57 protein-coding genes, 1 tRNA gene and 1 pseudogene are annotated in these 87,514 nt (G+C 40.6%); 20 read left to right on the forward strand and 39 right to left on the reverse strand.

Features of this window, described 5'->3' with window-relative positions; all coding sequences use genetic code 11:
* Positions 1-300: 300 nt before the first annotated feature.
* Both MUN53_RS07830 and MUN53_RS07835 read right to left on the reverse strand, forming a co-directional pair.
* Complete coding sequence (locus MUN53_RS07830; protein ID WP_243324540.1) at positions 301-1,005, reverse strand: response regulator transcription factor; 705 nt, start codon at positions 1,003-1,005, stop codon at positions 301-303.
* Between the two features lie 3 nt (positions 1,006-1,008).
* A complete protein-coding gene (locus MUN53_RS07835) occupies positions 1,009-2,331 on the reverse strand; it encodes a sensor histidine kinase (protein WP_243324545.1) in 1,323 nt (440 codons plus the stop codon).
* Between the two features lie 153 nt (positions 2,332-2,484).
* Here MUN53_RS07835 and MUN53_RS07840 point away from each other — a divergent pair, with 153 nt between their 5' ends.
* A complete protein-coding gene (locus MUN53_RS07840; RefSeq protein ID WP_243324548.1) occupies positions 2,485-4,782 on the forward strand; it encodes an outer membrane beta-barrel family protein in 2,298 nt (765 codons plus the stop codon).
* A gap of 54 nt (positions 4,783-4,836) precedes the next feature.
* Here MUN53_RS07840 and MUN53_RS07845 read toward each other — a convergent pair.
* A tRNA-Pro gene (locus tag MUN53_RS07845) sits at positions 4,837-4,911 on the reverse strand.
* A 383-nt stretch (positions 4,912-5,294) separates the two neighbouring features.
* On the opposite strand from MUN53_RS07845, the gene MUN53_RS07850 reads away from it, so the two are divergent.
* The 7 genes from MUN53_RS07850 to MUN53_RS07880 all read left to right on the forward strand — a co-directional run bounded on the left by MUN53_RS07850 (position 5,295) and on the right by MUN53_RS07880 (position 10,896).
* On the forward strand, positions 5,295-6,563 hold the full coding sequence (locus MUN53_RS07850) for a site-specific integrase (RefSeq protein WP_243324549.1): 1,269 nt from the start codon (positions 5,295-5,297) through the stop codon (positions 6,561-6,563).
* A complete protein-coding gene (locus MUN53_RS07855) occupies positions 6,560-7,276 on the forward strand; it encodes a helix-turn-helix transcriptional regulator (protein WP_243324550.1) in 717 nt (238 codons plus the stop codon). Before MUN53_RS07850 ends, MUN53_RS07855 begins: the two co-directional genes overlap by 4 nt.
* A gap of 44 nt (positions 7,277-7,320) precedes the next feature.
* The gene (locus tag MUN53_RS07860; RefSeq protein WP_243324551.1) at positions 7,321-8,307 is read left to right on the forward strand and encodes a phage/plasmid replication domain-containing protein; all 987 of its coding nucleotides are present in this window, start codon (positions 7,321-7,323) and stop codon (positions 8,305-8,307) included.
* Positions 8,308-8,729: 422 nt separating this feature from the next.
* Complete coding sequence (locus MUN53_RS07865; RefSeq protein WP_243324552.1) at positions 8,730-9,362, forward strand: GIY-YIG nuclease family protein; 633 nt, start codon at positions 8,730-8,732, stop codon at positions 9,360-9,362.
* A 79-nt stretch (positions 9,363-9,441) separates the two neighbouring features.
* Positions 9,442-9,705, forward strand: coding sequence for a hypothetical protein (locus tag MUN53_RS07870; RefSeq protein ID WP_243324553.1), 264 nt, complete (start codon positions 9,442-9,444; stop codon positions 9,703-9,705).
* A gap of 53 nt (positions 9,706-9,758) precedes the next feature.
* A complete protein-coding gene (locus tag MUN53_RS07875; protein ID WP_243324555.1) occupies positions 9,759-10,118 on the forward strand; it encodes a hypothetical protein in 360 nt (119 codons plus the stop codon).
* Positions 10,087-10,896 carry an ADP-ribosylglycohydrolase family protein gene (locus MUN53_RS07880; protein ID WP_243324557.1) on the forward strand — a complete coding sequence of 270 codons (810 nt, stop codon included), beginning with the start codon at positions 10,087-10,089 and terminating at the stop codon, positions 10,894-10,896. Before MUN53_RS07875 ends, MUN53_RS07880 begins: the two co-directional genes overlap by 32 nt.
* Positions 10,897-11,357: 461 nt before the next feature.
* Here MUN53_RS07880 and aroB read toward each other — a convergent pair whose 3' ends face one another.
* The 5 genes and pseudogenes from aroB to alaS form a co-directional block, all read right to left on the reverse strand.
* A complete protein-coding gene (gene aroB, locus MUN53_RS07885) occupies positions 11,358-12,419 on the reverse strand; it encodes a 3-dehydroquinate synthase (protein WP_243324559.1) in 1,062 nt (353 codons plus the stop codon).
* A 281-nt stretch (positions 12,420-12,700) separates the two neighbouring features.
* Positions 12,701-17,011, reverse strand: a complete 4,311-nt coding sequence (locus tag MUN53_RS07890; RefSeq protein ID WP_243324563.1) for a DUF6383 domain-containing protein — start codon at positions 17,009-17,011, stop codon at positions 12,701-12,703.
* 993 nt (positions 17,012-18,004) lie between these two features.
* Positions 18,005-19,144, reverse strand: a pseudogene (locus MUN53_RS07895) (IS4 family transposase); the annotation flags it as partial.
* A 678-nt stretch (positions 19,145-19,822) separates the two neighbouring features.
* Positions 19,823-23,023 (reverse strand): TonB-dependent receptor, encoded by a 3,201-nt coding sequence (locus MUN53_RS07900; protein WP_243324652.1) that lies wholly within the window; start codon positions 23,021-23,023, stop codon positions 19,823-19,825.
* Positions 23,024-23,393: 370 nt separating this feature from the next.
* Positions 23,394-26,021: an alanine--tRNA ligase gene (alaS, locus tag MUN53_RS07905; protein WP_243324567.1), complete on the reverse strand. Its 2,628-nt coding sequence runs from the start codon at positions 26,019-26,021 to the stop codon at positions 23,394-23,396.
* Between the two features lie 97 nt (positions 26,022-26,118).
* Here alaS and MUN53_RS07910 point away from each other — a divergent pair, with 97 nt between their 5' ends.
* The 3 genes from MUN53_RS07910 (at position 26,119) to MUN53_RS07920 (ending at position 27,946) form a co-directional block, all read left to right on the forward strand.
* Positions 26,119-27,102 (forward strand): M23 family metallopeptidase, encoded by a 984-nt coding sequence (locus tag MUN53_RS07910; protein WP_243324568.1) that lies wholly within the window; start codon positions 26,119-26,121, stop codon positions 27,100-27,102.
* A 16-nt stretch (positions 27,103-27,118) separates the two neighbouring features.
* Positions 27,119-27,475 (forward strand): MerR family transcriptional regulator, encoded by a 357-nt coding sequence (locus MUN53_RS07915; RefSeq protein ID WP_243324570.1) that lies wholly within the window; start codon positions 27,119-27,121, stop codon positions 27,473-27,475.
* A gap of 81 nt (positions 27,476-27,556) precedes the next feature.
* Positions 27,557-27,946: a DUF3127 domain-containing protein gene (locus tag MUN53_RS07920; protein ID WP_243324571.1), complete on the forward strand. Its 390-nt coding sequence runs from the start codon at positions 27,557-27,559 to the stop codon at positions 27,944-27,946.
* 74 nt (positions 27,947-28,020) lie between these two features.
* Here MUN53_RS07920 and MUN53_RS07925 read toward each other — a convergent pair whose 3' ends face one another.
* The 10 genes from MUN53_RS07925 to MUN53_RS07970 all read right to left on the reverse strand — a co-directional run bounded on the left by MUN53_RS07925 (position 28,021) and on the right by MUN53_RS07970 (position 38,315).
* Positions 28,021-30,318 carry a RelA/SpoT family protein gene (locus MUN53_RS07925; protein ID WP_243324653.1) on the reverse strand — a complete coding sequence of 766 codons (2,298 nt, stop codon included), beginning with the start codon at positions 30,316-30,318 and terminating at the stop codon, positions 28,021-28,023.
* A 102-nt stretch (positions 30,319-30,420) separates the two neighbouring features.
* Positions 30,421-31,938, reverse strand: a complete 1,518-nt coding sequence (locus MUN53_RS07930) for a lytic transglycosylase domain-containing protein (RefSeq protein WP_243324573.1) — start codon at positions 31,936-31,938, stop codon at positions 30,421-30,423.
* 4 nt (positions 31,939-31,942) lie between these two features.
* Entirely contained in the window at positions 31,943-32,647 is a 705-nt protein-coding gene (locus MUN53_RS07935) for a DUF5683 domain-containing protein (protein ID WP_022454723.1), read from the reverse strand.
* Positions 32,644-33,528, reverse strand: coding sequence for a ParB/RepB/Spo0J family partition protein (locus MUN53_RS07940; RefSeq protein ID WP_243324575.1), 885 nt, complete (start codon positions 33,526-33,528; stop codon positions 32,644-32,646). Before MUN53_RS07940 ends, MUN53_RS07935 begins: the two co-directional genes overlap by 4 nt.
* A gap of 32 nt (positions 33,529-33,560) precedes the next feature.
* On the reverse strand, positions 33,561-34,325 hold the full coding sequence (locus tag MUN53_RS07945; RefSeq protein ID WP_243324578.1) for a ParA family protein: 765 nt from the start codon (positions 34,323-34,325) through the stop codon (positions 33,561-33,563).
* Between the two features lie 125 nt (positions 34,326-34,450).
* On the reverse strand, positions 34,451-34,825 hold the full coding sequence (locus MUN53_RS07950) for a hypothetical protein (protein ID WP_243324579.1): 375 nt from the start codon (positions 34,823-34,825) through the stop codon (positions 34,451-34,453).
* A 2-nt stretch (positions 34,826-34,827) separates the two neighbouring features.
* On the reverse strand, positions 34,828-35,391 hold the full coding sequence (locus tag MUN53_RS07955; RefSeq protein ID WP_243324581.1) for an RNA polymerase sigma factor: 564 nt from the start codon (positions 35,389-35,391) through the stop codon (positions 34,828-34,830).
* A 3-nt stretch (positions 35,392-35,394) separates the two neighbouring features.
* Entirely contained in the window at positions 35,395-35,805 is a 411-nt protein-coding gene (locus MUN53_RS07960; RefSeq protein WP_022454718.1) for a DUF6249 domain-containing protein, read from the reverse strand.
* A 135-nt stretch (positions 35,806-35,940) separates the two neighbouring features.
* A complete protein-coding gene (locus MUN53_RS07965; RefSeq protein ID WP_243324583.1) occupies positions 35,941-36,798 on the reverse strand; it encodes a 3-keto-disaccharide hydrolase in 858 nt (285 codons plus the stop codon).
* Between the two features lie 29 nt (positions 36,799-36,827).
* Positions 36,828-38,315: a Gfo/Idh/MocA family protein gene (locus MUN53_RS07970; RefSeq protein ID WP_243324655.1), complete on the reverse strand. Its 1,488-nt coding sequence runs from the start codon at positions 38,313-38,315 to the stop codon at positions 36,828-36,830.
* 586 nt (positions 38,316-38,901) lie between these two features.
* On the opposite strand from MUN53_RS07970, the gene MUN53_RS07975 reads away from it, so the two are divergent.
* The 4 genes from MUN53_RS07975 (at position 38,902) to MUN53_RS07990 (ending at position 43,050) form a co-directional block, all read left to right on the forward strand.
* Positions 38,902-39,129 (forward strand): DUF4492 domain-containing protein, encoded by a 228-nt coding sequence (locus MUN53_RS07975; protein WP_243324585.1) that lies wholly within the window; start codon positions 38,902-38,904, stop codon positions 39,127-39,129.
* Positions 39,130-39,140: 11 nt separating this feature from the next.
* Positions 39,141-40,721, forward strand: coding sequence for a cytochrome ubiquinol oxidase subunit I (locus tag MUN53_RS07980; RefSeq protein ID WP_243324586.1), 1,581 nt, complete (start codon positions 39,141-39,143; stop codon positions 40,719-40,721).
* Between the two features lie 21 nt (positions 40,722-40,742).
* Positions 40,743-41,867: a cytochrome d ubiquinol oxidase subunit II gene (locus tag MUN53_RS07985; RefSeq protein WP_243324588.1), complete on the forward strand. Its 1,125-nt coding sequence runs from the start codon at positions 40,743-40,745 to the stop codon at positions 41,865-41,867.
* A 268-nt stretch (positions 41,868-42,135) separates the two neighbouring features.
* Entirely contained in the window at positions 42,136-43,050 is a 915-nt protein-coding gene (locus MUN53_RS07990) for a ribonuclease Z (protein ID WP_243324590.1), read from the forward strand.
* 118 nt (positions 43,051-43,168) lie between these two features.
* Here MUN53_RS07990 and MUN53_RS07995 read toward each other — a convergent pair whose 3' ends face one another.
* From MUN53_RS07995 to MUN53_RS08015, 5 genes are all read right to left on the reverse strand, one after another.
* Entirely contained in the window at positions 43,169-44,221 is a 1,053-nt protein-coding gene (locus MUN53_RS07995; protein ID WP_243324592.1) for a hypothetical protein, read from the reverse strand.
* A gap of 66 nt (positions 44,222-44,287) precedes the next feature.
* On the reverse strand, positions 44,288-44,806 hold the full coding sequence (locus MUN53_RS08000) for a hypothetical protein (protein ID WP_243324594.1): 519 nt from the start codon (positions 44,804-44,806) through the stop codon (positions 44,288-44,290).
* Between the two features lie 22 nt (positions 44,807-44,828).
* On the reverse strand, positions 44,829-45,371 hold the full coding sequence (locus MUN53_RS08005) for an RNA polymerase sigma factor (protein WP_243324597.1): 543 nt from the start codon (positions 45,369-45,371) through the stop codon (positions 44,829-44,831).
* Positions 45,372-45,528: 157 nt separating this feature from the next.
* The gene (locus tag MUN53_RS08010) at positions 45,529-49,962 is read right to left on the reverse strand and encodes an InlB B-repeat-containing protein (protein ID WP_243324598.1); all 4,434 of its coding nucleotides are present in this window, start codon (positions 49,960-49,962) and stop codon (positions 45,529-45,531) included.
* Between the two features lie 528 nt (positions 49,963-50,490).
* Positions 50,491-53,733 (reverse strand): DUF6383 domain-containing protein, encoded by a 3,243-nt coding sequence (locus tag MUN53_RS08015; RefSeq protein ID WP_243324599.1) that lies wholly within the window; start codon positions 53,731-53,733, stop codon positions 50,491-50,493.
* A gap of 1,546 nt (positions 53,734-55,279) precedes the next feature.
* Between MUN53_RS08015 and pckA the strand changes: the two genes are divergently transcribed.
* The 3 genes from pckA to MUN53_RS08030 all read left to right on the forward strand — a co-directional run bounded on the left by pckA (position 55,280) and on the right by MUN53_RS08030 (position 59,748).
* Entirely contained in the window at positions 55,280-56,887 is a 1,608-nt protein-coding gene (gene pckA, locus MUN53_RS08020; RefSeq protein WP_243324601.1) for a phosphoenolpyruvate carboxykinase (ATP), read from the forward strand.
* Between the two features lie 166 nt (positions 56,888-57,053).
* Complete coding sequence (locus tag MUN53_RS08025; protein WP_243324603.1) at positions 57,054-58,154, forward strand: TlpA disulfide reductase family protein; 1,101 nt, start codon at positions 57,054-57,056, stop codon at positions 58,152-58,154.
* 55 nt (positions 58,155-58,209) lie between these two features.
* Complete coding sequence (locus MUN53_RS08030; protein ID WP_243324605.1) at positions 58,210-59,748, forward strand: YifB family Mg chelatase-like AAA ATPase; 1,539 nt, start codon at positions 58,210-58,212, stop codon at positions 59,746-59,748.
* A 9-nt stretch (positions 59,749-59,757) separates the two neighbouring features.
* Here the strand turns inward: MUN53_RS08030 and MUN53_RS08035 are convergent, their stop codons facing one another.
* The 16 genes from MUN53_RS08035 to metG form a co-directional block, all read right to left on the reverse strand.
* Entirely contained in the window at positions 59,758-60,483 is a 726-nt protein-coding gene (locus tag MUN53_RS08035; RefSeq protein ID WP_243324614.1) for a tyrosine-protein phosphatase, read from the reverse strand.
* Positions 60,484-60,486: 3 nt separating this feature from the next.
* Positions 60,487-62,874 carry a GumC family protein gene (locus MUN53_RS08040; protein WP_243324616.1) on the reverse strand — a complete coding sequence of 796 codons (2,388 nt, stop codon included), beginning with the start codon at positions 62,872-62,874 and terminating at the stop codon, positions 60,487-60,489.
* 40 nt (positions 62,875-62,914) lie between these two features.
* Positions 62,915-63,682, reverse strand: coding sequence for a polysaccharide biosynthesis/export family protein (locus tag MUN53_RS08045; RefSeq protein WP_243324657.1), 768 nt, complete (start codon positions 63,680-63,682; stop codon positions 62,915-62,917).
* A gap of 215 nt (positions 63,683-63,897) precedes the next feature.
* Positions 63,898-65,109 (reverse strand): carboxypeptidase-like regulatory domain-containing protein, encoded by a 1,212-nt coding sequence (locus MUN53_RS08050; protein ID WP_243324619.1) that lies wholly within the window; start codon positions 65,107-65,109, stop codon positions 63,898-63,900.
* Between the two features lie 268 nt (positions 65,110-65,377).
* Complete coding sequence (locus MUN53_RS08055) at positions 65,378-66,583, reverse strand: YjbH domain-containing protein (RefSeq protein WP_243324622.1); 1,206 nt, start codon at positions 66,581-66,583, stop codon at positions 65,378-65,380.
* Between the two features lie 39 nt (positions 66,584-66,622).
* Entirely contained in the window at positions 66,623-67,366 is a 744-nt protein-coding gene (locus tag MUN53_RS08060) for a YjbH domain-containing protein (protein ID WP_243324626.1), read from the reverse strand.
* A gap of 120 nt (positions 67,367-67,486) precedes the next feature.
* Positions 67,487-68,599: a 4-phosphoerythronate dehydrogenase PdxB gene (pdxB, locus tag MUN53_RS08065; RefSeq protein ID WP_243324629.1), complete on the reverse strand. Its 1,113-nt coding sequence runs from the start codon at positions 68,597-68,599 to the stop codon at positions 67,487-67,489.
* Between the two features lie 64 nt (positions 68,600-68,663).
* Positions 68,664-69,863 (reverse strand): MFS transporter, encoded by a 1,200-nt coding sequence (locus MUN53_RS08070; RefSeq protein WP_243324631.1) that lies wholly within the window; start codon positions 69,861-69,863, stop codon positions 68,664-68,666.
* A 45-nt stretch (positions 69,864-69,908) separates the two neighbouring features.
* Positions 69,909-71,279 (reverse strand): sodium-dependent transporter, encoded by a 1,371-nt coding sequence (locus MUN53_RS08075; RefSeq protein ID WP_243324633.1) that lies wholly within the window; start codon positions 71,277-71,279, stop codon positions 69,909-69,911.
* A 30-nt stretch (positions 71,280-71,309) separates the two neighbouring features.
* Positions 71,310-71,981, reverse strand: coding sequence for an ABC transporter ATP-binding protein (locus MUN53_RS08080; RefSeq protein ID WP_022456635.1), 672 nt, complete (start codon positions 71,979-71,981; stop codon positions 71,310-71,312).
* Positions 71,982-71,996: 15 nt separating this feature from the next.
* A complete protein-coding gene (locus tag MUN53_RS08085; RefSeq protein WP_243324635.1) occupies positions 71,997-72,713 on the reverse strand; it encodes a tRNA threonylcarbamoyladenosine dehydratase in 717 nt (238 codons plus the stop codon).
* Positions 72,714-73,025: 312 nt separating this feature from the next.
* The gene (locus MUN53_RS08090; protein ID WP_243324637.1) at positions 73,026-73,877 is read right to left on the reverse strand and encodes an Rpn family recombination-promoting nuclease/putative transposase; all 852 of its coding nucleotides are present in this window, start codon (positions 73,875-73,877) and stop codon (positions 73,026-73,028) included.
* 343 nt (positions 73,878-74,220) lie between these two features.
* Complete coding sequence (locus MUN53_RS08095) at positions 74,221-78,273, reverse strand: DUF6383 domain-containing protein (RefSeq protein WP_243324639.1); 4,053 nt, start codon at positions 78,271-78,273, stop codon at positions 74,221-74,223.
* 1,489 nt (positions 78,274-79,762) lie between these two features.
* A complete protein-coding gene (locus MUN53_RS08100; protein WP_243324640.1) occupies positions 79,763-80,785 on the reverse strand; it encodes a Gfo/Idh/MocA family protein in 1,023 nt (340 codons plus the stop codon).
* A complete protein-coding gene (locus MUN53_RS08105; protein ID WP_243324643.1) occupies positions 80,775-81,902 on the reverse strand; it encodes a DegT/DnrJ/EryC1/StrS family aminotransferase in 1,128 nt (375 codons plus the stop codon). Before MUN53_RS08105 ends, MUN53_RS08100 begins: the two co-directional genes overlap by 11 nt.
* Positions 81,903-81,910: 8 nt before the next feature.
* Positions 81,911-83,950, reverse strand: coding sequence for a methionine--tRNA ligase (gene metG, locus MUN53_RS08110; RefSeq protein ID WP_243324649.1), 2,040 nt, complete (start codon positions 83,948-83,950; stop codon positions 81,911-81,913).
* Positions 83,951-84,181: 231 nt separating this feature from the next.
* On the opposite strand from metG, the gene MUN53_RS08115 reads away from it, so the two are divergent.
* Together MUN53_RS08115 and MUN53_RS08120 are read left to right on the forward strand one after the other, a co-directional pair.
* Positions 84,182-85,114, forward strand: a complete 933-nt coding sequence (locus MUN53_RS08115) for a fimbrillin family protein (RefSeq protein ID WP_243324650.1) — start codon at positions 84,182-84,184, stop codon at positions 85,112-85,114.
* A 17-nt stretch (positions 85,115-85,131) separates the two neighbouring features.
* Complete coding sequence (locus MUN53_RS08120; protein WP_243324651.1) at positions 85,132-87,372, forward strand: FimB/Mfa2 family fimbrial subunit; 2,241 nt, start codon at positions 85,132-85,134, stop codon at positions 87,370-87,372.
* The last annotated feature ends 142 nt before the right edge of the window (positions 87,373-87,514 follow it).

An 87,514-nucleotide genomic window follows, 5' to 3' on the forward strand; every position in this document is an offset into this window, starting at 1 on the left:
TAATATAGAAAATATTTCCATTACTTCTTTGATTTTTATTATTATCCCTTTGACTCTCTAAAGATAAATACTTTTTAAAAGGTCTGGAAGTTTGTAATGCGTCAGCCCTGAAAAGCCATTACTTTTCATATTTTTGACAGCTGTCAAAAAGCTTTTCCATATATGTGATAAAGCTTTAGCACTACTGTCGAAAAGCTTTAGCACATATATGGAAAATATATAAAGAAGGCACAATCGATCTCCATACCGGCTGGAAACCGATTAAACAAAAGTAAATCCGGCAGAATTGCTGGCAGATTTTCAATCCGACAGGCACACGCCTACTCCTTTGAGGACTTTAATTTGGATTTGTGAATCTTGCGAAAGGTATTTTCTTAGTTTGGTCAGGAAAACATCCAGGCTGCGGGAAGAGTAAAAGTCGGCAGTTCCCCATACAGACGAAAGGATTTCATCACGGCTAACGGTCTGCCCTTTTCGCCGGCACAACATCTCTAAGATCAGATTCTCCTTGTGCGTCAAAGACTGCTGTTCGTCCTGATAACACAACTTGCTTTGTACCGGATAAAAACGATAAGTTCCGATGGAATAAACACTTTCGGTACTTTCATTCTCTGAAGGCGATGTAACAACCGAAGCCTGTTTCAACTTGATCAATGCCTGAATATGAGCATCCAGCTCTTCCGGTAGAAAAGGTTTCTTGAGATATAGATCGGCTCCTGAATGATAACCTTGAATCACATCTTTGGCCTGGATACGACCGGAGATGAAAACAATCGCCAGACGAGGATATTGTTCCCGAATTTGCTGAACCATGGTTATACCATCCAAAACAGGCATCTCGATATCGGAAATGATCACATCAAACGTCGCTTGAGCCAGCTTTTCCAACCCTTCTTTCCCGTTCGAAGCCGTGACGACTTCATAGCCGCCAATCATTTGTTCCAAACTGCTTTGGATAATGAAACTGAAATTCTTATCGTCTTCTACTAATAATATCCGAATCATAACCTATACTTTATCCGGCAAGACCAGTACAAACTCGCTGTATTTTCCTTCAACACTATCGACATGTACGGAACCATCCATCGCCGTAATGACTTTATATACGTAATTCAACCCCAAACCGAAACCAGCTATCCGCTTGTCTTTCTTCTCTTCCAGACCGCCTCGCTGAAATTTCTCGAAGATATGCTTCTGCTGTTGTCTGGAAATACCCCAACCGTTATCCCAGACCTTGATAACGACATACCCATTTTCCTGACAAGCCGATAATCGGATCTGCACCTCTTCATGGGAATACTTGAGAGAATTGTCTATCAGATTGCTAACTGCTTCCTTCAAATATGCTTCATCGGCCATCACTTCCAACATCTCCGGACAGTCGATCCGGAAGTCAACTACTTTCTTTGCCTTTACTTTGTATTTACAAACCAGCTCATCTAAAAGCGGATAGATATGAACGGGAGCCAAAGTCAGCTTCAGATTCGACTGCTCCAATTTGGCAATAGTCAGAATCCGTTCCGATAGTTGCAGCAAATGTCCGCTTTCTTCGTTCAGGATCGAGAAATACTGCCGCTTCAATTCAGGCTTATTATCCAAGGCTCCGCTTTCCAACGTATGACCGGCCATCGTGATTGTATTGATCGGCGTCTTCATATCATGAATCATGGCATAGGTAAAGTCCTGTCGCAAGCGGGCAATCTTATTCTGGCGTAAAATAATTTTCACCTGATATAAAAGACAAACTACCACCAAGATGATCAGGAAAACCGTTGCGATCAGCGAAATTCCCATCTGCCGGCATATCGCCCAATACGGATTAACAATACGGGCCTGGACCAACGTAGTTTTTCCTTCATCCAGAAAAACCGGCTGCGTTTCGATATGCTTAAAAGACAAAAGCGAGGAAGAAGCATTCACCGAACGGACCGAATCGAGCACCTGACTATGAACCTGAACATAAATGCCTTCACCGGCTAGTGCTTCTGTAAAGATAGAATCCAACGCCGAGGCAGAAAAAGTAGATTGATAAACCGAATCAGCATAATGATTAAAGGCGACAATCAGCCGGCTGACAAGTTCCGGTCCGCTGGCTTCCTCGATATTGGCCGTTTCCTCCAAGTGGATCGTAAGCTCCGCATCCTCCGAATCAGAAACTTGATTCAGGCGATCGGCCACCTCATCCAGTACCGATTTGGGAAATAAACGAGAACAAGCCTGCCGGATTTTCCCATCAATCAACTGATAAGTATTTACCAGCCACAAGCTTTGTACAGCCACGATAGCAATCAATCCTAAAAAGGTCAATATTTTAATGTACTTCTGAGGCATACAGATCATTTGCTTCTTGTGTCGCAAAGGTATAACAATTCCTTAACAATCGACGTACCGATAACAATTAAATAACAAAACCATAACAACCCGATAACCTATTTGCCAGATAAAAGGACGTTCCTTTGCATCAGAAACAAAAATGATAACAAAATGACAAAGTACACAAAACAAATAGGAATGATCATAAGTCTGATGACTTGTACCAGTCTGCCGTTGATAGCACAGGAAGTGAAAGGAAGAGTTATGGATGAAGCCAAACAGCCCGTTGAGGCAGCAACTGTCATCATGCAAACGCCCGATTCGATCTTTATCGATGCCGTTATCACCGATTCCCTGGGGTATTTTACCTTCCCCAAAGAGCCTACATGTTATCGACTGGTTTTTCAACATCTCTTGTTCAAAACCTTTGAGAAGGAAAGTTGTGGTCCGGATGCCGGGATTATTACGTTACAAGGACAAGACTACACGTTGAACGAAGTCGTAGTAAGCGGAGAACGTCCTTTGGTTAAGGCAGATAAAGGAACATTAGTCTATAATGCCCAAGTTTTGTCCGAACGGACAACAGCCCGTAATGCCTACGAATCTCTGCTGCGTTTGCCCGGTATCGTCGAACAAAACGAAGATTTGTTATTAACCGGTGCAAAAGATATGAACATACTTATTAACGGAAAACCTTCATCTATGAACCAGGACCAGTTAATAACCTTGTTGAAAAGTACACCGGCTTCACAGGTAAAGCAAATTGAAGTCATGTACAACGCACCTGCCAAATACCGGGTAAGAGGAGCTGCCGTCAATATTGTATTAGCCAACGAGAAATCACCAGATCCTTTTTGGAAAGGCGAAGTTAGCGAGAATTACCAACAACTGGTCCACGCCAACGGTAGTGGAAACATCAACCTGTCGTATGCCGGAAAAAAGTTATCGGCCGATATCAACTATTCTGCCGGATATGAACACAGCGATAGTAAAATGCAAATAGATTCGCATCATACCCTGCCAGATAAGGTTTATTCCATTCAACAGCTGAATGAAACAGAAGCAAAACACGGGCAACATAATGTCCGCTTCGGACTGGATTATCAAATATCGGAAGGAAACAGTTTACATTCAGCTTATACAGGATCGTTTAAAACTCATGGCAGAACGACAACCCGTTCGAAGGGTAACTATTCGGATTCGGAGAGTTTTCGGACATCTCAGGAACAGATGCACAACGTAAACATAGATTATACCGCGGTTTTCGGTCTGAACGTTGGATTGGATTATACTCATTTCAACAGTCCCTCCACACAAGACTTTACCAATGATCTAAATACCGAGAAACAACACTTCCTGGTAGATGAAAAGCAAACCATAGACCGCTGGAATGTTTATGCCGGACAAAACCATGAATTGCCTCGAGGCTGGGGACTTAATTATGGCATCAATTTTACCTTCGCCCAAGAAAAAAGCGGACAATTATATCACTTGGATGCAGGAACCGATTTATCAGTTTCGAACACAGATACCCACATGCGAGAAGAAACTTATAATTTCTACGCAGGAACCGATAAATCCTTTAACGATCAATTAACCATGTCTTTATCGCTAGCCGGAGAATATTATCGGTTGATGGATTATCAACAGTGGGCTATTTACCCGACTTTTCAACTGAGTTATCAACCGAGTTATAAACATATCTTTCAACTGGGTTTTTCGTCTGATAAGACATATCCGAGCTATTGGGAAATGCAAGATATCACCAGTTACATCAATGGATATATGAAACTGAAAGGGAATCTGTACCTGCGTCCTTCTACCGATTATACCGCCTCGTTTACCTACATCTTTAAAGGGAAATATATCGCCAACGCCTATTATTCGTATGTAAAAGATTTCTTCTCTCAACTACCTTACCAAAGTCCGGACGAACTGGCATTGGTTTATCAGTCCATTAATCTGGATTATCAACAAAGCGTAGGTTTATCGCTGATCATTCCTTTTTCAGTTGGCAAATGGTGGACTGTCCAATGTATGTTCGATGGCTCTTATAACCAGGATGTCTGCGACAAGTATTACAACATCTCCCTGAACCGAAACAACTGGAGAGGCATTGTACAAATGAACAATACATTCCGCCTTTCATCCCGACCGAGTCTCCAGTTGGAATATAATCTACTGTACGTTAGTCCGACGCTACAAGGTATCTACGATGTAAGTTCTGTCTGGAAAATGGATCTGGGATTGAAATGGACTTTCGCCAACGACAAGGCCGAACTAAAGATTCAAGGTAACGATCTCTTCAACACCTATGTTCCGGATGGGAAAATCGATTATAAAGGACAAAAGCTCAACATGGACATGCAGAACATCAACCGCAATCTATCCATCACCTTTACATATAGGTTCAATGGATACAAAGAAAAGAAACATAAGGAAGTTGACAGGTCGAGGTTTGGGCACTAAGTATAAAATAATAAAGGAGTTAAGCCAATGACTTAACTCCTTCTTTGCTTTCAGTCGGGATGACTGGATTCGAACCAGCGACCACACGCCCCCCAGACGCGTACTCTAACCGGGCTGAGCTACATCCCGTCTTTTCTTTTAACGGGTGCAAAGGTATGTATTTATGCGGCTTTTTGCAAGTTTTTTATCATGAATTCTATTCTTAAAACTGTTTTTTATATTTAAAAACAGAATATTTACCTGTTATATAGCGTATTATATTTCTTTTCATTCTAATCTATAATTGCTTGTACTTACAATAAATATGGATTATTATTTTAGGAAAGTTTTAGAAGATCAGGTAATATTTAATATGCAATGCATGGAACTATGTATACATAGAGATAGTAAAATACAAATCGTTAATAACTAATTATCAAACAATTAATCTAAAGCAAACACTTGTTACGAGTTCATTGTATTGGATAAAACTAATGGTAATCTTATTTTTGTAGAAAAAGGAGAAAAAAAATATGGCAACATTTAAATTTATTATTCACACTGCTAATAAAAGAAAGAACAACACTTATCCTATATCACTAAGAATAATAAAGAACATGAAGACAAAATATTGTTCTACAGGTATTTATGCAAAACTAGAAGAATGGGATGCTAAAGCTGAACGATTTGTGAACAATAAAAAGGTCTGCCCTATGGCTAAAGAGTATAATGCAAGACTAAATGAATTACTTGCGAAAACAGTTCAAATAAATAGAGAATTTGAATTAAATGGAATTGATTGGACATTACAGCAGTTTGCAGATAAATTTTTAGGAAAAGAGAAAAACGGATTATTCTTTTCTTATGCTGAAAAACTTATTGCTGTATCAATGGAAACAGGACATATAGGGAATGCAAAAGTTTATAAAAGCTCCTTACATAACATTGAATTATTTGATAATCAATTACATAATAGAACATTCCAAGAAATAAATATTAAGTATGTCAATTCCTATAATGCATTTATGGAAAAGAAAGGTTGGTGTGGAAACACAAGAAAGCATAATTTGAAAACCTTGAGAGCTATTTTAAATAAAGCTATTCAAGAAAAAGAATGTAATGCTATTAATTATCCTTTTGGAAAAGGAGGATTTTGCATAGGAGCATTAGAAGAAGAAACAGATAAAAGGTACTTATCTGATGAATCATTAAAAAAGTTAATGAGTACTAAGTCTGTAAATAAATCAAGAGAAGTTGCTCGACACATTTTTTTGTTCTCATATTTTTGTTATGGGATGAGTTACATTGATATGGCAAATTTGACAAGTAATAATATTCATATAGAAGGAGATAAAAAATACATATTATATAAAAGACAAAAGACAAAACATGCAAAAGGAAGTAAATTCATTAGAATTCCAATAACAGAAGAATTAGATGCAATCATACAATGGTTTAAAGTGAATTCAAACCTAATAAATGATTATTTACTTCCTATTGTTACGATTAATTATAATGGAGAAAAGCTCTATGATCACGAACGCAGACGATTAGCCAAGTATAATTATCATCTGAAAAATTTGGGAATAGAATTGGATATTCCTGAAAAATTGACAAGCTATGTAAGCAGACATTCAATGGCTATGAGTTTGCAAGAAGACGGAACACCTAGAGAAATTATTAGTCAGATAATGGGACATAAGGATCTAAAGACAACTAATACATATCTAGATAGTTTCAAAGATAGTAAAATAGAAGAAGTAACTAATAAATCATTATATAAGAACAAAATAGCTATATGAGAACAAAGAAATATGATAATTATTTCCAAAAGTTAATGACAGCTACAGAGTGCCTAGATGTCAATGAAATGGAAAAATACATATCAAAAACTACTTTAGGAGATAAAACTCTTCTCAAAAAACAAATAGAGAAAGTAAATTTCCTAATAGAAGAAAGGTTTCATTGTTATGGTGTTATAACAGAAGAGGACGATGTTGAAGCATTCAAGAAAGGATATTTTGATCTTGGTAAAATCTCATTGACTCTTATTGAGATTCAAAAGAAAATTGAAAAATTTAAAATTGAGTCTGATTCTTCTATGGGCATACGTATTAGTAAAGATTGGAATGATCCTTTATTTTTATTACAAGACCTGTTACAATTAGAGAATACGAATTTGATAACTTACCAAAGTTTGCTACAAAAAAGATTATCAGAATCCTATGACAAAATAATAAAGCCCAAGGAACCCAAAAAAACTAGAAGAATTATTGAAGCCAAAATACCTGAAACACCTAATGACATTATAGGACTAAAGGATGTTTGTGAGATGTTGAACTTATCTGAAAGTAAGATCTATCACCTAACCTGCCAAAGAGAAATTCCTCATTATAAGCTAGATAAGAGCAAAAAAGGTAGATTATTTTTTTCTCGTTCTGAAATAGAAAACTGGTTAAAACAGAAGCGAATAGGAACAACAGATGAGTTTTGTAATCAGTTTTATAGTAAGTAGAAAAATAGCAATGATTTATTGATATATATAATAGTTTTTATAAAATGATTGATACGATTTTTTTAGAGATAAAAGAAAGGGAACTAGATGTTCCCATTTCTTTTAAAGAAGAAGTGAGTTGTAGAATTGATATTAATGAACGTTTCTCTAATGATGAAAAAATAGTTGGACACTTAAAGAATATGCTTATTGAGATAAATGGCTCAACTCTAAAGATAAGGGGCAGTTTATCAAAATGGTATGAAGGAAATAATGTATATGGAATGGCTTTTGAGAAGGTAAAAAAGGTTATAAGAGAATTAGGAAATGCATTAGGTGTTCCTTTGGAAAGAGCAAAAATAACGAGATTAGATATTGCAGATTCTTTTAATATGAAGTATAAAGCTGAACTTTATATAGATCATTTGCATTATTTAAATGGTTATATTCGTAATCTTGCAACCTCTAACTGTGTTTATTTTGTTCAGAAAAATAAAAGTAAGGTATCTCAGACTTTAAGATTATGTTTTTATGATAAAGATAAGGAGCTAAAAGACAAAAAAGATATAGAAGGTAAATTAGCTAAAGGATCTGATTTAGGTCATTTATTAAGATATGAATTGAGAATTAAAAGCCTAAGATATTTATTTGGGCGGGAAATTAGGTGTTCAGACTTGTTTTCTGAGTTTTTTTATACAGATCTGATCGATTTATGGTTTAATATGTATGATTGCGTTAAAAAGGAAAGAAAAGGACTTAACTGTAATTTTCCTCTAAAGTTTAATGGGTTGAAAGAATTTCAAGAAAGTTGTGAACGTTTATGTGTAGGAGCTTTTAATATGCAAGAGGAACTTAATATTGCTTATTTGAGAGGTGAAGTTACTGCACAGAATAAAACTAATGTTCTAAAAAGGATAAAAGAATTAGAGAATTCTATTGCAGAAGCAGATGAAGTTGTTCCCTTAATAAAAGAACTGGATAAAAAGATGTTAGAAGCTTATGATAAACGGTTATGTGAAATAAAAAATTTCAATAAAACTTTGACAGAATAAATTGATATAGTATTTTTGTCTTATCTGTAAGGAACGGATAGGGCGTTTAGATAATATCTCTCTCGTTTGAGATCTGGACAATTTCAAAATATATAGGAGAGGTAAATAGGAACGTCCATGCTTTTTTATGCTAATATCCAAAAGGTTAATAGTATAAAAGGCGTGGACTGTTTTGTTTATCTTTCTATATAGGGCAGTCCAGAGCCTCAAACGAAAAAGATAGACTAACAGTTTCACGCCTCTTTTTGTTAATGTCCTCTTTGAAACTGAGCGGAATAATAAGATTTGGTATTATAGTAACAGCTCATTGAGAACTTATAAAATGATTGATGAGGTAAAGTTCCTACCTTTTTTTGAATAATGTTACAGTTGCTCAAGTTTAGTTGCTATTTTATTGAATTTTTTATGAAAGGACTAATAATATGTGTGAGCAAGAAAATGAAGATTTTGGTATTGTCTATGCCTTAACTAATGAAGCTATGCCTGGATTAGTTAAAATAGGGATGAGTTCCAATTCAGAAGTGGATGTAAGGAAAGATCAATTATATTTCGGTTGTCCTGGAGTTCCATTGCCTTTTGAATGTGTTTATGCTTGTAAAATAAAGGATTATAAAAAAGCAGAAAAAGCTCTACACATTGCGTTTGCGCCAGACCGTATTAATCCGAATAGAGAATTTTTCAAAATAGACATTGAAAGAGTTATCGCTGTTTTGGAATTGTTAGGACCTAATAATGCGAAAAGGGAAATAGAAGAGGAATTAGATCGTGATATAAGCTCTGAAGAAATAAAATCTCGGGAAAAAATGAAAAAAAGAGCAGCTTTCAATTTTGAGAGAATGGAAATACCTATTGGGGCAAAATTGACTTATATAAAAGATCGTAATATAGAAATTGAAGTGGCTGAAAATAATAAAGTAAAATATGATGGGGAGATCATGTCGTTAACTGCGGTAACAAAACAGTTTTTACCTTATGTTGTGCATCCTACCCCTTATTGGTTATATGAAGATGAGAAATTATCAGATATTTGGATTAACTCTTTAGAAAATGATTAATTTTCAATATCTTATATGCTTGATTGAAAATTCTGATACTTTTGAAAATATTGATAATATATTAATATGCAATTGATATATGAGAAAAAGAAGAGAAAGTTATGATTTTACTAAAATGGGAATACCCATTGGGGCTAAATTACAGTCAAAATTCAGAAAGCAAGAAAATATAGAAATTGAAGTTATAGATGCTCATAATATGATTAGATATAAAAATGAAGAAGTAACTTTAAGTAATATAACTAAAAGGATAACAGGAGGCAGAACACATCCTACTCCTTGCTGGACTTATAATGGAAAAAATCTTGAAAAGTTATGGAAAAAATCATTAGGAGAAGAGTGAAACTGTAAATAAAAGGTCTGACCTTTAGAAAAATTAATGACGTGTAAAGGATTATGGATTACAAAAGAAAAAAGGTAATAGACCATTTGAAAAAAGCAGGATTTGAAGATGAGCAAATAGGGATGATTCTTGATGTCATCCCTATTGAAGAGGCTTATTTGAATTTACGGAGAAGTGAAGTATTAAAAAAGGTCGTTCATATATTGGGCATTGATGAAGTCGAAAAAAGAGCTAAAAGAATGAATATGACGATTGATGTCTTTGCTAAAGAGTTTGATCGTTGGAATACTTGGAACGAAGTAACAGTTACAAGAGTTTCAGAAGAAGAAGTGCGGAAATTAAAAGAAGCATCAGAAGAAAGGCTTATTAAATTTTTACAAGATGGAAGAGATAAAAGAGAAAATCAAGAATAGCATAAGAGCCTATATATTAGGAGATGCTTTAGGAGTACCTTTTGAATTTCAAGAAAAGGGTTCTTTTACATGTAAAGGTTTTACAGGTTTTGGAACATACAACAAACCTATTGGAACTTGGTCTGATGACACTACTGTAATCTTATGTTTATTAGACGCTTTAACTAAAGCTAATTTGAATTTTGATAAGGCTGAAAAAATATTCAAAGAAAATTTGAATGCTTGGTACTATGAGGATAAGTTTACAGTTGATGGTTTATTTGATATCGGTACTCAAACTTCTATTTCCATTCAAAGTAAGTTTGAGAATAGTTTGACTGATCGTATGGGAAATGGAGCTTTGTTTTATTTGCCTTTAACTTTTTGTTTTGTGTGTAAGGAATTACAGAAAAAAGATTTTATACAGTTTTGTAAGATTACGCATAATAATTTGAACTGTTTTAATTATGGTTGGAATCTTTGTTTAGTGATCAAAAATTTATTGAATGAAATTGCTGATAGAATAAAATTGGAAGAATTTAAAAATAGAGGAGATGTTATAAATACATTTAATCTTGTATTGAATTACTTTTATCAGTTAAGAGAAAGTGATTTATCTTTAAGAGATTGCCTGTGCAGAGTGATAAATGAAGGGGAAGATACCGATACAAACGCAGCTATACTTGGTCTTTTACTAGGATTGATAAAAGAAGTAGATAAAAAAGATTGGTTAATGGTACGAAAACATGAGTTCGCAGATCAAATTATTGATGAATTTGTTCAGACGTTGATAGCTTAAAGAAAGAATAGAATAAAAAGGCTATTAAGAATATGGATTGTATGTATGATTATGTGAAGAGTATTTCTAAACAATATTTTCAGCATAGATAAGATTTGATTTGCCATAAATAGATTTCTATACTTTGGGAAATATAGGTTCATAATAAGTCTGAAGAAAGAAAATGTTTAATATTTTGTTGGTTATACCTATGATAGTGAGGACCTTTATCTAAAACTTATAATAGAAAAAATGAGAAATTGTATTTTGCATAGATTTGCACGGAATTATCGTGAATGTTTTAGGAAAGTGTTACCGAAAAAAAGAAAAAGAGCTAAGCAATATTGCCTAACTCTTTCTATATTAAAGAATAAAATTCAATTGTTTTTAGGATTTAGTTCCTTCCCCCAGACGCGTACTCTAACCGGGCTGAGCTACATCCCGTCTTTTCTTTTAACGGGTGCAAAGGTAGAGATTTTATTCTAAATTCCAAAACTTTCCCGATAAAAATCCATCGCCTCCAGGATTTGTTCCTTTTCTACATGCTGATTGATGTGTACATCTCCTACTTGCCCCAATAGGGTAAAGTTAATAACATCCCCTTCGTTTTTCTTGTCGTGTCTCATCAACTCATAAAGCTGGTCATAGTCTTTACAAGTGAAGAAAAAGGCCGGATAATACGTTTTCAGGTAATAAATTACCTGGCTGAGTTTCTCTTTCGGGAAACCGCATAACTTATGAGACAAGTATAATTCGCTGACTAAACCAGCAGCTACCGCATGTCCGTGTAACAAAGGTTTATTTTGCTGGAAAGACAGACTTTCGTAGGCATGACCAATCGTATGACCAAAATTCAAGGCTTTCCGAATACCTTTCTCTTTTGGGTCTTGTGCCACGATATCCTCTTTGACGGCTACAGACTGTGCTACGAGTTGATTCAGGTAGGAATAATTCATCGTATCGATATCATACAGCATGACGGGCAAATAGACATCCATCGAACTGATCAGTGCATGCTTGATCATCTCGGCATAACCGGAAAGAATATTGGCACGATCCAGTGTACGAAGAAATTCACAGTCGATAAAGACACATAAAGGCGGATAGAACGAACCGATCTCATTCTTCAATCCGTTGAAGTTAATTCCCGTCTTACCGCCAACAGCAGCATCGACAGACGCCATCAAAGTAGTCGGTACATTGATCGTCCGAATGCCCCGTTTGAAAGTAGCACCAGCGAAACCGCCCATATCCGTAACCATACCGCCACCCAGATTCAATAATACCGAATGACGTGTTGCGCCTTCATTCGACAGTCGCATCCAGATAGACGACAATGATTCCAGGTTCTTATGCGTATCGCCGGCTTCAACCGTAATAACCGGAGCCTCCTGTAGTAAAGGAATATCTTTTACCAAAGGATAACACTGTTCCACCGTATGCGTATCCGTCAATACAAACAACTTATCATAATCCAGATCTGCCAGAAAAGCCTGTAACTCGGCTTTCAGATCCTGACAAATCACTACTTTCTGTTCAGACATAATCCATTGATTTTATTTCAGAAAACAAAAATAGAAGAAATTCTTTGATTTCAGACAGGAATAAAAACAAAAAACCTTCCTTGTCCTCTCGGATTTGGAAGGTCATAGAACTTTTTTATTACACTATTATCATATTAATTTAATAATGTAAAAACACGCTTTCCCCCTCGCGGGTTACTCGTTACAAGAATCATATCCGAATTCATGTGCGTGTAAATTGTAATATATTCGTGTAAATATCAGGAGCCTGAGACCCCTGATATATTGTTAGTCAGATGTTATTATTTAACAACTACCTTGAAGCTTTCGCCGTCAACTGATACAACTACTACACCTGCAGGAGCAGCGATGGTTGCGTTGTCTGAAGAAACTACTTCGTTAGCAACTACCTTACCTAAGATTGTGCTTACGATTACGTTCTTACCTTCAGCACCCTTAACGACTACTGCACCGTTTGTACCAGCTACTACTACATTACCAGCAGCGATTTCTTCGTTAGCTGTTGCTTCAGAATCCTTATTGATATCATTGAATGTGAAGCGAGCACCCTGGTTGATGAATTCACCTGTTGTGTTATCTTCAGTAATGTCACCCTGCTGTACCCAGTCGTCAGTGAAATCACCTGTATTGTGGTTACTATTTTCGCTATAGTATTTAGCCAATACCGGTACATTGTTGTGGATCTTGATCCATGCACCTGCAAATGAACCTACACCTGAATAGTAAGACTGAGGAGTACCATCTGCCTTATTAGGAGCATCGTTAGATTCGATCAAGAAGCTGCTTTCGCCATTTTCACCTTCAGCATCACCTGTATTTCTAAATGAGAATACAGCATTGTTGTGTTTACCATCCAACGGTACGATGTCATAAACCTTACCTAAGCTGTCTTCTGACAAGAACAACGGGTTGATGAACAACTTACCAGAACCATCTTTTGCTTCTTCTTTGATAGAAGCCAGTGTGTACGGATATTTCAATACATACAAGCTATCACCACGATGTACTGCTTCTACGAAGCCTAAGCGAGTGTAGTTGTCTGATTTGAACTTATCTGCATTTGTTACTTTATCAATCATAGCTGCCTGAACAGAGTCATTGAAGTTGATCAAGAAGCGACCTTCTACATAACCCGGGAACCATTCGCCGTGACCACATGAGTGGTTGATACCATGGTTAACACGGTCGTCGATTGTTACGTTGCAATATGTATAAGCAGGTACTGAATCAGCAGCTACTGCCAATAAGTACTGAGGCATACGAGTACCCATAGACTTAGCAACAGCATCAATATAGAAACCTTCATTGCTTGTCGGCTTGCTCATATTCTCAGCACCTAAGTAGTTCATACCCCAACGCTGAGCTTCCTTAGATGAAGAATCTTCGAACAAGCTTTCGTCTCCTTGTCTTTCAATTGTACGGATATCCAACGCTTTCTTATCGTTGTTTACATATTCGTCAGCGATTGTTGCATACAATGGACGATCACCAGCAACTACAGCAAATACATCAGAAATTGTTCCACACAAATCATCCAATTTTGCTGTTCTATTGATAGCAGAAATACCCAATTTACCAGTGAACTGACGATCATTTCTTACAGCAAATACGATTTGATCTTTACCTTCTTCAAATGCTATAGGTTTAGAAGCATCTCCAGTCTCCTTAGCACTCAAGAAATAGAAGTCAAAACCATTAGTATCTTTAGCTTTTCTCAGGTTCTTAACCACTTTAACATCCTGGTTTACAAATGTAGGATAGAAGTCATAGTTGGTTGTATTAACCAAAGCATAGTAATGCAAACCGTTGATGCAGTTGTTTTCCTTCACCTGGAATACAGCAAATGCCAAACCATTCTTACCTGCAGCGATATCAGCTTCGTTAGCAATTACGTAATTGTGCTGGTTGTCGAATGCGATGAACAAGTGATCGTTGTCGATCTGATTCTTGTCTTTCACCTTCACTTTATAGAAAGACTTATACAATTGAGGTGCATCTGCCTTTACACTTGTCTTTCCATATTTAACAGAATCCGATAATGTAGCATCATACAGATAACCGTCTTTCGTTTCAATTTCACCCGTAGCTTGATTAAGTTCTTCATAAGTCTGCTGAGTGAAATCAGGAACTTTTACAGAGAAGAATTCGAAACCTACTGTTTCAGATTCCATCAACTTCAATACATTGGTTTCATCTGTACCCAACATCAAACCGCCATTCTTGTCGTAGATGTGCTGGAACTGATAGAATTTCTCTTGACGATCTTCTTCATTCAGATTCAAATAACCCAAAGTATTGGCTTCAATCTTTGTAAACTTGATTGTATCTGAGCAAGAGAACCAATCATAAGCATGGTGATTAGAAACTTCTTCATTATTATTATTCCAAGAGTATTCTTTATGGTTAATGATATAGAAGTTATCCTTGTTATCTTTGTCAACATACAACTGACCTTCAAATGCCAAGTCCTCAAATTCACGGTTGTAAATACGTACTGTAGGAGCTTCATTTACGTTAACGCCTTCAGTTTCATCGCAACCATAACGCTCAACCACCCACTGAGTTGCCGGCATGTGTGTAAAGTCTTGTTCACCTTCGTCCAAAACATCATATACAACATGACCTGCCATATCAGCTACCAAATAAGAACCATTTACACGTTTTTCAGTGTACTTATTGCTGTTAATACCTGTTACCAAGTTAACGAAATAAACACCATTTTCTTGAGTAGCACGGATCAATGCAGTATAATCATGATTAAACTTAACTCGTAAGTTCATGTCTGCTTGGTAATCTACCTTTCCGTTTGTAACATATGCAGGATTAGTTTTAGCGCCACCTGTTTTAGTTTGATATGCTGTTCCATCAAACTTGCAAGCTGCAGCATAGTCAGGATTTGTAGCATCTACACCCTTACCATCAGCAACACCTACTGTCAATACAGCTTTATTATCTGCAGGATCAGAGAAATTCATTGCATACAAAGCAACGGGTACACCCTCTGCTTTTTCATACATTGCATTGAAATTATTATTATTTGGATCACTTTCCCAACCCGATACATAATCTAATCCTTCATTTACTGTATTAAAGTAATATTCTGAAGAAGCATTTGCTAAGTGGGTATTTTCAATATTAAGATTCTCAGAATATTCAGCTTGTGACATACGAGAAGCGTTCAATGGTTCAAATACCAAACTATCATTAGTTGGATAGTAGGTTACTTTCCAGTGATAACGAGCCTCCAAAGCATCAGGCCAATTAGGAGTATCACCCGATTTAGCTGCTTTATCTATATATACACGCTTGTTCTTATCAACATTACTTGATCCTTGGCTTCCATCATAATCTATATAAGCATAATAATCTGTCTTTACTTCCAAACCTGTATAATTACCAATTGCAATACCATCATACATCTTTTCAGAAACAGTCAGATATTGATAATATTTATCGCCATTGATTTCCTTAGGATCTTTCACCTTTAACAAGACATCATAACCTGCATAGGCATTCGAATTAGTTCCAGTCCAAGCTGTAGTTGCTCCATCATAATTTTCACGCTTCAATAAATCGTAGTATGGAGAATTTTCAGCCTCAAATGTATTACCCAACGGATTTGTTGCTAAATTTAAAGCAGCACCAGTTTCTGGATTAATGACAGTAAATTTAGCTTCATCGCCTTTCTTATCTCCAGCTACAGCATCAGTCCATTTTGAATAATTTCTAATCCAACCTGGGAATGATAAGAAAGAACCATCTGCATCAATCATAGTATTAATTTCAGCAGCACTCAACACTTTAGCACCTGCGACAACAGGCTTTACCTTTAATGCCAAATTTGCATTTTTAGCATAGTCACCAGCATTAGCTTTTGAATCTTTTACAACAACTACAACATTTGAGTTATCATAACTAGTACTTACTCCTGCTCTTGCTTTATCAGCCAAATCAATAGAAACAGAGCTCAACTTAGCTGCTGATGCCAAATACATTACAGAATCGGCGTTATGGAAGTAAGAATATACACGACTATAATCAAACTCACTACTTTGTGTGTCTGTAGTATATAAATCCCACCAACTATTGCAACCATCCATCAAGCCATCTTGCAGGAATTTCCAATTTGCATTTGCTTTAGCTGCAGGATCCACTACACCACTTGTATTTACTTGCAAAGCATTTTGATGATCAAAGGTCAACTCAAAACCTGTTTCTTTGTTTACAAAAGAAAAACGGCGACCATTTACTTCCACCGGATTCTTCTTAATTCGCCACAAAGAATGGGTTAAAACAGCATCTTCCACCTTTCGATAAGTCAAATATACCTTACCTGTTGAGTAATCACGTTCTGCAGTCAGCACATGAATTGATCCTTTATCCAAATTAGAATCATCAACCTCTACCTGCAACTGGTACCAATAATTTTCATTGATTTCTTTTACTCCCGAAAAGCCATTATCTAAAGCAGCCGCATTTACCATACGTGTACGATATGGAATTTCACCATCCTGCGGACAAACTTGAGCTGCTACCGGAAGAGAGCCTGCCAGTAAGGCTAAGGCCATCAAAGTAGAAAACTTTTTGTTCATAATAAATTAATTTAGTATTAATAATAAGTAATTATATCCTCTTGTGTAATATTCGTCTTTATCAAGTCGGTATAAAACGTGGTTTATTTTCGTCAATAAAAAGCTCGATTCTGTGAAGAAGAAAGGCTTTGTTGCCCAAAACGGGTTGTTTGTACTGTAATTGTTATGTGGTTGATAAGAAAGAGTATATATTTGGAAAAAAATTAGGAGGTTTGTTTGCTAGTATCAAAAAAGGATTTACCTTTGCAATACGGTAAAGTCGGGAAGAAACCACCGTTTTGTTACTACTCCATTCTATCTATCCTTTTTCATATTTCAGGTATTATTCAGATAGGTTTACTATATATAATAAGGTATAGGAAAGTTCGGTTTTCATTCATGCCTATGAATGATCCAAAAGCCGGTGTCTTTTCATAAATTCCCGGCGTATATTAATGAAAAGCCGGCGTCTTTTGCTTCAAAAGTAACGAGTATCAAAATCGATCTTCGTCAGGTTCGTTTTCGATACTCGTTGGAATTGATTATACCTATATCTGATTTTCTTTTATACCCTTCACACACCTGTTTATCTGTCTCATATTCTGTCTGTTCCTGTGAAGGGTGTGAAGGTGTCGTTCTTTTGGCTTGACCCAAAAGAACCAAAAACTCAAGATCGTATTCGTTCTTTTCTCTTGAAAGAAAAGAACCAAAAGTTCAAGGCTCACACTACGGAGGCTACGGTCTTGGTCGCTGCGCTAAAATCTCGGAAAACTCGCCTTTGGCTCAAACAGCCGAGATTTTTTTACGCTCCGCTCGGTCGACCGCTTAACGCCTCCTCCGTTAGGCCGAAACAATTGAAAATTGAAAATTTATTAGGCCGGATTACATGGGGTATTTAATTCCCCGTTGAGTTTGGTAAATGCGAGTAGAGGCGCAGCGTGCTGCACTAGTGTCCCAAGAAAAAATTAACAGTCTATTTTCACTCTATAAATTGAGGAGTAAACTATCAAAATGTCAATTAACATCATCGAAGAGTGAAGGCCAAAGATAAGATTGATTGGCTTCTTCTTTTACGGAGTCTTCATATCGATCTAATACGTCTTTAAGTGGTTGCCTTTCAAAGAGAGAGACACTCAAAACTCTCAATAGTTCATAAGTTGTTCCTTTAAAACCATACAGTGCTTTAGCTAAAGCAACCTGGCAATAAGCGCTAACAGCTACATAAATCTGTATACTTACGGCATTGGCGGAAGTCCCATAAAATCGGGTAACATATAAATGTTGTTTTATCCATCTGAAAAACAGTTCTATGTTCCAACGGTTTCTATAAGACTCTGCAATGGTCATGGCCGGTAGTTGAAAATTGTTTGTGAGAAAATCCAATACCTCATTTCGTTCCATACTGTAATATTGAACTAGCCTTAAATTTCCCGGATAACCTTTTCTAGCCCATCTGTTGGAAAAAGAAATTTCCTTGTCTCCGTATATAGGAGCTACTGCTGCTGTCAGCTCTTTAATCACTGAATAAGACATTCCACGTTTCCTCCTCACTACAAAATAGGCAGAAATAGAATCGATCTCTTTCATACTGGCTGTTTTGATATAGGCTTTATCGAATACGTACATACCTCCTTTACGGTATGGATAATTTTCCATGAATGTCTGATCCCGTTCTTCATGACCGGTTATAAGGCATAGAACTGGTACTTCACGTAAAATATCATATAGCGTATGAAGTTTTATCCCGCCACGTCCTCTTTGGGGAACACTCCAATTAAATTTAGTCAGATCCAAATATACCGTAGAGGAATCTACAGCAAACAAGCCTGACAGATTAAAACCATCAGACAGGGTAAACAATTCTTTTTCTTCTGTTCCTACCTGAGACAGAGTGATATTCATTACCTTTTGTGCAAAATCTCTGTATATGGAAACTTCATGTGTGGCATTTGCATGCGAGAGATTGTTACGAGATATATTTTTCCCCATACCTAAGCGATAGAGTTTATCCTTGTGAGCACGTAAGCTACTTTCTATATCCCGTAAACTTTCACGTCCGGTCAACTGTGCCCACAACATCACCAGAAAATGATTCCAACAACTGTATGTCTTCATATAACTATTCCCTTCATGTTTTTTTACCAAGTACTCAAAATGATCCCGAGGTCAGAGTGAACATAGCTGATTAAAAATGTAAGCAACTTGAGCCATATCTGTAGCAATTTGTTATTGCTGTTAAGATAGACGCAAGAAATCAATTTTAAAATCCTCCGACTGTTTTTTTCGCTGTAAATACATATTTATTAGCTTCTTATAAGCTATTGTTAATTTTTTCTTGGGACACTAGTGCAGCACGCTGCGCCTCCATCCCAACGCGACAGGATAAAACAATAAATAACACAATAAGCCCATTCGTTTTTTATTGATTGTTATTTGGTTGTGAAGAACGTCGTTTTGAGGCGCAGCAGCGCTACGCCTCTACAGTCGCAAGGTAAGTTCCATGGATAAACGCAAGAGAAAAAGAAAATTGTCAATCATCAATTATCAATTGTCAATTGTTTTAGCCTCGTTCTGGTGAGCGTTAAGCGAAGGAACAAAGTGGAGCGGCCGGAGCGTCGCTGTCTGAGCCGAAGGCGAGTTTGCGGCGCGCACAGCGTAACGTAGTGACGGAGTAGCTCAGCAGACGCAGCCTTGACTTCTTTGGTTCTTTCTGGGTCAAGCCAGAAAGAACGGACATGATCTTGTCCTTATGGACATGTGAGAAGGATAAAAAAATAACGGCTGACTTCCTCTGATGGGAAACCAGCCGTTTCTTATTATATTGATACTTTATCAGAATGTTAATCTTACACCTACTTGAGCATGCCAACGAGATGCGATATCATCTTTAGCTACCTCATTGTTGCTATTGTATGTATAAGCCGGAGTACGAGAACCATCAACTTCTGTAGCAATTGACTGTACAGACAGCGGTGATACGTTGTAAGCTGAGCTATAGCTTGCACCCCACTTCTTATTCAACATATTCGTAAAGTTCACAACATCAAATGTAACCTGAATCTTGCTTCCACGTTCTTTCAAGTAGAAGATATCCTGAGCAATGTGCAAATCAATCTGGTGTTCCCAGTCTGACAAGTTCGAGTTACGTTCTGCATACTGACCACGATGATTCTTTGCATAGCTGTCATTCTCAATCCAGTTACCAAATGCCTGACGGCTTTCTTCGGCAGACATAATAACCGCGCCAGTTTTCTTATCTACATAATCCACGAAATTCATCTGCTGTAATTCAGATTCTGTAGGGATATACAACAAGCTGTTACCACGATAACCATCACCGTTAAAGTCGCTCGATTCGTTCATTGTCAAACTGTAACGGCTACCTGAGAAGGCATTATAGATCAATGCAACTGTTGTAGCCATCCATCCGTTCAAATACTTCGGTGTTGTATAAGAAAGCTGGATCATCAAGCGATGAGGAATATCAAATTTAGAGAAACCTAATTCGTCTTCTGAATTAGTATCACGTGAGTAGTTATATTTCCAGTTAGAATAAGCAACAGAAGAAGTTCCATCGTTAACAGCTTTCGCATGTCCGAATGTATAAGATGCCGACATATCCAAACCGAAGTTGAAATGCTTTTCTAACAAACCTGAAATAGCATACGTATAGCCCTTATTAGTATTCTTCAGGTTAATGATACTATAATAATCGCTCTTCGCATTTGAATAGAATGGAGCTGCAGAAGCCTCAACACCTGGAATAGCATATACTTTTTCACCATTATTAGACAAAGCCAAGTTTTCAAAGAACACGTTATTCAATGTCTTTGAATAGATACCTTCTAACGTAAACTTCACATCACCCGGCAACATCTGTTCTAAAGCCAAGTTTGTACGGAATACTTGCGGATACTTGAAATCCTTATCAACTGTTACGATATCCGGTTTAGCAGCCGAACCACTCATTGACTGCAAAGCGCCTAATGGATTATCAGCATATTCACCCAAAGAAGGAGCATACTGAGTAATATTACCCTCAGCATCTTCTACCTGATTAATAGTAGTTCCCTTCAGTTCCATACCGGTATTGTTGTAGGCGTTACACAACCATACAAAAGGAACACGACCAGTGAACAAACCAACACCACCACGAAGTAATGTCTTACGGTCTTCATCAGCATACCAACGGAAACCAACACGCGGAGAAACCATTACCTTTGCACCCGGCATTTCACCCACACGTGCATTCAGGCCATTTTCTTCTGCATATTTATTGAAATTCGGATTCGTAGTCGGATCATTAAATGTCAACGGAATATCAAAACGGATACCGTATGTCAAATTGAAGTCACGGGTGATATCCCATTTATCCTGAGCATAGAAACCAAACTGTCCGGCTTTCATGATCGGGGCATATTTCAAATCACCACCTGTCAACTCCGGATCAGTATATTTATAAGAGAACTGATAAGGCGTATCATTCAAGAAGTCATTCAAAGAATTGAAATACCAAGAACCATTGGCAGCCTGAATGAACAAGTTCTGCATCCGATAGATTTCATTATGCGTACCGAATGTAAATGTATGGTTTCCTTTATACCAAGATACATTGTCTTCGAATGTATAAATATCCTGATTCAAGTAGTTGGCACCAGAAGAATACTCAGTACCGATATTTGCCTGAATCATTGTTGTCTGGTCTGCACCCGGAACATTATTAATCTGTACAGTCGGACCCTGATAAGCCACATCACGATGGTCACGTACATAAGTAGCAGATGCACGGAACTCATTTGAGATCTGATCGGTAAAACGAGAGTTCAACTCAGCCACAATAGAGTTGGTCTTATTGTTCATCCGATAACCACTGTTATTGAACTTATAAGAAGTCGTTCCTGAACTATAATTATCGTCGAATGAATTATTATGCTGATAACGAACAGCCAACTTATGATCCTTATTGATGTTCCAGTCGATACGAGCCAACAAACCAAAAGACTTGTTTTCTACATCACGCGCTGAATAACTTTCCTGGGAACCTGTATATTGCTGATACTTATCTGCAATTTGCTTAGCCACTTCAGGAGTCATGTAGTTATCGGTATATCCCGGATAAACACTAGAAGGATAAGCTTCTTTCTTAGCTTCTGCACTTACGAAATAGAACAATTTATCTTTGATAATTGCGCCACCCAATGTACCACCAAATGTACGTGTATATTGTTCAGACATCGGATACTTCTCGTTATCACGAAGCGCACTGTATTTACCATACATATTTTCATTCGTGAAATAAGAATAAGCTGTAGCCTGCAGTTTGTTTGTACCTTGTTTAGTAATAGCATTGATACCACCACCGGTAAATCCACTCTGACGAACATCAAACGGAGCAACAACAACTTGGATTTCCTGAATGGCATCCATAGAAATCGGATTAGCACCCGTCTGACCACCATTCGTTCCGGAAGCAGACAAACCGAACACGTCGTTACTTACCGTACCATCAATCTGGAAACTGTTATAACGGTTATTTGAACCGGCAAAAGTAATACCTCCATTCTTGGAAGTCATTGCCATCGGCATATTCTTGATCACATCGTAAACATTACGATCAACCGTCGGTGTATTGACAATTTTGCTTGTCGAGAAGTTTTGGGCAGCACCGGTTTTCGCCAAAGCATCCGCCGTAATGACGATTTCATCCAATTCTTCCGAGCTAACCTGTAAATTCACATTCAAATCCAAAGCATTACCCAACTCCAATTGAAGTCCTGTAAAAGTAGATTTCTTATACCCTACATAAGAGACTTCCACTTTATACGGTCCACCAGTACGCATACCTTGAATCGTATAACGACCGTCCATGTTCGTAACAGTACCATAAAGAGTACCCGAAGGTTCGTGTACTGCTGTAACAGTAGCACCAATCACCGGTTCTTTATTATCATCCAGAACCAAGCCATTGATAGCTGAAGTTGTCACCTGAGCATCAGCGCAAATAACTGTTGTAGCGGCCAATGCTGTAAGCATTAATTTAGTAGAATAATTCATATAATAAAATTTAACAGATAACCTTCATTTGAGAAAGGCTCTTTCAACATTGATTGAAAAGAGCTTTCAACGACACTTAAAAACGTTGTTCTCTATATACTGAAAACGCTCTTCAGAAACAGATTAATCTTAATATTTATGCAAAAATAAAAATAATAACACAAATCTACAATTGCATTTTTATATAAAACGTATGACAAAACCATTTCACTTACAAATCATAAGTAAACGTCCAGTTACATACATGAACAAAAAGAATAAAGTTTCATTTTCAAATATATTACTACTTTGAAAATGAAACTTTAACATATAAATACAATCTGAAAGTCAGATTGATGTACAGACCTGATTATTTCAAACCAGCTGATTCCAAAATTGAATCAACGGCAACATCCAATCCTTCCGGATTTTTACCGCCAGCAGTAGCGAAATGAGGTTGTCCACCGCCACCACCTTGGATGTGTTTCGCTGCATCTTTCACCAATTTACCAGCATGCAAGCCTTCTTTTACCAAACCTTCGCTCAATGCAACCATCAAAGCACACTTGGCTCCATCTTTAATACCTCCAACGAAGAATATTTTTCCGTCCATCGGTGCTTCACCTTTAATCTGGAAAGCCAAGTCTTTGATTACTTCTACATTGGCATTTCCCTTAAAGACGATCACTTTAACACCATTCTTTTCCTGAGCATTGGCAACCAGTTCTTTCTTCAGATGCTGAACCTTTTCTTTAACGTAATCGTTAATCTGTTTCTTCAGTTCTGCATTTTCTTCGATAGACTTACGAATCGTCAAAGCCAAATTCGGCACATTGTTAAACATAGCGCGCAATTCGCGGATAGAGTCTTGCAATACAAAAGTATAATCTTCAGCAGCTTCGGCTGTAACAGCTTCGATACGACGAATACCTGCAGCAACCGAACTTTCACCAACGACACGTAAAGAACCGATCATACCTGTCGCCGGAATATGTGTACCACCACACAACTCAATAGAAGTTCCGTATTTAACAACGCGAACGTTATCACCATATTTTTCTCCAAACAATGCCATGGCACCTAATTTCTTAGCCTCTTCTATCGGCATGTTCCGATGTTCTTCCAATGGATAGTTGGCACGGATCTTTTCACCTACCAAACGTTCAACCTTTCGGATTTCCTCATCTGTCACCTTCTGATAGTGTGAGAAGTCGAAACGCAAAGCACTTGGTGATACATACGAACCTTTCTGTTCTACGTGTGTTCCCAAAACTTCACGTAAAGCTTCGTGCAACAAGTGAGTGGCCGAGTGGTTGCATTCACATTGAATACGTTTCTTGGCATCAATCTTTGCCGTAAACACAGCTGATACGTCTTGAGGTAATTTTTCTACAAGATGAATCGGCAAGTTGTTTTCCCGCTTCGTATCTATCACAACAACCTTTTCATCACCGTTGATCAACCATCCGGTATCACCAACCTGACCACCCATTTCTGCATAGAACGGAGTCTTGTCCAGAACAATCTGATACAACACCTTGTTCTTCTGTTTTACCTGACGGTAACGAAGAATTTCAGCATCATATTCAAAAAAGTCATAACCAACAAATTCAGTTTCTCCTTCTCTCAGAATAACCCAGTCACCTGTTTCTACAGCGGCAGCATTACGGGCACGTTCTTTCTGCTTCTGCATTTCGACATTGAATTCTTCAATATCGGCATCCATACCATGCTCGCGCAAGATCAGTTCTGTCAAGTCCAACGGGAAACCATACGTATCATATAAAGTAAAGGCATCAACACCGCTGATAGTTGTCTTTCCAGCAGCCTTTGTTTCTTCCATTTTCTTATCCAGCAAACGGATTCCGGTTTCAAGTGTACGCAAGAAAGCTTCTTCTTCTTCCTTGATTACCTTTTCAATCAATGACTTCTGAGCAATCAGTTCCGGATAAGCATCCCCCATTGTCTCGATCAATACCGGCAACAGTTTATACATAAAGGCTTCTTTCCGGTTCAGGAACGTATATCCGTAACGAACGGCACGACGCAAGATACGACGGATAACGTAACCAGCCTTTGCATTTGAAGGCAACTGACCATCAGCAATAGAGAAAGCGACAGCACGCAAGTGATCGGCAATCACACGCATAGCTACATCTACATTTTCTTCTTTTCCGTATTCCAATCCAGACATCTGAGAGATAGCCTGAATGGTCGGCTGGAAAATATCTGTATCATAATTCGAATGTTTACCCTGCAGTGCACGAACCAGACGCTCAAAGCCCATACCGGTATCGATTACATTCATCGACAGTTTTTCCAGTGAGCCATCTGCTTTCCGGTTAAACTGCATGAAGACCAGATTCCAAATTTCAATTACCTGTGGATTATCTTTGTTGACCAGTTCACGTCCGGGAACTTGTGCTTTTTCTTCCGGCGTACGCGAATCCAAGTGAATTTCCGAACAAGGACCACAAGGACCGGTATCACCCATTTCCCAGAAGTTATCATGCTTGTTTCCATTGATAATATGATCTGCCGGAACATGTTTTGCCCAGTAAGAAGCGGCCTCATCATCACGTTCCAGATTCTCTTCTTTAGAACCTTCGAATACGGTTACATACAGATCTTTCGGATCCAGATGTAATACATCTACCAAGTATTCCCAAGCCATATCAATGGCACCTTCCTTGAAGTAATCACCAAAACTCCAGTTACCAAGCATTTCGAACATCGTATGGTGATACGTGTCGTGTCCTACTTCCTCCAAGTCGTTATGCTTACCGCTCACGCGAAGGCACTTCTGGGAATCGGCTCGCCGGCGAGGTTCCGGATCACGGATTCCGAGGATAATATCTTTCCACTGATTCATTCCTGCATTGGTAAACATCAATGTAGGATCGCCCTTTACCACCATGGGCGCAGACGGCACAATTTGGTGTCCTTTAGAAGCGAAGAACGCTTTAAACGATTCACGGATTTCTTTTGCTGTCAACATAATATATCTATCTAGTTCTCGTTAATATTCTGAAAAACAATTTGCAAAAGTACAGCAAATTATTATTTTTGCAGCTATCCAAGCAACAAAATATTCAATGAAACTATTTAAAAACAGGAAAACATATTATTTATACAACCCCAACACGCTGGATTATGAACGTGTTTACCCTTCGGCCAAGGATCGGCTGTTTTCTGTTCTGCGACATTTGAGTACAGGAATTGCTTTCGGTATCGCCACGTTCTTCATTATGATGCACGTCATCGATTCGCCCCAGGAATCTCAACTGCGAAAGGAAAACAAGTTATTGCAAACCCAATATGAAGTACTGGATCTGCGTCTGAACAATGCGATGGAAATCTTGGATGACATCCAGCAACGTGACGAGAATTTATACCGTGCCATTTTTCAGGCTGAATCAATTCCTGAATCCGTCCGCAAATCCGGATTTGGCGGAACCAACCGATATAAACATCTGATGGAACTTAGCAACGCCGAACTGGTTGTCTCGACTACCCAAAAGATGGACATGCTTCGTAAACAGCTTTATATCCAGTCTAATTCACTGGAAGAGCTGATTGAGATCGGAAAGAATCAGGAAGAACGGGCAAAATGTATTCCGGCTATCCAGCCCATTTCCAATAAAGATCTACGGCAAACGGCTTCTGGTTACGGCATGCGTATCGATCCTATCTATCGTACTCCCCGATTCCATTCAGGAATGGACTTTTCAGCCAAGGTTGGAACAGATATTTATGCTACAGGTGATGGGAAAGTCACCATGGCTGGTTGGAAACAAGGTTATGGTAACTGTGTCATGATTGATCATGGTTATGGATATCAGACCTTATACGGACATATGAGCAAGTTTAAGGTACGTGTCGGACAAAAGGTAAAACGCGGAGAAGTAATTGGTGCTGTCGGAAATACCGGAAAGTCAACCGGTCCTCATTTGCACTATGAAGTGATTGTACGCGGCCGTTACGACAACCCGTCCAAGTATTATTATATGGATCTGACGCCGGAAGAATACGACCGGATGATCCAGATCGCCGAAAATCACGGTCAGGTAATGGATTAAGAGGAGAAATTACAGTATGACCATCAAGAAAGACAAACCCCTGAAATTATACTATTCCATCAGCGAGGTGGCACAGATGTTTGATATCAATGAGTCGGCACTTCGGTTTTGGGAGAAAGAGTTCGACATGATCAATCCGCGGAAGAACGAGAAAGGGACTCGGTTCTACAAAGAGGAAGACATCGAATCCGTCCGCGTAGTCTATTACCTGCTTAAAGAACAAGGCATGACATTAGCTGGTGCCAAGAAGAAGTTACGCGACAACAAAGAGAAAGTCATCCGGCAGGTGGAAGTAGTCAACAAGCTCAAACTCATCCGGGCAGAATTATTATCTATCAAAGAAGCATTCGACAGGATTGATCCGGAGGAATAATTTATTCAGCTTTCGCAAGGTTTTACGCCGGAAAAGCCGTACCTTCGCCAGGCAATTACGAATTAATAAACACAATAGTATATGGAAATTACAGGAAAAATCATAGCTGTCTTGCCCGAGCAAGGTGGCGTCAGCAAGAACGGTAACGAATGGAAAAAGCAGGAATACGTATTGGAAACGCATGATCAGTATCCCAAGAAAGTTTGTTTCCAGTTGTTTGGTGCAGACCGTATTGCTCAAGCCGCTATCCAGCCAGGGGAAGAACTGACTGTTTCATTCGATATCGAAAGCCGTGAATATATGGGGAAATGGTACACCAACATCAATGCTTGGAAAGTAGAACGTCCTGCAGCAGCTCCCATGAATGCAGCTCCTGCAGACATCACACCTGATAACATTATACCTTCTGGTGCTCCGATAGCTGCTCCAGATTTTGGTCCTTCTAATCCAGTAGATGATCTGCCGTTCTAATAATTGATAATTATAAATGACATAAAACAGGCACGAATGGATAGAAGTTCGTGCCTGTTTTATTTATATCTTCATCAATCGGCGATACGGGAAACAGACTTGATATTCTCAATCTTCGAAAGACGTACGCACAACTTCTGAATATCTTCCACATCGTGTACTTTCAATTTGATGCGTCCCTCAAATACACCATCTTTGGCCTCAATCAAAAGGCGGATAATATATACATTAAACTCCTCAGAGATGATTTTCGTTATCTCATTCAACACACCCAATGAGTCGATACCTTTGACTTCGAGCGTTGCCTCAAAAGATGAAAGCTGATGACTACTCCATACCGTATTCAAAATACGCTCACCAAAGCTACTCTTCAAACGCATGGCAATAGGACAAGAACGCTTGTGAACAACCACATTCCCGTCGTCGTTGATAAAACCTAATGATTCATCACCCGGAATCGGTTTACAACACTCAGCTATCACATAATTACGCTCGAAGGCTTCTTCTTTCAGGATATACGGCTTCTTCTTGTCATAAACCGGTTTTTCCTTCGTTTGCGTCTCATTAACGGCCTCTTCCGGAGTCGATTTTGAATACTTAGTTGCCCGACGTAAGGCTTGCTTTACATATTTAAAGAGACCGTTTTCATCTTTCTCCCGGAAAAGCTTACGAACATTTTCCGGCAACACTACATCACCTTTCTCAACTGAATAGTACAAGTCGTCACGCTTACTGAAGCCATAATACATCGCCAGCTTATCCAAATTCTGAGCTGAAGGTTCTACTCCCGACTTCTGGCAAGCAGCTAACACTTTCGCTTCTCCGCCTTTGATCGTTTCCTTTCGGATACGACGCACCACAGCAGTAATCTTGGTTCGTGCTCTAGCCGTCGTCACAAAATTCAACCATTCCGCTTGCGGTGTCTGGGATCGGGAAGTCAATACTTCCACCTGATCTCCGCTACTCAACTTATGACTCAGAGGAACCAGTTTATGATTTACTTTCGCACCAATACATTTGTTTCCCACATCAGAGTGCAAAGCATAAGCAAAATCCAAAGCAGTCGCACCTTGTGGCAAGGTCTTCAATTCACCCTTTGGGGTAAAGACAAATATTTCAGATGAAAAGAGATTCAATTTAATGGTATCCAGAAAATCCAAGGCATTTGGATCTGGACTTTCAAGAATTTCGGTGATTGTCTGAAGCCATTTATCCAGTTCCGTATCTTCCTCAACATGGTTTTCCTTATACTTCCAATGCGCAGCAAAACCTTTCTCTGCAATGTCGTCCATTCGGCGACTACGGATCTGTATTTCTACCCATTGTCCGTCCGGCCCCATTACGGTCAGATGCAATGCCTGATATCCATTAGCCTTCGGACGACTTACCCAATCCCGAATACGATCCGGACGGATACGGTAAATATCCGTAATCGCAGAATAGATATCCCAGCACTGGTTCTTCTCATCCACTCCTGGTAACGGATCGAAGATGATACGAACGGCATAAATATCATAAATATCTTCGAAGGCAACTTTCTTGGCCTGCATCTTGTTCCAAATGGAATAAATGGATTTCACGCGGGCTTTCATTTCATAGTTCAGCCCCATTGCCTTCAACTTGGCATCCACCGGTTCGGCAAAATGCTTGAATAAAAGTTCGCGGGCAGAAGCCGTTGCTTCCAGTTTCCGACGGATAGCTTCATACTCTTGCGGATGTTCGTATTTGAAACTCAGGTCTTCCAGTTCCGTCTTAATGGAGAATAAACCGAGGCGATGCGCTAACGGAGCATACAGATAAAGCGTTTCACCCGCAATCTTAAATTGCTTGGCAGGCAACATGGAACCTAAAGTACGCATATTATGCAGGCGATCGGCGATCTTGATCAAGATCACACGAATATCATCACTCATCGTCAAGAGTAACTTGCGGAAGTTTTCCGCCTGTGCAGAAGCTTGTTCACCAAAGATACCACCGGAGATTTTAGTCAGTCCGTCCACAATCTGCGCGATCTTATCGCCAAACATATTGCGAATATCTTCGACGGTATATTCCGTATCTTCCACCACATCGTGTAACAAGGCAGCACAAATAGAAGTAGAACCCAATCCCATCTCACTGCAGACAATCTTGGCTACAGCGATCGGATGCATGATATACGGTTCTCCTGAACGACGTTTCACACCGTCGTGTGCCTGCTTAGCAAAATTGAACGCCTTGGTTATACGTTCTACCTTACGGCGATGATTGGAATTCAGGTAATCCTGTAACAGGTCATTAAACCCGTCTTGTATCATTTGTTCGTCAGGAGACAGTTTTGACGCTTCCGTTGTTCCTGCATTTGGTTTATTTGTATTTAGCATGTCCTTCATTTCTTCCATGGCACAACCTCCCAGCTTTATGATGTGTAAACACAAATATAGGAAATATTTGTTAAGGGCATACTATTTGGACAAGAAAAAGAAAAAACAATCTTATCCGACCGGGATTTTCAATACTTGTCCCGGAATAATTTTGGAATCCGACAGGTTATTGGCCTGTTTCAAAGTCTGTGCTGACACTCCGGGATATTTGGATGCTATCGAATACAAGGATTCTCCCGAACGAACCTTGTGGGCGATATAACCGTCTTTCTTTTCTGCTTTTTGGGCAGGCGAAGCTGATGCAGTTTTCTCCTTCTGGGCATTCTTGACAGACAAATAAACACCACCGTTATCAACATACAGCTTCAGACGTTTTCCGCGTGCCAGCCGATTCGATGATAAACGATTCCATTTCTTGATTTCTTGTGGTGTGACACCATAGCGATTAGCAATCGTATAGATATTCTCATTCTTCAAGACAATATGCGTCACCTGTTCCCGTGTCGCTACTCCCGAAGTAGAACCACCGCTGATCGTAACAAGGTAAGAAGGCAAAAACTCTTCTACCCGATACTGATAGATGGAGTCTTCTTTATCAACAAACGCATACGTATCACTTGCCGGAAGTTTCAATACGGCATCACCGGTATTTCCGGGAACTATATCCCGCTTATATTGCGGATTCAAAGCCCTCAACTGTTCCAAGTCTACCTGAAGCACTTCCGATACTTGCTGCAAATGCAGCATCTTGTTCACATGAATGGTATCTGTTGCCAGAGGCAAATTGGTTTCCAACGGACAAAGGTTATGATCGCAATAATAATTCATCACATAATTAGCGGCAATAAACAACGGCACATACGAACGGGTTTCTTTCGGCAAGTAAGGAAATATATCCCAGAAGTTCGTCTTTCCTCCCGAACGTTTGATTGCTTTATTGACATTTCCCGGTCCGCAATTATAGGATGCCATCACCAGACTCCAGTCTTTATAGATAGCATACATATCCTTGAAATAAGCGCAAGCGGCCTCTGTAGCCTTCACCGGATCGCGACGGTCGTCTACCAAACTGTTAATCGTCAATCCATATTGTTTACCGGTCGGAAGCATGAACTGCCACAACCCACAAGCTCCAACTCGCGACAAAGCAACCGGGTTCAAGGCACTTTCAACCACAGCCAGGTATTTCAGTTCGATAGGCAAGCCATGTTTATCAAGTACTTCTTCTATGATTGGGAAATAATAGTCGGCCATGCCCAACATATAACGAACCAGATTTCGGCGCCGTTCGGTATATAGATCAATACAATCGCGTACTACATTGTTATATGGCATGGGGATAATACGGGGCAAACTAGCCAAACGACTAGCATATACCGAGTCTGGGAAATAAACATTCTCTTCATCATCATGACAATAATCCTCCCGTTTGGTGAAATATTGCACATGCCATGAATGAAGTAAACTATCAATATCCGAATCCAGACTTTCCGGAATAATACCAACTATTTCTTCTACGATTGAATCGGCAGGCAATGTCGAACTGGGATATTCCTGTTCCAATTCTTGTCCGCATATCGGCATCGCACCGTATGCTAAACATACCAACAAAACAACTAGTCTTTTCATGCTACTAAAACTTGATACTGCAGTTTAATCCATACGATCGGGAACTATAAGCCGTCTGTGGTGTAACCGAAGGCTCCCAATGCATGGATAAATCCGGAGATATGTCAAAATCAAACAGCTGGGCATCCACATAGGCATCAATAATAGACAACGCGTAAACACCAACTGTTATGATAATACTTAAATCACGATAACGGCGGTAATAATCTTTCCGGTTCTTCAACTGGGTCTGGAAATTGGTATTGGTAACCCATTCTTTCGGATCATACCCGACACCTAAGAAATCCTGCCAGCTGGTATGAAACTCTTCTACCGGTCGGTTCGGCTCTTCCGCATCCATCATAATATCCTTATAGGCAGTAGAGTAGTCCTGATAATTACGGTTATTCCACGTTACTGCATACATACAACCCATCAAACCTCCGTAAACAATGGGCAATTTCCAGAACTTCCGGTTATAAATCTGACCTAAACCCGGAACAAGAGCCATCAAAACGGCTTTCTTCGGATCCGGTTTGAATTCCATCTTGATTTGGGCCGGCTTCGGCAAAGAATCAGCCGCCAGCATCACCGACCGCACAGTCGAATCAGCAGCTGCTTCTATCCGCGAGGAATCAGCCTTTATTTCAAACGACTTCGCATCTTGGGCAAATCCCCACGACGAACAACTTATAAAAGCCAGACAAACAAGTAGAATCCGGTATATCATTTCAAATTATCCAACAAGCTGATCAATTTTTCCAACTCTTCTTCTGAAGCAAACGGGATCGTTATCTTTCCTTTTCCCTTTTTATTACAAACTAGCTGAACTTTCGTCTGGAAAAATCTCGACAAATGTTCTTTCAACAGATCAAATTCTTCAGGCAGGGTTTCCTTTTTCTTTTTCTCGTCTACCGGTTTCTGAGGCAATGTTTCTCCCTCAGCCACCGAACGGACCATTTCTTCTACCTGACGGACCGACAAACCTTCTGCCAGAATCTGCTCATAAAGAGCCAACTGTACTTCAGGATCTTCAACAGGCAATAAGGCACGTGCATGTCCCATATCAATCCGTTTATCTTTCAGTCCAACCTGAATTTCGGCCGGTAATTTCAGCAAACGAAGATAATTGGCGATTGTAGCTCTTTTCTTTCCGATCCGTTCACTCAGCTTTTCCTGAGTCAATCCGTAGGTTTCGATCAGTTTCTGGTAAGCCAAAGCGATTTCGATAGCATTCAAATCCTCACGCTGGATATTTTCTATCAATGCCATTTCTACCACATTGTCATCAGCTGCCGTACGGATATACGCCGGAATGGAAGTAAGTCCAGCCATTAAAGAAGCCCGGTAACGACGTTCTCCTGAAATGATCATATACTGCTCTGCTCCGGTTTCCTTGAGTGTAATCGGCTGAATCACTCCTAACGAACGGATCGAAGCGGCCAGTTCTTCCAAGGATTCTTGCTCGAATACAGAACGAGGCTGTTCTGGATTGGGCTGGATTTTACTCAACTCAATCTCACTAATAGACGATGAGCCACTTGTCTTCAAGTCGTCCATCGTAATCAATGCATCCAAACCACGGCCCAAAGCCGATCTTTTCATTACCATAAATCTCCCTTCTTAACCGACAATATCAACTATTACTTATTCTTATCTATTAATTCCTGTGCCAATTGCATATAATTCAGTGAGCCCTTCGAATCGGCATCATACAAAAGCACCGGCTTTCCATAGCTGGACGCCTCACTTAACTTCACGTTCCGTTGAATGACGGTATTAAATACCAAATTCTGGAACGGGCGCTTTACCTCTTCATAAATCTGGTTAGCCAAACGAAGGCGTGAATCATACATGGTCAGCAGAAAACCTTCTATCTCTAATACCGGATTTAGTTTTGACTTGATAATCTTAATTGTATTCAGCAATTTGCTAATTCCTTCCAACGCAAAATATTCACATTGTACCGGGATAATCACCGAATCGGCTGCTGTCAGCGCATTGACAGTAATTAATCCCAACGAAGGTGAACAGTCTATCAGAATATAATCATACTTTGTTTTCAGAGGAACCAGTATGTGTTTCAATATCTGTTCGCGATTGTCCATATTCAGCATCTCAATCTCCGCACCAACCAAATCTATGTGAGATGGAATAATGTCCAAACCTTCTATTTCCGTTGGTACGACGGCTGTCTGTGCATCATTTCCGTTCACCAGACATTCATAAATGGAAACTTCCACATTTCGGATATCAACTCCCAAACCGGAAGATGCATTTGCCTGCGGATCAGCATCAACAACCAATACTTTCTTTTCTAGGGCGGCCAATGAAGCGGCTAAATTGATCGTCGTTGTTGTTTTACCAACACCGCCTTTCTGATTTGCCAAAGCAATAATCTTTCCCATAAAATTGTACCCATTAAAATCCGGGTACAAAACTAAACATTTAAAATTGAATCACATTCGTTTATTCTGAAACAATCGTTGCATTGTTGATAACTTTCGTGAATTGTTGATAACTTATCAGACGTTTATTGGAGACTTTCTTCCTGTTGCCGCATTTCTTTATTTCTTTTCCGATCCAACCAGACACCTGCAATATACAACGGTACAGCCAGTGCACAGGTTAAAACCAACGACAAATAAGGTGTCATTTCTTCCAGAATAACACGCATGGTTAATTTATTGGCATACATGTAATAAAAAGCACCTGCGGCAAGTAGCAGATACACCAGAAACCAACCCAACCAGGAAGCTGTAGAAGGCATATTCGGTACAAAAGCAATTTTAGCTGCTTGTTGCTGACGTATCAAAGCCATGATACGGGTATTCAACGAGGCGGAAGGGCGTTCGGCCGTTCCTTCCATCAAACGGCGAGTCAGTCGGTCAAGATCCTTATTTTCCATATTTACAGCAAATTTCTCATTTCATTCTTCATTCGCTTTTCCAACGCTGTATAGAAATGTTTACGCGCCCGGAAAAGTTTTGTTTTCACATTCGATTCGGAAAGATCCGTGATTTGAACGATCTCTTCCACCGAACATTCATCCAGATAATATAATGTCAATAACAGAGCCTCATCTTTTTCCAGTGTCTTCAATATCTGCGAGATGATTTCTTTTCTATCTTCTCTCTCCAGCAGGGAAGTAGCGGTTTCTTGTTCTGCCAGAGAGACATCTCCGGCCTCTACTTCGTCATAATCCGAAAAAAGATGTTGCCCGCGCAAAGCAGTCAAAGCCGTCCGGTAAACAATCCGATAAAACCAGGAAGAAAGCTTACTGTCAAAACGAAAGTCTGGCAGAGCCTGATACATTTTCAAGAATGCATCCTGTACTACTTCTTCGGCATCCTCCCGGTTTTCCACGATTCGAACGGCTATGGTATAGGCCATTTTCTCATATTTGGCTACCAGGCATGAGAAACTCTGCATGTCTCCCGCCAGAATAGCGGCTATCCAACGACGTTCATCCATTGATTACAGTTGTTCGATCCTACGCTCAGTATCTGCATTCATTTTCTTGTCTTCCAGACGTTCTTTCATTTGCAATTTGCGGGAAAGTGCGAAATAAACAATGAAACCAAGACCGCCAAACAAAACAGCAAACGTAGGGATCACCATAAACTCAAAATCGTTTTCCGGAACCGATGGTTCAACAAACATACCTACAATCAGGCCGATTGCCAGTCCCACCATAAACAAACCATTCCGCAATGCCGGATAACGGTTTGGACTTCGTTCGGGTTCTGCCAAGATAACTCCCTTATCAATCATCTTGATGCGTTCTTCGTGACGGTTACGAAGCAGAATAACCCATCCTGTACCTAAGGCTGCAACCGGGAAAATAAAAATACCGATAACGGCTACCAATCCTATTAATTCATCCATATCTGTAACTTTTTAAATGGTTAGTAATTAAGTTCATTTGTCCATAAGACTACACGACTTAAACTCTGGTTACAGAAAAGCCCGAGATTAACACATCTTAACCTCGGGCTCTTTATTCAATTGTTCAACTATATATTAGTCAAGAACCTTAATACGAATGTTACGATACCATACGTTATCACCATGATCCTGCAAACCGATGAAACCTTCTTTCTTTTCACCACCGCAGTTCAACAGCAATTCGTATGCCAACGGCCATTTGTCTTTGCTGAATTTACTCTTATCCAACATTTCTTTCCAAGCCGGAGTCCACATGTGGTATTCAACAACTGGAGAATCACTGTTCAGATAATGAGCGATTGTTCCTTTGTAGCAAAGGATCTTACCCTTGTTCCATTCGCCATAAGGTTTAGCATTCTGCGGTTTAGCCGGAATCATATCATACAAAGAAGATGATTTACGGTTACCGTCAACGCCTAACTTAGCATCTGGATGGTTTTCGTTATCCAATACCTGGTATTCCGGAGCAGAAATATATGAAGGCTGACCTTCAACTTCCTGAATCATGATAAATACACCAGAGTTGGCACCTTTATCTACCTTCCATTCGAATTCCAATTCGAAGTTGCTGAACTTGTGAGCGAAAATCAAATCGCCACCGTCCTTAGCACCAGCTTCACCATTTCCTGAACCTTTGATGTGGATAGCACCATCATCTACAACCCAAGCTGCCGGAACATCTTCACGGTCATAACCACGCCAACCGTTCAATGTCTTACCGTCAAACAAAGTGATCCAGCCATCGTTGTCTTTCGGGAAAGCAGACAAATCAACTGTCGGAAGATCCAATAATTTGTACTCAGGAGCTGCTGCTTCTGCTGCAGGTTCTTCTACCGGAGTTGTTTCAGCTGTTTCTGCTTTTTTGCCTCCATTACAAGATGCAAAGCACATCATCAGTGCTGCTGCACCAGCAAATAATACTGACTTTTTCATTTTACTTTTTTATTTTGTTTAAAACCTTATTATCTAGGCATATCAGGCAACTTCCAACCGTCACGGTAGTTATGCTTGATCAATTCAGCTGCGAACTGCTTAGCGTTAACCGGTTCTGTCCAATCTTTGTTGAATGAAGGATGACCATCATGAATAGTGAAACCATCCTTGATACAAGTCTTGATTGTTTCGTTGTCTGCAATATTGGTAAACTGCATGTTCTGGCCATCCCATTCCAATGTCTTGTTCAAAGCCTGCAAACGGATTGCCAATACACCCATTACCACCATTTCATTGAACGGACCAGCTTCTTCGAAACGAGACTTCAATACACGACGGTTTTCTTTGCTTTCCTTACAAGCTGCTACCCAGTCCATTTCATGACCACCGCCCATTGCTTTCGGTACACGACGGCAAACTTTCGGAGCGTTAGGAACACGACCTGACAACAAGAACGGCTGTTGACCGTAGCAACCGCAAATCAATGTATCTTTTGTTCCGTGGAAGATTGTCAAACCACCACCAGGACCCATCAATTGTTTACCTTCTGGGAAACCTTTTGGACGATCAGGCATCATTCCGCCATCATACCAGTGAATTTCAACTTCCGGCATAGCGATCTTCGGCATGTTTTCACGAGCCGGGAATGTCAATTTAACGTGTTGAGCCTGAGGAGCACAAGCATTCAACAACAGTGTTGAAGAACCTTCTACTTTAGTAGGATAGCCTAACTTCAAGGCTTTAAACGGCTGATGCAAGATGTGGCAAGCCATATCTCCCAATGCACCTGTACCATAATCCCACCATCCACGCCAGTTCCAAGGATGATATACAGCGTTATAAGGATTCAATTTAGCAGGACCTGTAAACAAATCCCAGTTCAATGTCTTCGGAATGCGGTCTTCTTTTTCAGGAGCGTTCAGACCCTGCGGCCAAATAGGACGGTCAGTAGCACATTCTACTTTATATACTTCACCGATTTCACCATTCCAAATCCATTCGCAAACCAAATCAGTTCCTTCATCTGAAGAACCCTGGTTACCCATCTGGGTAGCAACACCAGTTGATTTAGCTAAATTTGTCAGCAAACGAGATTCATATACAGAGTGAGTCAACGGTTTCTGGCAATATACGTGTTTTCCCAGAGTCATCGCATCGGCAGTAATCATAGCATGAGTATGGTCGGCTGTAGCGATGATAACCGCATCAATTGAGCTAGCCATTTCATCGTACATCTTACGATAATCCCAATATTTCTTTGCATTGGGGAATTCGTCGAATACACCTTTAGCATATTTCCAGTCAACATCGCAAAGTGCTACCAGATTTTCGGTATCCTTTACGTGACTGATATTAGCATGACCCATACCACCGATACCTACGGCAGCAATATTCAACTTGTCAGTCGGAGCTACATATCCGTGACTTTTTCCTAAAATAGAATTAGGAGCAATTGTAAACGCGGCAGCAGCTGCAGCGCTTCTCTGAAGGAATGATCTTCTACTAATTGACATAATAATTAAATTTATAGATTAGCACACTAATGTTTTTCACTTATCCATATCCTTAATTCACTATGCAGTGGACCAAGGTTGTTGCAAATATAAGGATACATTAATTATCAACAATCATATTTCCGATAAAATCTTTAATAAAATAATTTTTTTTAACAGCAAAATCCGTCATATTTCAACTATCAAACAGCTTTCTATTTGCAGAAAGAGATGAATCTTTGGATAAAAACAGACCCGTATTCATATCTAATAATCAGACAGACAAGTTTGTATATTATTATTTTAAACTGGGCAACCAGTTGCTTCTTGGTATAAAGAATACGACTTTTCAATTTTTTGACAGCTGTCAAAAAGCTTTTCCATATATGTGATAAAGCTTTAGCACAGCTGTCAAAAAGCTTTACGACTACTGTGCTAAAGCTAGAAAGTAATAGGATTTTTACCATTTGCCGGCAGGATATGAAAAAATCTTACAGATATTACCCGCAACTTTTTTCTAGTCTTGCTGTTTATATAATAAGGAATAAAATATCCGATTCGGATTCCGGGAAGAAATGATAGGCAGAAACAACCTGAAGACACCTCGAAAATGAAGACGTACATACGGAAAATCTACGATTTTTACCGGGAAGGTTTCCTGAGCATGAGGCTGGGAAAACTTCTCTGGCTGATCATCCTGATCAAGCTCTTCATTATTTTCTTCATCCTAAAACTCTTCTTTTTTCCTGATTTCCTGGGGAAATATAAGACGCCGGTAGAAAAGGAAGAATATGTTTCCGGGGAATTGGTCAACCGGGCTCATTCATTTATTAAATAACATCATGTACCATGATTGCGAATATTGACACCTCATTGATCGACTGGTCGAGAGCTCAGTTTGCTCTCACAGCCATGTATCATTGGCTTTTTGTGCCTCTTACATTGGGTTTGGGTATCATCCAGGCCCTGATGGAAACGCTGTATGTAAAAACGGGTAAGGAGTATTGGAAAACGACTGCCCGTTTTTGGATGAAACTGTTTGGAATTAATTTCGCCATCGGTGTTGCGACCGGATTGATTCTCGAATTTGAATTCGGGACAAACTGGTCTAATTACAGTTGGTTTGTAGGAGACATATTCGGAGCTCCGCTTGCCATCGAAGGTATTGTGGCCTTCTTTATGGAAGCAACCTTTATAGCCGTCATGTATTTCGGCTGGGAGAAGGTGAGCAAACGTTTCCATCTGGCTTCCACGTGGCTGACTATTGCCGGAGCAACCCTTTCGGCCTTATGGATTCTGGTAGCAAACGCCTGGATGCAATATCCGGCAGGTATGCACTTCAATCCGGACACCGTGCGAAACGAAATGCTTGATTTCTGGGCAGTAGCTCTCTCTCCGGTAGCCATCAATAAGTTTTTCCATACGGTTTTGTCCGGTTGGGTAACAGGAGCGACCTTTGTCATCGGTTTGAGTTGCTGGTATTTATATAAGAAACGCGAACAGGCTTTTGCGCTACGGAGCATCAAGGTTGGAGCTATCTTCGGATTAGTGGCTTCCGTGCTTTTGCTTTGGACCGGTGATGGTTCGGCTTATCAGGTAGCCGACAAGCAACCGATGAAACTGGCCGCCATGGAAGGTTTGTATCAAGGTGAAAAAGGAGCCGGACTGGTGGGTATTGGAATTCTGAATCCAAACCGTAGTTCGTATGACAGCCCGGAAGATCCATTCCTCTTCAAAATAGAAATCCCAAAGATGCTTTCACTGCTGGCTGAACGAGATGCAGATGCCTTCGTTCCGGGCATCACCGACCTGATTGAAGGAGGATATACGGATAAAACAGGCCAGCCCGCCTTATCGGCCGAAGAAAAGATTGCTAAAGGGAAACTGGCCATTCAAGCATTAGCCGATTATCGCCAGGCCAAGAAAGAGAAAGATGAAGCCGGTATAGCAACTCATCGGACTGTATTGGAAGAGAATTTCGCCTACTTCGGATATGGATACCTGCAAGATCCATCGGAACTGATTCCTCCGGTCGGACTCTCGTTCTATTCATTCCACGTAATGGTCCTTTTGGGCGGATACCTGATCCTGCTCTTCCTGGCCATTTGGATACTGCACCGGAAATCCGCTTTCCTCCAGATGCGCTGGTTACATCTCGTCGCTTTATGGAGTATTCCTTTGGCTTATATAGCGGGACAGGCAGGATGGATTGTGGCAGAAGTAGGCCGACAACCGTGGGCAATCCAGGATATTTTGCCAACGATAGCCGGTATTTCCCGACTCGAGACGGCTTCAGTACAAACAACCTTCTTCCTCTTCCTGATTCTGTTTACCGTTTTGCTCATAGCCGAACTGCGGATTCTGATCAAGGCCATTCAAGTCGGACCGGAAACAGAAACAGCCCATTCACAGACTAACGAATACGAGTAACATCTTAAATGAAATGATTCTATGGAAACATCAACTTATATATTCTTACAGCATTACTGGTGGTTTCTCATTTCGCTTTTAGGCGGACTGCTGGTTTTCCTTTTATTTGTTCAGGGCGGCCAGTCGTTGTTGTTCCAACTCGGAAAGACGGAAACCCAACGACAGTTACTCCTCGAATCGACCGGAAAGAAATGGGAACTGACGTTCACTACCCTGGTTACTTTCGGCGGAGCTTTCTTTGCTTCTTTCCCATTATTCTATTCAACCAGTTTCGGTGGTGCTTACTGGGTATGGATGCTCATCTTGCTGTGTTTCGTATTACAGGCGGTCTCATACGAATACCAGATGCGAAAAGGAAACCTGCTCGGCAAAAAGACCTACCGCATCTTTCTGCTGATTAATGGAATTGCCGGACCCGTCTTATTGGGTACAGCCGTCGGAACATTCTTCAACGGCGCCGAATTTATCGTGAATAAAGAACAATTAAGCGTTCTTTCTATGCCTGTCATTTCCCAATGGGCAACGCCTTGGCACGGATTAGAGGCCGTATTGAATATCTGGAATGTCTGTTTGGGAATTGCCGTCTTTTTCCTGGCTCGAGTTTTAGCCATCCTATACTTTATGAATAATATAGACGACGAATCCATCAGAAGCCAAAGCTGGAACCGCTTGTTGCCTGAAAGTATCGCATTCCTGCTGTTCTTCCTGGCTTTCCTGGCCCATTGGCTGATAGCCGATGGCTTTGCCATCAATCCGGATACACAGGAAATCTTTATGCAGCCCTACAAATATGCCCTGAACCTACTGGAAATGCCCTATGTAACCGGCATCTTACTGGTTGGTGTAATCTTGGTTTTATGGGGAATCGGGAAAACTTATCTGAATCCTTCCTATCGGGAAGGCATCTGGTTCAGCGGAACGGGAACAGTGCTGACGGTTCTTGCCCTTTTATTGTGTGCAGGTTGGAATCATACCGCTTACTATCCGTCAATAACCGACTTACAAAGTTCACTGACACTGCAGAACAGTTGTTCCAGTCCGTTTACCCTGAAAGTCATGAGTTACGTATCTATCCTGATACCATTCGTCCTGGCTTATATTTTCTATGCATGGAGAGCTATCGACTTAAAACCGGGAAAGAAATAAACGGAAGGAACAGGCTTATAAAACTAGAAACGGCGTAGCTTCCCGCTAGGCCGTTTCTACATTTAACCGTTTTAAACAAAAAGAAAAAGTTAGTCAAGGTTTAACTTAATAACCATTTTAAGATGATCATAACTATCTTTACTTAAAAAGGACAGCGAACAAATATAATAATATAAACTCGAAACAAACAAGTAAAAGCTGTCATTTTCAAGTTTTTTTACACAATCCTTGAAGATTTACATTATCTTTGCACAAATGTTTCATTCTTATGGCGGATTTTGAACTGAATATTTTAGGTTGTGGCTCAGCTTTACCCACAACACGTCATTTAGCTTCTTCACAAATCATTGACTTACGGGACAAATTGTATATGATTGACTGTGGAGAAGGAACACAAGTACAAATGCGGCGGATGCGAATCAAGTTCAGCCGTCTGAATCATATCTTTATATCGCACTTGCACGGTGATCATTGCTTTGGTTTACCCGGTTTAATATCTACCTTGGGTATGTTGGGAAGGAATGGCGACTTATTTATTCATGGTCCGAAAGAATTAGGTACCTATCTGGACGCCATGCTGCAGTTGTTTTGTCAGGGGTTGCCTTTCCATGTCCAGTTCAATCCGGTCAATACGCAGGAACATGCGTTGATCATGGAGGATCGTTCGGTTTCCGTCTATTCGATTCCGCTTAAACATCGGATTCCCTGTTGCGGATTCCTCTTCAAGGAAAAGCAGCGGGACGCGCATATCATCCGCGAAATGATCGACTTCTACCAAATTCCGGTAAAAGATATTCAATACATCAAACAGGGAGCGGATTACATCACGCCCGAGGGGAAATGTATTCCGAATCATCTCCTGACTCGTCCGGCAACACCGGCCCGTACGTATGCTTATTGTTCGGATACAGCCTATCTGCCGGAAATCATTCCTTACATTCGTCAAGTCGATTTATTATATCACGAAGCGACCTTTAAGGATGCCGATGCTGCCCGAGCCCACGAGACGTTTCATTCAACAGCCAAGGAAGCGGCAACCATCGCCCGTGACGCCGAAGTGAAGCGATTGCTGATCGGACATTACTCTGCCCGCTACGAAGATCCGTTGCCACTCAAACAGGAAGCTGTAAAGATTTTCCCTGAAACGACACTGGCAAAGGAAGGAATGAAAATCAACTTGTAAGGGAATTAGAAAATTGACAAGTCTGAAAAAGGAACAGATCATCACAAAACAAGGTTTTAGACAGCTAAACGACACTATCTAAAACCTTGTATATACCGAGAGCTTATTAACCGCTCAATTATTTCATCCGGATATTCATATTCGAATACGAACCGCCATCAAAATAGATCGAACCGTTCTTACCACCGTTCACTTCATAATATACGGCATCCTTTTCTTTCTCGCTCTTGGATGGCTCAAAGCCATGTAGTTTACAATGACCATATTTCAGATTTTCTCCATCTACCCGGAAAGAAGCTGACGAAGGCAAAGCCAGTTTAACGGCGCTGTAACGTGCTTCAACATGGATATCCTTGAATTTACCATTCACTTCATCCATCTCTAGTGTGCTATAATCTAACGATTCGACCTTCAGATCGTCTGACAGATAACCGATCTTACATGTACTGTATTTCACATCGGCAGTCATAGACTGTACTTTCTCGGCTTCCAGCTGCCCATATTTTAACTCAAGGGCTAACTGACCGATTTCTCCTACCTGCAGATTCGAATATTTACTGTCTGCATTCAGGGTTGAAGCAGATTGGACCGTAGCCTTGCCACAATAACCTAGATCGAAATCACCTGCCTGCAAGGAACCTAACGTCACATTACTGTATTTGGCTTCCAACTCTAACGGCTGTTCAAAGCTTCCGCCTTCTATATTGCCATACTTGACTGTCAGCTGGCAACGGGCCGGATTCTTGGCCGGCATCAGGATATTTCCGTAATGCTGCTCCAACTTACTGGAAATCCACGAAGGCATACTGACGTAATATTGGATATCCAGTTTGCCGTTACGGATCGAAACATCCGACATTTCGGTGATACCCGAAATAATATTTCCTTGTTTATCAAACTTAATCTTAATCCGATCCAGATTTCTCTTGTTGTCCTGCTCATTACGCGACTTGACTTCGACCACAACCCGGAATGCCACTTCTGCTTTGTCCCAATGGGTAATGGTGATTCCTCCGTATTTGTTGGAGATAAACAGTTCGTCACTCTTGTTGGCCGGGAAACTCTTTTCATATTCCTTCTTGTTCAGTTCATCCGGTTCTGCGGCCTGCGCTGCCAGACAGAAAAGCATACACATGCATGTGCACCAAAATCGTAATAACGTTGCTTTCATATTATTCTTCGTTTTTAAGTTTCTTCGTTTTATATTCGTCTTGCTAAATAGTAACCTACCAACCAATCACTCTTCCTTCACCCGATTCAATTGCTGGCAAAGGATTTGCATGCTGTTCAGACTATTCTGGTATTGCTGGTTGATGGCAAAGATACCTTCATCCGAACAGGGCAAAGTGGGTAGTACCTGATTGTCGAATTGTTGACAGGAAGCTTCTATCTGCAAGGCAGCTTCCAATAAATGCGTCACGGCTTCGGAAGGATTTTCCTTGCTGGCCGTTTCCAGTTCCATCAGATGATCTTCCAGTTGCATCCGGTAATAGGTATGTAACTCTCCCATTTCTGAATGGAGTTCGCAGACATATGCGTCAGGAGAAACCGGCTGATGCATCCAGAAAGGAACAGACAGGCAGAAGAACAAGGCAACAGCCGCGGCCAACGGAACCAGCTTATGCCATAACGGAACGATTTTCTTGGTTTCTTCCTTTTCCAGGCGGGCAGCAAAACGTTCCAAATGTCCTTCAGGTAACGGGATTTCATCCAATGCTTCCCAATTCTGCTGAATATAATCTTTTAATCTGTCCATATATTTTTCTTCTCCTTCTTCTTTACAAAGCTTTCATCAATTCAACTAATCGCCGCTTTCCCCGCAAATATTGGCTTCGCACACTCGATGGCTGAAGCTTCAGGATTTGAGCGATTTCTTCCATGTCATATCCTTCAAACAAGTAAAGCGACAAGACCATACGTGCCTGTGCCGGTACTTTCTCCAAGGCATTCCGGACGGAAGCGACCGTCAGCAGCGTTTGTTCTTCCTGTTCGCGCAGCTCTTCCTCGTCGTCTGCCATATCTGGTAGTGTTTCTTCTAACAATTCTTCTTCCGGTAACCGCCTACGCACATAATCAATGGCAGTACGGACAGCAATCCGGCGAATCCAAGCCTCAAAACAGAGTTCGTCATGATATTGATCCAGCTTGTCAAAAATCTTCAGGAAAGTATCCTGCATCGCCTCTTCGGCTTCCGGTGCATTGCCTACTATACGTAAGCAGATCGGATAAACCAACGGGGCAAACCGACGATACATCGCCAGCTGCGACTGGCGATACCGTTTCCGGCATCCGGCTATTAAATCCTGAACTGAATCATCCATTTCTTTTTCTGTTTTCTATCTATAAGACGAAGGCATCAAACCAAAGGTTGCAAAATCGGATAAGAATTTGGGAGATTATTTTCCCAACAACCAGAATGCACAAAAAAAGGCGTGCCATTGCTGACACGCCCTCTTACATTAGAAACAAATTAAAAACTTATTTTACGATTACTTTTACACGTTTTACGTCTGAACCGCTTTCCAAAACTACTACATAAATACCAGCCGGAACATCGATACGAGTATCACCGCTGATACGCTGTCTTGCCTGTACACGACCTGCAATGCTTACAATTGTTACATCGGCATTGGCAATACCACGAACCCATACACAACCCTTACCTGTTGCAATAGAAGCAGCCATGATATCTTCAATACCTGTCGGAATACCTTTATACAATGCCTTGAATGTATAAGACGGTTCTTTCAGAATTACTTCCAACGGATTGCTGTCATCTGTAAAGCCCTTCCAACCAACAAATGTAACACCTGATTCGGGGAAGGCTGTTACTGTTACTACATCTCCGTAATAATATTTCTTCGTAGATGTCCAACCTTGTATTTCTACCTTACCCATCGGTTTCAAACCCGGTGACAATGTCGTATCAGCCTTCACAACGATTGCTGTTGGGTTGGCAACAGATACAGACACTGTTTTGTTCTTGTCTGCCTTCACTGTATAAACACCATTGCTGTTCGGTTTCAGAGTTACACCGTTTGCTGTTACTGATACTTTGTTCTTATCAGCCGCCAAAGTAGCTACAGAGAATGTCAATTCACCGTTGAATGCCACTTCTTGTGCACCTGTCTTGGTCAAGATTGCACCCTGAACTTCATCATTTTCAGGCAACGTAATGACTACAGATTCAGGATTAACATCTTTCAACTGAGCGATGGCAACGATTTCTACGGTTTCATCCGTTACAGTATAAGTAGAACCGCTTGTGAATGGTTTACCGTTTACTGTAAAGGTCTTCATCTCACAATCTGTAAACGGAGTAGCTTTGATTGTCAAAACAGCACCCTTAGCCACTACATCTCCTGTTGCATATTCTTTACCAGAAGCGTCTGTCACAACTACCTTACAGTTTTCTGGAACGAATGTTACCAAGATAGCGTTTGAAACATTTACATACACTTTATGATCGTCACCGCCCTTTACTATTGCATAGTTATCATCATCCGGGTCAAAGATTACAGAATAAGCCTTTCCTGATTCCGGAACGATACCTTCATCTTCCCATTTGAATTTACCAGGAATCTTCGAGCTATTACCACCACTCAATGCAGAATTAGCCAAAGTCTGCTTCTTCGCAATTAAAGAAGATGTAGTAGGCCATGTAAGATCTTTTACAGCTATTTCTGCCGGTTCAATAACTAAAGCAGCTTCATATTCATCTGCAAACGCTGCATACGTCTTATAATTTCCGTCTGCCGTATGAGCATCCAAATAAGGAATTGAAACGCAAACTGTATATGTACCTGCATTTTTCGGAGTAACAACTTCTGCTCCATTTTTATCCTTATATGTAATCTGTACATATTCCTTTACAACAGTCTCATCAAATGGAGTTGTTTCGCCTGTGATAGTCATGTAATTAAGGTCGTATTCCTGCAAAGCCTCATTATAAGTTACTTTTTGCTCTTTCAGTTCAACCTTATACTTATTTGTAATCTCGTGAGAGACATTATACAATACTTTATAAGTAGCATCAGCCTCAACTTTAACATCCGTAACAGTAACAATTCTAGTGTTTGGATCCGGAGTTACAGTTCCTAATGGTTTATCTGACTTTATCGTAGCTAATTTAACACTTCCCAAATCTATTGTCTTTGGTACTTCAATCTTAAAGGTCAATTCTGTACCCTCTTTTACCTTAGTACCCGGAGTGATTACTTTGTCTTCGTTGTAAATAGTTACGTTACCGGGGAATTTATCACCTTCATTGCCTAAGAACAAATCTACAGTGTAATCCTTCAAAGCTTCGCCATTAACAACTTCGGTTTCGATATAAGCCGGAGCATAGTTTGGATCATCGCTTGTACCGTTATTAGCAACGAACTTAACCGTTACCAAATGTGATTTATTCTTATTGGCATCTATCGGTGCATCCAAAACCTTATCTTTATCAGGAGTATTACCTTTAGTTACTATCAAATAATTACCAGCCACAACTACAGAACCCAATGTTACTTTACCTGTATTCGGTGCAATAACATATTTGCCATCTGCTCCAACTGTTATCGTCGGTGCTGTTTCAAAATTCAACTTCGCCGGATCAATTACCAGCTTCAAATCGGGATATGCAGCTGACAATATCGGAGCGTATTCACCTGTTCCCGTTGCAGGGATAGATACTGTTACATTATATGTTCCGGCAGCTGTAGGCGCATCTGTTGTCGGTTTAGCTCCTTGAAGATCAGCATTGGTATAAAGTACCTGCACGCTATTTTCCAATCCCTTCGGAGAAGTTGTAAACTTAAACGTCTTCGGAGTTTTATCGTATGCCTGATGTTGTTCTTTTTTATCAGCTTCCGGAGTAAATTTTACTCTCTGCTGATCTTTGAACTTGATTGTAATACGTGTATCAGTCTTAGGAATAGTAATATCGTATGTGTACTTAATCGCAGGATCAGTAACATTCTTCACCTCTGACTCCGGCACGATAGTCTTAGCTGTAGGCTCTTGTGCAACTCCGTCTACCATAACAGCATCAACAGCCTTAGCACAGCTCCAAGTATCCAAACCATATACAGCTTTAGCTGTCAATTCAAAAGCAAGTTGAGTTTTACCAACGGGCAAATCTTGTCCCATCGTCCCATCTGCAAAGTTTTTTCCTCCTATTACCACTTTATCACCAACGAACGCGCCTCCGTTAATAGTAGCATTTTCAATAGTCAATCCTGTTTCAACATTTTCCGTTTCATCAAACGTTACAACAATAGCTACATTTTCACTCAGATTGTCTATCGTCAAAATCTTATTGCTCTTATTCTTCTCATCTGGAACTAAAGAAGCTGACTTATCCTCTCCATTTACAGAAATCTTTGCAGTGAATCCTGTATCTTCTGTAATAGTTACTTTGATTGTACTACCTTTTGTTACTTGATTCTTCTTTCCAGAAGTCAACTCAGTAGTTTTGTTCTCATAGATTGATTCTATTTTGTATTGACCACCCTTTTGTTGAGTATTGTCAAAAGATACTTCACAACTAGCCTTTGTCAATTCCACATTGATAGATGGATTTACAATACCACTCTCTACCGTTGATGCACCTTTTTGGAAATAACCGGCAACGATAAATTCTCCACCGTCTTTCGTCATCTGCGCATCATCTGTCGCAGTTAATGCCGTAACATCTTTAAATGTTTTGATAGAATAATCTTTATAACTATCCTTCAACCAAAATTGCAAATGGTCTCCTTGATGTACCTCGTTATCTGTTCTAGTTGCAGTACTATTTACATAACGCAAGCTTTCCGGCAATTTTTTCAATGTCAATTTAGCTGGATTAATAACGATGTTCTGCAACTTTACAGTTACTTTTCCATCATATGTAAATTCACATTCATACGTTGTCGACGTATTAATGAAAACATATTTATCACCTGAAGCCTTTGCAAAATAGAATTGTTCAGGATTTGTAGCGAACAAAGCATGTGCCTCATCTTTCGCATCGACATAGCTTCCACCGCTTAATTTACGCCAAACATATCCTGTCATTTTGCTGCTAGACAAATCTTCATTCTTTGATTCAGTCAAAAGATACCCTTTATTCTTCAAAACTTCCAAGACATTGAGTCCTTCATTTGCTGTACGTATAGTGTTTCCCCCTAAATCAAATGTCTGTGTTCCCCAAACAGGAGTAACACCGTCTGCACAAGTAATATGCTTTAAACTGTTTCCACTAACTCTCAGTGTTGACAATTTTGTAGCTGCCTTCAGATTCAAGTCTGTAAGTTCGTTGTTTTCTATTTCAAACGTTTCAACAACTGCTAATTCTGAGAAATCACCACCACCAATTTTGTTATTAGATAAGTAAACTTCCTTCAATGTATTATTAGCACCACTAGCAAAACCTGTTCCTAAACTTGCTATTTGATTATTGGAAGCATTTATACTCACTAAAGCATTTAAGCTAGAAACATCAAAACCCGCCAACTTGTTATTAGATACATCAACTATCTTAACATCCGGTGAGTTTAACGTCAGTGAAGTTAAACCTACACCTGATGCCGTGAATGAATTCAGATTAGGAACACCCTGTGCATCTATTTCCGTAACAGATGCATCACCTGTAACAGTAAATGTAACATTACATGGATTTAATGTGAAATTTCCATTTGATGTATCAAATGTATATTGAGCGACCTCTACAGAATTGTTCTTGATAGTATAAACAAGACCTTTTCCACTAACTTCTGCCTGAGGTAATCCACTTATAGAAGTTGCTTTAATACCTCCCGCTGTTCCACTAAAAGTTACTGTTACTGTTCCTGTATTCTTTGGAACTTTGAATACAATGTTCGCCTTCAAAAACCCAGCCGATGTTAATAACATCAGCAATGCTAAAAGTAATCGTTGTTTCATAAAATATAATTTTTAAGTTAATAGTCTTACTTGTGTAATATACGTCTATCTATCTCTTTGTAATATAAAGTCTTCCTCTCCTGTTTTCACGCAGGTGGTTTGCTGCATTCGTAACTTTTACCCATTAATCATGTTGTTAACAAATGCTGATATGCCACAAAAATAGGAATAAAATTCATAATCTATCTATTTTTAGTAGATTATTTTTCACTTTTCACCGTTTTTTATACGATTTCATCCGTGCTTCTTTATATAATGTATAAGGCACACCTGGCATTCTTCCACGCACGAAGAACAAAGCTTTTTCAAGACTGTATCCAGTCATAGGCTATCATTCAAATATACAAAAAACTATCATAATAAAAAAGTCTCCCTATCGGAATAGAGAGACTTTTTTAAACACGCTTTCGCCCTCACGGGTTACTCGTTACAAGAATCATATCCAAATTCTTGTGCGTGTAAATTGTAATATATTCGTGTAAATATCAGGAGCCTGAGGCCCCTGATAAGTTGTTAGTCATAACTTAATTATTTAACAACCACTTTGAAGCTTTCGCCGTCAACTGATACAACTACTACACCAGCAGGAGCAGCGATTGTAGCATTGTCAGAAGTCAATACTTCGTTAGCAACTACCTTACCTAAGATTGTGCTTACGATTACAGACTTACCTTCTGCACCCTTAACAACTACAGCACCGTTAACACCAGCTACTACTACGCTACCTTCAGCAGTAATTTCTTCGTTAGCTGTCGGAGTACGAGTTTCGTCTTCGTTCATATTGAATACGTCACCCTTCTGGTATGTTTCATCAACAACCAAGCAACCATTTACCCAACGCAAATAACCTTCATCATGCATCTTATAACCTGATTTATTATAACCATTAGGATCATAATCTTTCCACTGAGTCTGGATCTTGAAGTTATCATCAACCATTGAATCTGTATACTTGAATGCGAACTTAGCTACATTGAAACCAGGAGTTGACAAATCAATTACAGAATATTTAGTTCTGTCTTCTTCATTGTTGATTACATACAATTTATCAGCCTTTGTCATATCAACACTATCTGTTAATACATGGATAGCATCAACAAATGCTAATTTTGCACACTTGTTACCTTCTTCAGTTTCATTGATAAACGGATTGTTGTGAATTGAGACCTTCAAATCAGCAGCCAAAATATTAGCTGTATCAATCATGTTAATCAAATAACGACCTTGGTTGTAAGATACTGGAACTGCATGTTTACAAGGAGGAGTTGCTGTAAAGCCGTGTTCTTCACAATACCAACCTTCTTTGTGTTCAATATTAACACCTAACAAGTACTGATAACAAGTATTGTTACCACGATTTACATAAGCAGTATCCGCATACAATGCAGGATTGATATCCTTGAATTGTTCAACATTATCAATATTCAAGAAACTTACAGGACGTTCCAATAATGTAGAAGCCTTCGTATCTTTCTTTTCATAAACTACTTGAGCTTCATTATCTGCACGATACAATTTAATTGTATCCAAGTTAGCAGTAGTTACCAACTTACGATATTCAGGAGCCTGTACTTTTGTTACGAACATCAAAGAGTTTGCATCTTCTGCATACATTTCCATGTTCTTCCAAGTACCATAATCGGCAGAGTTATGCTGGTATACTTTCTTTGTCGCATAAGCTTTATTAGTTAAAGCAATAACACCTCCGTCTGCATTATAAGTTTGTTTTTCTCCTTCGTCAAAACCAGTAGAGCGCAGTGCCACATAGTTATATGTTTCACCATCTGCTTTCAACTTCAATGCAAAACGTTGAGCTAAGCGGTTATTTACCTTATTAGTTTCATCACAGATATAGTAATCCAAATTAACTTTGTCGTTCATCTTAACGAATTCGTTATTACTTCTGTTCTGGAATGCATAAGGCAAAATCACCAAGGTGTCTTTCTTAGCATCAATACGACTCTTCACCGGATTCCATTCTTGCAACTCTGAAACCACCAAGATAGAGTCTGTTTCACTTGTATGTTTATCAACATTTTTATTAACCAAAGACAAGTTCCACTTCGCAGCCTTTGCTTCTTCTACTGTAGCACCGATCTGATGTGATCCAACATGGTTTTCTGTCCAGTAAACATTTACTTCAGCATCACCTTCTGCCTTACGTATCTGACCTAAATACCAAGTAGTATTCTTCAAATCATTAGTTGTCAACACTTTGTATCCATCATTCTTCTTATGATTTTCTACAGCTGTGATTGTGATATAATCTCCCTGATCAATTCCTGCATTTGTAGCATTCGCTGGAGCACCAGCCAAATCAACTACACGGTAATAAGTCTTACCTAAATCCTTACGTAATTCTGTAATAGTTACTGAAACAGATGGATTTTCACGGTTTGTCAAAGTAAAACCTTTAATTGTAGTAGTACCACCATAATAAGCCGAAACAGCCCATTGTGCTTCAGGAGCTTTTTCATACAAACCGTTAGCAGGTACGAAGTCTGCCTTACCATCTCTTACAGCCAAACGACCATCTTTCTTATAAGCTTCCGCATTTGCAACAGCACCTTCAAAGTCAATTGTATAGAATTGACCTGTTAAGAATTGCTTAGGATTAACAATTGTACTTGCATCCAATGTAGTTGCAGCCCAATTTTCTGCCGGCACTGCAGGAGTCTGATTCTCTTTAGCAATACTTAGTCCATATGTATCGTTTACATTAGCAACATACAAACGATACGGGAAATTCATAGTCGATAAAGAAGTTTCATGAGTTTCATCACCAACCAATACCTGAACTAAACCAGAACCATTATCAGCTTTTTTGAATTGGAAACGACCAAAATCATCTGAGGTGTTAGAAGCAGTTGCAATATCAACCAATTTAAACTGACCCTTCAAAGAATAACCGTCAGAAGTTATTGCAGCGTCTTTATCAAACCAAATAAATTTACCATCTTCATTCATCAAATGATAAACATTATCGTTAGTAGACAGATTAGTTCCATCAACCATAGCTTTTAGAACGCCATTAAAAGCCTCAGAATGAGTTATTTCCGCTGTTTCATCTTTTAATGAAGAAATAGCCAAATTGAAACCATTTTTCAAATAGTCATTCAATTCTTTGCCCGTATAAGCTACAGTATATGCAGTTTCTACAGAAACGAACAAAGCCGCATTCATAATATATGTATCATATTCTGTAGCCTTACTAGTAGACCAAGTGAATGTAGTAGTAGCAAATTCCGCATATTGCAAATTACCATCCTTATCTCTCTTGGCAATAGCAAAATAGGGAGTCTCTTTACCATCCTGCATCAATGGAACAACTTCAATATATTCATCTAACCCCGTTAAAGAAAATTCAATTCCATTATTTGCAACCAAACGACCTTCTAATAAAGTCCAATAATAATCAGGAGCATCGGTAGCGACATTTGCAGAAGAGATAGAAGAGTAAGCACTAACACCTACATTCCCATTGGAATGATTAGCAAGAACATACTGTTCCCGAGTATTAGCTGATCCAATTTTTCCTACATAAGCGACACGTGCATTGTTAGTAAATCCATTTAATACATGCCCATTTAAAGCTGCGACATAAGTCGGAAGAGTACCTGTAGCTTCCACAGCTTTCTCAACATCAGCAGAAGTAGCGCGAGTTTCAACCTGAGTCGGAGTTGCTAGCATCGGTTTTGCGTTACCTGCATATACTGAGAATGCAGAAGATAACAGCAAGCTAGCTACTAAAGTAGAAAACTTTTTGTTCATAATAAATAAATTAATATTAATAATAGAGTAATAATAAATTCTTCTTTTTCCTATAAGGCTTCCGAAAGTTCTAAAAACGGAAGCGGTGGCATTTCATTTTTAGCCACAATCAACAATGCAAAGGTAAATCCTTTTTTTATACCTGCAAATAAACTGACCTATTTTTTTATCAATTGGTTAGGTTTCTTATCAACCCCCTATTTTCAGGCGACAAAACCATGGGTTTGGATAACGAAACCTGGGTTCTATGATCGAAGTATAGCCAAGAGGTTGTTGCCAGTAGAGATTTCTATAGATGTATATATAATATAAGGTATAGAGAAAATCATAAGATCGTATTCGTTCTTTTCTCTTGAAAGAAAAGAAGCAAAAGTTCAAGATCATGCCTGTTCTTTTGCCTTGATGCAAAAGAACCAAAAAATCAAGGCTCACACTGCGGAGGCTACGGTCTTGGTCGCTACGCTAAAATCTCGGAAAACTCGCTTCGCTCAAACAGCCGAGATTTTTTAACGCTCCGCTCGGTCGACCGCTTAACGCCTCCTCCGTTAGGCCGAAACAATTGAAAATTGAGAATTGAAAATTTATAAGGCCGGATTACATGGGGGTATTTAATTCCCCGTTGAGTTTGGTAAATGCGAGTAGAGGCGCAGCGTGCTGCTCCTCCATCCCAACGCGACAGGATAAAACAATAAATAACACAATAAGCCCATTCGTTTTTATTGATTGTTATTTGGTTGTACAAAACGACGCAAGGCAAGTTCCATGGATAAATGAAGGAGAAAAAGAAAATTGTCAATCGTCAATTATCAATTGTCAATTGGATTGGCCTCGTTCTGGTGAGCGTTAAGCGTAGGAACGGAGTGAAGCGGCCGGAGCGTCGCTGTCTGAGCGAAGCGAGTTTGCGGCGCGCACAGCGTAACGAAGTGACGGAGTAGCTCAGCAGACGCAGCCTTGAACTTTTGGTTCTTTTCTTTCAAGAGAAAAGAACGGACAATCACTTGGGTTAAGCCAAAAGAACGGACAGCCTTCACATCCTTCACAGGAACAGACAGAATATGAGACAGATAAACAGGTGTGTGAAGGGTATAAAAGAAAATCAGATATAGGTATAATCAATTCCAGCGAGTATCAAAAACGAACCAGACGAAGATCGTTTTTGATACTCGTTACTTTTGGAGCAAAAGACGCCGGCTTTTCATCCATATACGCCGGGAATTCATGAAAAGACGCCGGCTTTTGGAGCATTCATAGGCAGGAATGAAAAGAAAGGCGATAGGATGCAGAAAAACACCATTTTGCAAACTTCAGTTTACAAAACAAAGGCCAGGAAGAAAGGCTTTCCGGAAAAGAGAATTTATTGCTGAAAAATTTCCTTAATCTGCTATTTCCAATAAAAAAAAATAGTACTTTTGTACGCGTTAAACAAAAAGACGCTCCGGCTTGTTCTCTATATAGTGCGGCAAGTCGGGAACAGAAAAGTTTCAGGACTGGCTAAGAAGAAAATAAATAAACATAAATAAAGTCAATCACTTAAATTATTAACAAGATGGCAAATTTAGATTTAAGCAAGTACGGTATTACCGATGTGAAGGAAATTGTACACAATCCTTCTTATGATGTACTGTTCGCTGAAGAAACAAAAGCTAGTTTGGAAGGCTACGAAAAAGGACAGGTTACAGAATTGGGTGCTGTGAACGTGATGACTGGTATCTACACTGGTCGTTCTCCTAAAGATAAATTCTTCGTTAAGAATGAAGCTAGCGAAGATACTGTATGGTGGACTTCAGAAGAATACAAAAACGATAACAAGCCTTGTTCAGAAGAAGCATGGGCTGACTTGAAAGCTAAAGCTGTTAAAGAATTGTCAGGCAAACGTTTGTTCGTTGTTGATACATTCTGCGGTGCTAACGAAGCTACTCGTTTGAAAGTACGTTTCATCATGGAAGTTGCATGGCAGGCTCACTTCGTAACAAATATGTTTATCCGTCCGACAGCTGAAGAATTGGCTAACTACGGTGAACCTGATTTCGTATCATTCAACGCTGCTAAAGCAAAAGTTGACAACTACAAAGAATTAGGTTTGAACTCTGAAACTGCTACAGTATTCAACTTGAAGACTAAAGAACAAGTTATCCTGAATACTTGGTACGGTGGTGAAATGAAGAAGGGTATCTTCTCAATCATGAACTACCTGAACCCGTTGCGTGGTATCGCTTCTATGCACTGTTCAGCTAATACAGACAAAGAAGGTAAGAGCTCAGCTATCTTCTTCGGTTTGTCAGGTACAGGTAAGACTACTTTGTCAACTGACCCGAAACGTCTGTTGATCGGTGATGACGAACACGGATGGGATGACGAAGGTGTATTCAACTACGAAGGTGGTTGCTACGCTAAGGTTATCAACTTGGATAAGGAATCAGAACCAGATATCTACAACGCTATCAAACGTGACGCTTTGTTGGAAAACGTTACAGTTGATGCTAACGGTAAGATCGACTTCGCTGATAAGAGCGTAACTGAAAACACTCGTGTTTCTTACCCGATCTATCACATCGAAAACATCGTTAAACCGGTTTCTAAAGGTCCTCACGCTAAACAAGTAATCTTCTTGTCAGCTGATGCATTCGGTGTATTGCCTCCAGTATCTATCTTGACTCCGGAACAGACTAAGTACTACTTCTTGTCAGGATTTACTGCTAAGTTGGCTGGTACAGAACGTGGTATCACTGAACCGACTCCGACATTCTCTGCTTGCTTCGGTGCTGCATTCTTGTCATTGCACCCGACTAAGTACGGTGAAGAATTGGTTAAGAAGATGGAAATGACTGGTGCTAAAGCATATTTGGTTAACACTGGTTGGAACGGTACTGGTAAGCGTATTTCTATCCGCGATACTCGTGGTATCATCGATGCTATCCTGGATGGTTCTATCAACAGCGCTCCTACTAAGAAGATCCCGTACTTCGATTTCGAAGTTCCGACTGCATTGCCAGGTGTTGATCCTGCAATCTTGGATCCGCGCGATACTTATGCTGACGCTGCTCAGTGGGATGAAAAAGCAAAAGACTTGGCTGCTCGCTTCATCAAGAACTTTGCTAAATTTACAGGTAACGAAGCTGGTAAGGCTTTGGTTGCTGCTGGTCCGCAATTGTAATTTATATTACATTACATATCAGACAATCATAAGAAAGAGGGTGCATTCATTGCATCCTCTTTTTTTATGCTTTTTTCCAATATTTTTCCAAATTATTTCTATTTATAAACGTACTTTAAAAAACTTTTTCTATCTTTACCGAAAATTCGCGGAAAGAGAGATGAATATGCAAAAATACATACTATTTATATGGACAGTCTTATTGGGATTGGTAGCTTGCAGCAAGGATGAGAGTTATCAAATTGAAGGAAAACTCACTCAATTGCAAGACCCTACCCTGTATGTCGTATTTGAAAATGAAAGCGCGAAAGCAATTGATACCATTACCTGTGAAACTGACGGAACCTTTAAACTCAGACATAAGACGGGCGACTTCCATACAGCCACGCTGTTCTTTGAGAACCGTACTCGCGTTGTGAATGTATTTTTGGAAAAAGGAAAGAAAATTAAAATAACAGGAGACATAACAAATCCCAAGTTATTGACAATCGAAGGAGGTAGTTCAATCAACAGTCAGCTGACCGATCTGAGAAAAGCCTCGGCTAATCTGTGGAAAGAACAGGCCAAGTTATTGTATCAAATCGATCAAAAGGCCAAGAATCCCATCGAAGAAGCCGATCTGATAGCGAAATTAACGAATATCAATCATCAGTTGGCCGAAGAAGCCGTAGTCTACATCAAAAAGCATACGGACAAAGCGGTATCACTTGCTCTGATCCAATATTTTTTCACGAATCCGGACGATACCAGGGAAGCCGATGAACTATTGGCTCTGATCTCTCCTGAACTACGTACCCACTTCCTTTATAAAGAACTGGAAGAATACAGCGCACGTACCAAAAGGACAAATATTGGAGAAGAAGCGCCTGATTTCAAGGTTAAAAACGTACACGGACAAGAATTTAAGCTGGACACCGTCAAGCATAAATACACCTTGTTGGCATTTGTACCGTCCTGGGAAGGAAAGACTAAACTGACAGACCCTTACATGGTGCAAATCGCCCAAAAACATCCAGAAAAGGAATTAAACCTGCTGGTAGTCACGATGGACAACAATTGCAATCAAATACGGAATTACCTTCAATCAGACAGCATCGCATGGAATCTGGTAGCCGATTCAGCAGGTCAGGCTACAGCCTTGATGGACCTGTACAACGTCAGTGAATTGCCGCTCTGCTATCTAATAGACAAAGACAAGAAGATTCTGCTGAAATCAGAAAACAGCCTGGAGGTAAACGACGTATTGGATGAATTGCTGGGAGAATAAAATCAGGTGACACCGCATCTGCGGGAACACCAGTATTCATTTTAAAACTTTAACTATGTTGGTCAAGACTTTTGCAGCCGCCGTACAAGGTATATCGGCAACAATCATCACAATCGAAGTAAACTGTAGTAAAGGCATTCAGTTCTTTTTAGTCGGACTTCCGGACGTAGCCGTACGGGAAAGCCATGAACGTATCATATCTGCCTTACAGGAAAGCGGATATAAGTTTCCCCGCAGCCGGATCGTTATCAACATGGCTCCAGCCGATATCCGGAAAGAAGGTTCGGCCTACGATCTTCCGCTAGCCATCGGCATACTGGCCGGAGCTGAAATGATCAGTTCCGAAAAGCTTTCCCAATACATGTTGATGGGAGAATTATCGCTCGACGGCACTTTAAAGCCGATAAAAGGCGTCTTACCCATTGCGATTAAAGCCAGGGAAGCCGGATTCAAAGGATTCATCTTACCGCAGCAAAATGCCCGGGAAGCCGCTGTTGTCAATAAGCTGGAAGTATATGGCGTTACGAACATACGGGATGTCATCGAATTCATTGATGGTAAAAAGGAACTGGAACCAACTATCGTAGATACGAGAAAGGAATTTTATGCCCGCCAACTACAGTTTGAATATGATTTTTCGGAAGTGCGCGGACAGGAAAACGTCAAACGTGCCTTGGAAGTAGCTGCAGCAGGCGGACATAACTTACTGATGATCGGTCCACCGGGAAGTGGAAAATCCATGATGGCCAAACGATTGCCCTCTATTCTGCCACCATTCACTTTGCACGAATCCTTAGAAACGACCAAGATTCATTCGGTAGCCGGGAAAATCGGGAATGAAACCTCATTAATGACCCAACGGCCATTCCGTTCGCCACACCACACGATCTCAGATGTAGCCATGGTAGGCGGAGGTTCTTATCCGCAACCCGGAGAAATCAGTCTAGCCCACAACGGTATTCTATTTTTAGATGAACTGCCCGAATTCAACCGAAGTGTACTGGAAGTCATGCGGCAACCACTAGAAGACCGGATGATCAGTATTTCACGGGCTCGCTTTACGGTAGAATATCCGGCAGGCTTTATGTTGGTAGCTTCCATGAATCCTTGTCCATGCGGCTACTATAATCATCCCACCAAAGCCTGCGTATGCTCACCCGGAGTTGTCCAGAAATACATGAACCGGATTTCAGGTCCATTACTCGATCGGATTGACATTCAAATTGAAATCGTTCCGGTACCCTTTGAGAAGATCTCGGAACAAACACCGGCTGAGCCAAGTTCCGCCATTCGGGAACGGGTCATTGCAGCCCGAAACATTCAGGAAGAACGTTTCAAAGACCATCCGGGATTCTATTGTAATGCCCAAATGAACAGCCGGCTATTACATACCTATGCCGTACCGGATGCGGAAGGATTAAAACTACTCAAGAATGCCATGACGAAGTTGAACTTATCCGCCCGTGCTTACGACCGGATATTGAAAGTATCACGGACAATTGCAGATCTGGAAGGTTCGGCATCCATTCAGTCCAATCATCTGGCAGAAGCCATTCATTACCGGAATCTGGATCGTGAAGGATGGGGCATCTGAGCGCAGTGATTACTGAGCCAGCCGCTTATTATTTTCAACCAGTAAGTTCAACGCCTTGAGCTGTGCTTTCGAAACCTTAAGGTGTTGCAGGGAACGTTCGTACACATCCCGCCGATGGCAATCAGAACCTATAAAGGTATAATAACTCTTGGCCAGTAAATCTTCCGCCCGTCTTAACGGACTCGGACCATACGTACCAGCCAGCGACATCAGATTCAGCTGAAGAGCTATCCCATGTTCGAACAACCAGTCATAATCTTCCGGACTCATATACCGGTAACGCTCAGGATGAGCCAGAATAGGTTGATAGCCTTCGGCCTGCAAATCAAACAAAATCTCGCGAAATCCCAAAGGAGGCATCAGATAAGAAGTTTCTACCAGTACATGCGTTCCATTGAAAGTCAACAATCCTTCTTTTCGGCGTTCTGAGAAAGCAGGATCAAGCATATATTCGGCAGCAAGCCGCAATTCAATGGACGCTGGCTGTTCAGAACAGAAACGTTCAAACCGCTCCTGAAGAAAATCAGCCCGATTGGAAGTCAATTCTTCCATGACATGAGGTGTAAAGAAAAGGCGCTGCACGCCTATCGACTCCATCAGTCTCAATGCCTGCAACGCCTCATCCTTATTTTCTGCTCCATCGTCGACTGCAGGAAGCAAATGACAATGAATATCCGTCATTCCTTCCAGCAGTCCACTTTTCAGTATCTTTTTCTTTCCAAATAATCCAAACATGGTTTATTTTTTCTTCTTCTCATTACCATACCCGTAGCCATAGCCATAGCCGTATCCGTAACCATAACCATAGCCACCATGATGCCCTTTCACGTAGTTCAATACCAAGGAGAATTTCGGGAAACGACGTGGAAGCATTTCCAAAGCCGGAATCTGACGACGATCCAGCACGCCGGCACGGATGACACAGATAGTCAAATCAGCCAGTCGGGCTACAATCTGCGCATCAGCCACCAATCCGGCAGGTACGTTATCTAACAAGATATAATCATAACGAGTACGCAATTCTGCGATCATGGCATCCAGGCGTTTGTTCTGCAACAATTCTGCCGGATTAGGAGGTACCGGACCCGCATGAATCACATCCAAGCCGGGAACCAGTTCATCCTGACAGATCAACGAAGTCACATCCGTTACTTTACCCGACAGATAATTCGTGATACCTTCACCCCTATAGCCCGCCTGCTTACCCAATGTACCTTTACGGATATCCAAATCCAGTAAAACAACTTTCTGATGTGTCAACACCAAACTAGCCGCTAAATTGGAAGAAATAAAGGTCTTACCTGCACCAGCATTCATTGAGGTAAACAACAATACCTGCATGTGTTCATCTCCACCTCGCATAAAATCCATATTCGCACGCAAAATACGGAATGCCTCAGAGACGGCATCACGGCTACCTTCCTTAACAACCAGTTTCTCCTGATTCTTTTCCAATGCCGGAATTTCACCCAATAAAGGAAGAGCCGTACGGTCTTGCACATCTTTCATGGAACGGATACGCGTATCATTAGCCCAACGCAGCCACAAAATACCGGCAGGAATAGCCAATCCCAGGATCAAACCAGCCAGCATAATCATAGCCGATTTCGGAGCAACAGGAGCCGAACTACCCGTAGCTTCATCCAACACACGCATGTTACTTTCCGTCATAGCCTGTGTCAACGCATTCTCTTCACGCTTATTCAGCAAGAACAAATACAAAGCCTCTTTAATCTTCTGCTGACGTTCTACAGAAAGCACATACTTCTGCTGAGTCGGAACAGCCGATATACGTTTGGTAATCTGTTCTTCCTGCATCCGGATATTATCACTTTTAATATCTAAGCTGACAATCAGGTTGTCGATAGCCCGAATGATTGTCTGCTTCATCGCACCCAAATTATTATTCAAATCCATAACAACCGGGTTCCGGTTACTACTGTTACTGATCAGACGGTCACGCTTCAGTAACGTCTCATTATAAACGGCAATCTGTTGTTCAATATTGGCATCCGATATTCCAGTATTGGCAGGAATCAGATCAGAAGCCTTGTTCGGGTCAGACAAATATTCCCGAATATATTTAGCCATAGTCAATTGGTTTTCAACCATAACACCTTCCTGCTGGAAACGGCTGGTTGATTCAAGATACATACCCGATTCAGAAGTAATATCCGTCAATCGGTTTTCCTGCTTAAACTTTTCAATATCCGCATCTACGCTACCCAATTCTTTTTCAATAATCACCAGACGTTCTGCAATGAACTCAGAAGTATTAATCGTAATCTGGTTCTTATCATCAATGGCTGCTTCATTGTATACAGCAATCAATGTATTCAGCACATCTTCAGCCCGGGAGATAGAGACATCCTGCAGCGTCAAATTAATGATTGTAGAAGTCTTAGACGCTAAACTTGTCTGCAAGTTATTCAAATAGCTTTTAGCGACGCCTTCCAGATTAGACTTCCGAACCTGAATAGGTGTATTAAAATATTGATTGGTGTAATAGAAACTCGGATTTACGATAACTTTCCCCACAGGAGTAGAGATGGAATCTTTTAAAGCCACCTTTACCTGTTTCGAGATTTCCTGCTCTTTCCCGTTTTCATCTATTACGACAAAATCAGACAGCATAACTTCATTTTCATTCAAAGGTGTCACCTTTAATGCAAAAGACTGACTGGCCTCTGCCTCGGGGAAAGACAACGATACCGGAGACTGACGATATAATTCAATCTTCCGAAGTTGCGGTTTAATCGTATAGCTTACATCCAGATGCAAGCGCTGAGCCACCTTTTCCATCAAGCGGTAAGTCTTGAAGACCAACACTTCATTATCCACATTATTCTTAAAACCTAAAGAAGTCAGGTCTGTTGAGAATCCGAAGTTATTAGCCAAGTTACCGTTCTTATTCTCTTCTTTGATCATGACAGAGGCAGTACGCGTATACACCCGTGGTGCTTGTAATAAATACAAGTAAGCCAAACCTGTACAGAGCACTAATGATAAAAGGAACCATTTCCAATTGACAAGGCAAATATGCAACAAGTCCATCAGGTTTAATTCGTTCCCGTTCTCTTCCTGCCATTCGCGATCACGAATCTGTGTATTATCTGAATAATCCATTTGATTCATCGTTTTGAGGTTTTTCGAATTAGAAGCTTAATTATTTAAACACAGTGACCAACAAAGAAGCTACTGCCGCTAAAACAGAAACAGCCGACAACCAGACACTCACTGAGTTGTTCTGATTGATATCACGCTGACCAGCTTTCGCTTTATTCGGTTCTACATAAACAATATCATTCTGTTGCAAATAATAACAAGGAGATGTAAATATCTCTGACGAACGCAAATCATGGAATAAAATGGTGCGTTTACCATTTTCCTCGCGGATAACTGCTACCCGGTCACGCCGACCATAAATGGTCAAATCTCCAGCCATACTCAAAGCTTCCAGCAATGTAATACGATCACCTGTTATCGTAAATGATCCGGGACGAGCAACTTCACCCATAACGGATACTTTATAATTCAAGAATTGTACTGTTACAACCGGATCTTTAATATAATCTCCACTTATCAATTTTTCTTTTATCAAATCGCGTAATTCCAAACGAGAAAGACCTGCCACATGGATCTTGCCTAAAATCGGGAAGTCAATATCTCCATTGGTATCTACCAAATAACCTAGTACACGTTGTTGACCGGCACTTTCACTACCAATCTGATACGTTACTAACGGCATATTAAAAGGCAATGCCAACTCAGGATCCTTACTGTTCACCATAATGGAGAGCAAGTCATCTTCGTGAATAAACACTTCGTATTTTCGTTCAATATCCTGTTGTTTCAAAGGCACGACATCTTGCAGATATACGACCTCTTTTGTTGAGTTACAAGCTGAGAACAGGATGACCCAGCTCAACAACATCCATTTCGCGAGCTTTCCAATTTGCATACTTTTGATTTTGTTTATCTGAAAATTCCGGTCTAAGTTCCGGATAAAATGAAACTCCTAGCCTATAACCCGTAAACGAAAAAATTGTTTACTAAAGTCATCTAATTATGAAGAAACACAAAGACACGGAACTACGAGTTCATACAAATCCCGAAGTGCCGTGCCTCAATGATAGAATAATATCTTACTTATCCGATATTACCACCTGAATGTTCCGGCGTTAAAGATCCGTATTCATAAGAGACCTTCATGGAAACACCGTTATACACTTTTACTGGAACACTAATTGAAACCGGCTGTCCCTTAAACATAACAGATACTGTCATGGAAGAAGTTGATATCTTATGCTGAACAGCAACTGTTGCCTTCGTATCACCACTGATACTGATCTCATTCAATTTCACCTGCTGCGTTGAAACAGAAGATTCACTACCTTTTGCATTACGGATCATTCGGTTTAATTCAGAAGCTAATTCTGTTGCATCAGCTTCACTGACACCAGATAAAGCAGTACGTATGATAGATGCCAGATCACCGTCAACTTCCCATCCGTTCTTTGATTCAACCGTCAACGGAACTTTTACAGCATCCAATTTACCTCTGTTATCAAATTCTTGAGAAGCACCATCTTCTGTTGTTGCAGTTTTAGCACCCCATTGAGCTTCTACACCAAAAGCATGACTAGAAAAGTGATCCAGTTCACCTACATAATCTCCGGTTTCCGGATCAACAGTCATATCACTTTCTACTTTCCATGTACCATTTTCTTCCACGTAGTGTTTCATATTGGCAAAATACAAGTCTGAACTTGTGTTACGAACTACCTGAATTTTTACAGGCTGTTCAAATTGCTGTCCATCAGGAGTACAATAGATAACAGACAAAGCGCCCATATTATCTTTTTCAGCACGTGTAATATATTCTGTAATTGATACCTCTGTTGCGGCAGTCACTGATTGGGGTTGGAAAAACAAAGTAGTAAATTCATCACGTTTTTCTTCTAAAACCAATTCTGCATCAGGAGATAAAGTTACTGATTCATTCTGCTGAGTCAATTCAAAATCTAACGACAAAATTTCAGATTCTGCAACTGTTACTTGAGAAGATGCTGCAACATAACCGTCTTTATAAGCTGTTACAGTCACGTCACCTGCACTTCCGATAGCCAACGTATAATTACCTTCGCTATCTGTAGTTGATGTAATTTCACCGGCTGCTACGGTTACATCAGCTAATGGTTTTCCCATTTCCATTACTCGTCCTGAAACATAAGCTTCAATTTTAGTTTCCACTTGTTCAGGTGTCTGCGTTACCTCATCTTCATCTTTACAAGATGTAAATGAAAGACTTGTGCTTAATAACAGGGCAAAAGCAAATGCCCCTGTCAAATACTTGTTCATACGTTTTTTATTTATAATTAATATTTCTTTATATGACTTTTTTGCTGTCAATAAGTTAAACGTTTAATTCATTCTAATACAACTTATTCATAGATTAAAGCTGTTCTACAGTTCTTTACTCAATGCATAATATATAGATATGCCACAAAAGTAGTGAATAGTTTGATTCAACAACCTATTTTGTTGTAAAAAAACACAGATTTAAGAAATTATCCACTTCCTAGCTCTCTTCTAATGCTTATGTACCTCTCCATACAACCTGAACTGCTTAAAGTCTCATCAACTGCTTCCGTACATAATCCGGATTATAGAAACGATTTGTCCTGCTGACAACCGGATCTGTCTGATACCGGCGTCCCAATCGTCTTTCGGCATATTCATTACCACTTTGTGCTTCATAGGTCAGCCCCCAATACTCTGGCAAACGGATTCGAACTGCTTTACGTTGCATCCGTTTCTTTCGAGGCAAAGGTACAGAAAAACTAAAACCTCCATTGGCTTCTCCTCCGGAAACCATAGCAAACAAACCAACGGTTGTTTCTCCAAAATGACGGACACAATCAAACCGGGCTCCATAATCCCCATAAATATATCGTTCGGCAGTCAGTTCCAATTCCAACTGATAATGAGGCTCAAAATATCGTCCCCATACAGCACCACTCAGCCGTTCCCAACGGCTGACTTGCCAACGCCCTTCCTGTACGACGGATGCTCCCGTAAGTCCTCCCCGAGCTCCTAATAGCCAGCGGTCATTAGCCGTTCTCCATGTTAACTGCAAATCGGCACCGATTCGCTGCTGAGTAAAATTACCTACAGTCAAAGAAGCCATCCATCGTTTCGGCAAACGGATTTCCTGACGAAGGGTCAATAGACCAGCCCGGATATAATCCATCTCACCTACCATATTATTCCAGATCGGGAATATGACTTGCCCCGTAAAGCTGGCTCCTTTCCACAATTGCATTTCTACAGCCGGGGCTATGTTTACCGAAGCGCCATAGATTTTATCCAACCAGGAATTACGCAACTGCAACTGGGGATAAACAACAAAATCAACTCTGCCGGCACTTCGATGTTCAGTCTTTGTCCCTGAGAAACGACGCATAACATCATCCGTTTCATAAGTCAATAACAGACGGTTGACAAAATCAGCCCACGAAATACGGTCTTCCCGATAATCAGCCCAGTCTGCTGCTGAAACTTTAACCAGTATTTGGGGCAAACCATTTTCTAAAATAACCAGATGCGTATCTTGCACCAAATCTTCCTGAACAGCCAGAGTACGCAAAATTTCCGCCAGACCACGTACCGGACCCCGATATACAGGATCTTCCCAACATAAATAAACACCTTCCGGATCTGCAACTTCCCGTATATTTTCCATTCCCATCTGCCTCAATAATGAGGTATACGAACCGGCACCCGCCAGCCAAGGGAAAAAGAATAGAAAGCCTATCAATAGTATCTGTTTCATCTGCATTACTTCGTTTTATTCGTTTTTCTTCTTAGAAGATCAATACAGTTTTACTTCATACCGGAGTCCGCCACAAACAGCCTGCCAGTCATAGCAAAACACATGGAGAGAAAGATGTTTCCACAACCGGAGAGCTGTTCCGACATTCATCACATCCGAATCATATTCTACCATGAGTGCCCAATCCGGATAAAAAGCCGGACGGTATTCCAAACCGCCTAAAACACCTTTATTCAAGCTACCACTACGAAATGGAATATGACCACCGACAGTCACACCCAACTGATGTCCTCCCCAATGGAAATGCTTGGTTCCAACGGCAAAGACGGAAGAGAAAAAGCGATTTCCTCCGGAATCTTCGAACATATTTAACTGATTGGTAGTAAAAGCATCATTGGAACCGATCACTATGGCCGGCCACCATTTTCCTTCTTTCAATGGACGGAGCCGTAAGGATACAGAACGGTCCTGATTCCATTTATTCCCATGCGCATCACCTGTTTTCAACAAGGTACAACGATAAGCCACTTCCAGAAAAGGAAGAAAGGTCATATTCAGGAAATAATTACCGGAATGATAATTCCATTCGGGCGGCAAAATAGCAGAAGGCATAAAATTCCCACCTGCCATAAAAGTCCCGTCGGGTTGCATATCGGCAGTCGGAATATTCATCAGTCCGGTAGTTCCCATACTATACTGAGCTTTCAGAGGAGCCCAAACAGCAGACAAACTGCTGAATAATAATATAAGCAGTAATACACATACATTTTTCCTCTGCCTCATACATTTGCTGAGGCAGGGAAGAAAATATTTCTTTTTCATACACCGCAAAGATACGGATTATTTTTGATCCGCTCGATACCTGTAAGCATTTATGTTACAGATTTACAAAGTTCTCAGAGTTCAACCAATCACCTGGAAACCGATTTGCTGTAACAGGGATTTTTCAGCAGGAGTTGACTGCTTTACCTGATAGGCCAACGGCTCACGCGGATGATCATAATGATTGCGCAGCCATTCAAATGTAGAAGGATCTTTTCTCAGTTTCCTATCGACAACCAATGGGTCGAAGGTTTGCAAAAAGGCATTTTCTATCCGATGATCCTCAAAAGCATCCAGGTTAATCAGCGGATTTGCAGGTGCTGGTGGCACTACTTCTTTCAACCGGTCAAACCGAACATGAAAGAAACGCTGAATTTCTTCTAAACACATACGGGTAGCTGTTGCCTTCCCATCAGCCGAGAAACCGGCAATATGAGGCGTTGCGATAGAGACTACTTTCAGTAATTCCTGATTAATTTGAGGTTCATTCTCCCAACAATCAAGGATAATTTCTTCTACCAGTCCTTTCTGATGAGCTTCCAGCAAAGCTTTTGTATCATGCACAGCTCCCCGACAACTGTTGATAAACCAACAACCCCGACGTACCTGACTAAAGAACTTTTCGTCTGCCAGATGCCAGGTAGGATATTTTCCTTCGCGAGTAAATGGTACATGACAAGTGATGATATCGGCACAAGCCAGCAGTTCTTCCAAAGAGACAAAAGGTTCCGGGCCTTCGGCTTCTGCCCTGGGTGGATCGTTTCGTAGGATGGTCATACCAAAAAGCGAAGCTAACTTTTCCACTTCTTTTCCTACATGTCCTACCCCGATGATACCCAACGTCTTTCCTTGCAGCGATTCTCCTCTTCGTAAAGCTATCCGCAACAAAGAGGCTAAGACATACTGGGCAACCGACGGCGCATTGCATCCTGGTGCATTCTTCCACGTAATCCCATGTGATTCGCAATAATGAATATCTATATGATCAAAGCCTATGGTAGCAGTCGTAATCAGACGGACACAGCTGCTGGCCAACAATTCGGAAGTACATTTATCGATACTACGAACAATCAAAGCATCAGCGTCTTTCACCACTTCTGGAGTAAAACCTTTTGCCGGAATATAAACAATGTCAGCTATCGGCTCTGCTATTCCTTTCAAGAAAGGAATTGTATCATCTGCTATTATTTTCATTTTGAGTTTTTGAGGTTTATATATATTCGCTGGAGGCGCAGCACGCTACGCCTCTACAAGGAGATTATCTCAGTTTTTCCCGATTGAAATGCGGACCGGCTTTCAGCAGGAAGAAGAGAGTAGAAACAACGGTAAGACAAGCACCACACAGATAAGCATATTCAAAACCACCAAAGGTTTGTGCCAACGAACCACCAATCATCAGACCAATTCCAATACCCACATCCCAACTGGTCAGGTAAGTAGAAGTTGCTGTTCCCCGTTGATTATGGGCTGCCAGATTGACAAATAAGGTATTAAAGGCCGGGAACATGGTTCCAAAGGCAACACCTTGTGCCAAAGCAATTCCCAAATACAAGTAAGAACTAAACACATGATTCCATTCCATCAACAGATGCAAGGCCGACAGGACGAAGAAGGAGATAGCCGCCAAGTACATTCCTAACGAGATAACCAGCGTAATCCTTCCTTTATCTACTTGCCGCCCGGAAAACATGCGGGAAACGGCCAAGCCAATCGCCATAAAAGTAAAATACAAACCAGGATTGACTTCTATCCCGATCTCATCGGCATACATGGCAACATAGGTTGTCGTCATACCATACGGAATTGATAACAGCAACAAGGATATACCAGCCCAGACGCCTTTCTTGAGGAAGAAACGGTCTAAGGAAATCGGCATATGCTGTACCGGGGCTTTATAAGGTGTCTTGACTAAATAAGCCATGATAAAGCCAACAGCTCCTGTCACCAGAGAACACAAGAAGATGGTCTGGTAAGAATAAACACTGTGCATGAATAGCCCAGTCATAGGTCCAAAGCTCATGGCAATATTGTTTGCCAATCCGTAATAACCAATTCCTTCACCTCGTCTGGAAGAAGGTAAAATGTCAATCACAATCGTATTACCAGCCACTGTTACCATCCCGAACGAGAGACCATGTATAATACGCAAGGCAATGAAAAGCGTCAAGCTCGTAGCCAGGATATATCCTCCGAAAATGGCTATGAAAATAAAATAAGCCACCAAGTAAAGCGGACGTCGAGACAATGTATCCAGCAAATAGCCGGAAAAAGGACGGATACACAACGCGGCAATCGTATAACATGAAAGGATAAAACCGATCATTGTCTTACCGGCCGAGAACTCTTCCTGTAAATAGAATACCAGAATCGGCAAAATCAGATAGAATGCAAAGAAGAGTAGAAAATTAGCCGCCAAGATATAACAGAAACTTGGCGTCAGCATCTTGTCTTTAGACATAATACGTATGATTTTATGCAATACTGCGATCAGCTCAGCCTATTTTCATGCTATCGCTTGGCGAATATACGCAATTATTCCCAATTCATTGATAAATATCAAACCAATAGCCAAAGGAGCCAGGTATTTAATGAAAAATGCATACGTCCGGAAGAAATAGAACGGGATCGTACCGTGGTTGGTCAATTCGTCCTTTAATATCTTCTTTTCAATCCGCAGACCAACAAACACACAGATCATCATTCCGCCCAATGGCATCATGATCTTGGCTGTCAGGAAGTCGAGGGCATTGAATATCGTCAGCCCACCGATAGTATATTCTTTAAGTACACCGAATGAAAGCGAAGCAAAAACGCCGATGATAAAGACTCCGATAGAAACAACCCAGGCTGCAAACTTCCGAGGTACATTGTATTCTTCGTGTACATAGGCAGTAGCGACTTCATGCAACGAAATAGTTGATGTCAGTGCGGCCAGTGCCAACAGGATGAAGAAGATAAACGACCAGGCGCTACCGAATGGTAATTGCTCGAAGATATTCGGCAGGGTAATGAAAACCAATTCCGGACCGGCTGTTGGTTCGATACCGAAACTGAAGACTGCGGGGAAAACCATTATTCCGGCTAATAATGCCACTAATGTATTCAATACAGTCACCTGTACTGCGGTTGCCTGCAGATTGGTATCTTTCCCAAAATAGGATGCATAGGTAATCAGACAGCCCATCCCGATACTTAAGGAGAAGAATGTCTGTCCCATGGCACTCAATACAACCGACGAAGTGATTTTCCCGAAATCAGGACGGAACAGAAAGACTAATCCGTCTTTTACTCCGGGCAGGGTTACCGAACGGATACATAAAACCAATAATATCAGAAACAGAGCCGGCATCATGACTTTTGAAGCTCGCTCAATCCCTTTTTCTACACCGGCTGCTATAATATAATGTGTAATACCGATAAAAACAGCCGTCCATAAGATCGGACGGAAGACACTGCTTGAGAATGCCTGAAAATCATTGGTAAAATCGGCAGCACTCTTCCCGGAAAGGTTTCCACTCAATGCCTGCCAGACATATTCCAATGTCCAACCGGAAACCACCGCATAGAATCCTAAAATCAGGAAAGCTGCCAGCACACCGTTATAACCGATCAACGACCATTTGGTATGTGGTGCCAGTTTCTTGAACGAACCGGCCGCATTACTTCGTGAATGCCGTCCGATAAAGAATTCTGTAATCATAATGGGCAAGCCCAATAAGACCGTACAGATAATAAACACCAGCAAGAAAGCGGCTCCACCATTCTCGCCTACCATATATGGGAAACGCCAAATACTTCCCAAGCCCACAGCACATCCTACGGTTGCCAGGATCACTCCCAGTTTACTTCCAAATGTTGCTCTATTCGTTGACATATTCTGTTTGTTATATGAATTCGTTGACTTTTATTCTTTTATTGATGCTTCTTCGCTCACAACACCATCCCGGATATGAATGGTCCGGTCGGTCTGCGAAGCCAGTTGTTCGTCGTGTGTGACAATCACAAACGTCTGATTCATCTGGTCGCGTAATTCAAAGAACAGGGCATGCAGTTCTTCTTTGTTCCGAGTATCCAGACTGCCAGAAGGCTCATCGGCCAAAATTACCTGTGGATGATTGATCAGCGCCCGAGCAACGGCTACCCGTTGTTTCTCTCCTCCCGACAACTCTGCCGGTTTATGCGACATCCGATCTGACAGTTTCAGAAACGACAGGATTTCTTTGGCCCGCTTTTCGGCTGCCGAAGCTTTCTCGTTGGCTATCAAAGCCGGGATCATTACATTCTCCAATGCCGTAAATTCAGGCAACAGCTGGTGGAATTGAAAGACAAAACCGATATTCTGATTACGGAAGGCCGACAGTTTCTGTTCGGACAAATGCAACACATCAGTATCATGTATCAGCAAACGCCCGCCATCCGGCTTATCCAGCGTACCCAATATCTGAAGTAACGTTGTTTTACCAGCTCCACTCGGACCAACGATCGAAACCACTTCTCCCTGGTTGATCGTCAGGTTTATTCCTTTCAATACCTGCAAGTTTCCAAAACTCTTGGTAATGCCTTCTGCTACTATCATATTCTTTTATTCCTCTTATTCGATATTCCTGATCACATACGAAGCTAAATAACAACCGAAGATAGCCGGCATATACGAAACCGTTCCTGTTGTCGTCCGTTTGCAGGCTTCATCATTCACTTCTATCACCGCATCCGGATTCGCCATTTCCGTCGAATAAACTACCGGTATTCCTTTCTGTACGCCCAAACCTCGCAAGCGTTTACGCACGGCCTTTGCCAGCGCACAATTGGATGTCTTCGAAATATCGGCGATACGGACTTGCGACGGGTCGATCTTGGCCCCGGCTCCCATCGACGAAACAACGGGAATCTTCCGCAACAATGCATGGTATAACAAAAAGACTTTCGGACTGAGGGAATCGATTGCATCGACAATAAAATCGTAGTGCGCATGATCCAGAATCTCTTCGGTCCGTTCATCCCGCAGGAATTCATTGACAACCGTCAGTTTCAGTTCCGGATTAATATCCATCAGGCGTGCAGCCACCACCTCAGCCTTGGGTTCTCCTAACGTTGAATGCAACGCCGGTAGCTGTCGGTTCAAATTACTTTCATTGACTGTATCAGCATCCACAATCGTCATTTGTCCGATACCTGCCCGGCAAATCAGTTCGGCCGCATAGGCGCCAACACCACCCAAACCAACAATCAGAACATGGGCTTCCGAAAAACGTTCCAGCCGCTCTTTTCCTAACAATAATTCAGTTCTTGAATTCCAATTGTAAATCATTTATCAATAATTTGCGGCAAAAGTAATAAATCAAAAGGGAATATAGTTCTTTTTCGTCTGTTTTTTACGTTTTCTTCTCCTTCTATAGAATCATTTCAGGACTTAGATCTGTTAATATTTTTAACCTTTATCCAGATTACCATCGTAATCTGGGGTCTGCACCCTTGCAAAAGGTGGTTTACCGCCGTAATCCGAGCTTTGCACCCCTGCAAAAGGTGATTTACCGCCGTAATTCTGCCTTCTCTGTTAGACCAACCGATCAAGAGACAACCTCTTATTAATATAGATTCATGCTACATATATTCATTCGTTTTATAAGTTGCTAATTTCCTCTTCAGTCAATCCCGTACACAATTTAATCTGCTCAAAAGAAATGCCATTCTGCTTCATGAGACGAGCAGTTGTTAATATACCCTCAGTTATTCCTTCCTGATACCGGGCTTCTGCCTGTTGCTTCTGGTAAAGGGCTATACTATAATTATCACGGTACACTTTGAGGCACTCTTCATACTCTTCCCGTTCTTTCTTGTTCATATTGGCGATCTTGGCCAACTGCTCCAAACGGTTGAATAGTTCTTTCTGACCTTTAAATGATAATGTTTCCAACTGTTCCATGTGCTTCAAATTATATAACCAATAATCCAACGGGGTTTCACATTCCGATTCTGTCTTCTTGAACAAGGGCATCTCGATAAAGATTTCCCGGAAAACGTTGCTCATCTGTTTACCTGTATCTCGATCCGCCAGAATAATATCAGTACGGACTTTGTCTGTCCGACCTGAACGGAAGTTCAGGATAAAGATTCCATAAACCGGATACATTTGGTATTCCCACAACGAACCGGGTTCTCCCTGATCGGCCACAATGCGACAAAGATAATAAAGTCCGCGTTCATAGAAATAAGGCTGGGCTGCATTTTGAAGTTCGATAATGAAAATCGCACCATCTTTATCCACACACTTCAAGTCAAAGATAACGCCTCGGCCATCGATGGTCTTTTTCGGATTTTCCTTGTCCATATAGGTGAGATCTTCAATGAGGCGCTCTCCTTCCAGCAAGTCATTCAACAATTCGATCAACAAGTCTTTACTTTCTTTCTGTCCGAACAAAATCTTGAAACCACGATCCACAAACGGATTGATAAATACGCTCTTTCTTTCCATAGAAAAGGTTCTTTAAAAAGTTTTGCCCCAATAGCGGGATAGGCAAAGATAAGATTTTATCGTGAAAAATCAAATTAACAAAAAATCCCTGCCGCCCAAACGAACGACAGGGATTTCATTTTTTGAGATTCTACGTTTACTCTTCTCAGGGTTACTGGTAGAACATAAACTTTATATTACACTATTATTAATACTAATGCCACTTGTTCTCCCTCACGGGGTACTTGCCTTGATTAAATCAGGCTCGTGACTATTAACTTAAAAATATCTTTTGAATGATTGCGATGGGATTTCTCCCACCGCAATTATTATGAATTGTCAATTGTTAATCGTCAATTGTCAATTATTTTACTACTACCTTGAAGCTTTCACCGTCAACTGATACGACTACTACACCCTGAGGAGCAGCGATTGTTGCATTGTCTGAAGAAACTACTTCGTTAGCTATTACCTTACCTAAGATTGTGCTTACGATTACGTTCTTGCCTTCAGCACCCTTAACTACTACAGCACCGTTAACACCAGCTACTACTACGTTACCAGCAGCGATGTTTTCGTTAGCGGTAGCTTCACCTGTTGCACCCTTAACTAAGCCAAGGATTTCAGATTGATTTACAACCTCTTGCAAAGAACTTGAAGTACCAATTTGTGTATGATCACCGTTGTAGTTATAAGGTTGAGCTAATACAGGTACACCATTCAATACCTTCAACCAAGAAGCTTCATTAAATGTACCGATAGCACCGTCATAATAGCTACTAGCATCTTTGCGACCCTTAGATTCCAAAAGAACATCTTTGTGGTCATCATCTGTGTAGCGCAATGAGAACGCATAGTTCTGATGCTTACCATCCAATACATTCACATCAATCTTATCATCTTCAATAGCCTGTTTAACCTTAACCGGATCTAATACATTCCATTTTGAAGCCAAATCTTTCAAAGTCAAACCACCCTTCAAGATCAACAAATATTCACCAGGCTGACCGTCATTCAAGAAGTGGAATGCAGCATCTTCGTCTGCTGCTTCAGCAGCTGTAACATTCATATGGATACCTTCAACAAAACCTAAGCGAGTATAGTTGCGGAATGCATACTTAGCAGCTTCTGTATCCAAATCAATATTAGTATTTGTACGGAATACTGAGTCATTCAAGTTAACCAATACACGACCTGCATTATAACCATTGTAGAATACATGATGAGTTGCATCTTCATCATCTGCAATTTCTTCAGATGGGAAGTATCCATGCTTATTAGTTGAACACCAACGACCATCTTTGATTGAATCATTGTCAACAAAGAACAAGTATTGCGGCATACGAGGATTAGAAGAAATAACAGAATCAGCATAGAATTCAGTATTTACATCTTTACCTACAGGCTTAACACCTTCAGCTGTTACACCTAAGAATGAAATCGGAGCATTTGCTGATTCTGCTACATTACTCTGATTATTACCATCTTCATAGAAGAACTCAGTAGCTAAATTGAAGTCTGAGTTACCACGAGTACGGAACAACTGGATTGTTGAGTTCATTTCTCCACTTGTTACATCTTTTCCAATTGGCATATACAATGGACGATCTTCTTTAACGAATACGAACGCATCATTTACAGTTTCAGGATCAGTATCCAAAGTTACATAAGTAGCTTTTGTTGTCTGAGTCTTAATACCCAACTGTTTGAATCCATTTGCCAAATATGTACGATTAGGATATAACACATAGTCGTAAGCATTAGCAGAGTTTGCAACAGTTTGAACTGCTCCTAATATTGGTGCAGCACCAGCATCCCAACCAGTCCAGCCAGTTGCAGGACGAGTCATATCTTGCCAACCTAAGATCTGAACAGGAACATAAGCTGTGTCGCCATCTGCTGTTAATTGATCAGCCTTAAAGTAGAATTTAGCTAACAAAATATTCTTTCCATCAACATTCTTCAAATGTTCACGCTGATAATATGGATTTCCATTAGCATCTTCCTTAACTACCAAATAATTCCATTCGTTATCAATCAAGTTGTTGTCACGAACCTTCATCACATAGCTCTTTCTCTTCAATGAAGCAAGGCCATCAGTTGTCCAACCATATCCAACTTCTTCAACTTGAGAGAATTCAAAATCTTTAGCTTTATCTTCTTGTACAGCCAAATGAGCATCTTCTGTAATCGCTAAGAACTTATCATTATTCAATCCTTGATATGTTTCTGCAGTTGAATATTGGATAGCCCAAGTTTCATAATTCAAATCATCTGTCTTAAAGTTCTTATACCCTAAGTAAGCATTTCCTGTAATAGCTTTATCAGTAATTTGTTCGATATACAATGTATCACCACAAGAGAATATATTCTCTTTAAATTTACCTTGGTTATCTGATTTTACATTGTAGTCCTTATGGTTAATGATGTAATAACGTCCATCCGCAGTTTTATATAACTGACCATAGAATGCCTTATTAGTTTCTGAACCATACTCACGATTACGAATAGTTACATACGGAGTCTGTTCCAAACCATTATTTAATACAGAACCAACTTCGCAAGTATCCTTTTCAATAACCCACTGAGTAGCCGGCATGTGTAAATAATTCTGGTAATCATCTGGTCTGTCATACATCAACTGACCCCACATATTCATAACCAGATAGTCTCCATCTTTACGATAGTCAGAACGCTTACCTTCTCCTTTAACTGCAACCTTAATAAAGTACAAACCATCTTCCTCAACTGTTGCACGAGTCATCGAAGTATAAGTGTGATTGAACTGGACCTTAATACCCATTTCAGCAACATTGTCAGTAGGCATTGGTAATCCATACTTAGAATTAGCCCCACCCTGTGCAAATACTTTATGTCCAATAGCTGTATTCAGCGATTGTCCAACCGTCAATACTGTATTATTATCAATATCATCAGTACCATTCATTAATTTTAAAGCGACTGGGATATATGCTTTTTTATTAAATGGAACGCTTGTAGTAGGAGCTGCAGGTCCTGCTACATGAGCTTTTGCCTGATTAATTGTATTATAGTAGTACTCAGGATCTGCTGTTGCCAATGGTGTATCAGCCCACTTTATACCTGCCTTATAATCTTCAGTACCTACCATTGAAGCATTCAACGGTTCCATCACTAAGCTATCCTGTGTTGGGTAATAAGTAACTTTCCAGTGATAACGAGCTTTCAGAGCAGTCATGGTTCCTTTTATCAAATTAGCAGGAGCTTCTTCATCATAAACTTTCAAACCACCATGCTCTGTAGGATTCACATTTTCATAACGAGCATCTGTAGCTACCATGAAGTATTTATCTGTACCTTTCTTATTCAGGACAATACTATAACCTGCATAAGCACTAGATGTATACTCTGAATTCTTATATCCACTAATTTCTGTATTTAAAGCAACATACTCACCTGAGAACAAATCATTATTTTCAAATCCATTTGTTGCTTTAAATTTAGCGAATACATTTTGCGTAGCTCCTGCTTCATTCTGATAAGAACCATCTGCATCAATCATTGAATTAATATCATTCGCAGTCAATGTACGAGCACCAGCATTACGAACAGTCACATTCAAGATACCCCAAGTATTAATCATGGCATCGTTACCATTACCAATTTGATTAGCCGGGATTTTCACAAGAACCACTTCATTGTTTGCATTTAAAGCAAGACCAATAAATTCATCGCGATCATGATTAAATGTATACAATGGAGCATTTGAGAAAGTACTAGAACTTCCCGAAATATCATCTTGGGTATACCAACGCCATTCACTCACATCACTTTTTATAATTTCTGTTTCTAAACTAGCTTTACCGCCTTGAAGTTCACCATTCAACACATCACTAAGTCCAATTGTATTTGCCTCTGCACAGTTATAAGTCAAATAGTAACCCGTCTCTTTGTTTTCGAAACGAAACATTCTAGAACCTTCTGTCGTTGTAATAACAGAAATTTTCCACAAAGAAGAATTTAATGTAGGATTAGAAGTAGCTGCTGTGGCATATTGATCTGTCAACTTATTTACAGGAACTACTTTTAAATATAATTCTCCTGTTTGATAATCACGCAATTGAACCAGAACCTGATCAGCTCCAACTTCCAACTGATAATAGTGTTCCGGATTGATCTTGTTTACAGCCTTATTATTAAATTTGTTAACAGCACTATAAACATCAAAGGCGTCTGTACGAACAGCCTGATAACCAGAAACATCAGTATTTCGATCAACCAATGCCCCACTAGCCGATACTGCAGTGTTCTGTGTACGGTAACGGGTCTCACTCGGATTTCCCCACTTTCCCGTAACACCATGACTTGTCTGCGAATAAGCAGACATCGAACCTGCTAACATCGCACAAGCCATCAAAGTAGAAAACTTTTTGTTCATAATAATAAAATTAATTGTTAATAAATAGATTAATAGACTTTTTCAAACAACTAATTTTACGAAGAGACTCTATGATCCCCGCGATTCATTATGAACGGGCATAAAAAAACGCGGGCTAGTTGTCTATTATTTATTCTAAGGCATCTGGAAATTCGCCCACGTCACAATAATAGAACAATAGCCCGCGCTTATACGATATAATACAATCCACCCATTTAGGGCGGATACTTCTATATACGTAGTCCACGCAAGCATTTACTGTCCATTATTCCGTGACGTTAAAAATTTTCCAGATTTTTAAAATAGGAATAATCTTCGTAAAATGCTTACATAATTTATGTATAAACCGCAAAACGCGAACCGCTGTTCGCTACGGAATCACTGCAAAGATAAAGAGGTTTTCCGAATCAACAAGAAAAAACTTGCATTATTTTCCAAAATATATGGATTATAGGACGAAACAAATGGATTTATAGCACAAAATGCCCCGTTTTCAGTACATGATAAAAAGCCGGCGTATTTTGATGAAAAGGTAGGCATGAATTCTCCAAAAGACGCCGGCTTTTTATTCATTCATGCCTATGTTTTCTACAAATCCAACGGGAATCGTTTTCTATCTTCGTTGGATTGATTTCCGATTCTCGTTTATTTGAATGACTCGTTCTACCTATATATAATAGATATCCCATATCGGATTTATTTTTATACCCTTCACACACATACTTATCCTTCTCATAATCTGTTATTTCCTGTGAAGGGTGTGAAAGGAGGCTCTATATTCGTACTTTTGGCTTGACCCAAAAGTACCAAAAATTCAAGATCGTATTCGTTCTTTTGCCTTGATGCAAAAGAACCAAAAAATCAAGGCTGCGTCTGCTGAGCTACTCCGTCTCTTCGTTTCGCTGTGCGCGCCGCAAACTCGCAGCGCTCAGACAGCGACGCTCCGGCCGCTTCACTCCGTTCCTCCGCTTAACGCTCACCAGAACGAGGCCGGTCCTTCAATTGACAATTGAGAATTGACGATTGACAATTTTCTTTTTCTCTTTCATTTATCCATGGTACAGATTTCGCGACTGTAGAGGCGCAGCGTTGCTGCGCCTCAAAACGACGTTCCGCACAACCAAATAGCAATCAATAAAAAACGAATGGGTTTATTGTGTTATTTATTTTTTATCCTACCGCGTTGGCTGGAGGCGCAGCACGCTGCGCCTCTACTCGCATTTCCCAAACTCAACGGGGAATTAAATACCCATGTAATCCGGCCTTATAAATTTTCAATTTTCAATTTTCAATTCTCCATTTTCAATTGTCCATTGCTTTGGCCTCCGTAGTGTGAGCCTTGAACTTTTGGTTCTTTTCTTTCAAGAGAAAAGAACGAGAAAATACATCATAAAAACAGAAAGCACGGAAACCTCGCTTCACACAATTATCAAACCATGTTTCTGCGAATTCCGTGCTTGATCTATCAATAGGATAATAAGAAATCTATTTATTTCAAGGCATAAATACGGCGAATGATATCAACAATTTTCAATCCTTCCAACGCAGTTGTCGTATTCTGAGCACCGGTGTGCTGCAGGACTTCCACGACGTTACGGATCACGAAATTATGATTCTGCGCCGAACCTTTATACGGTCCGTAGTCATTACCCGGATTTGTCGGAGCCAATTCAGGCATCTCATAGTCTTTAATATGGCAATACTCTACCTCGTTCATGTACTGACCGCCAATCTTGACGCTACCGTTTTCTGCCACAATCAGCATACTGCTTTCCATGTTCTTATTCCAAACCGCAGTCGAATAGTTCAAACAGCCCATACCGCCATTCACAAATTCAAATGTTACCAGTCCCGAATCCTCGAAATCCGTTAACTGTTGATGGTTGAAATCAGCAAAGCGCGCCTGGATATGCTGTATATCGCCAAAAAGCCAATACATAATATCAATAAAGTGAGAGAACTGAGTGAACAACGTACCACCATCCAAACAAGCATCACCATGCCAGCCTCCAGGTTTATAATAACGTTCATCCCTGTTCCAGAAGCAATTGAGTTGCACGAGATAGATTTTCCCCAGCCGACCCGAATCAATCATTTGCTTGATCCAGACAGATGGCGGAGAATACCGGTTCTGCATCACACAAAAGACTTCTTTCTGGTATTTCAGCGAAGTCTGCAAAACCCGTTCGGCATCTTGCACTTGTAAAGCCATTGGTTTCTCAATCACCACATGATGCCCCGACTCGATTGCCTGTATCGCCAGCTCGGCATGAAGACCATTCGGAACACATATATTGATCACATCGATATCCAAACCGGATTGCAACAAAGATGTCATCTCCGAGAAGAAAGCTACCGGATAAGCTTCAATACCCAGTTCTTCTTTCGGGCGTATATCACATAATGCGACCAACTCTGCTCCCGGATCGCGAACAACCATTTCTGCATGTCGCTTTCCGATATGTCCGCATCCGACTACGGCAAAACGAATTTTCTTCTTATTACTTTCCATAATTACGAAGGGTTTCAATTATATAATCCACTTCCTCATCTGTCATTTCCGTATGAATAGGCAATGACAAAATCGACTGGACCAGTTTTTCAGAAACACTCAAAACCGAGCCTATACGGGAAAAGCCGTAGAAAGCTGCCTGTTTATGTAATGGAAGCGGATAATAAACCATCGACGGAATTCCTTTTTCCTTGAGATATTGTTGCAAATCATCCCGTTTTCCATCTGCAATCTGCAAGGTATATTGATGATAGACATGCGTCGAATAAGGAGCTTTGCTAGGAATCTGCCAGCGGGAATCCTGATCAAAAGCCTCGTCATAACGCTTGGCTACCTGCTGACGGGCAGCGGTAAACTCTTCCAAATGCGGAAGCTTCACGTCTAAGACAGCCGCCTGCAAAGTATCCAGACGAGAGTTACAACCGATTATCTTATGATGGTATTTCTGCAACTGACCATGGTTGGCAATCATCCGGATCCGTTCAGCCAAACGCTCATCGGATGTCATGACGGCTCCTCCGTCTCCATAACAAGCCAAAGGCTTGGAAGGGAAGAAAGAAGTCGTACCGATATGAGCTATCGTACCGGCTTTCCGACGAGAACCATCCGAGAACAACACTTCGGCTCCTAATGACTGGGCATTATCTTCCACCACATACAAATGGTTCTGTTCGGCTATCTGACGGATCTTTTCCATATCACAACATTGGCCGAACAAATGTACCACCACAATAGCCCGTGTCTTGGGAGAAATAGCCGATTCAATCATCCAAGGATTGATATTGAATGTCTTTTCATCAACATCCACCCACACCGGAATCAGTCCCAGCAATGAAACCACTTCGGCAGCTGCTACATACGTAAAGGCCGGAACAATCACCTCATCTCCCGGCTTTAGATCAAGAGCCATCAAAGCGATCTGCAAGGCGTCCGTTCCGTTTCCGCAAGGAATAACATACGGCACATCCAAACACGACGACAGATGCGAAGCGAAACGCTGCACCTGTGGTCCGTTAATAAATGCACAAGTATCCATTACTTCCTGCATAGCCAGATCCAACTCCGGACGTAGCCGAAGATACTGTCTATGCAGGTCAACCATCTGGATTTTATCCATATTCCTTCTTATTTCACCTCGCTACCCGGTTTCACTTCCTTCTCCGGTGTAATCACCGCCAGCTTACCGTCAAAGTTTTCTGCCGAAAGAATCATTCCTTCCGAAACAATTCCCTTCAGTTTGCGCGGAGCCAAATTAGCGATGAAGCAAACCTGCTTACCGACCAGTTCTTCCGGTTTATAATGCTGTGCAATACCCGAAACTATGGTTCGTTTTTCTAATCCGTCGTCAATACGGAACTGCAACAACTTATCTGCTTTCGGTACTTTGGTACATTCCAAAACCGTTCCTACACGGATATCCAACTTCAGAAAATCATCAAAAGCGATATTTTCCCGAATCGGTTTTGCCTTATAATTAGCTTCTTCGTTCGCTTTCTTGGTTGCCAACAGTTTATCAATCTGAGCCTGGATGACGTCATCTTCAATCTTTTCAAACAATAATTCTGTTTTTCCCAGTTTATGACCCACTTCCAGCAAATCGGTTGAACCCAAACGATTCCAGCCTAACGGTTCTACATTCAGCATCTTGTTCAATTTTTCCATGCTGAAAGGCAAGAACGGCTCGAATACAATAGCCAGGTTGGCTGTAATCTGCAAAGCAATATTCATGATGGTAGCCACGCGAGCCATATCCGTCTTGGCCAACTTCCAAGGTTCTGTATCAGCCAGGTATTTATTACCGATACGAGCCAGGTTCATGGCTTCCTTCTGCGCATCACGGAAATGATAAGTATCCAACAGACGTTCTACGTTTTCCTTTACATCTGCAAAATCCTTCAGTGTCTGACGATCATAATCCGTCAGTTCACCGGCAGCCGGAACCTTATTGTCAAAATACTTACCCGTCAATACCAAAGCACGGTTCACGAAGTTACCCAAGATAGCAACCAACTCATTGTTATTGCGTGCCTGGAAGTCTTTCCAGGTAAAATCATTATCTTTTGTTTCAGGAGCATTGGCTGTCAGCACATAACGCAACACATCCTGCTTACCCGGCATATCCACCAAATACTCATTCAACCAGACAGCCCAGTTACGAGAAGTAGATATTTTATCACCTTCCAGATTCAGGAACTCATTGGCAGGAACATTTTCCGGTAAGTTATAAGAACCTTCGGCTTTCAACATAGAAGGGAATACAATACAGTGGAACACGATATTATCCTTCCCGATAAAATGTACCATCTTCGTTTCCGGATCTTTCCACCATTTTTCCCAACTGTCTGGCAACAATTCCTTTGTATTGGAAATATAACCGATCGGAGCATCAAACCATACATACAGCACTTTACCTTCTGCTCCTTCTACCGGCACCGGAATACCCCAATCCAAATCACGGCTTACGGCACGCGGTTGCAATCCCATATCCAACCAGCTCTTGCACTGTCCATAGACATTCGGTTTCCATTCCTTGTGGCCTTCCAGAATCCACTGACGAAGGAACGGTTCCCATTTATCAAGAGGCAAATACCAGTGTTTCGTTTCCCGCATAACCGGCTGACTGCCACTGATAGCCGACTTCGGATTGATCAAATCAGTCGGACTTAATGACGTACCACAGGCTTCACACTGGTCGCCATAAGCCTTTTCATTGCCACAATGCGGACAAGTACCTGTAATATAACGGTCTGCCAGGAATTGTTTGGCTTCTTCGTCATAATATTGTTCGCTTGTCTTTTCGATAAATTCGCCTTTATCATACAACGTACGGAAGAAATCTGAAGCCATTTGGCGATGCGTAGCCGAAGTTGTACGAGAATAAATATCAAATGAAATACCAAAATCCTCAAATGATTTCTTGATGATATTATGATAACGGTCCACTACATCCTGCGGCGTAATGCCTTCCTTCTTCGCACGAATGGTAATAGGCACACCGTGCTCGTCCGAGCCACCAATCATAATTACCTCTTCACCCTTCAAACGCAAATAACGGGCATAAATATCGGCAGGTACATAAACGCCGGCCAAATGACCGATATGAACCGGTCCATTTGCATACGGCAATGCCGTAGTTATCAATGTTCTTTTAAATTTCTTTTCCATACTGTGATGTTCTCTTTTTGAACTACAAAGGTAAGGAATTATTTGGTATTGAAGATAGCTTCATTAAAAATTGAAGTCGACAAGACCGGAATTACACGAGACAATTAAATTTCTTAAAAAAACCAAATGATTAAACAATACGTGATGATTCCGGTTTTAATAAGCGAAACGTCAAACAATTTTACTTAATCAAAACTATTTGTTTAATTATTAATTTCAGTAACATTCAAAATGAAACAAAGAGTGTCTAAAAAGATTCTATTAGTAGGACTCAGCAGTGTATTTTTCATGTCATGTACATCAGACGAAGACCCAGTAAATCCGGTTCAACCTGAAGCGGTTACTAAAGTGCGTATGATTGTAGATGATTTCTTTCAAAGCACGGCTTCAGCCTTGCCAACAGGAGAAAGTTCGATTTCTGAAATCGAAGCTTATTTGTTCCAAAATGATACGCTGAAGAAATGTTTAGGTCCTTTGTCGAGCAGTGGAGGTGATACTTACGAGCTGAACATCATGAACAGTGATAAAGGTGACATCTATTTCATTGCCAATACTGAAGGACATGTTGACGTCAGTGGCCTGGAAGAAGGCACAACATTGAAAAGCGAGTTCTTACAGCTGGCTTCTAAGTTGAACGACGATCAGACACGCCTGAAAGGGAACCATATCCTGACAGGTAGTTATCAACGCCAAAAAACGGGAAGTGCCGAAGTGAATTTACAACGTGGTGTGGCACGTCTTGACTTAACAGTCAATGTTCCTCAAATCAAGATCAAAAGTGTCCGCATCGACAACGTATCCAACACCGGATATGTATTCAAGCAGTCGGGCATTGAGACTCCGGTTGATGTAGAAAAGAGAACAATCCGAAGAGATTTCCCGGAACCGTTGACAGCAAGTGAAACAGGTTTATTCTATCTGTATGAACAAAATAATGCAGAAATGAACCTGACCATGGAAATTGAAGCCGATGGCAAATCAAATACATTGTCGGCACAATTACCGGAATCATTGAGCCGAAACAAAATCTATACACTGACTGTCAACAAGACAGGCACAGAAGACTTTGAAATCACCATCAACGTCACAACCAGTGTAGAAGAATGGATTCCGGGAGAAGATGTAACAGCAACTCCGGATTCAATTGTTTCCCGAAACGTTTAAACAATACTTGATCTCGTATGAATAAATATTTCTTGTTAGGACTTATTTTCATGCTCGTCTTCAGCGGATGTACCGAGCACGATGATATTCGTCAAACCATGGGTAACTCCAATACATTCCGTATCCAGGCGGCACATTTCTCCGTTTCCGGAGCCAATGCGTCATTGCCTGATGAAAATCAGATACGTGAATTGGATGCTTATCTTTTTGACGAAGGAAAGCTTATCAAAAAATATGAAGATCTAGCGAGGCAAGATGTAAACGAATATTCTATAGAGGTCCCTGGTAACAAAGGGACACTCTATTTCTTAGGAAATTCAGATGCGATAACAGATCCTTCTTTCATCCAGTCAGGCATGAATGAAGAAGATTTTCTGCAGCTGACAACCTTGCCTTCTGTTTCTTCAGCCTCAGATTTCCTCAGTGGACGACTGGATCTGAGTGGAACTTCAACTTCTCAGCAAGTATCATTACGGCATGGCGTTGCCCGTATTGACTTGGCTCTTCAAGATGCGGAGACAACGGTCAAAAGTATTTCAATCAAGCATGTAGCCCAAATGGGATATCTGTTCGGACAAGATCCGATCAAAACGGCTGCAAACGCCGAATTCGAAGATATCAATTTACAATTCGAGCCCCAACTGGACGCTTCGAAATCAGGCTTGTTGTATCTTCATGAGCAAGCCAATGACCAGCTGGCTGTATCTATTATCGTATCACGGGATGGAAAAGAAAGTGTGCTAAAGGCACAACTTCCCGAAGCAGTCAAACGAAATGCCGTTTATACGATTCGTATATTCGGAAATAATGCGGCTATTGAAGCCGAGATAAAAATTGATGAATGGAATGACGGAGAAGATCAGGAACTATACCCGGATCTGTCGTCACGGATTCTGGTGAATCCGGATTTATCGACCTTTTCTGAAGGGGTGATACTGGCAGAGAGCCTTGATGCCATCCACGTGCCTTATCAAGCAAGCCGGATGACATTGGTTCTGAACGCTCCCAGTGAAGTGGACTTGCAACTAAAAGATCCGAATCTGGGAATAACGGTAGAGGCCGTGCCAGATACCATCAATAAATTCATCATTACCACCTGCTTGAATCCGATCGGTCATACCGAAAAGAGCACAGCGCTTGGTATCAAATATAAAATACTGGAACAAAGCTATGAAGACAAGATAGATTTAACCTTGCAGAAGAATGATATAGAAATGGAAGGTTCTCTTGCATTCGATCTCCATCGTCTTTGCGACTATGGCAAATACCTGGATGGAGAACTGGCCCGGTTTACGCTGACCGGAGGGAAACAGATCCAGACAGAAGGAATCTGGTTAAAGACTGTAACCGACGACAGCCAACCGGAACAAGTACGTTTGCTCGCCGGATGGAAACCCAATGACCCGGAAGCCGACGGACGTGTACAGGAAGGAAAGCTGAAGATTCTCAGTGAATCCGGAGAGACATTGGAAGAATATACGATCCGACGGAGAAATTACGGCTTACCGGTAGTCAATGTAGACGGAACCTGGTGGTGTAAATACAATCTGCAAGGAAATGTAAAAAGGTTTGAAGACCAGATATCCATTCAGGATGATCCGGCCAAAGATGTAAGTCTGTACGACTACCTGACAACTTGTTCGGATGAGGAATGGTTGGCCATCTGGGGAGACAGTTACCAAGGAGATAATCCGAATGGACTTAAACTCCGGCATAACGGGACTTCTTTTTACTATGAAGGGTTCAACCAGAATAATGCGGTCTTTATCGGGAACCTGCCAGTTACAGAAATGGCACCTGATGGTTATCAGTTACCGGGCGATGAAGAGTTCACCAAGTTCAAGATGGACCATGCGACTTCTTCAACGGATATTAACTTCGGTAACGGGGCAACAAACGGTTACTGGACACAGGCCCGAAAGCGAATCAACATCAAGAACTATGAACGTGCCAACCTGGAGATCAACGGTATCAGTTATGGGCCGGTTCATCATCATAGTGTCAAAATAGAAAGTGCAAACTCTACCGAATTGATTCTTTTCGGTCCGGGAGCACAAACGTATGGCGACGGTTCTGACATGTTCAAGTCGCTCTATATCATCTGGGCATCTCACTTCAACGACGGGTTTACCTGGTTGATGGAAGGTTATGCCACATCTACGGGAAGAGGTAACTGGTTTAAAACGGCTACTTATCCGGCCAGATGTACACGTGTCATCCGATGTGTGAAAACACCTGTGGAATACATCTATAATTAAAGGGAGAATCATTGATTAGTTATATATAATAACCCGTTGGCGGAATTAAATTGATAAAATAAATATGTATAAAAGGTTGTGCTTATCGCTGATTATTAGTAGATTAGAAGTGATCAAACTATTAATTTACAATAAAGCTATG

Origin of the sequence: Parabacteroides faecalis (assembly GCF_022809355.1) — a bacterium.
Taxonomy (GTDB): domain Bacteria; phylum Bacteroidota; class Bacteroidia; order Bacteroidales; family Tannerellaceae; genus Parabacteroides; species Parabacteroides faecalis.

Coding starts and splice junctions, on each gene's coding strand:
- MUN53_RS07910 (WP_243324568.1), top strand. CDS start 26,119: ATGAAACTATTTAAAAACAGGAAAACATATTATTTATACAACCCCAAC.
- MUN53_RS08085 (WP_243324635.1), bottom strand. CDS start 72,713: ATGATTTACAATTGGAATTCAAGAACTGAATTATTGTTAGGAAAAGAG.
- MUN53_RS07875 (WP_243324555.1), top strand. CDS start 9,759: ATGGATTACAAAAGAAAAAAGGTAATAGACCATTTGAAAAAAGCAGGA.
- MUN53_RS07880 (WP_243324557.1), top strand. CDS start 10,087: ATGGAAGAGATAAAAGAGAAAATCAAGAATAGCATAAGAGCCTATATA.
- MUN53_RS07945 (WP_243324578.1), bottom strand. CDS start 34,325: ATGGGAAAGATTATTGCTTTGGCAAATCAGAAAGGCGGTGTTGGTAAA.
- MUN53_RS08075 (WP_243324633.1), bottom strand. CDS start 71,279: ATGTCAACGAATAGAGCAACATTTGGAAGTAAACTGGGAGTGATCCTG.
- MUN53_RS07995 (WP_243324592.1), bottom strand. CDS start 44,221: ATGAAAGCAACGTTATTACGATTTTGGTGCACATGCATGTGTATGCTT.
- MUN53_RS08015 (WP_243324599.1), bottom strand. CDS start 53,733: ATGAACAAAAAGTTTTCTACTTTAGTAGCTAGCTTGCTGTTATCTTCT.
- MUN53_RS08045 (WP_243324657.1), bottom strand. CDS start 63,682: ATGTTGTTGAGCTGGGTCATCCTGTTCTCAGCTTGTAACTCAACAAAA.
- alaS (WP_243324567.1), bottom strand. CDS start 26,021: ATGTTGACAGCAAAAGAAATCCGTGAATCGTTTAAAGCGTTCTTCGCT.
- MUN53_RS08010 (WP_243324598.1), bottom strand. CDS start 49,962: ATGAAACAACGATTACTTTTAGCATTGCTGATGTTATTAACATCGGCT.
- MUN53_RS08060 (WP_243324626.1), bottom strand. CDS start 67,366: ATGAGGCAGAGGAAAAATGTATGTGTATTACTGCTTATATTATTATTC.
- pckA (WP_243324601.1), top strand. CDS start 55,280: ATGGCAAATTTAGATTTAAGCAAGTACGGTATTACCGATGTGAAGGAA.
- MUN53_RS07955 (WP_243324581.1), bottom strand. CDS start 35,391: ATGGATGAACGTCGTTGGATAGCCGCTATTCTGGCGGGAGACATGCAG.
- MUN53_RS07940 (WP_243324575.1), bottom strand. CDS start 33,528: ATGGTAATGAAAAGATCGGCTTTGGGCCGTGGTTTGGATGCATTGATT.
- MUN53_RS07865 (WP_243324552.1), top strand. CDS start 8,730: ATGTGTGAGCAAGAAAATGAAGATTTTGGTATTGTCTATGCCTTAACT.
- MUN53_RS07870 (WP_243324553.1), top strand. CDS start 9,442: ATGAGAAAAAGAAGAGAAAGTTATGATTTTACTAAAATGGGAATACCC.
- MUN53_RS08035 (WP_243324614.1), bottom strand. CDS start 60,483: ATGTTTGGATTATTTGGAAAGAAAAAGATACTGAAAAGTGGACTGCTG.
- MUN53_RS08095 (WP_243324639.1), bottom strand. CDS start 78,273: ATGAACAAAAAGTTTTCTACTTTGATGGCTTGTGCGATGTTAGCAGGT.
- aroB (WP_243324559.1), bottom strand. CDS start 12,419: ATGTCTGAACAGAAAGTAGTGATTTGTCAGGATCTGAAAGCCGAGTTA.
- MUN53_RS07985 (WP_243324588.1), top strand. CDS start 40,743: ATGGAAACATCAACTTATATATTCTTACAGCATTACTGGTGGTTTCTC.
- MUN53_RS08100 (WP_243324640.1), bottom strand. CDS start 80,785: ATGGAAAGTAATAAGAAGAAAATTCGTTTTGCCGTAGTCGGATGCGGA.
- MUN53_RS08025 (WP_243324603.1), top strand. CDS start 57,054: ATGCAAAAATACATACTATTTATATGGACAGTCTTATTGGGATTGGTA.
- MUN53_RS07990 (WP_243324590.1), top strand. CDS start 42,136: ATGGCGGATTTTGAACTGAATATTTTAGGTTGTGGCTCAGCTTTACCC.
- MUN53_RS08120 (WP_243324651.1), top strand. CDS start 85,132: ATGAATAAATATTTCTTGTTAGGACTTATTTTCATGCTCGTCTTCAGC.
- MUN53_RS07920 (WP_243324571.1), top strand. CDS start 27,557: ATGGAAATTACAGGAAAAATCATAGCTGTCTTGCCCGAGCAAGGTGGC.
- MUN53_RS07835 (WP_243324545.1), bottom strand. CDS start 2,331: ATGCCTCAGAAGTACATTAAAATATTGACCTTTTTAGGATTGATTGCT.
- MUN53_RS07830 (WP_243324540.1), bottom strand. CDS start 1,005: ATGATTCGGATATTATTAGTAGAAGACGATAAGAATTTCAGTTTCATT.
- MUN53_RS08090 (WP_243324637.1), bottom strand. CDS start 73,877: ATGGAAAGAAAGAGCGTATTTATCAATCCGTTTGTGGATCGTGGTTTC.
- MUN53_RS08055 (WP_243324622.1), bottom strand. CDS start 66,583: ATGAAACAGATACTATTGATAGGCTTTCTATTCTTTTTCCCTTGGCTG.
- MUN53_RS08050 (WP_243324619.1), bottom strand. CDS start 65,109: ATGAACAAGTATTTGACAGGGGCATTTGCTTTTGCCCTGTTATTAAGC.
- MUN53_RS07935 (WP_022454723.1), bottom strand. CDS start 32,647: ATGATATACCGGATTCTACTTGTTTGTCTGGCTTTTATAAGTTGTTCG.
- MUN53_RS08115 (WP_243324650.1), top strand. CDS start 84,182: ATGAAACAAAGAGTGTCTAAAAAGATTCTATTAGTAGGACTCAGCAGT.
- MUN53_RS08080 (WP_022456635.1), bottom strand. CDS start 71,981: ATGATAGTAGCAGAAGGCATTACCAAGAGTTTTGGAAACTTGCAGGTA.
- MUN53_RS07850 (WP_243324549.1), top strand. CDS start 5,295: ATGGCAACATTTAAATTTATTATTCACACTGCTAATAAAAGAAAGAAC.
- MUN53_RS07930 (WP_243324573.1), bottom strand. CDS start 31,938: ATGAAAAGACTAGTTGTTTTGTTGGTATGTTTAGCATACGGTGCGATG.
- MUN53_RS08105 (WP_243324643.1), bottom strand. CDS start 81,902: ATGGATAAAATCCAGATGGTTGACCTGCATAGACAGTATCTTCGGCTA.
- MUN53_RS07925 (WP_243324653.1), bottom strand. CDS start 30,318: ATGAAGGACATGCTAAATACAAATAAACCAAATGCAGGAACAACGGAA.
- MUN53_RS08030 (WP_243324605.1), top strand. CDS start 58,210: ATGTTGGTCAAGACTTTTGCAGCCGCCGTACAAGGTATATCGGCAACA.
- MUN53_RS07900 (WP_243324652.1), bottom strand. CDS start 23,023: ATGCTTACAGCATTGGCCGCTACAACAGTTATTTGCGCTGATGCTCAG.
- pdxB (WP_243324629.1), bottom strand. CDS start 68,599: ATGAAAATAATAGCAGATGATACAATTCCTTTCTTGAAAGGAATAGCA.
- metG (WP_243324649.1), bottom strand. CDS start 83,950: ATGGAAAAGAAATTTAAAAGAACATTGATAACTACGGCATTGCCGTAT.
- MUN53_RS08040 (WP_243324616.1), bottom strand. CDS start 62,874: ATGGATTATTCAGATAATACACAGATTCGTGATCGCGAATGGCAGGAA.
- MUN53_RS07980 (WP_243324586.1), top strand. CDS start 39,141: ATGATTGCGAATATTGACACCTCATTGATCGACTGGTCGAGAGCTCAG.
- MUN53_RS07890 (WP_243324563.1), bottom strand. CDS start 17,011: ATGAACAAAAAGTTTTCTACTTTGATGGCCTTAGCCTTACTGGCAGGC.
- MUN53_RS07860 (WP_243324551.1), top strand. CDS start 7,321: ATGATTGATACGATTTTTTTAGAGATAAAAGAAAGGGAACTAGATGTT.
- MUN53_RS07960 (WP_022454718.1), bottom strand. CDS start 35,805: ATGGATGAATTAATAGGATTGGTAGCCGTTATCGGTATTTTTATTTTC.
- MUN53_RS07950 (WP_243324579.1), bottom strand. CDS start 34,825: ATGGAAAATAAGGATCTTGACCGACTGACTCGCCGTTTGATGGAAGGA.
- MUN53_RS07975 (WP_243324585.1), top strand. CDS start 38,902: ATGAAGACGTACATACGGAAAATCTACGATTTTTACCGGGAAGGTTTC.
- MUN53_RS07915 (WP_243324570.1), top strand. CDS start 27,119: ATGACCATCAAGAAAGACAAACCCCTGAAATTATACTATTCCATCAGC.
- MUN53_RS08000 (WP_243324594.1), bottom strand. CDS start 44,806: ATGGACAGATTAAAAGATTATATTCAGCAGAATTGGGAAGCATTGGAT.
- MUN53_RS07965 (WP_243324583.1), bottom strand. CDS start 36,798: ATGAAAAAGTCAGTATTATTTGCTGGTGCAGCAGCACTGATGATGTGC.
- MUN53_RS08070 (WP_243324631.1), bottom strand. CDS start 69,863: ATGTCTAAAGACAAGATGCTGACGCCAAGTTTCTGTTATATCTTGGCG.
- MUN53_RS07855 (WP_243324550.1), top strand. CDS start 6,560: ATGAGAACAAAGAAATATGATAATTATTTCCAAAAGTTAATGACAGCT.
- MUN53_RS08005 (WP_243324597.1), bottom strand. CDS start 45,371: ATGGATGATTCAGTTCAGGATTTAATAGCCGGATGCCGGAAACGGTAT.
- MUN53_RS07840 (WP_243324548.1), top strand. CDS start 2,485: ATGACAAAGTACACAAAACAAATAGGAATGATCATAAGTCTGATGACT.